The following is a 113,417-nucleotide window of genomic DNA, read 5'->3' as shown; positions in this document are numbered from 1 at the left end:
CGCTTGCCGAAGCCTTCGAGCCCCACCAGCTTCAGAGCCTCTTCCGCTTTCGCCCTGCGCTCGGCCTTGGCAATGCCGCGCAACGCCAGCGGAAACTCGACATTTTCCTCCGCCGTTAGCCAGGGAAACAGGCTTGCCTCCTGGAACACCACGCCGACCCGGTCGGGATCGGGCTTCGTGATCGGCGTGCCGTTGATCAGGATGCTGCCGGAGGTCGGCTCGCGCAGGCCGGCGAGCATCATCAGAAGCGTCGACTTGCCGCAGCCGCTCGGCCCGACCAGAACGACAAAACGTCCTGGCTTGATCTCGAGCGAGACTTGCGACAGCGCGACGACCTCCGCGCCCGCGGTCCTGAAGACCTGCCCGACGTCCCGGATCTCGATCGCACCGGCGCGCTGTGCGGGCCGAAGCGGCGTCACGTTCGCCAATGGCTGCATCGCGTTTCCACCCATCTGATGATTTCGTTGAAGGCAATGGCGATGGCTGCCACCATCACTACGCCGGCCAGAAGCTGCTTCATCTGAAAATTCTCGCCCCAGCTGGCGATCTGGTGCCCGATGCCGTCGCGCGAGGCATACATCTCGGCCAGAATGACGCCGGTGAGATTGAAGATCATGGAGATGCGCAAGGCTTCCAGGAGCACCGGCAGCATGCTCGGCAGATAGACGCGCCATGCCGTCTGTGCCCGGGTCGCGCCATAGGAGCGGGCAACGGTGAGATATTCGACCCTGACGGATTCCACCGCCGTTGCCGTCGACATGATGACGATGAAGATGGTGGAGAAGAAGCCGAAGCCGACTTTCTGCGAAAAGCCGACGCCGAACACCAGGATGAACATCGGCAAGAAGATCGACTTTGGGATCGAGAAGGCGAAGAACAGCAGCGGCTTCACCACGTCAGCGAAGTAGCGGTTTTCCGCGATCAAAAAACCGATCAGGCCGCCAAAGGGAACGGCGAGCGCGAAGGCGGTGAGCACCTCGGTCGCGGTGACCGCGAGATCGCTGCGCACACTGGAGCGCTGCAGGAGATCGGCGAGCGTGCCAAATGTATCAGACGCCGAGGGCAATAGCCGCGAATTGACGACGCCAAACCGCGACAGCGTCTCCCACAGCGCGAACAATGCGAGCACGATCGCAATTCGTCCGAGCGAGATGGTCCAGCGATCCGACATTCGACGCGCTCTGTTACTTGGTCGGGACCGGCTTGAATTTGGTCGAGATCACATCGTCGGTCGGGACGATGTCCTTCAACCCGCCGAGCTTGGCGAGATCGAGCGAGAGCTGCACGGCGTCGTGCACGTTGGGTGCCGACATGTCGCCGCTGGTCTCGAGCTTCAGGATGGTGTTCTCATATTCCAGCGTGGCGATCTCGGGCGGCATCTCGTAGAGGTCGGCGATCAGCTTGATGGTGACGTCGCGATTGCTGCGCATGAAGGCGACAGCGCCATAGAGTGCGTTCAGCGCCTTCCGCACCACTTCCGGCTTCGCGTCGGCAAACTTGTCGAGCACGATCCAGCCCGCAGTCAGATTGGGCGGCACGGCGGTGGCGTAATCGATAATGGTGCGGGCGTCGCCTGACTTCAGGATCTGGAAGCTGAGCGGCGAATAGACCACGGCGGCATCGATATTGCCGGCCATCAGGTTCGGCACCAGGCCGCCCCCGCCGACGGGCACGCGGGTGAACTCGATTTTCTTGTCCTGCGCGGTCCACAGCGCGAGCAGGTCCGAGCCGGAGCCGGCCGCGGTGATGCCGACCTTCTTGCCGTTGAGGTCCTTGACCTCGAGGGTCGATTTGACCGGCACCATCAATTGCCAGCCAAAATTGCCCATGGTCGCATTGCCGACGATCTTGGACATCACACCCTTCTTGCGGCCGGCCGACACCAGCGACGGCGGATCGAGAATGATGTCGGCGGCGCCCGCCGCCAGCCCCTCGAACGCCTCCGCGCCGGACCGGTAAATCGTCAGCTCGGCGGTAATGCCTTCCTTCTCGAACAGCTTCTGCCGCACCGCCGTCTCGGCAACCGTGGTCGGCCAGAAGGTCTTGGTCGGCAGGCCGACCCGGATCGTCTCCGCGCGGGATGTCGTGGATGCCGCGAGGATGGTGGCTGCGGCGAGTGCCGCGGCCGCAAGCTTGCGAGTGATGTGCATGGTGTTCGTTTCCTCAATCCGGTTCTTGGTTAAGGGGGAGCGTTGCTCCGTTGTGTGAACTCAGCTCACGCCGCTGACCTTGGCGATCTTGGGTGCTGCGAGCTCGACGGAACGCATAGTCGTCGAAAAATGCAGAGCCAACGCCGCAACCGCGGCGTCCGCGTCGCGCTTGAGCACGGCTGCGACGATCGCGGCATGCTCGGCCTCGACATCGCGCGGCTCGCCGTCCTGGCGGCGGATTGCAAGCCTGCGATAGCGCTCGCTCTGTTCATGCAGCACGTCGCGGAAGCCGAGCAGCCAATTCGAGCCACAGGCACTCACCAGCGCGCGGTGGAAGACGCGATGGCGGATCACCCACTCTTCATAGTGGACGGTAGGATCATCAGGGTAACGATAGGGCACGGCCTTCAGCGCCGCGAAAGAGGATTCGACCGACGCAACCCAGTCGGGACCGCCGCGCTCGATCGAGCGGCGCAGGGCGAGGCCTTCGATGTCGATTCGCGTCTGCGTGACATCGGCGAGGTCAGCGAGCGACACCGGGCTCACGCGAAAGCCGCGCTGGTCGGAGGCCTGCACCAGCCCGTCCGCAACCAGCCGCGACAGCGCTTCGCGCACCGCGGCGAGGCTGACGGAAAACTGCTTTGCCAGCCCGGCGATATGCAGCTTCTGGCCGGGGAGGAGTCGCGTCGACAGGATGTCCGCGCGCAGCCGCCCCTGCACCGCCGAGGTCAGGCTCCGCGGCCCTTCGGCCGCACCGTCCGCAAAACTCAATCCGACGCTTGCCATGGGACGCAGGATGACTCGGCATCCGCGCGATCGTCAATCGAAAATCGATTTTTTTTATAGCCAGACATGCAACTTTGATAATGTATACTAAAATGGGGAGATTTGGCCTTTTATTTGCCATGGTTGGCAAAATTGTATACAACATGTGTTCAGAACACAGGAAGGAACCCCATGAGCAGCTGCTTTCCCATGAACGCCTGGTACGCCGCCGCCTGGGACGCGGAGATCAGGCCGGCTCTCCTGCCGCGCACGATCTGCGGCAAGCATGTCGTGATGTATCGCAAGGCCAATGGCGAGGTGACGGCGCTCGAGGATGCCTGCTGGCACCGCCTGGTGCCCTTGTCGAAGGGGCGGCTTGAGGGCGATACCGTGGTCTGCGGCTATCACGGCCTGAAGTACAACGCGCAGGGTCGTTGCACCTTCATGCCCTCGCAGGAGACCATCAATCCCTCGGCCTGTGTGCGCGCCTATCCCGCAGTCGAGCGCCACCGTTTCATCTGGCTCTGGATGGGCGATCCGGCGCTGGCCGATCCAGCGCTCATTCCCGACATGCACTGGAATCACGATCCGGCCTGGGCGGGCGATGGCAAGACCATCCATGTCAAATGCGATTATCGTCTGGTCGTCGACAATCTGATGGATCTCACGCACGAGACCTTCGTGCACGGCTCCAGCATCGGCAACTCCGCAGTCGCGGAAGCGCCGTTCGATGTCACCCATGGCGAGAAGACCGTCACCGTGACGCGCTGGATGGAGGGCATCGAGGCGCCGCCGTTCTGGGCCAGGCAGTTGCAGCAGGACGTCCCGGTCGATCGCTGGCAGATCATCCGGTTTGAGGCGCCCTGTACGGTGAATATCGATGTCGGCGTTGCGCCCGCCGGCAGCGGCGCGCCGCAAGGCGACCGCGCCGCCGGCGTCAACGGTTTTGTGCTCAACACCATCACGCCGGAGACCGCGACGACCTGTCATTATTTCTGGGCCTTCGTGCGCAACTATCGCCTGGGCGAGCAGCGCCTCACCACGGAGATCCGCGACGGCGTCTCGGGCATCTTCCGCGAGGACGAGCTCATTCTGGAAGCGCAGCAGCGCGCGATGGACGAGAATCCCGATCGCGTGTTCTATAACCTCAACATCGACGCCGGCGCGATGTGGGCGCGGCGCCTGATTGATCGCATGATCGCCCTGGAAAACCCGCCTGTCGTGCGCGAGGCCGCGGAGTAGGCCATGGCCGAGCGCGACATGGACCGTTCCGTTTCCCAGACCGTGCGTGCGCAGCTGACGCTGCGCGACATGATCCTCTCGGGCGGCTTGAGGCCGGGCGAGCGCATCTCCGAGCTGCAGGCGGTTGAAACCACCGGCGCGTCGCGCACGCCGGTGCGCATGGCCTTGGTGCGGCTCGAGGAGGAGGGGCTTTTGGAAGCGATCCCCTCCGGCGGCTTCATGGTGAAGGCGTTTTCCGAGCGCGACATCGTGGACGCCATCGAGATGCGCGGCACGCTGGAAGGGCTTGCCGCGCGCTTTGCCGCCGAGCGCGGCGTCTCGGTGCGCGACCTCGAGCCGCTGAAGGAATGCCTCGACGAGATCGATGGTCTGGTGCGCCAGGACCCGATTTCGGTCGATGCGTTTTCGGCCTATGTCGCCCTCAATGCGCGCTTCCATGCGCTGCTCACGGAATTGTCGCGCAGCCCGCCCTTGATCCGGCAGATCGACCGCGCCTCCGCGCTGCCCTTTGCTTCCCCCAGCGGCTTCGTGATGGCGCAATCGGCGCTGCCCGAGGCGCACCAGATTCTCCTGATCGCGCAGGACCAGCACCGCGTCGTGATCGATGCGATCGAGAACCGCGAAGGCGCGCGGGCCGAGGCGATCATGCGCGAGCATGCGCGCCTTGCCGCACGCAATCTGCGGCTCGCGTTGCGCAACAAGACCCATATCGACCTGTTGCCGGGCCTCGCCTTGATCAAGACGGTCGCGGACTAGGAGGATGCTCGCATGCGCTTCATCGAGACCTGGACGCAGGCAACGCTCGTCGCGACGCGCGACCTCACGCCGTCCATTCGCGAGTTCCTGCTGCGGCCGGAACATTTCGCTGGTGCCGCCTACCTGGTCGGCAGCCATATCCAGGTGGCGGTGACCATCGACGGCCGCCCCGAGACGCGGTCCTATTCGCTGATCGGCGAATGCGGCGCGGATGGCTATCGGATCGCCGTCCGGCGTGCGGAGGATTCGCGCGGCGGCTCGCGCTACATGTGGTCGCTTGCGCCGGGCGCGCGGCTGGCCATCACGCTGCCGTCGTCGCTGCTGTCGATCGACTGGACGCGCCGGCATTATTGCCTGGTCGCCGGTGGCATCGGCATCACGCCGATCATCGGCGCCGCGCAAGCGCTCGCCCGCCGCGATGCCGCCTTCACGCTGCATTATGCCGTGCGGTCGCGCGCGGATGCCGCCTATGTTGATCTGCTCGCGGGCCTGCTTGGCGATCGTCTGAAAGTCCATGCGGGCGACGAAGGTCATCGCCTCGATCTTGATGCGGTCTTTGGCTCGCTGCCCGAGAACACCATGACGTTGTTCTGTGGCCCGATGCGGATGCTGGATGCCGCGCGCCATGCCTGGACCGCGGCCAGCCGTCCGCTCGCCGACCTGCGCTACGAGACTTTCGGTTCGAGCGGATTGCTGCCAACGGACTCGTTTCGCGTGCGACTCAAGGACGAGAACGTCGAGATCGTGGTCCCGCGCGACCGCTCCATGCTGGATGCGCTCAACGACGCCGGCTTCGAGGTGATGTCCGATTGCCGCCGCGGCGAGTGCGGCGTGTGCGCCATCGACCTCGTTGCAAGCGACGGCGAGATTGACCACCGCGATGTCTTCTTCAGCGAGCACCAGAAGCGCGAAGGGCGCAAGATCTGTCCCTGCGTGTCCCGCGCGCGCGGCACCATCACTGTCGACATGCTGCACCGGCCCGACGTGATCTGAGGCTGCGCGGCAGGTCAGCACGCGCTGCCAGCGCAACCTACGGCCGACCTTTTAGCAATTGACCCTGCGGGATGCCCCCGCTACCTCTTTTTGCCTTCACTTCTCTCAGTCGGAGCGGTGAAGCGAGGTGTGCGGGAGAGACAATGAACAACAATAACGAAACGCCTGAATTCGACTACATTATCGTCGGCGCCGGCTCTGCCGGTTGCGTGCTCGCCAACCGGCTGTCGGCCGACGGCAAGCACAAGGTGCTGCTCCTGGAGGCGGGGCCGAAGGACAAGAATATCTGGATCCACGTGCCGCTCGGCTACGGCAAGCTGTTCAAGGAAAAGACCGTCAACTGGATGTACCAGACTGAGCCCGAACCGGGTCTCAACGGTCGGCAGGTGTTTCAGCCGCGCGGCAAGGTCCTGGGCGGTTCCAGCTCGATCAACGGCCTGCTTTATGTGCGCGGCCAGCACGAGGACTATGATCGCTGGCGCCAGCTCGGCAATACCGGCTGGGGCTTTGACGACGTGCTGCCTTACTTCAAGAAGGCGGAAGACCAGTGCCGCGGCGGCGATGAATATCACGGCGCCGGAGGCCCGCTGCCGGTGTCCGACTGGCGGCACGACGACCCGCTGTCGGAGGCTTTCGTCAAGGCCGCCGTCGAGGCTGGCCTGCCCTATAATCCTGATTTCAACGGCGCGACCCAGGAAGGCGCCGGCTTTTTCCAGACCACGACACGCGGCGGCCGGCGCGCCTCGACCGCAGTCGCTTACCTGCGCCCCGCGCTTGCCCGCGGCAATCTCAAGGTTGAGACCTCGGCGCTGGGCCAGCGGGTGCTGTTCGAAGGACGCCGCGCGGTCGGCGTCGAATATCGGCAGGAAGGCGTTTTGCGCAAAGCGCTTGCGCGCAAGGAGGTGCTGCTGGCCAGCGGCGCCTACAATTCGCCGCAGCTGTTGCAGCTCTCGGGCGTCGGACCGGCTGATCTCCTGAAGCAGCACGGCATCGACGTCGTGCTCGATGCGCCCGGTGTCGGCAATGACCTGCAGGACCACATGCAGGTGCGCATCGTGGTCCGCTGCGCACAGAAGGTCACGCTCAACGATGTCGTCAACAGCCCGCTGCGCCGCGTCTGGGCCGGCGTGCAATATGCGGCCTCGCGCAAGGGCGCGCTGACCATTGCCGCCGGCACGTCGGGCGCCTTCTTCAAGACGAGCCCTCGGCTTGCGAGCCCGGATATCCAGATCCACTTCATCCCGTTCTCGACCGACAAGATGGGCGAGAAGCTGCATGATTTTTCCGGCTTCACCGCCCATGTCTGCCAGTTGCGCCCGGAAAGCCGCGGCTGGCTGCGTATCAGGAGCGCCGATCCGTCCGCGCCGCCGAAGATTCATATCAATTACCTGGCGACCGAGACCGACCGGCGGGCTTTCGTCGACGGCCTCAAGACCTTGCGCAAGATCCTGGCCGCACCCGCGCTGAAGCCTTACAGTGCCGGCGAGATCCACCCCGGATCCAGCGTCACCAGCGACGACGACCTGCTCGAATTCTGCCGCCAGAACGGCTCGACCGTCTATCACCCGACCTCGACCTGCCGAATGGGCAACGATCCGCTCGCGGTGGTCGACCAGCGCCTGAAACTGCGCGGGATCGAGGCCTTGCGCGTGGTCGATGCCTCGATCATGCCCGACCTCGTATCCGGCAATACCAACGCGCCCACCATCATGATTGCGGAGAAGGCCTCTGATATGATCCTGCAGGACGCACGATGATCGAGAGGCTTTCTTAGTGGCACCATTCCGGATCGGCACACGCAAGAGCGCGATGGCGCTGGCGCAGACGGAGGAGATCGCGCGAAGGCTCCGCGCCTCCGTGCCCGGCCTCGACGTCGAAATCGTCAAGTTCGACACCACCGGCGATATCGACCAGACCGGCAAGCTGTTGCCCCATGGCGGCAAGGGCGGCGCCTTCGTGGCGCAGATCCGCGCCGCGGTTATCAGCGGCGAATTGCAGGCGGCGATGCATTCGCTCAAGGACATGCCGGGCAATGAGGATACGCCAGCGCTCGTGATCGGCGCGACGCTGTCGCGCGATCCGCCCGGCGACGTGCTGGTGCTGCGGCCTGGCCTCGCGGTCGAAGCGCTTCGCGATAGCCGTGGCAAGGGTTTCAAGATCGGCACCAATGCGGTGCGGCGCGCGGCCTATGCGCGGCGGCTGTTTCCCGATGTCGAAGTCATCCATTTCCGCGGCGCGGCCGACACCCGCGTGCGCAAGCTCGATCACGGCGACAAGCAGCGGCTGCCCGATGGCGGCGCGGTGGGGCCCGCTGATGCGCTCATCATGGCGCGCTCGGGCCTCGAACGTGTCGGTCTCGCCGATCGCATCGCTTACGAGTTTCCGATCGCGCAGATGCTGCCGGCGGTGGGGCAGGGCATTGTCGCTGTGGAGTGCGCGAGCGCCGATTGGAACACGCGGCGGCTGCTTGCCCATATCGATGACGTGAACGCGCATGCCTGTGCCGATGCCGAACGCGAGGTGCTGTGGGTGCTCAATGGCCACTGCAATTCGCCAATCGCGGGATTTGCCGAGATCCATGGCGCGGAGATGTCGCTGCGTGCGTCGGTACTGGATTTGAGCGGCGGCACCATCCTCGAGGCCGCCCGCTCCGGCCCCGCCGATCGCCCGCGCGAACTCGGCCGCGCGGTAGCCTTCGAACTGCTCGCAAAGGGCGCTGCCGACATCATCGAGCGCAGCCGTCCGGTGTGAGTTATCCCCCGAACGCTCTTACCCGCTTCACCATCTGCTCGACATGCGCGATCGGGGTTTCCGGCTGGATGCCGTGGCCGAGATTGAAGATCAGCCGGCCGCTTGCGTAGTTGGCCAGCACCTCGTCGATTGCGGCATCGAGCGCTGATCCGCCTGCGATCAGCGCCAGCGGATCGAGATTGCCCTGGACTGCGACCTTGCTCTGCACGTCGCGTCGGATCAATTCAGGTTCGGCCGCCCAGTCGATGCTGACCGCGTCCACGCCGGTTGCAGCGACATACGCCGGCAGCAGTGCGCCGGCGCCACGAGGGAAGCCAATGATCTTTGCACCGGGCCTTTGCTTGCGCACGCCCTCGACAATGCGGCGGGTTGGCTCGATCGACCAGCGCTGGAATTCGCGCACCGGGAGCACCCCGGCCCAGGTATCGAATATCTGCAAAGCATCGGCGCCGGCATCGAGCTGGCCGATCAGATAGCGAACGGAGTTCTCGACCAGCGTGTCGATGATTTTTGCAAAGGTCTGCGGATGGCGATAGGCGAGAAGCCGGGCCGGTGCCTGGTCCGGCGTGCCGTGGCCAGCGACCATATAGGTCGCAACCGTCCAGGGCGCGCCGCAGAAGCCGATCAGCGCGATCTCGGGCGCGAGTGCGGCACGCACGCGACGCAGCGCCTCGAACACCGGTTCCAGCTGTCTGAAATCCGCGTCCTGCTTCAACTCCGCGATCCCTTCGGGCGTATCCAGCGGGTCGAGCCGCGGGCCTTCGCCGGCCTCGAAAGCGACATTGCGGCCGAGCGCGTAGGGGATGACCAGAATGTCGGAAAAGATGATCGCGGCGTCAAACTCGAAGCGGCGGATCGGCTGCAGCGTCACTTCGGCGGCTAGTTCCGGCGTGAAGCACATATTGAGAAAGCCGCCGGCCTTGGCGCGTACCTCGCGATATTCGGGCAGATAGCGACCGGCTTGCCGCATCATCCAGAGCGGCGGAACCGTGCGGCGGGTGCCGGCGAGCACATCGAGAAAGGGCTTGGTGTCGAGGTTCGGGGTCAAGCGCAGGCTCCGCAAGCATAATCGGATGGGGCGATCCCCCTGATACACTGCGGACGCCCGCTTGGCCAAGCCGCGTCCCGAGCCGCGTCCCAAGCCGTGGCGGCAGCCACTAGGCGGCTTGATCGTTTGGACCGCGCGAAGAAGTCCTCCCAGCCCAGTCCTTGGTCTGCCGGGTATTGCAAATGATGACAAAATTACCGTGGCGGAACAGTGCCGCGCGAGGGCGGGAACAGCGACAAGGCCGGTGCGTTGGACAGTCATGATGGAGGACTGCCATGACTCAGAAGAACGTGGTTCGGAAGGACGTGGCTAAGACATTCGATCCCGCGCCGCACGACAGTCTTGCCGCTGATGCACGCGAAGAACGCCGTCTTGACCAGGAGCTTCATGCGAAACTTGAGACCGGGCTAGTCGACACGTTTCCGGCATCAGATCCCGTGAGCGCCACGCAGCCGGCGCCGACCCGGCATGATGGTCATCCCGATCGCAAAAAGGAGAAGCAGGAAGCCGAGGGCGCCGCGCCCTCGTTGCTGGATCGCGTCCGCGCGATCTTTCAATAAGGGCCCGCGTCGGCCCTGCTGTGGCAACGGGCCTAACCATCCGTTCGCCACGCTTCTCATTGTGGCTCCGCAGATTTCCGGAATTCCCGGCAGATTGAAACAAATTGCGGCTTTCGCTTCAGGTATCGATAAGGCGAGCGTTGACGCTGCTTCCGGCCGCGTGGGGGGTGAGTTCTTGAGTCATCAGGTTTGAGTTGGCGAGGCATGCACTCCGTCGCGATCGCGGATCTCGCATGCGCAACAACCCGATCCGGGCATCATGTCGCAGACCCCGGTTGGCCGCCCGCCTGTATGTTAGCATTGAAAAACTCGATCGGGGGGCACGAATGAGGCGACGCGAATTTGTGGCCTTTGTTGTCGCTGGCGTAGTGGCGTCGTGGCCGTTTGTGGGGCGCGCCCAGCAGATCGTGCCTGTGATCGGCTTCCTCAATATCGCAACGCAGGAAGGTTATGCATCCAATCTCGCGGCGTTCCACGAGGGTCTCAAGGAAAGCGGCTACCAGGAGGGCAAGAACGTCTCAATCGAGTACCGCTGGGCTGATGGTCGTTACGATCGTCTCCCGGAATTGGCCGCCGATCTCGTGAAGCGGCGGGTTGCGGTGATCGTCGCGAACACGCCGGCCAACCTTGCCGCAAAGAAGGCGACCGACACCGTACCGATCATTTTTACAACCGCGTCCGACCCAGTGCAGATCGGTCTGGTTTCGAACTTGAACCGGCCCGGTGGCAACGTCACCGGCGTGACACAGCTCGATGCTGCGCTGGGTCCGAAGCGCCTGGAGCTGGCGCACGAGCTCATGCCCGCCGCATCATCGATCGCTCTGCTCCTCAACACAGGCGACCCGATCCGGGCCGATAGCTTGCTGAAGGAGGCGCAAGAAGCCGCGACACGCATGCAACTCGAGCTTCACGCGCGGCACGTGCATGCCGATCCGGAGATAGAGACCGCATTTGCAGAATTTGCCCAATCAAAGGAACGGGTGCTCGTGATCGGCGCCGATGCCTTTTTCAACTCGCGAAGCAAGCTGCTTGCCGAGCTTTGCCAACGCTACGCCCTGCCGGCCATTTTCGAACACAACGAATTTACGGACGCCGGCGGACTGATGAGCTACAGCGGCAACATCAGAGATTCCTATCGTTGGGCCGGCATCTATGCCGGTCGCATCCTCACGGGCGCCAAGCCGGCGGACCTGCCGGTGCAGCAGTCCACCACTGTCGAACTGATCGTGAACCTCAAGGCCGCCAAGTCCCTCGGCATCACCGTGCCGCTATCGCTGCTCGGCCGCGCCGACAAGATCATCGAATAGCCTCGGACCGCCATGGTCCCTAATAATGCGGCGGGGGTTCGTTGGCGGGCCGCGGCAGGCCGGCTTCAGCCTCCTGCAGCCGCTCGCTCAAATTGGCGATCTTGCGCTTGAGTGCGTCGATCTCGCGCCACTGCGTGGTGACGGTCTCGTTCAGCGTCTCGATGGTCGCGTCCTGGAACATCAGGCGTGCCTCAAGTGTTTCGATCCTCGCTTCCAGTGACGCCTCACTCATGAATGGCCTGCTTTGCTGCAGCCTGTGCGGGCGGGTGTTCCTTCAGCCCATGGCCGAGCGACACGCGTTCGTCGAATACAAAGCACGTGCCGCGCCAGCGGCTGTCGGCTTCGTCGATCTCTTCGAGATATTTCAGGATGCCGCCCTTCAGATGATAGACCTCGGCGAAGCCGCGGGCGAGCAGGTGGCTGGTTGCCTTCTCGCAGCGGATGCCGCCGGTGCAGAACATCGCGATCCTGCGATGCTTTACCGGATCGAGCTTGGCCGCGACAAAATCCTTGAACTGGCCGAAGCTTGCGATCTTGGGATCGATCGCGCCTTCGAACGTGCCCATCTCGACCTCGAAGGTATTGCGGGTGTCGATCACAAGCGTGTCCTCGGCCGCGATCAAGGCGTTCCATTCGGCGGGCTCGACATAGATGCCGACCTGTCTCGTGGGATCGGCCGCCTCATCGCCAAGCGTGACGATCTCCTTCTTCAGCCGGATCCTGAGCCGGCCGAACGGCATGGCTTGCGCAGTTGAGAATTTCAGTTCGAGGCGGCCGAGCCGGCCGCCGAATAGCGCGCCGTGCCTGAGCTCCGCGATCAGCGCATCGATGTCGTCAGCATGTCCGGCCAGCGTGCCGTTGATCCCCTCGGCGGCGAGCAGGACGCTGCCCTTCAACCTGAGGTCGGCACAGCGCGCGCGCAGAGGCTCGCGCAGGGCGCGGAAATCGGCAAGATCAGTGAATTGATAGAAGGCGGCGACCTTGTAAGTCATGCCTGCCGGTTTAGCAGGCAGGCCAATGTGGCTCAATTGGCCGTGACCGCTCCCGTGCAGGAGCGGCATGGCGCCTATTCTCTGGCATACCAGCCATTGCCGGCGCCCGCATGAATATGTCATGAAAGCGGGTCGCCCCTGAAATTGTCGTCAAACCCTATCAATGTGAGCCTTTGTCTTATGAGGAATTTCCATCTCGCCGGCCGCTCCACGGTTCATGCCCAGAACGGCATGGTCGCCACGTCGCACCCCCAGGCGGCGCTTGTGGCAGTCGAGGTGCTGAAAGCCGGCGGGACTGCGGCGGATGCGGCGGTCGCCGCTTGTGCGCTGCTCGGGGTGATCGAGCCGCAATCCACCGGCATCGGCGGCGATTGCTTTGCGCTGATCCAGCCGCGCGGCGAGGGCAAGATCACCGCCTATAACGGCTCCGGCCGCGCGCCGATGGCGGCGAATGCCGAATGGTACCTGGAGCGTGGCATCCGCTCTGTGCCGCTGACTTCGGCGCATGCAGTCAGCATTCCCGGTGCGATCGACGCGTGGGAGACCATCCTGCGCGACCACGGCAAGTTCGGGCTCGATCGCCTGCTGCAGCCGGCGATCCAGGCAGCCGAAGAGGGCTATGTGGTTGCGCCCCGCATCGCCTTCGACTGGAAGAACCAGTTCGAGAAGCTGAAGCAGGGCACCAATACCGGGCGTTATCTGCTGCCGCATGGCAAGGCCGCGGTCGCCGGCGATGTCATCCGCCAACCGGAACTCGGTAAGACGCTGCGTGCGATCGCCGCCAAGGGCCGTAACGCGTTCTACAGCGGCGAGATTGCCGCAGACATGGTGGATACGCTGCGCTCCATCGGCGGCCTGCACACGCTCGAGGATTTTGCGGCGCATACGACCGAAGTGACCTCGCCGATTGGCACCATGTACAAGGGTCTCGACGTCTGGCAGTGCCCGCCCAACGGCCCGGGCATCACCATGCTGCTGATGCTCAACATCCTCTCCCGCTTCGACCTGACGAAGTTTGCGCCGCTGAGCATCGAGCGTTTCCATCTCGAGGCCGAAGCCGCGCGCATCGCCTACATGATGCGCGAGGAGCACGTCGGCGATCCCGATCACATGAAGATCGACGTGGCGAAGATTTTAGCCAGGGATTTCGCCGACGAGTACATCAAGAACATCCGCATGGACGCTGTGCTCGAGCTGCCCAACGTGGCGCCGCCGATGAATCCCAACACCGTCTACATCACGGTGGTCGACAAGGACCGCAACGCCTGCTCCTTCATTAATTCCATCGCGCACGCCTTCGGCTCGGCGATCGTCTCCAACAAGACCGGTATCCTCTTGCAGAATCGCGCTGGCGGCTTCCGCATCCAGCCCGGCCACCCCAATTGCATCGCGCCCGGCAAGCGTCCGCTGCACACGATCATCCCGAGTCTTGTGACAAAGAACGGCCGCGCCGTGATGCCGTTCGGCGTGATGGGCGGGCAATATCAGCCGGTCGGGCAGACCCATGTTCTGACCAACATGCTCGATTATGGCTGCGATGTGCAGGAGGCGATCGATATGCCGCGCGGCCTGCACTACGAGGGCGTCTACCAGCTCGAGGACGGCGTTCCGGCCGCGGTGGTCGAGGGCCTCAAGAAAATCGGCCATAAGACGACGAGCCTGGTCGCGCCGCTCGGCGGTGGACAGGCGATCTGGATCGACTGGGAGAAGGGCACCCTGACCGGCGGTTCCGATCCGCGCAAGGATGGCTGCGCGCTCGGTTATTGATCAAGAGATCGCGCTGTAACCAGGGTAGTCATGGCGCTTTCGTTGCGCTAAACAGCCTCGCGTTTGACAAAGGCGAGGTGGTTTGAGATGCGGAGTGTGAGGATTTTCGTCGTTTCGGCCATGGCCCTGATCGCCATGCTGTTCATTCCCGCCGTCGCTTCCGCCCAGAACACAGGAAAAGCCGTGACCACAGCATCGGGCCTGCAGATCATCGACACCACGGTCGGCACTGGCGCTTCGCCGAAGCCCGGCCAGACTTGCGTGATGCACTACACCGGCTGGCTTTACGAGAACGGCCAGAAGGGGAAGAAATTCGACTCCTCGGTCGACCGCAACGAGCCGTTCGAGTTTCCGATCGGCCAGCACCGCGTGATTGCCGGCTGGGACGAGGGTGTCGCCACCATGAAGGTGGGCGGCAAGCGGACGCTGATTATCCCGCCCCCGCTCGGCTATGGCGCGCGCGGCGCCGGCGGCGTCATCCCGCCGAACGCGACGCTGATCTTTGATGTTGAATTGCTGTCGGTGAAATAAACCACGAAAGCAAGAAGCCGGCCTCGCGGCCGGCTCCTCTGCATTTTCGGGTACACAGATCAATCCGCGGCGCGTTTCCCTGCTGCGGCGGCGCGGTCCATCGCCTCCTTGGCGGCGTCCTTGGCGTCACCCATGGCCTTCTGGCCCTTGCCCTCCTGGATGGCACCTTCGCCCTGCAGCTTCTCGGAACCGGTGGCCTCGCCAACGCCTTGCTTAGCCCTGCCGATGGCCTCGTTGGCCGTGCCTTTGATCTTGTCGGGGGTGCTGCTCATCACATTTCTCCTCAATGTCTGAAAAAACCAGCCGGTCTCCTCAATGTCCGCAAAGCCAACGGTCTGACCGCGCAAAAGTTCTGGTGTCACGGCTGGCTTGGGCGCATGGATTTTTGTAGCCTGCGCACGGAACCTTTCGAAAGCAGCGCAATGACTCACGATCACACCCATTCGCACGATCACGACCACCATCATGATGTGGAGCGCTGGAAGCATGACGGCGTCCGCGTCATTCCCGGCAACCAGCTCGATCCCAACGTGCCCTCGACCGCGGGCATGGACCGCAAGGCCGCGATCAATTTCGCCCGCGTCGGTGCGCAGAAATTATGGGCGGGCACGGTGACCATCAGGCCCGACGCCAAGACCGGCGCGCATCATCACGGTCATCTCGAAAGCATCATCTATGTCGTGAAGGGCAAGGCGCGGATGCGCTGGGGCGAGCAGCTGCAATTCACCGCGGAAGCCGGCCCCGGCGATTTCATCTTCGTGCCGCCTTACGTGCCGCACCAGGAGATCAACGCCAGCCCCGACGAGGTGCTGGAATGCGTGCTGGTGCGCAGCGACGGCGAGGCGGTTGCGATCAATCTTGACATCGAGCCGGTGGAGAAGCCCGAGACGGTGCTGTGGATCGATCCCGTGCATCGTGATCCCGCGGAGAAGAAGTGACACCGCGAGACGTCATTCCGGGGCGATGCGACAGCATCGAACCCGGAATCTCGCACCACAATCTCGAGGTTCCGGGTTCACGGTACGCGTGCCCCGGAACGACGATGTGAGCACAAAAAATAAAATATCCGGGAGGGGCAGCTCATGAGTCTCGTTCGCTATGAAAGCGCCGGTCATGTCGCGACCATCACCATGGCTCGCGCCGAGGCGCACAACGCGCTCAACAATGCGCTGTGCGAGGAGCTGCGGCGGGCCTGGCTGCGCTTCCGCGACAGCGACGATCGCGTCGCGGTGCTGGCCTCGGCGGAGGACGCTTATTTCTGTGTCGGCGCCGACGTGCGTGACCTGCCGGCCAATATGTGGCACGCGGTGCCGGGGCTCGGAGTCGAACTGGACAAGCCGGTGATTGCTGCGACCTCGGGCTGGGTCGTCGGCGGCGGTTTCGTCCTGGTGCAGATGGCCGATATGTGTGTGGCTTCCGAGACCACGCGCTTCCTCTATCCTGAAGGCAAGATCGGCACGACGGCCGGCGGCATCTCGTCGGTGGTGTCACGCATGCCGCACAAGATCGCGATGGAGTTCCTCCTGGTCGGCGATGAGCTGTCGGCCGAGCGTGCCTACCAGATCGGCTTTGTGAATCGTCTCGCGCCAAAAGGACAGCATGTGGTCCTGGCGCAGGAGATGGCAGCGAAGATCGCCGGTAACGCGCCGCTGGTCGTGCAAGCGCTGAAGAGGCTCGCCAAGGAGGCCATGCCCAAGGGTCCGCTCGAGACGGTCGCCGACGTGCGCCGGCTTCTTGATCAAGTGCGCGACAGCGAGGATTTGAAGGAAGGCGTCAAGGCCTTCAAGGACAAGCGCAAGCCGCAGTTCCGGGGACAGTAGGATTTTTCGTACTGTCATTCCGGGGCGATGCGTTCGCATCGAACCCGGAATCTCGAGGTTCCGGGTTCGCTTGCGCGCCCCGGAACGGCGATGAGGGTGAAAGCCTAAGCAAACACCGAGTAATCGATTGGCGCGCTCGGCACCACATAGCCGTAGCGCATGTTGGAAGGTTCGGGGCCGGCCTTCTCATATTCCGCCTTCATCAGGGCGAAGCGGTCGCCCTTGAGCTCGTTCATCGCCTTCTTGGGCTGGATATTGTAGAGCCGTGCATTGTTGTCGCCGAAGATCGCGGTCTTCACCGGGCCGTCGGCGGGGCCGAGCGGGGCGAAGCCGAACTTCTTCTGCATGTCCTCCGGAATCTCCAACCGCCGCAATCCCTCGATCTGCCATTGTGGCCCGCCGGTCCAGAGCGCGTCCGTGCCCCAGCAGACGTGGTCGGCGCCAAGCCCCTTGATCAGCGTGCCCATCAGCGCCGCGCAGACATTGGGCTCGGCAACCAGCGTGGTCGCGAACAACTGCCCAACGTCGCCATAGACGTTGTTGACGCCATATTGCGCGGGGATGTCGGCAAGGTCGCTGGTCCAGGCGATGCGCCCGGTGCGCTGGAATTCGGCGAGCGCGACCTTGGGGTCGCCGCCGACATGGCGGTAGGCCGAGTGGTAGATGACGAAGTTGAGCTGCGGCCAGTCCTTGGCCGCCTGACCGACATCGGCAACATCGGCAAAGCCGCGCAGGTTCGGAAACTGCTTTTCCACGCCCGGCGGGAACAGGCCCTTGTGCACGCAGACATTCTTGATGCCTGCCTTGACCATCCTCTCATAGCCCTTGTAGGCGACCTTCTCATCGTCCAGGCGCCAGGGATAACGGCTGATGTCCTTATGGGTGTTGTCGCCGATCGTGTAGCCCTTGCAGGATTCCGGCTTCAAGGCCAGCGCCGCATCGAGCTTGTCGAGCCAGCCCGGCTGGCCCGGCGTGAAGATGGCGTGGCAGAACAGTCGCCGCGAGCCGGCTTCGTCGTTCACCTTCTTGCGCGCATCCGCCATCTGCTCGTTGGTCAGGAACCAGTCCTGCTCGATGTCGGATGGCGCCGACGAGATCAGTGCGATCTTGGTGTCGGAATCGAGAAACATCTCCTTCTTGTAGTTGTTGAACTTGAGATCCTCGATGGTCTGCTCGTGGTCGGCGAGCTGCTTGTTCCAGCCGGCCTTGCCGACGGCCTTGCGCATTTCGACAAAGGTCATGATGCGGGTGTCGTCACGCAGGAAGTGCGTGTGCATGTCCATGATGAACTGGTCTTTCAGCGCATTCGCTCGCTCCTGCGCCATGGCCGGCGTTGCGGCTTCCGCTTTGGTCACGTCGAACAGTGGGCCGTAGACCTCGTTCATCGCAACAAAGGAGGCGGCCATGCCGGCCGCGGTCTGGAAGAAGCGGCGACGGTTCAACCCCTGCTTGCCGCCGAGGTCGTCCGCCATCGCGAGCAGCCTTGCCTCGACCTCGCGCTGCCGCTCGTTCTGCGGATCGGGATAGAACTCGTCAGAGGAAACGATCTGGGTCGGGATCGGTGTCCTGTAGGGACAGAGCTCGGAGGGCATCAGTGCGGCAAGTTCTTCTTCCGTGAGGTTGCTGCTCATGTTTGTTTGCTCCCTGATTTTTAGCCGGCGCCGACAAGGCTAAACCTGCTTGGGGCAAGTGTCAGCCCGTTGCACAAAAAGATCGCGAAATGGTGTTTGCGCGGTGCAGCGCATACCGGCTTTAAAAGCCCGACTTGCCCTGCTAGGCTTTATTGATCGACCGATAAGCAAAAAAGACATCAAAATCGATCATGAGGAAACGGCCCATGAAGAAACGGCCCATGAGCAATCTCGTGAGTGACCTCGACCTTCCGCGACGCGATTTGATGAAGGGCGCGGGGCTTGCGCTGCTGGCCGGAGCCGCCGGTGCGGCGGTTACGCCGCAAGGCGCTGTCGCGGCAGCGGAAAGTTCGGATATCTGGAGCAGCGAATACTGGGCCAAGAAGGGCGACGTTCCCTTGTGGATGTATCGCAAGCGGCTCGGCGCGCCGAAACCGGGCGAGCCGTCGCGCCCCGTGGTGTTCTTCGTGCACGGCTCTTCCGTCACCTCGCGCGCCTTCGACCTGACCCTGCCGGGCAAGGGCGAGTATTCGGTGCTGAACGAGTTCGCCCGCTATGGCTTCGATTGCTGGACCATGGACCACGAGAATTACGGCAAGTCGGGCCGCAGCTCGGGCAATTCCGACATCGCAAGCGGCGTCGAGGACCTCAAGGCCGCGGTCGATGTTGTCGCGCGCGAGACCGGGCGGACCAAATTCCACTTTGTCGGCGAATCCTCGGGCGCCTTGCGCGCCGGCGCCTATGCCATGGCGGCGCCCGAGCATATCGACCGCCTGGTGTTTGCCGCCTTCACCTACAAGGGCGAGGATTCGCCGACCTTGAAGAAGCGCGCCGAGCAGCTCGACTATTACCGCTCACACAATATGCGCAAGCGCGACCGCGACATGATCCGCTCCATTGCCACCCGCGACAAGGCGGGCACCAGTGATCCGGCCGTGATCGAGGCGCTCGCCGATGTCGAGATGCAATTCGGCGACCAGATCCCGACCGGCACCTATCTCGACATGACCGCCAACCTGCCGGTGGTGCATCCCGAGAAGGTGCTGGCGCCGGTGCTGCTGGTGCGCGGCGAATATGACGGCATCGCGGCGGTGCCTGATCTCGAGGAGTTCTTCAACAAGCTGCCGAACGGCGACCGCCAATTCGCCATCCTGCCGGGCACGGCCCATTCGGTCGTGCTCGCGATCAACCGGCAGCTGTTCTGGCACGTCACACGGGCGTTTTTGACCATGCCGACGCCGATTGCGACGTAAAACTCATTCCGGGGCGCCTCGAAGAGGCGAACCCGGAACCTCGAGATACCGGGTTCGGTGCGGCGCATCGCCCCGGAATGGCAGCGGTGATATTTGGAGAAAAAATTGTTGTCCCGCATGTCGGGACCTTCCTTGGTCATCCGTCCTTGGGGCGCAACCCCTAGGAGACCATGATGCCCAAACTCATATTCATCAATCTGCCGGTCGGTGACCTCGCCCACGCCACCGCCTTTTATGAGGCGGTCGGCGCGACCAAGAATCCGCAATTTAGCGACAACACCGCGTCCTGCATGGTGTTTTCAGACACCATCCACGTGATGCTGCTGACACATGACAAGTTCCGGCAGTTCACGCCGAAAAAGATCTCTGATGCCAAAACGACCAACCAGGTGTTGATCTGCATGTCCGCCGACAACCGCGAAGCCGTGGACGACACGATCGGTCGCGCCGCGCGTGCGGGGGGCCGCGCCGATCCCTCACCGAAGCAGGATTTTGGCTTCATGTATGGCCGCAGCTTCGAGGATCCGGACGGTCACATGTGGGAAGTGATGTGGATGGACGTCGAGGCTCACAACAAGGCCATGGCATCAGGCCAGGCGAACGCCTGCTCGCCCGCGTAGGAGGTCACATGTCCAAGATTGCTCCCTGCCTGTGGTTCGACGGCGAAGCCGAAGATGCCGCCAAATTCTACGTCTCGTTGTTGCCCAATTCCAAAATTGACACCGTGCAGAAAAACACGGTCGACAGCCCCGCGGGCAAGGCCGGTTCGGTGCTGGTGGTGACGTTCACGCTTGCCGGCCAGGGCTTCATGGCGCTCAATGGCGGCGTGCGCTTCGAATATACGCCTGCGGTGTCGTTCAAGATCGATTGCGAGGACCAGGCCGAGGTCGATCGGCTGTGGGATGCGCTCACCGCTAATGGCGGCGAAGCCGGGCGCTGCGGCTGGCTGAAGGATCGCTATGGCCTCTCCTGGCAGATCGTGCCGACGGCGCTGCCGAAATATCTCGGTGGCCAGAACCGCGAGGGCGCCGGGCGCGCGATGCAGGCCATGCTCGGCATGGGCAAGCTCGACATCGCTGCACTCCGGCGCGCCTATGAGGGCAGCTAAGTGTTGGGCGAACGCCACACGCCGCGGGATAGCATGATCAGCGAACAGATCGCGGCATAAGCCACCAGCGAAGCCGCGACCATGCCCGCAAGTCCTGCCATGCCGGCGCCAAACTTGGAGACCGCGAGCCAGCCGAGGCCCGCGGCAATCAGGATGCGAGTGAAGGAAGCCACGAACGGCCACAGCACATGGCCCGCGCCCTGGGCTGCAAAGGCGAGCACGAAGCCGAAGCCGAGCAGTGCATAGCTGGGGGCGACAATGCGCAGATACGTCGCGCCCTCGCGCAGCACTTCGGCGTCGTGGCTGAAGAGCGTGAGCCAGAGAGGCGGATAGGCCGCGACGACGAGGCCGATTGAACCGGTCAGGGCCACGCCGACAGCGGTCGAGATCCAGGCAATGCGCCTGGCGCGCGCGATCGCGCCGGCGCCCACCGCGATGCCGACCATGGTCAGCGTTGCCGTGCACAGTCCGAACAGGATCGGGATCAGGACGTAGTCGAGACGCGAGGCGATGCCATAGGCCGCGAGCGCCGTGGTGCCGAACAGCCCGACCGTTCCGGTCACCACGATGACGGTGAGGTTGGTGAGCACAGCGTTGATCGAGGTCGGAACGCCGACCTTGAGAATGTCGGTGAACAGTCGTCCCTGCAGCCGTCCCGGCTTCAGCGTCAGTCCGCCGCGGCCGCTTGCCATGTAGCGCAGCAGAAACAGCATCGCGCCACAATAATAGAGTCCAAACGCAAGGCCCGCGCCGGCGATGCCAAGCCGCGGCGCGATGCCGAAGCCGAAGATCAGTACCGGCGATAGCGGGATCAGCACGAGAGCGCCGGCCAGGATCACCATCGCCGGTACCCGGACATTGCCCGCGCCGCGCAGCGCTGCAGCCTGGAAGTTGACGATCCACACGGGAATCGAGCCGGCGAACAGATAGTTGGAATAGGTCAGCGCCGCCCGCAGTGCCTCGTCGCGGCCGCCGAGCGCGCGATAGAGCGGCGGGCCGCCCCAGATCACGGCCACCGAGAACAGCGCGCCGACCACGACCGCAAGAACAAGGGCGTGGAACAGCAGCGCGTCGGCATCGTCCTTGTGCGCCGCGCCGATCGCGCGTGCGATCGCCGACGACACGCCGCTGCCGAGCCCGCCATTCGACATCATGGTCATCAGCATGAACACCGGAAACACCAGTGCCACCCCGGCAAGCGCATCGGTTCCGAGAAACCCGACATAATAGGCTTCCGCGATGCTGACCGCGGTCTGCGCCACCAGCACGACCACGGTCGGGAGCGCGAGCCTGATCAGGGTGGGCAGCACCGGTCCGCGCAGCAGTTCGGCACGCCTTGCCTCGCCGGGCGTGGAAGAAGGTGCTTGGGAGGGCGGGGCTTCGGCCTTCTCGACGTCGGTCTTGGCAAGGTCGGTCTTGGCAAGGTCAGTCTTGGCAAGGTCAGTCTTGGCAAGGTCAGTCTTGGCAAGGTCAATCTCGGCAAGTGCCGCTCTGCGGTCAATGCCGCGCGGCGGCGCTTCGGTCACATCGGTCATGTCATTCACAATTTTGCCGGCAATCGATGATTATTATATGACGATTGAAATATATTAAAGCTTGCATATCGCAAGGCAGCACTGCTGAGCATCGCATGGCCGCTGCAGAATTGGGCAGGATATGAAGCGCCTCAGTAATTGATCCGCAGCCCCACGCCGCCATGGACGGTGTTGCCGACCGGCTGCGGGCCGAGCGTTCCGTTCACAAAAATGTCGGCGACCCAGCCCGTGGCAAGGCGGAAGCCGAGTCGGCTGCCATATTCGAACCAGCCCTGGTCGCCCATGGTCGGCGTGATCAGCCCGTCGCCGGTGACGGTGGCGATAATGCCCGAATTGGCGGCGAAGGAGTGCACATAGAAGCCGTTGATATTGCCCTCCACGCTGCCGCCGAACAGATGGGTCCACTGTCCTCCGAGCTTGACCAGGCTGGCGCTATCTGTGCCGGTCGCAATCGTCGCGTCAAAAGGATTGAGACTGGCCGCGGGGTCGGAATAGCCGCTGACATGCTGCCACAATTGCCAGAGCTCGAAGGAGGCTGCGACCTCGTCGCGCGGCGACAGCCGACTGATCCATCCCGCCCTGCCGTAGACGGCATAGTTCGAGGCGTCGGTCGTGCTTTGCAGTGACACCGCGCCAAGGCTTGTCATGTAGCTGCGGCTGTAGCGCGCCCGTTCGAATGGGGTGAGGACGGCGCCGATATCGAAGAACGGCCGCGACGATCCCCAGTCGGTGAGGTCATAGCGCAGCGCGAAGGCACCGATCGGCGCGCCGGTCACGTGATAGCCGTTCTCGCTGTACTGGGTGTAGGCGATGCCGGCTAGCAGCGACAGATTGTTGGTCAGCTCTTTCCGGCCATGGATGCCGGCCATGAAGGAGCCGACCGACCCGAAGGCCGAGACGCAGTCGGAGCAGTTGACCTGTTCGTTGACACCCAGCAGCACCGAGCCGAGCACCTGGTTGGTGATCATCTGGTTGAAGCGCTGGCTGGCAAGTCCATTGATCGAATTGCCGCTGGAGTCTGCGCCGGAGGGCGTGGGTGTTGGCGTCGGCGAGGGCGTCACCGTTGGGCTCGTCGATGCCGTCGACGTCGAGCTCGGCGACGGTGAAGGCGACGGACTCGGCGAGCAGAAACTGGTCTCGCTGCATTGCGCGGCTGCCGGCCGCGTCTGCCCGACGACCAGCACCAGCGAGACCGCCGCGATCAGGGCGGCGCCGAGCGCTGAGCGGTGCAGGTGGACTCTCGCCATGGTCAGCGCCCGCACAGGATGCCGCCGTCATCGACCGGCGGGATAAGGGTGGGGGACGCATCGGCATAGGTGCTGACGGCACAGAGCCCGGCGGCCAGCGCGCAGGTGGCCGCAAAATTCCAGCCCGAGCCATGGGACTTATGGATCGTGGTCTTGCCGCCGGTCACGGTGATGACGGCAGTATCGCCTGCCTGCGTCAGCTGGATGCACTGAAAGCTCAGCGTGCAGACGCTTGCCGCGCCCTCCTGCAGCACCACGGTGGTGCGCCCGCGCTGCGACAGGATATCGAGAATGGTGCCGCGCACGCCGATGGTCGCCAGCGGGGTCCTGATTTTGTATGCGGCCTTTTCCGAATGGCCGGTGATAAAGCGGAACGCGCCGGTGGTGAGCCGGATCGCGATGTCGCGATAGCTGTGCTCGTCGTTGAAGACGGTGCGATCGAGCGTGATGGTCGCGCTGGGGCCGATCGACAGGTTGGTGCTGTCGGCCATCACAAAGCGCGCCGCGCTGTCCACTCCGGTGCGCACGACCTCGTCGCGCAGCATGCTGTCGCCGACATTGACCGGGCTGGTCGATGCTGCCGCGACGCGCACCACGTCGTTGCGGACGACGACGGCTTCGCCGACCCGCGTCTCGCTGGCGAACGCCAATTGCGCCGTGAGACCTGCGGCGACACAAGAGAATACGGCAATGAAAGCACGGGAGCGCAAATGCATTTCAAAATACCGATTGATGTGCCTATCTACCGGATTATGCACCCCTGCGTTGTTGTAATTTTATCACAAGCGCACATGCATCCGCCGTCCCTTAGTGATAAGACGCGCGCGATGGGTTCAACGTCATCGACAGAAAGATTGCACTCTCTCACACTCGCTTTGCCTGCTACACCACAACGATGCTGATCGGTGCCGCAAAAACGTTGCACGACAAGTCGGCGAGACTTTCCGTCACGCGATGCTGCCTTGTTTCCATCGTTGTTTTTTTCTGTGCGCATGTCGCGTTTCTCGTCGGCTTGACCACGCCGGAAAAATTCGTCTTCGATGAAGTGCACTACGTGCCGGCAGCGCGGCAGATGCTGGAGCCAGCCAGCGAAGATCCGATGCTCAATCCGATGCATCCGCCGCTGGCCAAGCAGATCATCGCGCTGTCGATATCGTTTCTCGGCGACAACGCGTTCGGCTGGCGCTATCCCGCGACCGTGTTCGGCGCGTTGTCGGTGGTGGCCGTCTATCTCTGTGGGCTCGCGCTGTTTGCCCGGCAATCGGGTGCGATCGCAGCCAGTCTCATCGCCTTCTTCAACCAGATGCTGTTCGTGCAGGCGCGCATCGCGATGCTGGATATTTTCGCGCTGGCGTTTGCGCTGCTCGGTATCGCGGCCTTCCTGCATGGTTATCGCAAGTCGCACCCGCAGGCCCTGTTTGGCGTCGCGGGTATCTGCTTCGGCTTTTCAGCGTCCTGCAAATGGAGCGGATTGTTTCCGCTCGCAACCGCCATCCTGATCGTCGCGGTGATCCGGCTGATGCAGAATTGGCGCACGCAATTCGCCGATGGCAGTGATGCCGACTGGTACCGGCCGGAGCTGTGGTCCGGTTTCAGGCTGCATCATTTCGTAACCTGCTTCGCGGTGCTGCCGGCCATGGCCTATCTTGCGAGCTTCATCGTGCTGTACGGCTTCTCGCTTTTCGACCTGATCGAGGCGCAGCGACGCATCTTCGCCGACAACACCACGACCGCGATCGCCGGCCACACCTATATGAGTTCGTGGCCGTCCTGGCCGTTTTTGATCCGGCCCGTCTGGTACCTGTTCGACAAGGTCGATGACGACTCGATTGCGGCGATCGTGCTGCTTGGCAATCCGCTGGTGCTGTGGCCGGCGCTGCCCGCGCTTGCCGTAGCTTTGCGCGACTGGATCGTGGCGCGGCGGGCGGATGCGTTCCTGGTGCTCGCGTTCTATTTCGGGCCCTATCTCGCCTGGGCACTGCTGCCGCGCACGCTCGGCTTTCTCTATTATTATCTGCCGGCCGCGACCACGGCTGCGCTCGCACTGGTCTATGCACTCACCCGCGATGGCATGCCGCGCTGGCTGCTCGGGGCCTATGTCATCGTCGCCGGCGCCGGCTTTGCGGCGATGCTGCCAATTTCGGCGGCATTCATCGGCACCTCCATGCAGACCTTCAACCGCCTGATGCTGTTCCAGAGCTGGATTTGATCCGCAATGCGCGTTCAGCTTCCCGTTGGCTCTGGCGAGTACCAGCGGTAGCCGTCGGGCGCGTTGGGTGGGTTCTCTCTACCCACCCAACGAGGCGTTGCCATCAGAAGCTGAACCAGGGGATGCGGTTCCAGTAGACGCGGCTGTGGTAGATATGCGGCCAGTAGATCGGGAACGGCTCCCAGTAGGCGTAGCGCCAGTGACGGCGGTGGGCGTAGTGATGGCGCGGGCGCCGCGCCGAATCGTCGCTTGCTTGCGGCGTCACCGGCTCGGTGCCCTGGTCCGCAGTCTTGTCGGTGGTTTTGGGCAGGATCGACGGGCGCGGCACATTGACGGGCGGCGTCTCGGTCGTTGCCGCCGGCGCGCCGGTGGTCGTAGCCGGGGCGGCGGGTGTTGTGGGCGCCGTGTCGTCGGCGCGCGCTGACAATTCGGAGGCGGCCATGGCCATCAGCGCCGCAGCACTGATCGCGAGGTGACGGACTCTCATCTCGATCTCCCCTTGATGTTGATGCCGCGCGCGGGCGGTGAAAAATCGGATTGTTGAATCGCGAAAAAAAAATGAGATCCGCCTGCCGGATGCACGGCAGGCGGAATCGGTCGCAACCGTCACTTCTGCGCGGTTTTGGCTTCCATATTGACCACCTGGACGCGGCGGTTGATCGCGTCGGCCGGGTTCTGCGCGTCCTTCAGCTTGGTCTTGCCATAGCCGACGGTGACGAGGTCGGAGCCGGCGATGCCAAACTTCTGCACCAGATAGTTCTTGATGGTGTCGGCCCGGCGTTCGGACAGATCCTGGTTGAAGCCGTCGCTGCCGATGCCGTCGGTGTTGCCGGCCACCACAAAGGTCGAACCCCGCAGGCTCGGGTTGGACAGCGCCTTACCGAGTTCGTGCACCGCCTGCATCGAGGTCTTGCTGATGTCGGCGGAGTTGTAGTCGAACTGGATTTCAAGATCGATGTTCGGCTTGGTGGAGGCGATCGAGGCGATCTCCTCGCGCTCGTCAAGCGACAGCGAGCGGGTCCTGCGGTTGCGCACGCTGGAGAGGAACGTGTCCTCCTTGGCTTTTGCGGCCCGGTCGATCTGCGGCTCGGCAAGCGACAGTCCGCGCGTCAGCGGCTTGGGCTGCAGCGCGTGGACGATCTGGTCAGCCGGCACGGTGCCGTCACCAGCCAAGGCCAGCCCCGCGGTCATCGTAAACGCGGCGCAGACTGTGATCACCCTGATCGCGGAAAACCCTAAAAAACTGGTCATGGCCGTATTCCTTAAAAAATAAAGTCGCCTTTTACGTTTGGATGCGGCCATCTTAGGGGAGGTTCAAAGCGCTGAATGTGATGCATATCACACGAGGTAAGGCGCCGGAAAAGCGGCCGTATGTCCCGGCTGCGACGTTTCCCATCAAGGGATCGCTTCCTCGCGGCGTCTTTGTTCGATCCTGCCGGCCGCTTGCGTGATGCGCGTCACGGTTCCAGCACCGCGGGCGGGAGCACGGTGCAAACCGGAAGCGGCCGATTGTGCCGCCGGCGATTTAGGGGAGAATGATCATGCGCGTCCTGCTCGCAGCCATGTCACTCGCAGCACTTCTCGTCAGCAGCCAGACGGCGCTCGCCGACAAGCGCGTCGCCTTCGTGGTCGGCAATTCGGCCTACAAGAATGTGCCGCTTCTGCCGAACCCGGTGGTCGACGCCAAGTCGATGGCGAAGGTGTTGCGCAATGTCGGCTTCGACGTCGTCGAGGGCGCCAACCTGTCGCGCGACAAGATGACGGAAAAGCTGCTGGAGTTCGGCAAGAAGGCCGAGGGCGCCGACGTCGCCGTGTTCTATTACGCCGGCCACGGCATCGCGGTGAACGGCACCAATTATCTCCTGCCTGTTGATGCCGACCTGAAATCCGAGATGGACGTCAAGCTCGGCGCCGCCATCAATGTCGATCTGACGCTGGAGCAGACCATGGCGGACGCCAAGGTCAAGCTGGTGTTCCTCGATGCCTGCCGCGACAACCCGTTCGCGGCAAAGATCCGCTCCGCCAAGGCGACCCGTAGCGTCAGCGCGGAATCGGGGCTTGCCGAGATGAAGTCGGGCGAGGGGACGCTGATCGCCTTTGCCACCGGCCCCGGCCAGACCGCGCTTGACGGCGAGGCAGGCACCAACAGCCCGTTCACCCGCGCCCTGGTTGCCAACATTGCTCGGCCCGGCGTGGAGATTCAGCAGGCGATGACGAAGGTCCGCGCCCAGGTCAATGACGAGACCAACAAGAACCAGCTGCCCTGGGGCCACACCAACCTGACAGGCAGCGTCTATCTCAATCCGGTTGGCATTCCCGCCGAGAAGCCGGCCGAGACCGCGAACGTCGCGCCGGCCGCGCCAGCTTCGGGCGTAGAACTCGAGTTCTGGCGCTCGGTGAAGGACTCCAACAAGGTCGAAGAGCTCAATGCCTACCTCACCAGCTATCCGAACGGCAGCTTCAAGTCGCTGGCGCTTGCGCGGATCGCCTCGCTCCAGGACGGCCCCTCGACCACGACGCGCAACCTGACCACCGGCATCGATCCCGCGACTTTTACAGAGGAAGCCGACCAGGTCGCCGAAGACCAGCTTGGTCTCGACAAGTCGCAGCGTCGCGACGTGCAGCGCCGCCTCACCGGTCTTGGCTTCGACATCAAGGCAACCGGAAAGTTCGACGACGAGACCCGCAGCGTCATCAAGCGCTGGCAGGCCGCGCGCGGCTATCCCTCAACCGGTTATCTCAACCTGTTGCAGCACAAGGCGCTGGAGTCCGAGATCGTCTCCACCCGCGTGGCGTCCTCCAGCGACGGCGATGATAACGAGGTTCACCATATGCGCCATTCCGGTGGTGGCGGCGGCCGGCATTACCGCGGCGATGGCGGTGGCGGTGGCGGCCCTGGCGCCTTCTTCGGCCATATGATGGGCGGACTGTTTGGCCGCCGCTGAAACCAAGCCTCCCTGCAGCGGCGATCTCGGCGGCCTCCCTTCGTGGAGGCCGCTTTTTTGTTTCTGCTTCTGTTTCTGCCGGTTCCCGTCGCAATGCCGTCGCGCGAGCGCCGGGCTTGAGCCAACAAATCACCTCGATGTGCCCTTAGCGCTGGGCCGTCGGCAGGCCAAAAAAACAAGATCAACATCGTTCAAGAATCAGCGTAAGCAGGGCCGTGTTCTCTCCCACCAAACGACCGGGTGACTATCAGGGCTATCGCGCCGGCAATTCCGACCGGAGCGGCTCCTTCAGCTCGCTATCGATCCTGATCGGCGCCGCCATGATCGCGGCTGCGATCCTTCTGTCCACATTGATCACCGCGCTCGGCGCCCGCTATGTCGCGGTCGAAGGCCCGACAGACGACAGCGCCTGGCTGGTCGACCGCCTGACCGGCACGCTCTACAAATGCGAGGCGCAAGGCCGCGGCAAGGCCGCCTGCGATCCCGATATCGCGACCGGCAGCATCGACGCCAAGCCGAAACCCTGAGACCGGACGCGAGGCGATCCTTGGCGCGCGCGAAGCTCCGTCGCGTTGCTTTGCAGCATCGAAAGTGTCTTTTTCCCGAAACTGTCCCAAGACATGATGCGAATCGCGTGAGTCCGGCATGACGCCGGATTATTTTCCAATGAGGACAAGATGAGGATATTGATTACGGCTGGGATGTTTGCGGCGCTGGCGCTGTCGCCGGTATCAGCGAAAATGATGGCCTGCACGACCGCCAATATCGGCACGTCGGCGTTGGCGATGTCGCCTGACGGTCAGACGCCGGCCAACAAGGAAATCGCGGCGGCCGCGACCGACGTCAGCAATGGCAAGATGCGCAGCGCTTGCATGCACTATGCCAACGCCCAGAAGCTGAGCATGGCGAAATAAGCCAAAGATTTTTCATTTTGATCCTCGCCGCGCTGCCGCAAGGTGGCGCGGCTTTTTATTGGGCTCTGGCAGTTCAGCTCAAACTGGCTAGATTGTGCTGATCGTGCCTCGACCAAATCCACCTCATCCCCTGAACCCGTTGGACGCGCGGCGCATCTGGCTGCGCGCGCAGCGGCTTGATTCCGCCGCCCCTTTCGGCTCGGGCGCGTCAGCCGTCGGGGATGCCGTCGCTCATCTCGGCTATGTCCAGATCGACACCATCAATGTGATCGAGCGCTGTCACCATCACATCCTCTGGAGCCGCATTCCCGATTATCGCCGCGCCGATCTGCGCCAGGCCCAGAGCGTCGACAAGAGCGTGTTCGAATACTGGACCCATGCGCTGTCCTATGTGCCGAGCCGTGACTTGCGCTATTTCATTCCCCTGATGCGGCTGCACAGGCGCGAGCGGGAGCGCTGGTTCACCTCGGTCACACCTCAGGACATGCGCAAGGTGATGCGGCTGATCCGGCAGGGGCCGCTGACCATCCGCGACATCGAGGATGACGTGCTCACCGAAAAGGAGCACCTGTGGGCCAGCCGCAAGCCGTCGAAGCGGGCGCTGCAATTCGCCTTTTATACCGGCGCACTGACCATCTCCGAGCGCAACGGCATGCTCAAGACCTATGAGCTGATCAACAGGCATTTCGGCTGGGAGACGCCGCCCAAGGCCGCGTCGACGGCGGAGGTCGCGGCCTATCTGCTCGACCGCAGCCTGCGGTCGCAAGGCCTGGTCTCGCTCGATTCGATCTGCCATCTCGATGCGCCGAGCAAGCCGGGCGTCCGCCGCCTGATCGAGGCGCGCGTGCGGCGCGGCGAGTTGGTCTCGGTCGCGCTCGAAGGCGCTGCCAAGCAGGAGCATTGGGTGAGCCCGGCGGCGCTGGAGGAGAGAACCGAGGTCGCGCCGACCCTGGTGCACATCCTCTCGCCCTTCGATCCCTTGATCATCCAGCGCAAGCGCACGCATCTTGTTTTTGACTACGAGCACCGCTTCGAGGCCTATGTTCCCAAGGACAAACGCAAGTTCGGCTATTTCGCGCTGCCGGTGCTGGTTGGCGACGACATCGTCGCCGCGATCGATCTCAAGACCGACCGGCAGAACCGGAAACTCCTGCTGCAGAAATGGAGCTGGGTCGGGACTGGAGCCAAGCGTGGGGCGCGTTCGGAACTGAAGTCGCGGATCGAGGAGGCGCTGGATCGTTTCGAGCGGTTTCAGCTAGGGGAGTGATTCCTCCGTCATTCCGGGGCGGTACGGCGGACCGAGCCTGGAATCTCGAGATTCCGGGTTCGCGCTAACGCGCGCCCCGGAATGACGGAGAAGTTGCATGACCCCATGCATGTCAGCGAATGCGCTTTCCAACGAATCCGTTTGACTTCGCGCCCTCAATACTCAAAACCCCGCCTCGAAGACCAACAAAAACCGGGCAGGGGAGAAACATGAGCCAGTCCGCCAGCTTTGCCGCTTCGGGTAGCACCGCTCGAAGCGATATCGAAACGTCCACTATCCGGTCCATTTCCTGGCGCCTGATACCCTTTCTGGTGCTGGCTTATTTCTTTTCCTATCTCGACCGGGTCAATCTCGGCTTTGCCGCGCTCACCATGAATGCGGAGCTGAAATTCACCCCGCTGATCTTCGCCTGGGGCGCCGGCATCTTCTTCATCGGCTATTTCATCTTCGAGGTTCCGAGCAATCTTGCGCTGGAGAAGTTCGGCGCCCGGCGCTGGATCGCCCGCATCATGGTGACCTGGGGCATCATCTCGGCGCTGATGGCGCTCGTGAACAGCGAGTGGAGCTTCTATCTGCTGCGCTTCCTGCTCGGCGTTGCGGAAGCAGGCTTCTTCCCCGGCATCATCCTGTATCTGACCTATTGGTATCCGGCCGAGTACCGCGCGCGCTTTCTCGCAGCGTTTGCCGTGGCGGTCCCGGTCTCGACCGTGATCGGCGCGCCGATCTCGGGCCTTCTGCTCGGGCTCGACGGCGTTTGGGGACTGAGAGGCTGGCAGTGGCTGTTCATCATCGAGGGCGTGCCCTCGGTGCTGCTCGGCATCGTCACCTGGTTCTATCTGACCGACAAGCCGGAGCGTGCGAGCTGGCTGACGGGGGAGCAGAAGGCCTCGCTTGCCTCACGCCTCAATGCCGAACTCGCCGCCAAGCAGGCCGCGAAGCACATGACCCTCGGCGAAGCGCTGTCCTCGTCCAAGGTGATCATGCTGAGCCTGATCTATTTCTGCTTCGTGGCTGCGCTCTACGGCATGCAGTTCTGGCTGCCGACGATCGTCAAGGCCTTCGGCCTCACCAACGCTCAGACCGGCTTCGTCACCGCGATCCCTTATCTGTTCGGCACGATCGCCATGATCCTGTGGGCGCGCCACTCCGATTCGGCCCGTGAGCGCGTGTTCCATGTTGGCGCCCCGTTCTTCCTCATCGCGATCTCGCTCGGCGCCTCCGCCTTCCTCACTGATGCGACGACGACCATGATCGCGCTCACCTTCGCCGCGGTGGGCGTGTTCTGCGTCTTCGCGGTGTTCTGGACCTTGCCGACCGCCTGGCTGTCGGGCACGGCGGCCGCGGGCGCAATCGCGCTGATCAATTCCATCGGCAATCTCGCCGGCTTCGGCGGCCCCTATCTGATCGGCTGGATCAAGGATTCCACCGGCAGCACCGCCAATGGCCTGCTCGCGCTCGCCGTGCTGCCGCTGATCGGCGGCCTGTTGGTGTTTCTCGGCGGGCATGAGAGCAAGGTGGAGTTTTCGGCCACCGAAAGGGCGAAGTGATTCCCCTCGGACGCACCGTCATTCCGGGGCGCGCGGGCAACGCGCGCACCCGGGAACATGGATTAACGTTCACGAAATCATGACTGTTGACGATTATTGACTTTTATCACTGAACATTCGACACTCATCTCAAGGTCAAACCGAGGGAGTGTCCGATGTTGGCCCGGTGGATTTTTGCAAGTTATTCCAAGCTATTGGCTGGCGTTCTGCTGGCGGGAATGGCGGTCGCGCTGGCCGGCTGCAATGACAGTGTGGCGCAGAAGGTCGAGCCGAACCGCCCCGTTCTGGTCGCGACCACCCACTACGAGGCCGAGACCCCCGAGCGCAGCTTTGTCGGCACCATCCGCCCCCGGATCGAGAGCGACCTGGGCTTTCGGGTCCCCGGCAAGGTGGCAAAGCGCCTGGTCGAGGTCGGGCAGCGCGTCGATGTCGGCCAGCCGCTCGCGACCCTCGACGAGGTCGACCTCAGGCTGCAGGCCGAGCAAGCGGAAGCCGAGCTGCGCGCGGCGACCGGCGTGCTTGCACAGGCGGCAGCCGCCGAGACTCGTGCCAAGAACCTGAAGCTCGACGGCTGGACCACGGATGCGCAGCTCGACCAGGCCAAGGCCGCGGCCGACGAGGCCCGCGCCCGGCTCAACCGCGCCGAGCGCTCGGTCGAGCTCACCAAAAACTCGCTGTCCTACGCGACGCTGGAAGCCGATGCCCGCGGCGTCGTCACCGCGACCTTGATCGAACCGGGTCAGGTGGTGGCCTCCGGCCAGACCGCGATCCGCGTCGCGCGGCTTGCGGAGAAGGAAGCCGTGGTGGCAATTCCCGAGACGCTGGTCGACCGAGCCAAGACCGGCAGCGCGACGGTGTCGCTGTGGTCGGATCCCAACAAGCAGTATGCGGCGCATCTGCGCGAGATTTCGCCGAGCGCGGACCCGGCCACCCGCACCTATCTGGCAAAGTTCTCGCTGCCCGACGTCGGCGACAATGTCGAGCTCGGCATGACCGCGACGTTGACGCTGTCGGATGCCGCGACCGAGCGCGTCGCGCGGCTGCCGCTGTCGGCGCTGTTCCGCCAGGGCGGCGATCCCTCGCTCTATGTCGTCGACGACAAGGGCGAGGTGACGCTGCGGCCGGTCAAGGTCAAGGCTTACGAGAGCGGCGCCGTGGTGATTTCGGGCGGCGTTGCCGAGGGCGCGAAGATCGTGGCGCTCGGCGTGCAGAAGATCGATCCGAGCCAGAAGGTACGGGTCGTCTCGCAGCTGTCGTTCTGAGCTGCCGTCGTTGCGAGGTGCGGGCGATTGGTCAATCCCGAGTCAGCCCCCTGGATTGCCTCGTTCCCTCGCAACGACGGCTCCATTTTAGCTTGCGCATGATCTTCTCGGAAAACCGCTACACGCTTTTCCGGATCATGCGCTCTGACTGATCGCGGTCGTCGAAGTTGGAGAGTGACATGAAGCGCTTCAATCTGTCCGCCTGGGCGGTGAGCCATCCCGCGCTTGTGCTGTTTCTGATGATTGTGCTCGGCGTCGCCGGCCTGTTTTCGTACCAGCGGCTCGGCCGTGCCGAGGATCCGTTCTTCACGGTGAAGGTCGTCAACGTCTCCGTGATGTGGCCGGGCGCCACCGCCAACGAAATCCAGACCCAGGTCGCCGACCCCATCGAGAAGAAACTGCAGGAGCTGCCCTATTTTGAGAAGGTGCAGACCTATTCCAAGCCCGGCTTCACCGCGATGCAGGTGACCTTCCGCGATTCCACGCCGCCGAAGGAGGTGCCTTATCTCTTTTATCTCCTGCGCAAGAAGCTCGTCGACGTGCAGGGCGAATTGCCCGCGGGGATTCTGGGCCCCGTGGTCAACGACGAGTTCTCCGACGTCGATTCCATCCTGTTCATGATGACTGGCGACGGCGCCGACTATAAACAGCTCAAGACGACAGCCGAGGCCTTCCGCCAGCGCCTGTTGAAGGTCAGCGGCGTCGTCAAGGTCGACATGTATGGCACCCAGGACGAGCGCATCTTTGTCGAGTTCTCGCATGCCAAGCTCGCAACCCTCGGCATCACGCCGCAGGCACTGTTCGATTCGCTCGCCAAGCAGAACAATGTCGTGCCGGCCGGCACGGTGGAGACATCGTCGCAGCGCGTGCCGCTGCGCGTCACCGGCGCGCTCGACGGCGCCAAGGCGGTCGCCGAGACGCCGGTTGAGAGCAACGGGCGGGTGTTCCGCCTCGGCGATATCGCAACCGTCACCCACGGCTTTGTCGATCCGCCGAGTTTCGTGGTGCGCCAGGAAGGCAAGCCCGCGATCGGTATCGGCGTCGTCACCGCCAAGGGCGCCAATATCCTCGAGCTCGGCAAGGAGGTGAACGCCGCGACCGCCGAGTTCATGAAGGCGGTGCCGCAAGGCATCAATGTCGACCAGATCGCCGACCAGCCCAAGGTGGTCGAGCATGCGGTAGGCGAGTTCGTGCACTCCTTCATCGAGGCGCTCGCCATCGTGCTGTTCGTCTCCTTCCTCGCGCTCGGCTGGCGGACCGGCATCGTGGTGGCGGCCTCGGTGCCCCTGGTGCTCGCGATCGTCTTCATCGTGATGGAATCGATGTCGCTCGATCTGCACCGCATCACGCTCGGCGCCCTGATCATTGCGCTGGGCCTCATGGTCGACGACGCCATCATCGCGGTCGAGATGATGGTGGTGAAGATGGAGCAGGGCTGGGACCGCGTGAAGGCGGCCTCCTTTGCCTGGGAATCCACCGCGTTTCCCATGCTCACGGGCACGCTGGTGACCGCGGCCGGCTTCCTGCCGATCGGTTTTGCCAATTCGGCGGTCGGCGAATATGCCGGCGGCATTTTCTGGATCGTCGCGATCTCGCTGGTCGCGTCGTGGTTCGTCGCGGTGATCTTCACGCCCTATATCGGCGTCAAGCTGCTGCCCGACATCAAGGCTCATCACAGCCACGATCCCCACGCCATCTACGAAACGCGGATGTACCGTGGCCTGCGTGCGATCGTGCAGTGGTGCGTCAATCACCGCATCACGACGGTCGCTGCGACCGTCGGCGTGTTCGTTGTCTCGATTGTTGCCTTCGGCCACGTGCAGCAGCAATTCTTCCCACTGTCCGAGCGGCCGGAATTGTTCCTGCAGCTGCGCCTTCCCGAAGGGACCGCCTTCAACGTTACCGAGAAGGCCGTGAAGGAGGCCGAGACGCTGCTCAGCGACGACAAGGATATCGCGACCTATACCGCCTATGTCGGCCAGGGCTCGCCGCGCTTCTGGCTTGGCCTCAACCCGCAGCTGCCGAACGAGGCCTTCGCGGAAATCGTCATCGTCGCCAAGGACGTCGAGGCGCGCGAGCGCATCAAGGCGAAAATCGAGAACGCGGCCGCCGAAGGCCTGCTGTCGCAGGCCCGCGTGCGCGTCGACCGCTTCAATTTCGGCCCGCCGGTCGGCTTCCCCGTTCAATTCCGCGTCATCGGGCCCGATACCAACAAGGTGCGCGAGATCGCCTACCAGGTCCGCGACGTCATGAAGGAAAACCCGAACGTCAGGGACGTCCAGCTCGACTGGAACGAGCAATCACCTTACCTCAAGCTCGTCGTCGATCAGGATCGCGCCCGTGCGCTGGGCCTGACCCCGCAGGACGTCTCGCAGTCGCTTGCGATGCTGATCTCGGGCGTGCAGGTCACGACCGTGCGCGACGGCATCGAGAAGGTCGGCGTGGTCGCCCGTGCCGTGCCGTCGGAGCGGCTGGATCTCGCCCATGTCGGCGATCTCACTATCACCTCGAAGAACGGCATCGCGGTGCCACTGCAGCAGATCGCCAAGATCGAGTATTCGCACGAGGAGCCGATCCTGTGGCGGCGCAACCGCGATATGGCGATCACCGTGCGCAGCGACGTCAATGATGGCGTGCAGGCGCCCGACGTCACCAACCAGATCTGGCCGAAGTTGGCCGAGATCCGCGATCACCTCGAGCCAGCCTACCGGATCGAGCCGGGCGGCGCGTTCGAGGAATCCGCCAAGGGCAATGCCTCGATCTTCGTCCTGTTCCCGATCATGGCCATGGTGATGCTAACGCTGCTCATGATCCAGCTGCAGAATTTCGCGCGGCTGATCCTGGTCTTCCTCACCGCGCCACTTGGCATCATCGGCGCTTCGCTCGGCCTCAACGTGGCGAATGCCCCGTTCGGCTTCGTTGCGCTGCTCGGCCTGATCGCGCTCGCCGGCATGATCATGCGCAATACCGTCATCCTGGTCGATCAGATCGAGACCGATGTAGCGCATGGGCTGACGCGCAGGGAGGCGATTGTGGAGGCGACCGTCCGGCGCGCCCGTCCGGTGGTGCTGACGGCGCTGGCCGCGATTCTTGCCATGATTCCGCTGTCGCGTTCGGCCTTCTGGGGCCCGATGGCGATCACGATCATGGGAGGCCTGTTTGTTGCAACCTTCCTCACCTTGCTGTACTTGCCGGGGTTGTATGCCCTCTGGTTCCGCAACAGCCTGGAGGAGAGCGGCCGCAACGCCGATCTCGCGCCGCAGCAACCGGGCGAGGGCGCATTTGCGCTTGCTGAGGCAGCCGAATAGTTGAAGATTGAGCAGGTCATGACGCTAACTTCCGAACATGTCGAATCGGATACCCGCGAGCGGATTCTCGTGGTGGCGGAGCGTCTGTTCCGGCAGATCGGCTACCAGAAGACCACGGTTGCCGACATCGCCAAAGAGCTGCGTATGAGCCCGGCCAATGTGTACCGCTTCTTCGAATCGAAGAAGGCGATCCACGAGGGCGTCGCGCGCGGCCTGATGGGCGAGGTCGAGGTCGAGGCCAAGCGGATTGCGAACAAGCCCGGACCTGCGGCGGCCCGCATGCGGGAGTTGATGACGACCATCCACCAGATGAACTCGGAGCGCTATGTCGGCGACGCCAAGCTGCATGAGATGGTCGAGATCGCCATGAAGGAGAGCTGGGACGTATGCGTTTCCCACATTGAGCTGATCACGACCACGATCGGCGACGTGATCGGGCAGGGCGCGGCAAGTGGCGAGTTCAAGGTGACCGACGTGTCCGTCGCGGCTCTCTGCGCCTGCACGGCCATGGTGCACTTCTTCCATCCGCAGATGATTGCGCAGGCCGCCGACAAGCCGGGCCCCACGATCGATGAAATGGTCGATTTTATCCTCGTCGGGCTTGGTTCGGGCAAGGCTGCAGGCTAGTTTCCCTCCCGTCATTCCGGGACGATGCCGAAGGGGCCGCATGACGCGCGCCCCGGTGACAGATTCAGCATCGACCCTGGAATTTTGAGATTCCGGTTCGCGCTTGCGCGTGCCCCGGAAATGATGGTCAACGAAAGGGAAAAAGGCGTGGCGGAAAAAGACCTGCATTACTACGAGCCGTCAAAGGGCCATGGGCTGAAGCACGATCCCTTCAACGCCATCATCGCGCCGCGACCGATCGGCTGGATCTCCTCCCGCGACGCCAAGGGCAACATCAACCTCGCGCCCTACAGCTTTTTCAACGCCTTTTGTTACGTCCCGCCGATTATCGGGTTCTCCTCCACCAACTGGAAGGACAGCGTCGCCAATATCGAGGAGACAAAGGAGTTCTGCTGGAATCTCGCGACCATGGATCTCGCCAGGCACATGAACGCGACCGCGGCCCATGTCGCGCGCGATGTCGACGAGTTCAAGGTCGCAGGGCTCACGGCGGTGCCAAGCAGGCTCATCAACGTGCCGCGCGTCGCCGAGAGCCCAGTCTCCTTCGAATGCCGATTGTCGCAGATCATCCGGTTGCAGGGCGCGGACGGCAAAAAGGCGGAAGCCTGGCTGACGCTGGGCGAGGTCGTTGCCGTCCATATCGACAAAGCCTTCATCAAGGACGGCGTCTACCAGACCGGGCTCGCCCATCCGATCGTCCGCGCCGGCCGCCGCGGCGATTATTTCGAGATCCGACCGGAGAACTTGTTCGAGATGGTGCGGCCGGATTAGTGCGCGTGCACGGCTCTTCCCACCTCTTCCCAGCGGGAAGAGGTCGATTTGCGCAGCAAATCGCGTGAGGGGCCGCGGCTTTGCGAGGGGCCGTGACCCCTCACCAGGATCGCATCTCGTGATGCGATCCGACCTCTGCCGGCGGGAGCGGTGAACGAAGCCCGTGGGTGCTTTCCGCCCCGGAACCGGCAGCGAAATCTCCCGTTATCGCTCATCAATTTCATTTTATTTTCAGTGCGAAGGGCCGCCCAATTCTTTACCCTTTGCGCGAAAGCACCCTCTCCGAACCTCGCTCCGTCGCTAGCCAATGAAGGATGTCGCCATGAGCTCCTTTCGCCGCGACTACATCACCAGACCGATCTTTTCGCTGGCGCGAAAAGCGCTGCCGCCGATGTCGGACACCGAGCGCGAGGCGTTGGAGGCGGGCGATGTCTGGTGGGACGCCGAGCTGTTCGCCGGCAGTCCCGATTGGTCGAAGCTCCTCGCCTATCCGCAGGCGACGCTGACCGGTGAGGAAACAGCATTCCTCAACGGTCCGGTCGATGCGCTCTGCGCTATGCTGGACGAGTGGAAGATCAACTGGGAATGGCGCGACCTGCCGCAGGAGGCCTGGGACTTCATCAAGCGCGAAAAGTTCTTCGGCATGATCATCCCGAAGGAGTACGGCGGGCTCGGCTTCTCGCCCTATGCGCATTCCGAAGTGGTGCGCAAGCTCTCCTCGCGCTCGCTCACCGCGGCGGTGACGGTGATGGTGCCCAACTCGCTCGGCCCCGGTGAGCTCCTGATGCGTTTTGGCACCAGGGAGCAGCGGCAAAAATGGCTGCCGCGGCTTGCGTCCGGCACTGACATTCCCTGCTTTGGGCTGACCAGTCCCGAGGCCGGCTCCGATGCCGCCTCGATGGTCGATACCGGCGTAATCTGCAAAGGCAATTTCGAAGGCAGCGAAATCGTCGGGTTGAGACTGAACTGGCACAAGCGCTACATTACGCTCGGTCCGGTCGCGACGTTGCTCGGACTTGCCTTCAAGGCCTACGATCCCGATCACCTCGTCGGCACCAAGGAAGATCTGGGCATCACGGTCGCGTTGATCCCGACCCATTTGCCGGGCGTCGAGATTGGGCGGCGGCATCTGCCGGCGATGCAGGTGTTTCAGAACGGCCCGAACCGGGGACGCGACGTCTTCATCCCGCTCGACTATGTCATCGGCGGCGAGACGCGGCTGGGCGAAGGCTGGAAGATGCTGATGACGGCGCTCGCCGCCGGCCGCGGCATCTCGCTGCCGTCGCTGTCAGCCGCCGGCGCGGCCTATGCCGCGCGGACCAGCGGCGCCTATGCCCGCATCCGCGAGCAGTTCGGCATTGCGATCGGCAAGTTCGAGGGCATCGAGGAGCCGTTGGCGCGGATCGCCGCCACCGCCTATCAGCTCGACGGCGCGCGACGGCTGACCTGCGCCGCGCTCAACGAGGGGCATCATCCCGCTGTCATCTCCGGGATCATGAAGCTGCAGGCGACCGAGCGGATGCGGATCGCCATCGACGACGCCATGGACATCCACGGCGGCAAGGCCGTGATCGACGGCCCGCAGAACTATCTCGGCAATCTTTACCGCTCGGTTCCGGTCGGTATCACGGTCGAGGGCGCCAATATCCTGACGCGCAATCTCATTGTGTTCGGGCAGGGCGCGATCCGTGCCCATCCGTTCCTGCTGGAAGAGATGAACGCGCTCGCCGAGGACGACCGCGCGCGCGGGTTGGATGCCTTCGACTACGTGTTCTGGAAACATATCGGCCACAGTTTCAAGACGCTGTTCCGGGCGTTCGGCCGCAGTTGGACCTTCGGCCTATTCGCTCCGGCACCAGATGCCGGCGACGCAACCCGCTTCTATCGCCAGCTCTCGCGCTATTCGGCGGCCTTCGCGCTTCTCGCCGACATGGCGCTGCTCACGCTTGGCGGCGCCTTGAAGCGCAAGGAGATGCTGTCGGCGCGGTTCGGCGACATTTTGTCGGAGCTTTATCTGCTCTCGGCGGCGTTGAAGCGCTGGCAGGACGAGGGGCGGCAGCAACAGGATTTTGCACTACTCGAATGGTGCGTGGCGAGCGGGTTCAAGACCATCGAGAATCGCCTTGCAGAAATTCTCGCCAATCTGCCGAACCGCTTCGTCGCCGCCATCCTGAAATTCGTCGTGCAGCCATTCGGCGCGCGGGTGCTTGGTCCCTCCGACCGCGTCGTGCACAATTGCGCGCAAATCGTGCTGGAGCCCTCGGCGGCGCGCGATCGCCTCACGCCGGATCTTTCGCATGTCGAGGACGACGGCGGCCCGGCGCGGCTGGAGAAGGCTTTCCTGCTTGTGACCGCTGCCGAAGCCGCGCACAAGAAGATGCGCGAGGCGCATCTGCGCGACTGGAACGAGGCGGCAAAACGCGGCGTGATCACGCAAGCCGAGGCCGACCGGCTTGCAACCGCGCATGAGGCAGTGGCGAAAGTGATCGAGGTCGACGATTTCGCGCCCGGAGCGCTGTCGCCGATTTACAAGAAGGGCGCCGATGTGCATCAGTTCTTCCAGGAGTTGGGTGAGCAGAGGGCGGCGAGCTGATGGCGCGGCCAGTCTTTATCATCGACGGCAGCCGGACGCCGTTCCTGAAAGCGCGCACCGGGCCGGGGCCGTTCACGCCGGTCGATCTCGCCGTGCAATGCGGCCGGCCGTTGCTCGCGCGCCAGCCGTTTGCGGCCTCGGCTTTCGACCAGGTCATCCTCGGCTGCGTCAATGTCATCGCCGACGAGATGAACCCCGCACGTGTCGCAGCGCTACGGCTCGGCATGGGCGAAGACATGGTCGCCTTTACCGTCCAGATCAATTGCGGCTCCGGCATGCAGTCGATCGATACCGCCTATCGCTACATCCGCGAAGGCAATGCGAACCTGATCCTTGCCGGCGGCACCGAGGCCCTGAGCTACGCGCCGCTGGTCTGGCCGAACCAGGGCGTGCGCTGGTTTGCAGGGCTCGCGACCGCCAAGGGGCTTGGTGCAAAGATCATGGCAGCCTTGAAGGTCAAGCCGAGCTATTTGAAGCCGGTCATCGGCCTCGAGCGCGGCCTCACCGATCCCATCACCGAGCTCAACATGGGCCAGACCGCTGAGGTCGTCGGCCACCTCTTCGGCATCACCCGCACGCAATCCGATTCCTATGCCGCCGAGAGCCATCAGCGGCTCGCGAAAGCGCAGAAGGAAGGTTTTTTGAAGGGCGAGGTCGAGACGGCTTTTGCGCACGACGGCAAGTTCTACGATCACGACGATGGTGTGCGCCCGGACTCGACACCGGAGTCGCTGGCAAAGCTGCGCCCCGTGTTCGAACGTCCCTGGGGCCAGGTCACTGCCGGCAATTCCTCGCAGATCACCGACGGGGCGTCCTGGGTGATCCTCGCCTCCGAAGATGCGGTGGCCAAACACGGCCTGACGCCGAAAGCCGCGATCATCGACAGCCAGTGGTCGGCGCTCGATCCCTCCATCATGGGGCTCGGCCCGGTGCTGTGCGCGACCGAGATCCTTAAGCGCAACGAACTGACGCTGCGGGAGGTCGACACGTGGGAGCTGAACGAGGCCTTTGCGACGCAAGTGCTCGGCTGCCTCGCCGCATGGAACGACGACAAATTCTGCCGCGAGGTCTTGGGACTCGACGGCGCCGCGGGCGAGCTTGACCGCGCAAACCTCAATGTCGATGGCGGTGCGATCAGCCTCGGCCATCCCGTCGGCACGTCGGGCAACCGCATCGTGCTGCATCTGGTCAACGCAATGAAGCGGCTGGGCACGCGACGCGGCATCGCGACCGAATGCATCGGCGGCGGGCTGGGCGGCGCGATGCTGATCGAGATGGTGTGACCATGCAGTCGAAGATCATGGACGTGCTCTCCGACCGCGTGCTCGTGCTCGGGCCCGCGCCTGCACCGGGCTCGTACCGTCATTTCAAGCTGACCCGCGATGCCGAGGGAATCGCCTGGCTCTTGTTCGATCGCGAGGGGGCGAGCGCCAATACGCTGTCCGCCGATGTCCTGGAGGAGTTTGACGAGGTACTCACGGCGGTCGAGAGCGAGCGCCCCACGGGCCTTGTCATTCGCTCGGCAAAAAAATCCGGCTTCATCGCCGGCGCCGATGTCAAGGAATTCCGCGGCGCCAGCGACCCGGCGGTGGTGGAGACGGCGATCGGCCGCGCCCATGCCGTGATCGATCGTCTCGAGGCGTTGCGCGTGCCGAGCGTCGCCGTGATCCACGGCTTCTGCCTTGGCGGTGGGCTCGAGGTTGCACTGGCCTGCCAGGCGCGCATCGCCGTCGACAATGCCCGCTTCGGCTTTCCCGAGGTGTTGCTCGGCCTGCATCCGGGCCTCGGCGGCACCGCGCGCTTCACCCGCCTGGTCAATCCGATGCAGGCCATGACGCTGATGCTCACCGGGCGCACCATCGACGCGCGGCGCGCCAGGGCGCTCGGCCTGGTCGACGCCGTGACGCAAGAGCGGCATGTTGCCGGCGCGGTCCGCGATGCCGTGTTCGGCCGCCTCACGCGCGCACGTCCGGGTCTCTTGGTCTCCGTGCTCAATTCCTCACCGGCGCGCACGCTTCTCGCCTCGCGCATGCGCAAGGAGGCGGCCAAAGCCGCGTCGCCCGCGCATTATCCCGCGCCCTACGGCCTGATCGATCTCTGGGAGAAGCATGGCGGCGACAAGGCCGCGATGCTGGCCGCCGAGAAGAGCTCCTTCGCGCATCTGATGGTGACCCCGACCGCGCAGAACCTGATCCGCGTCTTCTTCCTGCGCGAGCAGATGAAGAAGCTCGCCGGCAGCGGCAACAAGGTCGGCCATGTCCATGTCATCGGCGCAGGCGCCATGGGCGGCGACATCGCGGCGTGGTGCGCCAATCAGGGGCTTCGCGTTTCGCTCGCAGATATGAAGGCCGAGCCGATTGCGTCAGCCGTCAGGCGCGCCAGCGATCTCTTTGGCAAGATCATCAGGAAGCCGATCGACGTGCGCGACGCGCTGGACCGGCTGATCCCCGACATGGACGGCGAGGGTGTGCGCAACGCCGATCTCATCATTGAGGCGGTACCGGAAAAGCTTGCGCTGAAGCAGAAGGTCTATGCCGGCCTCGAGCCGCGCATGAAGCCGGGCGCGATTCTCGCCACCAATACCTCAAGCATCCCGCTGGAAGATCTACGCACCACGCTGCAGAGGCCCGAGCGCCTGCTCGGCCTGCACTTCTTCAATCCGGTGTCGCGCCTGCAGCTGGTCGAGGTGGTCAGTCATGATGGCACCGATGGCACGCTGCTGAAGGAGGCGCTGGCCTTTGTCGGCGTCATCGACCGCCTGCCACTGCCGGTGAAGAGCTCGCCCGGTTTCCTCGTCAACCGCGCGCTCACGCCCTACATGCTGGAAGCGATGCTGATGCTGGATGAAGGCATCGACAAGCTCGTAATTGACGCAGCCGCGGAAAAGTTCGGCATGCCGATGGGGCCGATCGAACTCGCCGACCAGGTCGGGCTCGATATTTGTCTTGATGTCGGCGACATGCTGCGCGCGAAATTCGGCGCTTCTCTCCCGCAAGCGCCGGCCTGGCTGCGCGAAAAGGTCGCCAGGGCCGAGTTGGGGCGCAAGAGCGGCAAGGGCTTTTACGACTGGCGCGACGGCAAGGCCGACAAATCGCAAACTGCGGCCAATCCGCCGCAGCCGACCAACGAGATGACCGATCGTCTGATCCTGCCGATGTCCAATGTCTGCGTCGCCTGTTTGCGCGAAGGTATTGTCGATAACGCGGATGTGGTCGACGGCGCCATGATCTTCGGCACGGGCTATGCTCCGTTCCGCGGCGGACCGCTGAATTACGCGCGCACGCGCGGTGTCGAGAACATCGTCTCGACATTGCGGATGCTTGCGCAAAAATTCGGCGACAGATTCGCACCCGACGCGGGCTGGGAGACTTTTAGATGACGGATACCAAAGCGCAGGCTCCGTTGGAGACGACGGGAGAGCCAAGCGGCGACCTCTGCATCCGAACCCTGGCAATGCCCGCCGACACCAACGCCAATGGCGATATTTTCGGCGGCTGGCTGTTGAGCCAGATGGATGTCGGGGGCGGCGTGTTCGCCTCCAAGGTCGCGAAATCGCGCACCGTGACGGTTGCGATCGAGGCGATGACGTTCAGGAAGCCGGTCTATGTCGGCGATCTCGTTTCGGTGCATGCGACCTTGGTGCGTCTTGGGCGCACCTCGATCACCGTCCATCTCGAAGCCTGGGTGCTCAGGCGGAGGGAGGACCATTCGATCCTGGCGACCGAAGGCAACTTCACCTACGTCTCGATTGACGACCAGGGCCGCCCGCAGCCCGTGCAGCGCAGCGACGCAGCTCACGCTATTTAAAAGTCGTCGTGATGGCGGCGGCGTGACTCCTTGAGGACGCGGAAATGCCGCAGGCGTCCGTCAAGATACGGGGAACGAAGCGACCTCGAATCTGTTATAGGTCGCGTGGGGATTAGAGGCGGGTGTAATGTCCGACAGTTATATTATCGAGGTGGGATCGCACCAGGCGGGTATCGTCGTGCGTGACCCGGGTGGCTATCGTTTCTTCGCGGCTTCCCAAATCTTCTTTCAGCTCGAGGGGCGCCTGTTTCGCACCGTACGCGATGCAGAGCGCGCTGCAGCGCGGCTGGTCGAGGCGGCGTGAGGCCCCGTGGGGCAGCGCGGTTGCTGCAGAGCACATCGGCGTGACCCGTTTCAAACACAGCCGTTCCAGGGTGAGGAACGAGCATCAAACCCGGAATCCCAGGGGGGATTCCGCAGATGTGCAACTGCACATCGGATTTCACTCTCTTGCGAGAGTCTTTCGAAATGACGGAGAGCAATTGACCTTGCTCCCGAACCGCCGCTAACTTCGGCGCGTCCATTTCGCGCCAAGGCAACGCCGTGACCGGGCTTACTCACCGCCAATCCGAAATCCTGAACCTCGCCCGCGCCTCAGGCCGGGTGATGGTCGAAGACCTGGCGCGGCGCTTCGAGGTGTCCGCGCAGACCATCCGCAAGGATCTCAACGATCTCTGTGAGCAGCGCACGCTGACTCGCATCCATGGCGGTGCGATCATTGCGTCCGGCGTGGAAAACCTCGCCTATGAGGCGCGCCGCTTTGTCGCCGCCGACGAGAAGAAGGCGATCGGGGTCGCGGCTGCCGAGCTGATCCCGAACGGCTGCTCGCTTTTCATCAATATCGGCACCACCACGGAAGAGGTCGCGAGCGCGCTGACCTCACATGAGGACCTGCTCGTCATCACCAACAATCTCAATGTCGCGATGCTGCTTTACCGCCATCCTCGCATCGAGGTGATCGTGGCGGGCGGTGCGGTACGGCGCGCCGATGGCGCCGTGGTCGGCTCGACCGCGACGCAGCTGATCGGCCAGTTCAAGGTGGATTACGCCATCATCGGCGCATCCGCGATCGATGAGGAGGGGGCCTTGCTCGATTTCGACTATCGCGAGGTGCAGGTGGCGCAGGCCATCATTGCCAACGCCCGCAGCGTCATCCTCGTCGCGGATTCCACCAAGTTCACCCGCAGCGCGCCGGTGCGCATCGCGCATATGAGCCAGATCCAGACCTTCGTCACGGACCAGGAATTGCCGGCAGGTCTGCATAACATCTGCCATTCCCGCGGCATCCAGGTGATCGAGGCGATGCCGAAGCCGGCCGCCGAGACCGACGATGCCAATAGCGAGGCCGCCTCCGACAGCGCCGTCGCCCTGCGGCGGGCGTAAGCACGGTCCTGCCCGATATCAGCGCGTCCTCTGTCAGTCCCGTCATCCTTAGACGCTCTCAAGGCGAGCCTCGAAGGAGGACGGCCAGGCTGCCGCAGCGGGGGCCGTTCATCCTCTAAAGTTCGCTCCGCTCGCGCCCTGGGAATGACGGGTGTAATCTCCCAGACTTTCGTCTTATCCCCTCAGGCTTTCGCATCTGCAGCATCTTTATTTCGGTTGCTTTCGTTTCTGTTGTGATTTACTGCAAATCGAAAGTGAAATCGCCAACGGAACGGCGAGCGCCGGGGGAAGCGTCTTTGGATCGAATTTTTGACCTCGCAATCATTGGCGGCGGGATCAATGGCTGCGGCATCGCGCGCGATGCGGCCGGGCGCGGCAATACAGTTTTCCTCTGTGAAATGAACGATCTCGCGAGCGGGACGTCGTCATGGTCGACAAAACTCGTGCATGGCGGCCTGCGCTATCTCGAGTATTACGAGTTTCGGCTGGTGCGCGAAGCGCTGATCGAGCGCGAGATCCTCTGGCAGATCGCGCCCCACATCATCCGCCCCTTGCGCTTCGTGTTGCCGCACCACGCCGGCCTGCGCCCAGCCTGGCTGCTTCGGCTCGGGCTGTTTCTCTACGACCATATCGGCGGCCGCGTGCTGCTGCCACCGACCCGCTCGGTTGATCTCGCCACCGACGCCGTGGGACGTCCGCTGATCGCCGGGCGCTATGCCAAAGGCTTCGAATATTCCGACTGCTTTGTCGATGATGCGCGGCTGGTCGTGCTGTCGGCGCGCGATGCCGCCGACCGCGGCGCCGACATTCGCACCCGCACGCGGGCGGTAGACATTCGCCAGCAGGACGGCATCTGGCAGGTCACGGTGGAAAACACGCTGACCGGTGTGCGCTCGACCATCCGCTCCCGCGTCCTGGTCAATGCCGCGGGGCCGTGGGTGGAGCAGGTGCTCGCCCATGGCGCCGGCGTCAATGCGAAAGCCAAGGTGCGGCTGGTGCAGGGCTCGCATATTGTCGTGAAGAAGCTCTACGAGCACGACCGCGCCTACATCTTCCAGAACGCGGACGGTCGCATCGTCTTCACAATTCCCTATCAGGATGATTTCACGTTGATTGGCACCACCGATCGCGATTATGACGGGGACCCGGCCAAGGTGAAGGCGACGCCGGAGGAGATCAAATATCTCTGCGACGCGGTGAGCGAATATCTGGCCAAGCCTGTTAGTCCGGAGGACGTGGTGTGGACCTATGCCGGCGTCCGCCCGCTTTATGACGACGGCGCGAGCGACGCCAAGGCCGCGACCCGCGACTATGTGTTTGAGCTCGACACGCCCGGCGGCGCGCCGCTGCTGTCGATCTATGGGGGCAAGATCACCACCTATCGCCGCCTCGCGGAAGAAGCGCTGGAGCGGCTCGAAGCCCATCTGCGCAGCTCCAAATCGCGCGAAGGGTGGACCGCGAAATCGCCGCTGCCTGGCGGCGACATGGATGTCTCGGCAGTGCCGGCGCTGACCGCGGAGCTGCTGCGCAACCATCCCTTCATCACCCAGGAGCACGCCGGCCGGCTGGCGCATGCCTATGGCACGCGGGCCTCGCGGGTGCTGGGCAATGCAAGATCCGCTGCCGATCTCGGGGTGTCGTTCGGCGCCACGCTGACGGAGAGCGAGGTCAAATATCTGATGGCATCGGAATGGGCGGTCACTGCCGAGGATATCGTCTGGCGCCGCTCCAAGCTCGGCCTGCGCTTGTCGGCAGCGGAGATCAAGGCGCTCGACGACTGGATCTCCGCTTATAGTGCACGCCGCGAAACGTCCCTCCTGGAAGCGGGAGGCCGCTCATGAGCGTGACGCTCGAACATGTGACGCGCACAGTCGACGGTGCGGAAACCATCCGCGACGTGTCGCTGACGCTGGAGCGCGGCACGCTTGCCGTGCTGCTCGGTCCGACGCTCTCAGGCAAGACCTCGATCATGCGGCTGCTCGCCGGTCTCGACAAGCCGACGACGGGGCGTGTGCTCGTCGATGGCAAGGACGTCACCGGCATTGACGTGCGCCAGCGCTCGGTGGCGATGGTGTATCAGCAGTTCATCAATTATCCCGCGCTATCGGTCTATGAGAACATCGCCTCGCCGTTGCGGGTGCAGGGCAAGCCGCGCGACGAGATCGAGAAGCGGGTCGCCGAAGCGGCCAGGCTCTTGCGGCTCGAGCCCTTTCTCAAGCGGACGCCGCTGCAGCTCTCCGGCGGCCAGCAGCAGCGCACCGCGATTGCGCGCGCGCTGGTAAAGGGCGCCGATCTCGTGCTGCTCGACGAGCCCCTGGCCAATCTCGACTACAAGCTGCGCGAGGAGCTGCGCGCGGAATTGCCGCGCATCTTCGAGGCTTCGGGCGCGATCTTCGTCTATGCGACCACGGAGCCGTCCGAGGCGCTTTTGCTGGGCGGCCGCACGATCTGCATGTGGGAAGGCAAGGCGCTGCAGAACGGCGACACCTCCAGGGTTTACCGTCATCCAGAGACGCTGCGCGTGGCGCAGGTGTTCTCCGATCCGCCGCTCAATCTGGTCGGGATCGAAAAGAAGAACGGCTCGGTGCGCTATGCCGGCGGCGTCGAGGCGCCGGCCACCGGCCTCTACGAGAAGATCCAGGACGGCGTCTATCGCGTCGCCTTCCGCGCCCATCAATTGGAGATCGGCAAGGGCATTCCCGGTCGTCACGCATTTCCGGCAACGGTCTCGATCACCGAGATCACCGGCTCGGAAAGCTTTGTGCATTTAAAGCGCGATTCGACGAACTGGGTCGCGGTGCTGCACGGCGTGCATGAATTCGAGCCGGGCCAGACGCTCGATGCCGTGCTCGATCCCGACAATCTCTTCGTGTTCGATGCGGCCGACCGGCTGGTCGCGTCTCCTGGTTCGGCGTGAGGGAGATGCAGCATGGCCCGCATTGACCTCGTCGATCTCGCACACTCCTACGGCGGCAATTCCGCCGACGAGTCGACTTATGCGCTGAAGCCGATCTCGATGACCTGGCGGCAGGGCGGCGCCTATGCGCTGCTCGGACCGTCCGGCTGCGGCAAGACGACGCTTTTGAATCTGATCTCCGGCATCATCACGCCCTCGCGCGGCAAGATTCTGTTCGACGGCCAGGATGTCACGCCGCTGTCGACCCAGAAGCGCAACATCGCGCAAGTGTTCCAGTTCCCGGTGATCTACGACACCATGACGGTGGGGCAGAACCTGGCGTTTCCGCTGAAGAATCGCGGCGTGCCCAAGCGCGACATCGACGCGCGGGTGAAGGAGATCGCGCAACTGCTCGACCTCACGCCCGATCTCAATCGCAAGGCGACGCGGCTCACAGCCGATGCCAAGCAGAAGATCTCGCTCGGCCGCGGCCTTGTCCGCTCCGATGTCGCGGCCGTCCTGTTCGACGAGCCGTTGACGGTGATCGATCCCGAGCTCAAATGGCAGCTCCGCTCCAAGCTCAAGGCGCTGCACCGCGAACTCGACCTCACCATGATCTATGTGACCCACGACCAGACGGAGGCCCTGACCTTCGCCGATACCGTCGTGGTCATGCATGACGGGCGGGTGGTGCAGAGTGGCACGCCGGCGGAACTATTCGAAAAGCCCGCGCACACTTTCGTCGGCTACTTCATCGGCTCGCCCGGCATGAACATCATGCCGGCCGAGGTGAAGGGCCGCGAGGCGCGCATCAACGGCCACGTCATTTCACTCAAGCGCAGCTACGACGTCCTGCCGTCAGGCGCGAAGATCGAGATCGGCGTGCGGCCCGAATTCGTCGACATCGCCAACCCGGCGCCGGACCTGCTCGCTGCCCAGATCGAGCGCATCGACGATCTCGGCCGCATGCGTTTCGCGCGCGTCCGTGTCGGCGACGTCAAATTCGCCGCCCGGGTGCGCGAGAGCTTTTCAAGCGCCGACGGCAAATGCGGCCTGATCTTCGATGCCGCGCATGTGCATGTCTATGCCGATAGCCGTCTGGTCGAGGGGGCGCCGTAGATGGAAAAGACGGTCAATCAAAAGGCCTGGTTCCTGGTGCTGCCGGTGTTCCTGGTGGTGGCGTTCTCGGCGATCATCCCGATGATGACGGTGGTGAACTATTCGTTGCAGGACACCTTTGGCAACAATCAGTTCTTCTGGAACGGCGTCGGCTGGTTCAAGGAGTTGCTCGATCCGTCGACCGACCTCGGCGGCCGCTTCCTGGCTTCGCTTGGCCGCAATCTGATCTTTTCGGCGATCATCCTCGCGATCGAGGTGCCGCTCGGCATCGTGATTGCGCTGTCGATGCCGCGCACCGGCTGGCAGGTCGCGGCGTGTCTCGTCATTCTGGCGCTGCCGCTTCTGATTCCATGGAATGTGGTCGGCACCATCTGGCAAATCTTTGGCAGGCCCGACATCGGCCTGCTCGGCTACACCCTGAACAGCCTCGGCATCGAATACAACTATGTTTCTAATGCATTCGACGCCTGGGCGACCGTCATTGTCATGGACGTCTGGCACTGGACCAGCCTGGTCGCGTTGCTCTGCTACGCCGGCCTGAAGTCGATCCCGGATGCCTATTACCAGGCCGCCCAGATTGACGGCGCCTCGCGCTGGGCCGTGTTCACCGCGATCCAGCTGCCGAAGATGAACCGCGTGCTCCTGATCGCCGTGCTGCTCCGCTTCATGGACTCGTTCATGATCTATACCGAGCCGTTCGTGGTGACGGGCGGCGGACCCGGCAACTCGACCACCTTCATCTCCATCGAGCTCGTCAAGATCGCGCTCGGCCAGTTCGACCTCGGCAAGGCGGCGGCGATGTCGCTGGTCTACAATTTGATCATCCTGATCGTGTGCTGGGTGTTCTACACCGTCATGACCAATGCCGGCGCCGCGCGCCCGGTGAAAGAGGGAGCGAAGTGATGCACTCGATTCCCGGCCGGCGTATCATCATCTCTTTGTTCCTGGTCTTCCTGCTGTTGCCGATCTATTGGCTCGTCAACATGAGCTTCAAGACCAACGATGAGATCGTCTCGACGATGACGCTGTGGCCGCATCATCCGACGCTCGCCCACTACACGCGCATCTTCACCGACGAGAGCTGGTATTCCGGCTATATCAACTCGCTGAAATACGTCATCATCAATACCGTGATCTCGATCTCGGTGGCGCTGCCCGCGGCCTACGCCTTCTCGCGCTACCGTTTCCTCGGCGACAAGCACCTGTTCTTCTGGCTGTTGTCGAACCGCATGGCGCCGGCCGCAGTCTATGCGCTGCCGTTCTTCAACCTCTATTCGGCGATCGGGCTGTTCGATACACCCTGGGCGGTGGCGCTGGCGCACTGCATCTTCAACGTCCCGCTGGCGGTCTGGATCCTGGAAGGCTTCGTATCCGGCGTGCCGCGCGAGATCGACGAGACGGCGTTCCTCGACGGCTATTCGTTCCCGCGCTTCTTCGTGAAGATCCTGGTGCCCTTGATCTCGAGCGGAATCGGCGTTGCCGCCTTCTTCTGCTTCATGTTCTCGTGGGTCGAGCTGCTGCTTGCGCGCACGCTGACCTCGGTCGACGCCAAACCGATCTCGGCGGTAATGACACGCACCGTCTCGGCCGCCGGCATGGATTGGGGTCTGCTTTCCGCAGCGGGCGTGCTTACAATCATCCCGGGCGCGCTCGTTATCTGGTTCGTTCGCAACTATATCGCGCGCGGCTTCGCGCTCGGTCGCGTGTAGGGAGACGCGTCATGGATAGTATCGCATGGATGGCCTGGACGCTGCCGACCGCGATCTTCTTTGCGTGTATTGCGCTGACGTTGACGGTCATGACCTGGCTTGCGGTTGCCTATCCCGAGGTCGAGCGGTTCGGAATCCTGCGAATTCCGACCACGCGCGGCGACCGGCTGTTTATTTCTCTGATCCTCGCTGCGATCATCCATTTGTTGTGGATCGGCCTCGTTGGCACCGACACCATCGCCACGCTGCCGATCGGTGAGGAGGGATTTGAAGTATCGAGCCTTTGGCTCGCCACGCTGATTTCGCTGGGGGTAGCCGTGGCGGTTTTCCGCACGGTTTAGCCAACGAAAAAAGGAGCAGATCCGGGGTTCAACCCGGGCCTGAGGAGTAGTCTGTCGCTGCAACGGAGGAACAACATGCGACGCCTAGAACCAAGCAAGGGGCCCTTGACCAGGACCCGGACGTTGATGATGACGAGCGCGTTCGCGCTGATGGCGGCTTCGGCTGTTGTCACCGCGCCCGCTTATGCGGACGAAGCCGCTGCCAAGAAGTGGATCGACGAGGAATTCCAGCCTTCGACCTTGTCGAAGGATGACCAGATGAAGGAGATGCAGTGGTTCATCAAGGCCGCTGAGCCCTTCAAGGGAATGGAAGTCCACGTCGTTTCCGAAACCCTCACCACGCACCAGTATGAATCCGAGAAGCTCGCGAAGGCGTTCGAGGAGATCACCGGTATCAAGGTCAAGCACGACATCATCCAGGAAGGTGACGTCGTCGAAAAGATCCAGACCCAGATGCAGTCCGGCAAGAACGTCTATGACGGCTGGATCAACGACTCCGACTTCATCGGCACCCACTTCCGCTACGGCCAAGCCGTCGATTTGACGGATTGGATGAAGGGCGAAGCCAAGGACGTCACCGATCCGATGCTGGATGTCGACGACTTCATCGGCAAGTCGTTCACGACCGCACCGAACGGCCACCTTTATCAGCTGCCCGACCAGCAGTTCGCGAACCTCTACTGGTTCCGCTACGACTGGTTCACCAATCCGGACATCAAGGCCAAGTTCAAGGCCAAGTATGGCTACGATCTCGGCGTGCCCGTGAACTGGTCGGCCTATGAGGACATCGCTGATTTCTTCACCAACGACGTGAAGGAAATCAACGGCGTCAAGGTCTATGGCCACATGGACTACGGCAAGAAGGACCCCTCGCTCGGCTGGCGCTTCACCGACGCGTGGCTCTCAATGGCCGGTAACGGCGACAAGGGCCTGCCGAACGGCCTGCCGGTCGATGAGTGGGGCATCCGCATGGAAGGCTGCCGTCCCGTGGGCTCCTCGGTCGAGCGCGGCGGCGACGTCAACGGTCCGGCGGCGGTCTATTCGATCGTCAAGTATCTCGACTGGCTGAAGAAGTATGCCCCGCCGCAGGCACAGGGCATGACCTTCTCCGAGTCGGGACCAGTGCCCTCGCAGGGCAACATCGCCCAGCAGATCTTCTGGTACACCGCCTTCACCGCCGACATGGTGAAGCCGGGTCTGGCCGTGATGAACAGCGACGGTACGCCGAAGTGGCGTATGGCGCCTTCGCCGCACGGTTCGTACTGGAAAGAGGGCATGAAGCTCGGCTACCAGGACGTGGGTTCGGCTACGCTCTTGAAGTCCACCCCGGTCGACCGCCGCAAGGCGGCCTGGCTCTACCTGCAGTTCATCGTCTCCAAGTCGGTGAGCTTGAAGAAGAGCCATGTTGGTCTCACCTTCATCCGTGAATCCGACATCTGGGACAAGTCGTTCACCGAACGTGCGCCGAAGCTCGGCGGCCTGATCGAGTTCTACCGCTCGCCCGCGCGCGTGCAGTGGACCCCGACCGGCAACAACGTGCCTGACTATCCGAAGCTCGCGCAGCTCTGGTGGCAGAACATCGGCGATGCGGCCTCGGGTGCGAAGACCCCGCAGCAGGCGATGGACTCGCTCGCCGCGGCCCAGGACTCGGTGCTCGAACGCCTCGAGAAGTCGGGCGTGCAGGGTGCCTGCGGACCGAAGCTCAACAAGAAGGAAACGGCGGAGTACTGGTTCGCCAAGTCGGCCAAGGACGGCAACATCGCGCCGCAGCGCAAGCTTGCCAATGAAAAGCCGAAGGGCGAGACCATCGACTACGACACCCTGATCAAGTCGTGGCCGGCGAGCCCCCCGAAGCGCGCTTCGGCGAACTGAACGGCTCGTTACTTCGGTGGCCGGGTTCTAGCCCGGCCATCCACGAACGCGGAGGCTGGGAGCAATCCCGGCCTTTTGCTTTTCGGACGATTGACTCAGATGGGGCAACGAGTTCGGATCGCCTCTTCCCGCAAGGGCGGGGAGAGGGAGAAGTCCCGCCTCTGGAGTTACCCATGCGCATGATCTTCCGCTGCGATCCCGCGCTTATCGATCATCTGCCGCGTCCGGTGCCGGCGCGAACGGCGCTGCCGGACTGGCTGCGCGCGATGCCGGCGAATGCTCATTCGGAGATCCACCGCCGCGAGATCCGCACGATCAAGCAATGCCCGCCCTTTGTCGACGCCATGGCCTATGGCGTGATGATCCTGTTACCCTGCGACATCATGGTCGAGCGCGGCGCGTTCTCGTGGGACTGGGACGTCCCGGCGCCCGCGACCGCGAATCATCCGCGTGCGCCGCTCAGCTTCCATGTTGCCGCGCAGCTTGCCGGCGCACCGTTCGCGAACGGCGACAAGGCCGCGATCAAGTTCAACAGCTTCTGGACCATCGAGCTGGAGCCGGGCTGGTCGTTGTTTGCCACGCACCCGATCAACCGCGAAGACCTGCCGTTCCGGCTGATCTCGGGCCTGGTCGATGCCGACCTCTTTCACGACGGCGGCATCAATTTTCCCGCGGTTTGGACCGCGCAGGATTTTTCCGGCGTATTGAACAAAGGCACGCCGGTCGCGCAATGCTTTGCCGTGCCGCGCGGCAATCCGGAGCTCAAGTTCGAGAGCTTTGACGAGGCACACGCCCGGTCCTATGCGCACACGGTCGGTGAGGTGCTGGCCAAGCCCGGTGTCTACCGCAAGCATTTCCGCGCCCGACGGGGAAAGCTAACCACCTAGAGCATTTCCGGTTCTGATTGAATCAGAACCGGAGCTCTAGATTCTTGTTTTGACGCGTTTTCTTCCCGCGAACCGGTCTCCACTTCGCTCGAAAACACTCCTAAAGCGCGATGAGATTTGGTTGAATCGTCATCGCGCTTTTAGGTCTTTGATCGAGCATGATCCTTTCGGAAAACCGCTACACACTTTTCCGGATCATGCTAACGCTCGGCGCAACTCGGCTTCGTCGAGCCACAGCCGGCCGTGCGGCGCCGAGGTCAGCGCCATCGTGATCGCGCCGAACATGTCGGGCCGCAGGCGATATGCGGTGGCATAGGCGCCCATCGCAGCATCGGGGTCGCCGGATTCCTGCAGCACGATGCCGAGGTTGAGCGCGGCCTCGGCATGATCGGGCTTGATGTCGAGCACCTTGCGATAGGCGGTCTCGGCTGCGGCATAGTTGCGCATGTCCTGGCGGACCACGCCGAGGTCGAACCAGGTTGACGCAGGTGCCTCGGCAGCGGTGGCGCGTTCGAGATAAGAGGCGGCGTCAGCGAGGTCGCCATCTTCAAAGGCGAGCCGCCCGAGCCGGCTTGCTGCCTCCTGGTGCTCCGGAATGACCTTGAGGATCGCAGCCCAAGCCTCGCGCGCCGGCGCACGAAGGCCTGCCTGATCGAGCGTGCGCGCATGCTCGACAAAGGCCTCCCGTTGCGGGCTCAGCGCAATTGCGCGGCCGAAATGCACAAGTGCGGCCTGAAAATCGCCCGCGGCGCGCGTGATGCGACCAGCCAGCATCCGGGCCGCGGCATTGTCCGGGCGGACGTTGAGGCTGTTCTCGATGTGGAACCGCGCGGTCGTCGTGTCTCTTTGCGCAAGCAGCATCGCCGCCAGCAAATGGCTCAGCATCGGCTCGCGCGGCGTGCGGACCAGCCCCTGCTCGCACAGCTTGCGCGCCTCATCGATCCGTCCCTCATTGAAGGCGGCGGCGGCGCGGCGAACGATGTCCTCGGGCTTGTCCTTGCTCATGCTTCTTCGACGGGCTCGACCGACGATTCATGGTTCGAGCCCATCTTACGCGTCATTGCCAGCGAAGCGAAGCAATCCAGAGCTATGGATGTAGTCTGCTTGCTTCGTCGCTTTGCTCCTCGCCGAGAGTTACTGCGCCGCCTCGGCCTGCAGCGTCGGATAGTCGGTATAGCCCTTGGCGCCGCCGCCGTAGAACGTGTTCTTGTCCCACGCGTTGAGAGGCGCGCCGCGCTTCAAGCGCTCGACCAGGTCGGGGTTGGAAATGAACGGCTTGCCGAACGCGATCAAGTCTGCCGCGCCGGCCGCAAGCACCTTGGTCGCCAGCTCGAAATCGTAGCCATTGTTGGCGACATAGGCACCACTGAAACGCTTGCGCAGCGAAGCATAGTCGAACGGGGCAATGTCGCGCGGGCCGCCGGTCGCGCCCTCGATGACGTGGATATAGACGAGCTTCAACACGTTGAGATGATCGACAATGTAGTCGAACAGCGGCTGGGGGTTGGAATCGGAGATGTCGTTCGCCGGCGTCACCGGCGAGATGCGGATGCCGGTGCGCTCGGCGCCGATCTCGCCAACCACCGCTTTCGTGACTTCCAGCATCAGCTTCGCACGGTTCTCGATCGAGCCACCATAAGCGTCCGTGCGCTTGTTGGCGCCGTCCTTGGCGAACTGGTCGAGCAGATAGCCGTTGGCGCCGTGAACCTCGACACCGTCGAAGCCGGCCTCCCTGGCATTGGCGGTCGCGCGCTTGAAGTCGTCGATAATCCCGGGGATTTCCGACAGCTCCAGCGCGCGCGGTTCGGAGACATCGGCAAAGGTGCCGTTGACGAAGGTCTTGCCCTTGGCGCGGAGCGCCGATGGCGCAACCGGCGCGGCACCATTGGCTTGCAGCGCGGTGTGCGAGATGCGCCCGACATGCCAGAGCTGGATGAAGATATGCCCGCCGCGCTCATGCACGCGATCGGTCACCCTGCGCCAGGCCGCGACCTGCTCCCTGGAAAAGATGCCGGGTGTGTCCTGATAGCCTTGGCCCTGCTGCGAAATCTGGCTCGCCTCGGTGACCAGAAGCCCCGCCGAGGCGCGCTGACCGTAATAGTCGACGGCGAGCGGGCTCGGCACCATGCCCGGCGGCAGCGCGCGATTGCGGGTCAATGGCGCCATCACCAGGCGGTTGGGCAAGGTGATCGGGCCAAGCTTGAAGGGCTCAAACAGGTTAGTCGGCATGCTCATAAAGGCTTTCCGATGTGGCGTTACAGACAGGGAAGAATTGGGCATTGCAGCAATTCCTGCAAGCCGGCAGCCATACGCTTCGCGCAGGTGAGCTGCGCGGACGTTCAAAAAGGCGAATTTTAGGCTGTTTTGATCGCGTGGTGAAATAAGCGCGCTGGTGAGGCCGCCGAACGAGATGATTTTTTCTGTCACTTGGGGACGACGCGTCAGCGTCGACCCCAGAATGACGGAGCCTGCCGTCAGGCCACTCCAAGGAAATCGCGCTTGCCTATTTCGACGCCATTGTGACGCAGAATGCCGTGCGCAATCGAGGTGTGGAAGAAGAAATTCGGGAAAGCAAAGCGGTTGACGAACTGCTGGCCCTTCAGGGTCAGATTGGTGTTCGGTCCGGCCGGGAAGGTGATGTCCTTTGCCTCCGCGCCCTCGAACTGCTCCGGCTTGAATGCCTTCAGATAGTCGATCGTCTTGGCGAGCCGCTGGCGCAATTCATCAAAGCTCTTCTCGGTTTCGGCGATCGAGGGCACCTCGACATGTGCAAGCCGCGCCGAGCCCTTGGCGGCGAAATCGCAGGCGAGTTGCACCTGCCTGGTGAACGGCAGCATGTCCGGATAGAGCCGGGCCGACAGCAGCACCTCGGGCTGAATCCCCTTGGCCTGGCAATGCGCCTCCGCCTTGTTGAGGATGCCGGTCAGCGCGGTGAGCATCTGGATGAAAAGCGGGACTGTGGCGTCATAGATCGACATGGGTGATTTCTCCTTGGATGATTCAGGTCAAAGCGTCAGTTCGGCGGGACGCCGTTACCGCACCACCGGCAGCGCCGCGGCCGCTGGCTGGGCGCGGGGCGTGCCGCGCATGCGTGCGAGCAGCTCCGCCGTCGGCCAGGAATCCGCAGGCAGTCCGTATTTGATCTGCATGGCCTTCACCGCCGTGCGGCTCTGCTGGCCGAGCACGCCGTCGATCTTGCCGACGTCGAAGCCCGCGCGCGCGAGCATTTGCTGCAACTCCTTGATCTCATTGAACGGCAGCTGCGTGACAGGGCCTGCTGGCCGGCGCATCGGCGGCGCGCCCGCGATGCGGGTGGCGAGATAGCCGGCGGTGGTGGAGTAGATCAGCGAATTATTCCACTCGGTATAGGCCGCGAAATTCGCATAAGCCAGGAACGCCGGGCCCATCCGTCCCATCGGCAGCAGCACCGACGATGGCATGTTGTCGTTCGGTAGCGGGCGACCGTCCGGATAGGTTACGCCGAGCGTGATCCATTTCGCGCGTGGCTCCTGGATGGCGAGGTCGGCCTGCTCGTAAGGAAAATTCGGCGGCAGCCGGATCTCCTCCAGCCACGGCTCGCCGCGCCGCCATTTCAGGCCGTTGGCGATGTAGTTCGCGGTCGAGCCGATCACGTCGGGCGCGCTGCGCAGCAAATTGCGGCGGCCGTCGCCGTCATAGTCGACGGCATAGGTGACGTAATGCGTCGGCAGGAACTGCGTTTGCCCGAGCTCGCCGGCCCAGGAGCCGACCATCTCGTCAGGCGCAAGATCGCCGCGATCGATCACCTTCAGCGCCGCGATGGTCTCGTTCTGGAAGCGCTCGGAGCGGCGGCAGTCATAGGCGAGCGACACCAGCGAAGGCAGCACCGGCAAATTGCCCATGTTGGCGCCGAAGTCGCTCTCCAGCCCCCAGAACGCGGCGATCACCGCTGGCGGCACGCCATATTCCTTCTGCGCACGCGCAAACGCCGCTGCGTAGGTCTTGATGTGCTGCTGGCCCTGCTGCATGCGATAGGGCGCGGCCATACGGCCGGCGAATTCGGTGAAGAGCTGGCCGAACACGCGCTGGCCGCGGTCGCGATTGACGATGCCCTGCTCGTAGATCAGGTAGGGCGAGGCCTCGGCGATTGCATCGTGCGAAACGCCTTCCGCCATCGCGCGCTGCTTCAGCTCGCCCAGGAATCTCTCGAAGCTCGCGCCGTTGTGGCAGGACGCGGCACGGAGCGAGGGCGCCGGCCGCTGCGATGCAGGGGCCGGCCGTGGCGGCGGCGCGAACTGCGCAGAAGCGACGCACGAGAACGCAAGCGCCGCCAGCACGGCGATCGCGGTTCGGGGAAGGCAGGAACGGGGCATCGTTTCACCAGCTCGGGCGCAAGTTTGGCTGTCAGTTATCCGAATCGGTGCAAAAAGGAAATCTTCTTGCGACAGGCGCGGACAGGCCGGAATTGGACCACGGGGCCGGGACGTCTCTGCTCGTTCATTTTTCAGTCGTTAACCACGGCACCATGTCGTGGTAGCCGTTTACAGTTTCGCCTTCTAGTAGTGGGCAGAATTGCTTCGCTTCCTCACGATTGCTTCGCGTCCTTGCGATTGAATTTTTGAGATGTTCAGAGACGGCACCTATAACGCATGGTTTCGGACAGCGCGCGGCCAGGGCACGGCGATCGTGCATCTTGCCGAGGGAAAGATTTCGGGTGGCGACGCCTTCTTCGCCTATGGCGGCACCTATGAGGTCGACGGTGACAATTTCACCGCGACGCTGACGACCAAGCGTTTCGCGGATGGCCCGACCACGGTATTGGGCATCGACGAGGTCGAACTCAAGCTGACCGGCAAGGCCAGGGGGCCGATCGCCTGCTGTACCGGCACATCGGCGCAGGCGCCCGATCTGCCGTTCGAGGCGACGCTGTTCATCCGCCAGGCCCAGGGCGTGCCCGGAGATCTCGCCGGTCCGCAGCGACCGATGCAGCCGGAGCCGCAGCGTTCCATATCGTCTTCGAACATCGCGAGGCTCCCACAAGCCGACCGCGACCGCTATCGCCCGCGCAACCCCTTTCCGTCCGGCAAGTCGCGCTGACCGCGTCGGCTTTCGGAGGCGGAATGCGATGCCTTGAACGCGCTCGAACGAATGATGCTGCTTACGGCGCCATCGACGGCGCGTCCGCCGAGGGCGGCATCGCTTCCGCCGATGCCATCGGCGGCTCGCTCGGCTTTTCCGGATCGAAGCCGAACACGCCGACCAGATATTTGTAGTACTCCGGCATCTTCTCCTTCAACCCGGCGCGGGTGAACGGCTCGTGCACCGTGTCCTTGCCGGCGAGGAAGATGCTGCCGGTCACGGCGAAGAATTCCTTGTGATTGAAGACGGTGTAGGATTCCTTCGGGAACAGGTTCTTCGATTTCGCCTGGGCGTAGAACGCCTTCACGCCGAGATTGTCATAGCCCTGCGGCATCAGGCGGCTGTGAAAGACGTGCAGGAATTCGTGCAGCAGCACCGGCTCGTCGTTATAGCTCGACATATAGGGCCGCACGATGATGACGCCGAGACCGGAATCGACCGCGAGCTCGACAGGATCCGGGTTGACCCATTTCTGCTGGTCGTGATCCCAGGTGGTGAGATTGAACGCGCCGCGCCGCTCGCGGTCTGGCACCACCAGGCCGTAGCAGGCCCAGCCGGCGCCGAGCTCGAGACATTCGGTCTCGTTCGAAAGGATCGGAACGGTGTGGAAGAACTTCACGACCCGGGGGGAGAAGCCGGCCTTGTCGACGATGTCGAGCTGGTGCTTGAGGTTGGCAAGCAGCGCCTCGCTGTCCTTGCGGTCCGCGTTTTCGGAGAGGTCGTAGATATAGCCGTTATAGGTCTGGAAGCCCACCGGCGGCGCGGACGAGGCGGCATTGTCGGCCGGCTCGACCTGGATCACGCGGGACGCGGCATGCGCTGTGGCGCCCAGCGCAACGGCGAGGAAGGCTGAAATGGCCAATGCAGCACGCATGATTGTCCCCTGCGGTCGAAGTCGCCGGCCGCGCTGTTTCGCGGTGATGCTCGCAGGCCGGCAATGAAAGCGCATGGACCATACGCGACCGGTGTTGCAACCCAGTTAATCGGCGCTTCTCAAGCAGTTGCGCGCCGTTATGGACCGGTTAACCAAACCGGTGCGGGCGTCATGCGCTATTTTCTCGCCCATTCGCCGACCACGCGGTGGAGGTCGGTGAGATGCTCGCGCACCTGGTCGAGCGCAAAGCCGAGCGCAAAGAACCGCTCCACCACGTCGCTCGGCATTTCGCGGGTCAGCCCCTCGCGGCGCAGGGCCTCGAAGGCGACCGCATAGGCGCCGAAGGCTTCGCCGACGTCGTCGATCGGCGGCGGCGGCTCGAGCTCGCGCAGCGCTTCGCCGCTTGCGCGGAGGAAATCGGTGGTGGCGCGCGCGATGTCTTGCATCGAAGGCGCAAGCCGCTCGGCGACGTGCGCGGGCAGGTCGCAGCCGATCGCGCGGCCGAGCATCACGATGTCGTGGCGCAGCCGCAGCAGTGTGCGCAGCAGCGGGCCGGTGTCCGGCGCCGATGTCAGGCGGGCCGTCCGCTCATGCTCGGCCTCCTGGCCGATGGCGGTGAGCCGGGTCAGCGCCGCGCCGATGCTGTCATTGATGCGGCGAACACGGTGCGAATCCGGTGGGCGCGCCACCTCCCTGAGCAGGTCAGAGAGCGCGTTCGCGATCAGGCCGAGCATGCTCGCGGCCGCATCGGTGGTCAGCTCATGGCCGCGCGCGGGAAAGACCAGCACCGAAACCACGAAGCCGGTCACCCCGCCGACCACGACCTCGAGCACGCGGTCCAGCGCCGACGCGGTGGGACTGACGTGCTGCATGGCCGGCACCAGGAGCACGATCACCGCGGTGACCGGCAGCACGTTGAAATTGGTCCGGAACGAGGCGATCAGCGCCAGCGGGGCGATCGCAAGCGCCAGCACGCCGAGCAGGGCCCATTCGCTCTCGTGCGGAATCAGGATCGCGAGCGCGCCGCCATAGGCGACGCCGAGAAAGGTGCCGGTGAGATAGTCGCTCGCCACCTTCAGCGAGCGCCCGAGGCTCATCTGCGTGACGATCAGCGAGGTCAGCACCGCCCACAGCGGCAGCCGCAGGTGTAGCGCTTGCGCCAGCACGAAGGCCAAAAGCGCCGACACCGTCACCCGCACTGCCAGGATCAGCTGCAGCCGGTAGCGGTGCGTCAGCGCACGGAGATGCCTCCAGGTCGTTTCCAGGCGCTTGGCGTGATCAGGCATCGGCGGGCATCGCTCGTCGCGGCAATGCGCCGGTTTAGCCTGCCCCTTTCGGAAAGACAATTTGCGCGGCTACAATGAGAATGCCGCCGGGCGGGGCAGATGAACGAACGAGAAGCCAGAGAACAGCAGCATGGTTCAACGGGACACCGGGAGCACGCGACGGGCCCTGATCCGCGCAACCGCAGCAAGTTTCGCCGCGGGACTTTTCCTGCGGCTATCGCGGGTCCTTGCCGCGGACAGGATGACGAAGGAGCAGGCCGAATACCAGCCCACCCCGAACGGCATCTACAGTTGCGGCCAATGCACGATGTTCGTGGCGCCATCCTCCTGCAAGGTGGTCGAGGGCGAGATCAGCACGGACGGCTGGTGCAAGGCTTTCGTGCTGGCGGACTAGCTCGCCACACGATCCGTGCCGTTGGGCTATCCCACCTTACAGTTCATCGCGACTGCTGACAGCATTGCGATTTATCACCAATCAGCTTGATTTTGACGGCCGCTGCAACCTAAAATGGCGTCATCGCCGCTCGCTCTTGACGAGGGTTCGATGCGCTTTGCATTTGCCTTGGCGGGTCTCGGTGGTTTCAACGCCCACGGCGCCGGCTTTCTGGCCGCCGCCAGAGCGTGCGGCGTCGAGCCGGAACTGGTGACGGCAACCAGCGGGCAGATTCCAGTGCTCGCGGACTGGTTTGCGGGCAAGGATCTGCGCGCAAGCCTGATCTCACCGGGACAGGACGGCAATCCGCTGGCGCAGCTGCAGATGGCGTTCCTGGGTTATCGCGGTGTGTTCAGGCCGGCCTATCCCGAGGCGCTGCAGCGGCTGGTGTCCTGGCCGACCACCCAGGGGAATTTCTTGAGGATGGTCGCCGATCGGCTGTTGCCCGCACAGGAGTACGTGCCGGAGCGCACCGAGGCGGATTTTAAAGCCGCCGCCGACCTGTTCAATCAGAGCAAGATCGGTGTGGTCTTCAACAGCTACGATCCGAGAGCGGGAAAGGGTTGCCTCTACGGCAACGCCGCCGCCAGGAAACTGCTGCCGTCGAAAAAGGCGATTACCAACACGCATGCGGCGCAGGTCAAGGCAAGCGATCTTCCGCACGACATGCGCTACGTCTCCGAGCTCTCGGATGAGCACGAGCTTCATCCGATCACGGCTGAGGCAGTGAAATCGGCGCTGTGGCTGTCGCTCTACGGCTTTCAGAACATCCCGGGCGGACAAATGGACGGCGCCTATTATCGCTCCTGCATCGTCTCCGAGCTGCATGTCTTCGACCACATCTTTGTTGTACGACCGCTGGCGAACGGCTGGTACGCGAAACTCCCGTCCAACTGGTTCGACGTCCAGGACTGGAATACCGAGATGTGGTTCTCGGTCGGCTACAAGGCCGAGGTCGATGCGCTCCGCCGCATCAACGACCTGATCGACGCCGGAGTTATCAACGACGAGAAATTCAGGAAAGTCGAGCTGATCGAAATCGAGCCGGAAACGCCGGCCGGCTATTTCCATTACTTCGTCGAACGCAACAAGGTTTTCGACCGGGCATACGAAATCGCGGAGCGGCAGTTTGAAAGGCTTGGGTTGAAGAAGCCGAGCTAGGGACACGGGTCGCCGCCAGCGAACGAAGCGATTGTAGGTTGCAATGAATATCTAGCTATCTTCGCGCGCTTTGATGTGGAGACGCCGATGAAGGAGAATTTGCGGAACATCTGGGTGTTTGGTTCCAGTCATACGTTTGTTATTCTTGCCATTCTGCAGATCATCGATCTGGCGTTTACACTTTTGCACTCGCTGCAAGAGCGCAAAGGTCGTTTGTGGCGTTATTTCGGGGCGATTGCCGGGGTCAAAATACCCGATGGTTTCGGTCAGGTCGTATTCTTCGCAGGCCTGACCATTTCACTATGGATCGTCGGGCTCCTCGGCGTAACCGGCACGGTGCTTTGGCAAACGCCGCTTGCCTTCGGCTGCCTTGGCGCAATCATCGGATGCAGGATATCGGACAGCTGGTTTTCACACATCCGGCTGAACAATGCGGGCTATCGGCCCAATCCGGGACTGCCCTCGGTGCCACTCTACTTCGTCGAGGCGTTGGCTCTTGTGGTTGTGTTCTACCCAACGCTACGCATGCATGCTTTCCCGGCGCTGATCGGCTTCATCATCGGCGTGCTCGCCTTCTATTTGGTCATTCCGGTCTTGAAAACCATCGGGCCACTGGTATTCGACGAGATCGAACCTTGGCAGACGGGTGGTCCGCAGCCCAAATGGTGAAGCGGCGACCGTATCTTTGTCGCCCGGCCGCTGGCCAATGGCTGGTACACGAGATTGCCGTCGAACGGGTGGACGGCTCCTCCAAATCGTGGAGCCTCGATCGGCCTCCACTCCTTGGCGCTCTCGCGCCGCTGGAGGAACCGTCCACAGCATCAGTTCCAGACATCACATCAAAACGACCGCTGCAACAACGCTCGGCACGTTCGCTTGCACCGGAGCGGCTGTCTTCACAATCTCTAGGGTTCCGTGAATGGTCATCTCGATGGCGATGTAAAGAATGATTGCCAGGCCGACATACCCAAGCCATCGGTGATTTTGCAGAAGGCGCGCAGTGAAGGAAGCGGCCGCGCCCATGAGCGCAATGGAGAGCGCAAGGCCGAACATCAGAACCACGGGATGGTCGCGCGCCGCCCCCGCGACCGCCAGGACGTTGTCGAGCGACATAGAAAAGTCGGCCAATGTAATCTGCCAAATCGCCTGGACAAGTGTCTTTCGCGGCTGACCTTGGGCATCGGTTCCGGCGACCGCTCCAGCAGCCTCGGTCACTTGTAATGGCACCGAGGCACGTAGCTCTCGCCAGATTTTCCAGCACACCCACAAGAGCAGGATGCCGCCTGCGAGCAGCAGGCCGACGGTCTGCAGAATCTGTGTAGCCAACCCGGCGAGCAGAACGCGCAACGCCGTCGCGGCGATAATCCCGATCAGAATGGCCTTGCCTCGCTGGGCATGGGGCAGGCCCGCGGCAGCAAGGCTGATGACGATTACGTTGTCACCAGACAGCACGAGGTTGATCAGAACGACTTCAAAAAGGCTCGTCAGGACATCTAGGCCGAGGAATTCAAACAAGGATCATGGTTCCCATCTTCACCTTCTTCTGCTGGCAACCGGAGTGCGCGGGTGACTGTTTCCTATTGTGGCGTGTCCGAATGTCGTTCGAATAGCAGCTCGAAAAGGAGCGCCACTTGATCCGGTTCGCTAAAAATCGCCGCCGTGCAACCCATCAGGGTGAATGCGCCGGCAATATCCCACGGTGTTGTATTTTTCGAATTCCTGTCCGCGTGGATGCAGCGGGCTACTACGGCGGCGATCGCTGCATACGAGAAAAGCAGAATGCTGAGCGCGGGCAGGACGAGCCCGGGCTGGAGCACTCGGATGATGAAGAATGCGGGCCCCACGATCAGCATGCTCAACGGCGCGAGCACGCCGAACAATCGAAGTGAGTGAACTGTATTGAAAGAAGTCACTTCGTCCCCCCTTTACAGACTGCATCGGGTGACAAGAATTTACGCGCCAGCACCATTATTGAGGTGCCCGCGTAGGTCGAATTCGATGTGGACTATCGTCTCCGGCCTTGTACTAGCGCAATCACGCCCGTTCCGACGACAACAAGAACGATGACAACGGCAAGCGCTTCAAAGTACCATTCGCTCATGGCATGGCTGATCTCCATCAGGCCAGCGAAGTCATGTTAACTCATCGAGAGGGTGAGTCGTATGCGACAAATCGCATCGGTATGCTGAGGGCATCTGGCCAATCAGTGAGGGTCAACCTCTATGAGAGAGCTGGCGAGCTGAGGCCGCCTTTCCGGTGGCCGCACCCAGTCGTCGATGTGAGCGGCGGAGCCCGCTTGACGGGCTTTCCATAAAAGGATGTCTCGTTCTCGCTCTTGGGCAAACGACCGGCTTGCTCCCTGCAGCGCAGACATCCCTCAACCGCCGCTCGGGGCCCAAAGCGGTCATGTTGGAGAAAGGTGTTCGCGAAGCTCACAAATGCTCGCGCTTCAGCGGCGTCGTCCGCGCATTGTAAGGAGTCGCAGGATTACTCCTGCTCCGCATGCTCGACGCAGCCCGCACGCCTGATGGCGTCTCGCCAAAACGCCGGCGGAACATGCGATTGAAATGAGAAACATCGCCAAAGCCGGCCGCAAAAGCGATATCGATGATCGCCAAATGCAGATGGTGCGGGTCAGTCAACATCGCGAAGGCACGCTCAAGCCGGCATACTGCAAGGTGCTCGGTGAACGACTTTCCGGTCTCCTCGAGCAGCTTTTGCACGTATCGCCGCGACATGCCGAGCGCCCCTGCGACATTGTCCAGACCGAAATTGGGATCGCTGAAGCGTCGCGCGACCTCCGTCAGGATCGCCTGCAGCCTGGCTGTCTTCACACCACGCTCCGTAATGATGTTTGCAGCTTCGGCGGTCGGCCCGAGCGTCGCGGCCACGAGATCGAGGAGATGTACGCCGATGGTGGAGGTCAGTTCTGATGACCGAGGTTCTCCGAGGGATGCGAGCGACCGCAGGTAGCCGTCGAGGAGTCTAAGCGCCGGTCCGGGACGCACCGGTCGACCTGAGAGATCTTCTGGATGCGCAACCAGAGACCTGAGGGCCGCAGCCTGCACGGTCACGAATCTGACGCTGCCGCCACGCGGCCCAAATACTCGCAGCCGCCTTCCCCGGTCAACCAGACAAGCGGAGCCGGCATCATAGACATGTTCCTGGCCAGCATTTGCGAATTGGACCGGTCCAGTCTCGACGATGTTCAGTCCGAAATGGTCATGGCTATTCTTGAGATGGTGCTTGTCACGGATGAACTCCGCCGGCGTGGTGACAAGGCTACAAACGCCAACCGTGCCGAGCGGCAGGTAGGTGACGTCGATGCGCGGGCGGCCGCCGCTGTGATCTATCACGTCCAACGCGAGATTCTGCCGCGCAAACTCCTCACGGAACGTGGAGAACCGCGCGCGCTCGGGCAGCATCTCGGTCGACCATCGCAAAAGGTGAGATGACGTTGGCATCTCGGCCTCCGCTTCGGGGCCCCCTCGCGAAATCATATCGGACGCGCTTCGCTGCATGTGTGAAATGGATTACAAAGGCGAGGCAGGCGGCGCGACGTGACCGAGCGCGATGGGTTGCGCGCCATGCGGGACGAGTTGGCGCGCACCGCGCGCAGATTGTGCAGCCAACGAGACCGCACTTCCTTCACTTTGCGATTATATTTTTGGCCACTCCCATGAACGCCGGAGGTGATATGGCGGGCAAGCACGACGTCGACTTCCGGCCATACCTGGCGTCCGATTTCGAGGCCGTGGCTGATCTGTGGGCGCGCGTAAATCGGGAGCTGGCACCCGCGGGGATGGAAGCGCTGTTTGAGCAATACATCACGACCACGATCGAGGGAGAGCTTTCGCGTCTGCTCGTTATATTCTCGCAGGCGAGACGCAATGCCTTCTGGGTGGTCGAGCCGGCAGGCGGAAGCCGGCGGATCGTGGGTACGTTCGGTATCGAGTGCCACGACCGTGACACGACCGAACTCCGGCGCATGTACATCGATGCGGATTGGCGCGGCTGCGGCCTGGCTGAGCGTATGCTGCGCACGGCCGAAGCAATGGCCCGCGAACTCGGCTTCTCTCGCATGATTGTCAGTACCGCCGACATCCAGCGCGCTGCGTTTCGGTTCTACACCAAAAGCGGGTTCAAGCGCGTCAGGAGCGAAATCGCCGAGGTCATGACGGTCAAACAGGCCGGGGGAGGTCTCTTGCGCCACTACTTCGAGAAGGTTCTCTAAAGCGCGATGAGATTTGGTTGAATCGTCATCGCGCTTTAGGTCTTTGATTAAGCATGATCTTTTCGGAAAACCACTACACACTTTTCCGGATCATGCTCTAAGAGCGTCTTCGAGCGAAGTGGACACCACTTCGCGTGAGGAAAACGCGTCAAAACAAGAATGAGCTGATTCAATCAGAACCAGGCATGCTCCAGTCAAGTTTAGAGCGGGATGCCTTGACCTCGTTGCGAGGCATTCGCCATCACCTGGGCTGTGCACAGGTCGGCCATTTCCGAATCCGTTAGCTGGACCGACTTGGCATATCCCTCGTCTTTAGCTCCGCATGAAGCCTTCGCACTCGCCCTCTGCCCAGGCGAGTGTTTTCTCCATCGGCTCGCCTTGCGCGTATCGCAACGCCATCTTGGTCATCGTCGCCTGTGTGTAGATTTGCTGCGCGATCTTCGGCGGGGCCGGCGAGGCGGCAATTGACAGTTGCTGATGGTTGTAGGGGTTGGCATAGTGATAGAGCGTGCCTTTTGGTGGCTCCGCCTCCGCCCATACCTGCAACGTCGTCAGCTTCTCATAGGCCGGCAGGTCAAAGCCGCCGCTGGCGACCACCAGCTTCTCGATCGATGACGGCTGCGAGAGATGCAACAGCAGGCTCTTGGCGGCTTCCTTGTTCTTCGAAAATGCCCAGATGGTCCAGAAGACTGGCAGGTAGGGCGCGAAGCGGCCCTTGGGGCCGGCGGCGAAGCCGTGGGTCCACAATTGTTCGGCGACTTGCGGCGCGTCGCGCTTGGCAACGGCCCAGGCGCTCGGCGGGTTCATGATCAGCGCGCCCCGGCCGGCGATCAGCCATTTGTTGTTGGAGGCATCGTCCCATGCAGCCACGTCCGGCGGCAGGAAAGCGATCAGCTTCTTGTAGAATTCCAGCGCCTGGCGCACCTCGTCGGTCTTGACGGTGAGATTACCCCCGGCGTCGACAAGATGAGCGCCGAATGACTGGAAGATTGCCCCGGCGCTACACACGCTGTCGTTGGTCTCGCCCAGCCCGATGCCGAAGGGGAAGCCACCCTTGTGGCAGGCTTCCGCTGCCTTCAGAAACGTGTCCATCGTCCAATTGTCGGCTTTCGGTGGCGAACCTGCCGGATACATCGCCTGCACATCGATGTTGGCATACTTCTTCATCAGGTCGATGCGGGAGCATGGCGGCTGGAACTGGCTGCCGCTGCAGGCGGGAACGCCGAGCCATCTGCCGTTAGCCTGGCCGAGATATCTGACCGTTGCGTTCACCTCGCCATTCTGCTTGAGGATCGACTCCATGATGTCGTTGACCGGCTCGAGCGATTCGGCAAGAGCGTGCGGCTGCCAAACCCCTTTGGCCAGAATATCGTGGCCGGTTTTCGCTTGCGCTTCGGCTTCGTTGGTCAGGAGGAGCTTGTTGCCCTGGCTCGTGATGTAGTCGATCTGTACCTCGACCTTTTCCTTCTCTGCCCATTCATTGACGAGATCGGTCGAGGTCTTGTTCGCTCCAGGCACCCAGTGGTCCCAGAAACCGATCGTCAGCTTGCCAGCGGCGTAGGCGCCGCGCACATAAGGCGCGGTGACGAGCGCTGCAGATGTCGTGGCGGTAGCAGCTACGAATTGTCGTCGAGACAGTTTTCGTGACATTTGCTCCCTCCCTGCTGATCGATTGGCTGCTTTATTCCTTTTTGGTTTCGTGCGCCTTCCTCGGCTCTGCGCTGAAAAGGAGCGCAAGCTTATCGTGATTTGCTCCATGCGATCCGGGCGAGAATGATCGCTCGAAAGACCACATCGCTGGGTTATGGGACTTGCGGCAACCGTGCACTATCAGACAATTCAACGCTCGAACTTTTACCAGCGCAAGCGACGTAATCCGACAGCCAGACTGTCCAAATGCCGTATCACTCCTCACTTCTCCATTTGCTCGATTTCAGAATCGAAAAGTGAAAACTTTGCTACTCAAGAATGGCTTATAACTCAATTGGAGTGCTTCCGCTGTTGATGCTGCCGACGGCTTCTCCACGAGCGCGAGAGTGCCAGGGAGTGAGCGCCGTTTGAAGCTCCCACGAGGCGAACGTAGCCTTCGTCGCGTTGCTTGATGAGTTTATGGGTACACGGTCTGCCCGACGAGCAAATCACTTCACACCGGCGAATTTTGACAGCGCCGCGGCGATCCAGACTGTTGCCGCGGGAATAGTGCTTCGCTTGCGCTCGCAATGACGGAGGTGCTGTTTGAAAATTGAAGCGGAAAGGTCGAGTTGCATAGAAAGACGTCGCCGCATGGAGTACCATGCAGGCAAGGCGCGCACTCAAGACGTGCCCTCGTTCATCTGCACGGCAAGGAGGATCCCCATGTATGCCGCCATCCGTCAGGCCAAGGCAAAGACCGGAAGCGCTGAGGAGCTGGCGCGCCGGGTCAAGGAAGGCGCCATTCCCATCATCAGCGACGTCGACGGCTTCCGTGCCTATTACGTGGTCTATGCCGGCGACGACACGGTGACCGCGATCAGCATCTTCGACAAGTATGAACAGGCGGAAGAGGCCAATCGCCGCGCGATCGCCTGGATCGAGCAGAACCTCGCCCCGCTGCTTGCCGGCAACGCCAGCGCCGTGGCAGGCCCGGTGATCGTGCATACGCTGGCGTGAAACGGCCGTTGTTGGTTTGCGAAGCTCTGGCGTCAAATTCGGTCGTCATGGCCGGGCTTGTCCTGGACAAGCCCGGCCATGACGGCGAACAGTGGAGGCTCACAACTCCCTCGCATTGGAAAACGCAAACGAGCTCACCCGGCGTGTGTTCTCATCCAGGATCAGCGTGCGGGTGATCGGCGGCTCGGCGCGCTGGCTGCAGTTTTCGCGTTCGCAGAGGCGGCAGTTGACCCCGATCGGGGTGCCTTCGGCCGTCTCCAGGTCCATGCCGGCGGCGTAGACGAGCTTGGCGGCGTGGCGGATCTCGCAGCCGACGCTGATCGCAAAACGCGGTTGCGGCAGAGGGTGCGGTGCCACCGGGCGGCGCACCATCTGCGCGATGGAAAAATAGCGGGTGCCGTCGGGCAGCTCGATCACCTGCTTCAACAGCCGGTCCGGCGTGTCGAAGGTCGAATGTACGTTCCACAACGGGCATGTGCCGCCGAATTTGGAGAACGGGAAGGTGCCGGAGGAGAAGCGCTTGGAGACATTGCCGGCATTGTCGACGCGCAGCATGAAGAAGGGAATGCCGCGCGCATTTGGCCGCGACAGCGTGGTCAGGCGGTGACAGACCTGCTCGAAGCCGGCGTTGAAACGCTGCGCCAGCACGTGGAGATCGTAGTTCAACGTTTCGGCGGCGGTCAGGAATGCCTGGTAGGGCATCATCACGGCGGCCGCGAAGTAATTCGCCAGCGTGATGCGGTAGAGCCGGCGCGAGGCGTCGTCCAGCGCGCCGGCGCGGCCGACGATGGTCTCCAGCGCAGGGCCGCATTCGGCGAGCGCGATCTGGAAGGCGAGCTGGAACGTGCGGGCCGAGCCTTCGACCAGTTCGGAGATCAGGAGCTGCCTGCGATGCCGGTCGAAGCGGCGCAGCGTTTCTCGCATGACATCGACAGGCATGACACGGGTAACGATGGAATGTTTTTCGCGCAAGCGGGTCGCGAGCGCGGCGTACAGCCCCTCGGCCGGCACGTTGAGTTCATCGCGCAGATTTTCGGCGGCCTGCTCGAGCTCGGCGAAATAGTTGCGGTTGGCCTCGATCAGCTCGCGCACCCGCTCGATCGGGTTGGCCTCGAACTGAGCGCCCTCGTTGCGGTCGGCCATCTGCGCCGCGACCAGGGTCTCGCCGCGCCGCGCCTCGGTATAGGCGGCATAGAGCCGCTGCAGCGCATGCGTCACGCCGGGGCAGAGTTCCGCAAGGTCGCGCAGCTCCTGCTTGGGCAGCTCGATCTGGCGGAACAGGGGATCGGAGAAGATCTCGTTCAGCTCGGCGAAGAAGCGGTCCTCGTCGGCGGTGGCGAGGTCGCGCAGATCGAGGTCGTAGGTTTCGGCGAGCCGGAGCAGAATCTGGGCGGTCACCGGGCGCTGGTTGCGCTCGATCAGGTTGATGTAGCTCGGGGAAATGCCGAGCCCTTCGGCGATCTGGGTCTGCGACAGGCCCAGTTGCTGGCGGATGCGCCGGAAGCGCGGACCGACAAACAGCTTTTTCCCGGTATCGGCGGGCATTTTCAGGTCTCCGGACGCGTTAAGGACGATCTCGCTGAACCATATTTTTTACAAAATTTACAAAATAACATATATTACATGTTCTGAAGTTACATGACATCACCATTTGAATACAAGCCCTCTATACGAGCTTCGCTTTGTCGCGTTTAGCTCTCGTCACGCGTTTCGCAATGCAGTGTCAAGAATGTCGAGAATGGCGACCCTCTGCTGCAGGTCTGTCGCCATCGAAAGGATTACGAACATGAACTACCAGCCACGTGGCATCGGCGATCAGGCTCTCAAGGGGCCGGCTTCCTATCAGAGCGAGATCGAGGCGGCCCAAGCGCTCCTCGACACCAAGCCGACCTGGAACGGGGTGACGGCCGAGGCCGTCGCGCGCATGCGCCTGCAGAACCGCTTCAAGACCGGCCTCGACGTCGCCCGCTACACCGCGGCGCTGATGCGGGCCGACATGGCCGCCTATGACGGCGACCCCACCAAGTACACCCAGTCGCTGGGCTGCTGGCATGGCTTCATCGCCCAGCAGAAGCTGATCTCGGTCAAGAAGCACTTCGGCACCACCGATCGTCGCTATTTGTACCTGTCCGGCTGGATGATCGCGGCGCTCCGCTCCGAGTTCGGACCGCTGCCTGACCAGTCGATGCATGAGAAGACCTCGGTGCCGGCCCTGATCGAAGAGCTCTACACTTTCCTGCGTCAGGCCGACTCGCGCGAGCTGAACGATATCTTCCGCGCGCTCGATACCGCCCGCGAGGAAGGCGACAAGCCGAAGGAGAAGGCGCTCATCGAGAAGATCGACAAGTTCCAGACCCATGTCGTCCCCGTTATCGCCGACATCGATGCCGGCTTCGGCAATGCGGAAGCGACCTATCTGCTCGCCAAGAAGATGATCGAGGCGGGCGCCTGCGCTCTGCAGATCGAAAACCAGGTCTCGGACGAAAAGCAGTGCGGACACCAGGACGGCAAGGTGACCGTGCCGCACGACGTCTTCCTCGCGAAGATTCGTGCCTGCCGCCACGCGTTCCTCGAACTTGGCGTCGAAGACGGCGTCGTCGTGACCCGCACCGACTCGCTCGGCGCCGGCCTCACGCAGCAGATCGCCGTGAGCCACAAGCCCGGCGACATCGGCGACCAGTACAACAGCTTCCTCGATTGCGAGGAAGTGACGGCCGACAATGCGCGGAACGGTGATGTCATCATCAATCGGAACGGCAAGATGATGCGTCCGAAGCGGCTGCCCAGCAATCTCTATCAGTTCCGCCCGGGCACCGGCGAGGATCGCTGTGTGCTGGACTGCGTGACCTCGCTGCAGAACGGCGCCGACTTGCTGTGGATCGAGACCGAGAAGCCGCATATCGAGCAGATCGCCAAGATGGTCGATCGGATCCGCAAGGTGGTCCCCAACGCGAAGCTGGCCTACAACAACTCGCCGTCCTTCAACTGGACGCTGAACTTCCGTTGGCAGGTCTATGATGCGATGAAGGAAGCCGGCAAGGATGTCAGCAAGTATAATCGTGCCGAGCTGATGAAGGCGGAATACGACGACACGCCGCTGGCGAAGGAAGCCGACGAGCGTATCCGCACCTTCCAGGCCGACTCGGCGAAGCGCGCCGGCATCTTCCACCATCTGATCACGTTGCCGACCTATCACACGGCGGCGCTCTCGACCGACAATCTGGCGAGGGAATATTTCGGCGAGCAGGGCATGCTCGGCTATGTGAAGAACGTCCAGCGCGCCGAGATCCGTCAGGGCATCGCCTGCGTGAAGCATCAGAACATGGCCGGCTCCGACATCGGCGACGATCACAAGGAGTACTTCGCCGGCGAAGCTGCCCTGAAGGCGGGTGGCGCCCATAACACGATGAACCAGTTCGGCTAACGGTGAGATGATCAGTCTGGAGTCTGGTCGAATTCCAGACTGATCGCGCTACAGCAACAGGAGACTGACAATGACCAAAGGCAGCAATTTCTGGGTGATCGGCGGCGAGTTCGGTTCGATGAACTTCCACAAGCTCGTGGAAGGCTCGGCCCAGGTCAAAGGTCCGTTCAAGAGCCGCAAGGAAGCCGAGGACTGCTGGCGCGAAGTGTCGGAAGAACACCGCCACAAGGCCGGGGTGCGCTTCTCGATCGTGGAGGAGCCCAACCGCACCGCGGCCTGACAGACTTCATTGCCGGGTTGAAGAGCGTGATCCGTCTTTGCCGGATCACGCTCCAAAAAGCAAAGTGCCCAAAACCGAAGTGACCAAGAGGAAAGCGCCCGAAGAAGGCGCGTGAGATTAATGCCGAAGGCAGGCGGCCCCATCCGGATATGTCCGGGTGGGGCCGTTTGGGTTTATCCACCAGCCGTAAGCTTTGGGTTTATCCACCAACCGTAAGCTATTGAGAATAAAGGCGCTTTGATCCGGACGTGGTTACTGATAGGCTAATAGCCTCGAATCCACGGTTAGGGCCGTCACAATGTCAGAGGCGCAGACGACGCAAAGCTCAAGCCCGGCACGGCCGCTCAGCTTGCGTGACGCGCTCCGCAAGGCGCGCATCGAGGCCGCCGATCGCACCGGTGTCGTGGTCGATCTCCGCGACGCCGAGGTGGCGCGGCTCGAGATATTGAACGAGGCGCTCGATCCGCTGTTCGCGCAGGTGCCTGCGGACATCGACCTGTTCGACCGTGGCATCAGCCAGGGTGAGACGCCGCGGCTGTGGATCGATGTGGTTGCCCATGTCGTGATGGGGCGCGACAAACGCAGCTACCGCTTCGTGCAGGACACCCGCTTCGGCCGCATCGTGCTCGCCGAATCGCATGACGTGCCTGCTATCGTCGATGCCGTGACCGATTACGTCGCGCGCCGAATGGTCGAGCGCGAGCATGCGCTGGCGCCGACCGAGCCGCCGAAGCCTGCCGTGGCGGAAAAGCGCCGGCGCCGCGGCTTCTGGAGCTTCGTGCTCGGGTTCGTGTTCGGTGTCCTCGCCCTGTTCGGGCTCGCGCTATTCGCGGCCCTGCGGAATCTGTGAGGGTATCGCCGTCATTCCGGGTTCACGCTCCGCTTGCCCGGAATGACAGCGGCGGGACCTACATCAATGGCACGCGATGGAGTTCCACCACCCGCATCGTGTCATCCAGCCCGCGCACGATCTGCTCGCAGCGCCAGCCATTGCCCTCGGGCTCGATCGCGAACAGATTGTAGGCTGCCGCAGGGTGGTGACCATGGGCGAGTGCGGAGGCTGACGGCACGCCGATCGCCGGAATCCTCCCGTCCGGCCCGTCAACCCACATGGTGGAGTGGACGTGGTCGTGGCCGTGCAGGATCAGCTCCACGCCATGCCGGCGCAGAATGGCGATCAGGTCCGCCGCATCGGTCAGCCGCTTGATATGGGATTTCGAGCGCAGCGGATGGTGCACCAGAATGACGCGAAACAAGCGCTCCGCGGCAAGGCCTTCCAACAGTGCCTGCAGCGCCTCGAGTTGCGCGCGACCGAGCCTGCCGGTCGCAAACAGGGGCGGCGTGGGAACGGCGGTGGACAGGCTGATCAGCGCGAGCGGCCCGCGCCGGCGCAAGGATGGAAATTTGGCCTCGCTCGCTGCGTCGGAGCGAAAATAATCGGCGAACACCTCCCCAAAACAGTGGCTGGTGGCGCGCACATAGGCGTCGTGATTGCCGGGGATGGCGGTCACATCCGCCGGGCTGCCGACGCTTTGCAGCCAGCGTGCGGCGGGCGCGAACTCCGCGCGCAGCGCGAGATTGGTGAGGTCGCCGGTGACGGCGATATGGTCGGGCGTCTGCGCCTTGAGATCGCCGACCAGCGCGTCAAGCGCCTCGCGGCGGTGATATTTGTGACGGTTGCGCGTCCAGTTGAGATAGCCCAGCGCGCGCTTGCTCATGAGCTCGGACAGACGCGGTGCCGGCAGCGGCGGCAGATGCGGGTCCGACAGATGGGCGAGCGTGAAGGCTGCCATCATTGGCCCCAATTGCGCGCGCGCCGTTGCTTGACCACCGCGTGATACCCCCGCAAAGATGCCCTCTATTCGCAGGCGCAAGCTTCCCGCGCAACCCATAAACACCGCGGCCGCAAAGGATCCTGATGCCGGAGACGACGAAGAGCTTGCCGCAGCGCCTGCGCAGCCGCATGGAGCCGTGGCTGGGGCGGCTGTTTCACCTCTATTGGCGCTTCGCCCGCGGCATGACGCTCGGCGTTCGTGCCGTGGTGCTGGACAGCGAGAGCCGCGTCTTCCTCGTCCTGCACAGCTATGTCGCGGGCTGGCATCTGCCCGGCGGCGGCGTCGAGGTTGGCGAGAGCCTCCCGGATAGTCTCAAGCGCGAGCTTTGGGAGGAGGGGCGCATCGAGCTCGTCGGCGAGCCCGTGCTGCACGGCGTTTTTTTCAACAGCCACGTCTCCATTCGCGACCATGTCGCGGTCTATGTCGTCAGGCAGTACCTCCAGGATCGCCTGCCCGAGCCGAACCGCGAAATCGCGGCTTGCGGCTTTTTCGCTGCCGACGACTTGCCGGAGGATACCACCCCGGGCACGCGGCTGCGGATCGCCGAGGTGCTCATGGGCAAGCCGCCGCTCGCCACATGGCGATGAGAGACTTGGCGATGAGAGACTTGGCGATGAGGGCTTGGCGATGAGGGCGGCGCGCGCAGTGGTGGATGGCAGACCGGCACTAGAGGCGGCGCGCGCCCGATCGTGATAAGCACGTTGTGAGTCGATGAAGCCTCTGCCAACGGGCCTGAAGGGAATGACGCTCTTACCGCCGCGAATCGCCGTCCTGGTGCCGTGCTTCAATGAGGAGGCCGCGGTCGGAAGCGTGGTCGCCGATTTTCGCAAGGCGCTGCCCTCGGCGACCGTTTATGTCTATGACAACAATTCCAGGGACCGCACCGCCGCGGTCGCGCGCGAGGCGGGCGCGGTGGTGCGTGCCGAGCGGCAGCAGGGCAAGGGCCATGTGGTACGGCGGATGTTCGCCGACATCGATGCCGACATCTATGTGCTGGTCGACGGTGACGCGACCTATGACGCGGCAAGCGCGCCGCGCATGGTCGAGATGCTTGTGACCGAGCATCTCGACATGGTGGTCGGCCTTCGCGTCGACCAGAACAAGGCCGCCTATCGCATTGGCCATCGCACCGGCAATTTGTTGCTGACGCGGTTCCTGGCCGACGTGTTCGGCCAGACCTTCAAGGACATCCTGTCGGGCTATCGCGTGTTCTCGCGCCGCTTCGTCAAATCGTTCCCGATTCTCTCCGGCGGCTTCGAGATCGAAACCGAGTTGAGCGTGCACGCCCTTGAGCTCGCGCTGCCGGTTGCCGAGGTCGAAACGCCATACTTTGCGCGCCCAGAGGGGTCGTTCTCCAAGCTCAACACCTGGCGCGACGGCTTCCGCATCCTCGGCACCATGTTGAAGCTCTATCGTTCGGAAAAGCCGCTGCGATTTTTCTCGGCGATTGGCATCTTCCTGGCGCTGATATCGATCGGCCTCGCGATCCCGATCTTCATCACCTATCTGGAACAGGGCATCGTGCCTCGCCTGCCGACGGCGGTGCTCTCGACCGGCCTGATGATAGTGGCGATTCTGTCGGTGTCCTCGGGTCTGGTGCTTGACACGGTGACGCGCGGGCGGCGGGAGATGAAGCTGCTCGCCTATCTGGCGCAGCCGCCAGTCGGCGAGCGGTGACGCCCTTCCGCCGTTCTGGACCGCCCGCGCGGCGGATGCTAAGGCGCCACGCATGAACGATTTGTCCCTCACCATAGCTCCGGAAAGCCCCAGGGATGCCCAGGCGATCGAACGGCTGCTGGAGCGCACCTTCGGGCCCGGCCGCTTCGTGCTCAGCGCCTACCGCCTACGCGAGCACGTCGATCCGCTCCTGGACCTGTCCTTCACCGCGCGCATCGGGACGCTTTTGGTCGGATCGATCCGTCAATTGCCCATTTGTGTCGGCGATACGAAGGCCCTGCTGCTGGGCCCATTGACAGTCGAGCCGCCGTTCCGCGGCCGCGGTATAGGCCGGCTCCTGCTGCAGCGCGCGCTTGGCGAAGCAAAGACCAAGGGTCACCGCCTGGTGCTCCTGGTCGGCGACGAGCCCTACTACAGCCAGGTTGGGTTCAAGAAGGTGCCGAAGGGCAGGGCTACAATGCCGGGGCCGGTCGATTACGACCGCCTCCTGATGGTCGAACTGGTCGATGCGGCCTTCGATGGAGTCTCCGGCGCCATCCGTCCAGACTGGGACTTTGCCAAGTAGCGCCGCCGTCGAACTACCGTCCCTCGCGCAGCCAGGTGCCGGCGAAGGCGCCGAGCAGCAACAACAGGCCGATCAGGCCGGCGAAAACCGGCAGCACGCCGACGCCCTTGACCACGCTGGCATCGCGCAGCCGGACGCCCATCCAGCCGTCGCCGTGGAAGACGCTGGTCGAGTGCACGCCGACGATGCGCGGCAGATCGATGCCTGAGCCATCCGCGACACGCCGCGCGTCGCCGCCGGTCGCCTGCGTGAGCGGCTTGAGCGTTTCGGTGGTCGAGGTCACTTCCGAAAATTCCTTTGGATTGGTCGGGCCGACATTGATCAGCGCCTTCAGCGTGCCGTCGGTCGCCTGCCACAGTCCGAGTTCGCCGGCCGGCATGGTCGCGCGCCATTGACCGGGCTCGCCCTCGGTCAGCGTCAAGTCGCGAGCGACGCCGGACGGCGAGGTCACCGTGACGGGCGCGATGGTATCGCCCATGGTCTGGCGGATCACTTCGAGGTCATGACCCTGCACCTTGAGCCTGAGCGCCTCTTCGTCGAGATCAGGCTGCTTCATCAGCCAGTGCGACATCCGTCGCAACAAATCGAGATGCGGTCCGCCACCCTCATAACCGCGTGCCCACAGCCAGATGTGGTCAGTAAGCAAGAGCGCGACACGACCCTCGCCGAAGCGGGACAACAGCAGCAGCGGCTCACCATTGGCACCGGTCATGACAGGCGGACTGACGGCGTTGCGGGTTTCGACGGTGCGGAAGAAACGACTCCAGTGCGGGGGCTCAAAAGCCGAGCCCTCGAGGCCACGTGTCACCGGATGGCGTTTGCCGGCATCGGTCAGATGCGCATAGAACGGCTTCTCCGTGACGCCGACGGGCTCCGCCGGCAGCACCGAGTCCAGTGGCGTGCGCCAGATCGAGGTGTTCGACGCATAGTCCGGCCCTGCCGAAACCAGCACAGCGCCGCCCGAGCGCACATAGCGCGCGATATTGTCGAAATAGGCGACCGGCAGCACGCCCTGGCGGGCGTAGCGGTCGAAGATGATCAACTGGAATTCGTTGATCTTCTGCTGGAACAGTTCGCGGGTCGGAAAAGCGATCAGCGATAATTCGTTGATCGGCGTGCCGTCCTGCTTCTCCGGCGGACGAAGGATGGTGAAATGGACGAGGTCGACGCTGGCGTCCGACTTCAGGAGGTTGCGCCAGGTGCGCTCGCCTGAATGCGGCTCGCCGGAGACGAGCAGCACGCGCAGCTTGTCGCGCACGCCGTCGATCGAGACCACCGCGCGGTTGTTGACCGGCGTCAGCTCGTTCTCCAGCGGCGACGCCTCGATCTCGACGATGTTCTGCCCCTCGTGCTTGATGTCGATGTCGACGCTGGAGGTCTGGCCGCTCTGGAGCGTGCGCTCGCTGATGGTCTCGCCGTCGCGGCGGATGGTGATCTTGGCGCGGTCGCCGGTCACTCCCTGGTCGTCGAGCCTGTAGGTGATGGTTTGGGTCTGGCCGACGATGCCGAAGCGCGGCGCCGCAGTGATCGCGATGCGGCGGTCACGCTCGTTCTTCGCTCCCGTGATCAGGGCATGCACCGGCGCCTGGAAGCCGAGCCCGCCGGTATTGGCGGGAATGTCGTGCACGCGACCATCGGTGATCAGGAAGGCGCCGGCGACGCGATCGACCGGAACATCTGAGAGCGCTGAGGACAATGCGCCGAACAGATGGGTGCCGTCGGTCTCGCCGTCGGCCTGTCCAGCCTCGACCACGCGGACCTCGAGGCCCTTGATCTTTTTCAGGGCATCGACAAGCTCGGTGCGGGCCTGCTCGGTCTGCTGGTTGCGGTCGCCGAAATTCTGGCTGGGGCTCTTGTCGACCACGACCGCCGCAACCGAGCTTAAGGGTTCGCGGTCCTCGCGCGTGAAGGACGGGTTGGCCAGCGCAAGCACGATCAGCGCCAGTGCCGCGACGCGCACCGCCGCACCGCGCGCCCGCGCAAGCAACAGCAATGCGGCGATCACGACAATCGCTGCGATCGCGATCCAGAGCACGATCGAGGGAACAAGCGGCGTGAACGCGATGCCGTAGTTCATGTCTTACCTTTGTCCAGTCCTATTGCCCGAGCCGTTCGATCAGCGCCGGTGCGTGCACCTGGTCGGCCTTGTAGTTGCCGGTCAGCGTGTACATCACGATGTTGACGCCGGCGCGGAAGGCGAACTCGCGCTGTTTCGGCTCGCCGGGGGTGAGCGGCAGCATCGGCTGGCCGTCGGGCCGGATCGCCCAGGCACCGGCGAGATCATTCGAGGTGATGATGATCGGTGAGACGCCATCGCCGCCGCGTGCGGGCCGCGACGCGCTCTCGTCTTCGTCTTCGCGCGGCAGCGCCTCGACCCAGGTCTGGCCGTTGACGAAGCGTCCGGGAAAGTCGCGCAAGAGATAGAAGGTCTTGGTGAGGACATGCTCGCGCGGGACCGGCTCGAGTTCGGGAACATCGAGGGAGGAGAGGATGTCGCGCAGCGCCTGCATGCCCGGCGTCTGCGATGAGCCGTTCTCGCCGGGGGGCGCCTCGACTGCATCACGGGTGTCGAACAGCACGGTGCCGCCCTGCTTCATGTAGGCGTCGATCTTGTTCAGCGCGTCCTGCGGCGGCTTGGGCGCGCCGGGCACGATCGGCCAGTAGATCAGCGGGAAGAAGGCAAGCTCGTCATGCGCGGGATCGACGCCGACGGGATCGCCGGCCTCGAGCGCCGTGCGCTGTGCAAGAAATAGCGTCAGCCCCGCCATGCCCGATTTCACGATCGAGTCCACGTCCGCATTGCCGGTAACGACATAAGCAAGCCGCGTCTGCGACGTCGCGCGCATGGCGAAATCGTCGGCGCTCTCGGCGCGGATTGCCGATGGCGTCAGCACAAGGCCCGCAACGATCAGGCCGAACGCCAGCGCGGCCGGCGCCGCGCGCCGCCGCACCAGTGCCGCGAGCCCGCCGCCGAGCAGTGCAACGATGATGGCATCGACCAGGAACAGCGCGAGCGCGGCGGAAAGCAGGATGCCCCGGAGGTCGCGCGGCTCGGCGTTGGTGTAGGTGGCGCGCCGCGCGTGCAACGGCGCGGTATCGAGCGCGACGATGCGATCGGCCGCGGCCAGAGTGTTAACGGCGAGGGGGCCATCCGCCGGGCCATAGAAGCCTGGCGGATGATCGGGCGTGGCGCGGTCGCGGTAATCTGCCGGCAACGGTTTCGCAGTCGAGGGCGGCGGACCGAAGGCGCCGAAACCATCCAGCGTATGCAGCGGCGCCAGCGTCTCCTTGGCGCTGCTTTGGGCTTCCACGCCCGCGCCGGGATTGGAAGTGTAGCCCGACATGTCGACGAGGTGGCGAAGCATCTCGACGAAGGTTCCGGACATCGGCAAATCGGACCAGCGCATATCCGCGCTCACGTGAAACAGGCTCAGGATGCCCTTGCCGCGGCGTTCTCCTGTGACCAGCGGGGTTCCGTCTTCGAGCGAGGCCCAGCTCTTGGTCGCGAGCACCGCGTCGGGCTCGGCCAGCACCTGCCGGCTGACGGTGACGTCCTTGGGCACCGCAAGGCCTGCGAACGGGCCGTCGGCGGCGAAGGCGGTCAGATGCTGCGGCTTCTCCCAGGTCAGGCTGCCGCCGAGCGTTCGGCCGCCGCGGCGCAGCTTCACCGGGACGAGGTCGTCATCGCCCTGCGCCAGCCGCGGACCGGCGAAACGCACCAGCACGCCGCCCTGGTCGATCCACGCATTGAGGCGATCGCGCACTTCGGGCGACAGCGTCCCGACATCGGCCAGGATGATCATCGGCAGCTTCTGATCGAGGAACTGGGCCACCGCCTGCTGCGGCGCCACGCCGCGATCGCCCAGCCGCACATCGGCGAACGGACCAAGCGCGCGGGCAAGATAGAAGGTTGACGCCAGCAAGGGCTGTGCGGTGTCGCTGGTGGCGCCGCTGACAATGCCGATAGCGCGGCGGCGCCAGCGCTTGTCGAGCAGCTGCACAGCACCCGCCGAGCGCTCGCCGGCAATCTCGAGACGCGCAATGTCGTTGCGCAATTCGACCGGAAGGTCGAAGGCGGCATCGGTCTCCAGTGCCTGCGGCGCAAAGGCAAAGCGCGCGTCGCCGATCGGCGAGCCCTTGGCGTCGAGCGCGCGCACCATGCCACCGCCGACGCCAGAGTCGGCGCGCAGCACCTTGACCGTCATTTTCGCCGCCGCGTTCTCCGCCGCGGCCAGAGCGAGCGGCGATTGCGTTCCGCCCTGATAGATGGTGAGCGTGCGGTTGCCGATGGTCTTTCCCAGGCCCTCGACGAATTCCGGCCCGCGGCCGGTGTCGACACCATCGGACAGCCAGGCGATCTCGACGTCGCCGGCACCTTTCAGGAAGCGATCGATCGTGGCAAGCGTGTCCACACGATCGATCGAATAGGGCTTTGGCGTGAGCTGGCGCAGTGCCACGCGCGCCGCGCCCCCGGTCATCATGGTGATGTCCCGCGCGGGCTCCGAGAGCGGCACCAACGCCACACCGCGGCGATCGGAGTCCGCGTTGGTGATCAACTCGTCGGCGGCACGGATCCGCGCCTCCCAGCTCGAGGCCGCGCTCCAGCCGTCGTCGAGCAGGATCATCAGCGGCGCCTTGCTGCCGGCAAGCCCGGTCTGGGGATTCCAGATGGGACCGGCGGCCGCGAAAATCACCAGCGCCGCCGCGGCAAGCCGCAACAGCGTCAGCCACCACGGCGTGCGCGAGGGCGTCTCCTCCTTGGGCTGGATGTCGAACAGGAGCCGCGTCGGCGGAAACTCGATGCGCCGTGGCCGCGGCGGCATCACGCGCAGCACCCACCACAGGACCGGCAGGCTCAACAGGCCCGCCAGCAGGAACGGCTCGGTGAAGGAGAGGGGCAGCCCGAAGATCATGCGCTGCGCCCCACTTTGACGTTGCCGTGCACGCCCGTCTTGCTCACCGTCATGCCGCCATGCAGGAACAACAGCAACTCCGCCGCCGAACGGTCGGTGGTGTGGGTGGCAAACAGCCAGTCAAGCCGGCCGGTCTCGGCGCGGATCTGGTCGCGGTGCAGCGCGACACGTTCGACATAGTCGCTGGCCCAGCGTTCCGCGCGGCCCGCTGTAATGACGCCATGGCCCTCCGGCTCGACGAATTCGATGCGGCCCGAATAGGGGAACGTCTCCTCCGCGGGATCGACGATCTGTACCAGCACGCCATGCGCGCCCGAAGAGGACAGTCCCGTGAGCATGGCGGTGATCTCGGCGATCGGCGACCAGAAATCCGACAGCACCACGATCTCGGCCAGCGCCGACGGCACGAAGGACGGCGGCAGGCTCGGCCGCGCCGCGTCGTCGTGCAACATTGCCTGCGCCATCTTGTCGATCACCCCGCGGCTTGCGGTCGGATTCATCAGGCCGGGAATGCCGACCCGTTCGCCGCCGGCCACCAGAAGTTCAGCAAGCGCAAAGGTGACGATCAGCGTGCGTTCGAGCTTGCTGTCGCGCGCCTGTCTCGAGGCGAAGGCCATTGACGGCGAGCGGTCCGGCCAAAGCCACACCGTATGGGCCGCCTCCCACTCCTGCTCGCGGACATAGAGGTGATCATCCCGCGCCGAGCGGCGCCAGTCGACATTCTGCGACGGCTCGCCGGAGATGAAGCGGCGATACTGCCAGAAGTTCTCGCCGGTGCCGGCGCGCCGCCTTCCATGCAGGCCATGGATCACGTTGGCGGCGATGCGGCGGGCCTCGAGCACGAGTCGCGGCAGCGAGGCGGCAAGCGTGCGGCTTTCGCCATCGGCACGTCGTATCGCAACAATCTCCTTGCCCGCGCCCCTGTTCGCTTCTGCCATCAACCGATCCGGGTCTTCAATTGGCGGATCACGTCCGGAATCGTACGCCCCTCGGCGCGCGCCGCAAACGTGAGCGCCATGCGGTGCTTGAGGATGGGCTCGGCGAGGTCGAGCACGTCGTCGATGGAGGGGGCCAGCCGCCCGTCGAGCAACGCGCGGGCCCGCACGGCGAGCATCAGCGATTGACTGGCGCGCGGGCCGGGGCCCCACGCGATCAGCTTGCCGGCTTCGCCCGCGTCCGGGCCCGGACGTGCGGAGCGCACCAGCGACAGAATGGCCTCGACCACGGAATCGCCGACGGGAAGGCGACGCACCAGCCGTTGCGCTGCGATCAGCGCGTCCGCGGTCATCGCTCCCCTGGCAAGCGTCTCCTCGGCGCCGGTGGTCTCGAACAGGATACGCCGCTCGGCATCGCGGTCGGGATAATCGACGTCGATCTCCATCAGGAAGCGGTCGAGCTGGGCTTCCGGCAGCGGATAGGTGCCTTCCTGTTCCAGCGGGTTTTGTGTGGCGAGCACATGGAACGGCTTCGGCAGATCGTGGCGCGCGCCCGCAACGGTGATGTGCTGCTCCTGCATTGACTGCAGCAGCGCCGATTGCGTGCGCGGGCTGGCGCGGTTGATCTCGTCCGCCATCAGGAGCTGCGCGAATACTGGGCCCGCGATGAAGCGGAACGAGCGCTTGCCGGAGTTGCTCTCGTCCAGCACCTCGGCGCCGAGAATGTCCGATGGCATCAGGTCCGGCGTGAACTGGATGCGCTTGGCGTCAAGTCCAAGCGTGATGCCGAGCGTCTCCACGAGCTTGGTCTTGGCCAGACCGGGCACGCCGATCAGGAGCGCATGTCCGCCAGACAGGATCGTCACCAGCGTGTCTTCAATCACACGGTCCTGGCCGAAGATAACGTTTCCAATCGCGTCCTTGGCGGCGCGGATCTGTCCCGATACCTGCTCGGCCGAGCGGACGATCACATCTTCCAGCTTTTCGACACTCTCCGCCATCCAGTTTGCTCCTTGTTGACGGCGCAGGCCGCGCCATCATGCGATCAGCCCATGCTAGACCTGCGCGAGGGCCATGTATTTACTGAGTTTAACTATCCCCACCTTAAAGGCTTTTCAGGGTATTAACGGCATCACGATGTGGCGACCGTCCCCCGGGTATTTGCGGGGGAACTCGCCGGTAGGCTAACGTCCGACAACGCCCACTTACGTTTGGCGTGCAGCAATCGTGCCAGATCGCGACACAGAACAGTCAGGGTAAACCATGGCGAAGCAAGGGCAGGGCGGCGATCAAGGCCTGGACGGGCTGACGGCCGCGGCCCGGGACGCTGCAAAAGCGAGCGCTGCCGGAAAAGGGCTGCCGCCGGTGCACCTGTGGAATCCGCCATTTTGCGGCGATCTCGACATGCGAATCGCGTCTGACGGTACATGGTTCTACATGGGCACGCCAATCGGCCGGCCGGCGCTGGTGCGCCTGTTCTCGACCATCCTCAAGCGCGAGGACGGCAAGTATTTTCTGGTGACGCCGGTCGAGAAAGTGGGCATCCGCGTCGACGATGTGCCGTTTCTTGCGGTGGAGATGCAGATCGAGACCATGGCAGGCCAACGGCTGTTGCGCTTTCGCACCAATGTGGATGATTGGGTCGATTGCGATTCTGCTCATCGCATGCGCTTCGAGACGTCTCGTGACGGCGGGCTCACGCCGTATCTCCATGTGCGCGCCGATCTCTGGGCCAAGGTGACACGCGCGCTCTATTACGATCTGGTGGACATGGGCGAGGAGCGAGTGATCGAGGGACGTCCGATGTTCGGGGTGGAATCCGCGGGTGAATTTTTCGCAATGGCTGACGCGGAGCAAATGAGGGCAGCACTTTGAACGAGCCGATGCTGAAGGCCGCAGCCCGCGAGCTGAGCTCTGCGGAATTTTTTGATCGGGCCCGTACGCGATTGAACTTCGACGTTCCGCCCTCGCTGATCGATCCGAGCATCGTTCCGCCCAGCGGCGATGCCGGCACCGATCGCATGCTGCAGATCATTGCACGCGAACAGCCGATCCGGCCGGCCGCCGTGCTGATTCCGATTGTCGAGCATCCCGAGCCGACCGTGCTGTTGACGCAGCGCTCGCCGCATCTCGCCGACCACGCCGGCCAGATATCGTTTCCGGGCGGCAAGATCGATGCGATAGATGCTACCCCCTGCGACGCCGCGCTGCGCGAGGCGGAGGAGGAGGTCGGGCTCGATCGCGGTTTTGTCGAGACGCTCGGCTATCTTCCCGTCTACGGCACGGGCTTCGGGTTTCGCATCCTGCCGACGGTGGCGCGGGTGAAGCCGGGATTTGAGCTTCGGATCAACCGCTCCGAGGTCGATGACGCCTTCGAGGTGCCGCTCGCCTTCCTGATGGATCCGAGAAATCATCAGCTCCATGCCAAGGAATTCCGCGGCGTGGAGCGTACCTATTACGCCATGCCTTTCGCCGAGCGGTATATTTGGGGGGCGACCGCCGGCATCCTGAGGGTCCTTTACGAGCGGATCTATCTGCCATGATCCGGCAGGCGCTGACCGAGATCGGGATTTTCCTCATTCCCTTTGCGGTCTATGCGCTGTTTCTGATCGCCACGCGCTCGGGGCTTCTGGTACAAACGTCGTGGCCGATCCATCTTGTTGCCAGGCTGGTATTGGCCTCCTTATTGTTAATCATACTAAGCTTTGTCATGCTTGCGAATTTCTCTGGCTCGCCGCCGAACTCCACCTACACCCCCGCGCATGTCGAAAACGGCAAGCTGGTTCCCGGAGTCGAGAAATGACGCCCGCGCGCCTGTCGGATGCGCCCTGGCTCAGATCAGGCCCCGCCGCGCGCGTGCTCGGACTTCTCAATGAGGATGGCGAGGAGGCGCGCGTGGTCGGTGGCGCCGTGCGCAACGCGCTGCTCGGCGTGCCGATCGTCGATATCGACATCGCGACCACGGCGGTGCCGAGCGAGGTGGTCCGCCGCGCCAAGGTCGCCGGCATCAAGAGCGTGCCGACCGGCATCGAGCATGGCACCGTGACGCTGGTCGCGGACGGCCAGCCCTTCGAGATCACGACCTTGCGCGAGGACACCGAAACCTTCGGCCGCAAGGCCAAGGTCGCGTTCGGCCGCGACTGGGTCGGCGATGCCCGCCGGCGTGATTTCACCATCAACGCGCTGTCGGTGGATATCGACGGCGTGGTCCACGACCATGTCGGCGGGCTCGCCGACATCGCCGAGCGGCGGGTGCGTTTCATCGGCGATCCCCAGCAGCGGATCGAGGAGGATTACTTACGCATCCTGCGCTTCTTCCGCATTCACGCTGCCTTTGGCGCCGGCGAGGTGGATCGCGACGGCTATTTCGCCTGCATCGGCGCGCGCGCCGGTCTTGCGTCGCTATCGGCGGAGCGGGTGCGGATGGAAATCCTAAAGCTCCTGATCGCGGTCGGCGCGGTCGGCGCGGTCGCGGCGATGGCGGATGGCGGCTTCCTGCAGGCGATTTTCGGCGGTGTCGCCTATACCGGGCCGTTCCAGGCGATGATTGCAGGCGAGCGGGAGCTTGGACTCGAGGCGGATGCAATCCGCCGTCTTGCCGCGCTCGCCGTTGCCGTCACCGAGGACGCAAGGCGACTCGCGACGCGGCTGCGCCTCTCCAACGCCGAGGCGAAGCGGCTCGATTCCATGGGCCATCGCTGGTGGCGGCTGGCCGACATGGACGAGCCGCTGGCCAAGCGCCGTCTCTACCGGCTTGGTGAGGCGGCCTACCGCGACCGGCTGTTGCTGGCCTGGGCGCGCGCCGGTGGCAACACCGATCCAAAAGCCTGGCGCGAGCACGCAAGCCTGCCGCAGCGCTGGAGCGCGCCGAAATTTCCGCTCAGGGCCGCGGATTTCATCGCCCGCGGCGTTGCCGAGGGCCCGGTGCTCGGCCATGCCATCGCGCTCGCCGAGGATGCCTGGCTTGCCGCCGACTTCCCGATGGATCAAGCCGCGCTCGCCGCCATCGCGGACCAGGCGGTATCCCGCGTCAGCCGCGACAGGGCTTGAGCGACTTCCCTTACGGCCACTTCACCTCGGGCGGCAGCGAGGAAAGGATGGACTCGATGTTGCCGCCGGTCTTGAGGCCAAACAGCGTGCCGCGGTCGTAGAGCAGGTTGAATTCGACATAGCGGCCGCGCCGGATCAACTGTTCCTCGCGCTCTGCTTCCGTCCACGGCGTGTTGAGATTGGTCCGTACCAGTTTGGGATAGATGTCGAGGAAGGCGCGGCCGACGCTTTGTGTGAAGGCGAAGTCGGCATCCCAGTCGCCGGAATTGTGGTGGTCGTAGAAGATGCCGCCGATGCCGCGTGGCTCCTTGCGGTGCGGCAGGTAGAAATAATCGTCGCACCACTTCTTGTATTTTTCGTATGGCGCAATCCCCGAATGCGCGTCACAGGCCGAGCGCATCGCGGCGTGGAAGGCGATCGTGTCGGGGTCCTCCTGGGTGCGCCGGCGGTTGAGCACCGGCGTGAGGTCCGAGCCACCGCCGAACCAGTCTTTGGTGGTGACGATGAAACGCGTGTTCATGTGAACGGCCGGGATATGGGGGCTGCGCATATGCACGATCAGCGAGATGCCGGAAGCCCAGAACCGCGGGTCCTCGGCGGCGCCGAGCATCTGGCCGCGAAATTCGGGCGCGAATTCACCATGCACGGCGACCGTGTGCACGCCGACCTTCTCGAACAGCCGGCCGTGCATCATCGACATCACTCCGCCGCCACCGGGCGCGCCGGTCGAATCCGTGCGCTGCCAGGGTGTGCGCACGAAGCGGGCGGGCGCGGCCGGATAAAGCGAGGCCGGCGCCTCGTCCTCGAGCTGCTCGAAGGCCGCGCAAATCTCGTCGCGAAGCTGTTCGAACCAGGCCTTTGCGCGCGCCTTGCGGGCCTCGATGTCTGATGCGTTCATCGTTTGCTTGGTTCCTATGATTCGGCCTCTAATCTGGGTCTGCGAGCGGACCGTAATAGCTGCAGCTCTCGTTGCAACTGTCGCGGAAAACGCTGACCTTGGTGACGCGGCCGGCATGCTGGACCCGCTCCCAGATGAACCGCGACAGGTTTTCCAGCGTCGGCGGCCCAAGAGCCTCGATGGTGTTGAGAAGCTTATGGTCCAGTATCTTGCTGACCTCGGCAATCCGACGGTCCAGGACTCCGAGGTCCAGCACCATTCCGGTTGCGGGATCGGGCCTGCCTCGGATCGTCACCTCGGCGCGGAACGAATGGCCGTGGATTTGCTCAGCCACTGCCCCGAATGTGGTTCCAGAGAGCGCGTGCGCCGCCTCGAACCTGAACGATTTGGTCAATTCCCACATGGCTTACGAAATCGAAGCTCCTATCTGATACCCAGGCTCTTGTGTGTCTGCACGCTCAGCCGCCATTGCGGATGGTGCAGGCAATAGTCGACCGCTCGCGCGGCATTGGCGGCAACGTCAGGACCGTCCATCGGCTGCAGTGAGAAGCGCTCAAAGGCAAGACCGGCGAAATTCTCAGGCTCTGCACCGGCTTGCGGATAGACCAGCTTCAGCTCGTGGCCACGGCGCAGCACGAGCCTCGCACCCGCTTTCGGGCTGACGCAAATCCAGTCCAGCCCCTCCGGGGCCTCGATCGTGCCGTTGGTCTCGACGGCGATCGCAAAGCCCCGCGCATGGAGCGCAGCAATAAGCCGCGCGTCGACCTGAAGCAACGGCTCGCCCCCGGTCAGCACCACATAGCGGTTGCAGTCACCGCCTGTCCATTGCCCCGCAATCATATCTGCGAGTGCGTCGGCCGACGCGTAGCGGTTTCCGAGGGTGCCGTCCGTGCCGACAAAATCGGTGTCGCAAAACTGGCAGGTCGCGCTCGCGCGATCCTCTTCGCGCCCGCTCCAGAGATTGCAGCCGGCGAAGCGGCAAAACACGGCCGCACGCCCCGCATGGGCACCTTCGCCCTGAAGCGTCAGGAAGATCTCCTTGACGGCGTAACTCACCCAAATTCTCCTCGCGTTGCGAAACGGGTCTGCCGTAGCGCTTCGCCGGCCGCGATAGCCGCCGACATCGCCACATTGAGCGAGCGCAGGCTCGCCTTGATGGGGATTTTCAGCCGGGCATCGGCCTTCGCGGCCACCTCTTCGGGCACACCTGCGGTCTCCCGGCCGAACATCAGGATGTCCTGCGCCTGGTAGCGAAAATCAAGGTAGGAGGTGGCGCCTTTGGTGGTGAACAGCAAGACCCGGTAGCCGGCCTCCCGCCGCCATGCCTCGAAGGCGTCCCAGGACACGTGCCGCATCAGGCTCACATGATCGAGATAGTCCATTCCCGCCCGGCGGAAGGCATAGTCGGAGACCGCAAAGCCTGCCGGCTCAATGATATGAGCCGATACGTCCAGGCATGCGCACAGCCGCAGAATCGTTCCCGTATTGGGGGGAATGTCCGGCTGATAAAGCGCAATCTGCATGCGGTGGTCCCCTTCTCGAATTCGCGCGAATATTCAGAGCGCTTGCGCGGATTTCGTGCATTGCACCTTTGTTGGCCGATAGCGGGCTTGCGCTATTCCGGCAAGGGTGCCAATAGAACGATTCAAGACTGCCGTTTGGCCGCTCTGGCCGATAAGGTAGTCCATCTGCCGCCGCGGGGGCCGCGGGCGCCGGCAGCCTTTCCGGCAATGCTTTTGGCGTCTCCGGAGCGGTTCCACCGGCTGCGAAGCTAAGAAAGGGTGTGGAAACGTGACGACAGCGTCTTCGGCGGACCAACCGACACGCCGTGATTTTCTTTTTGTTGCGACTGGCGCGGCTGCGGCCATCGGGGGTGTTGCAACGCTCTGGCCGTTCATTTCCCAGATGAATCCGGATGCCGCGACCATCGCGGCCGGTGCGCCGATCGAAGTCGACCTGAGCCCGGTCGCGGAAGGCCAGGACATCAAGGTGTTCTGGCGCGGCAAGCCGATCTACATCATGAACCGCACCAAGAAGCAGATCGAAGAGGCGCGCGCGGTGGCCGTCGACAGCCTCAGGGATCCGCAGAGCGATGAGTCGCGGGTCAAGGCGGGCCACGACAACTGGCTGGTCGTGATCGGCATCTGCACTCATCTCGGCTGCATCCCGATCGCTTATGAGGGCAATTACGACGGCTTCTTCTGTCCTTGCCACGGCTCGCAATACGATTCCTCAGGACGTATTCGCCAGGGACCCGCGCCGCTCAATCTGGCGGTGCCGCCCTACCAGTTCGTCTCCGACACCAAAATTCAGATCGGCTAACGGCCTCGGGGAACCTGTTCCCGGGACCTTTTCAGCCGTCGCATGGCCTTATTCCTCAGGATCGCATCATGAGCGGACCCTCCGATTACCAACCTAGCCATCCGGCCTTGAAGTGGATTGAACGGCGCCTGCCAATCATGGGCCTCGTCCACTCCTCCTTCGTGGCCTATCCGACGCCGCGCAACCTGAACTACTGGTGGACGTTCGGCGCCATCCTTTCCTTCATGCTGGGCGCGCAAATACTGACCGGCGTGATCCTGGCGATGCACTACACGCCGAACGCCGATCTCGCCTTCCGATCGGTCGAACTGCTCGTGCGCGACGTCAACTACGGCTGGCTGCTCCGCAACATGCACGCCGCCGGCGCCTCGATGTTCTTCTTCGCCGTCTATGTGCACATGTTCCGCGGCCTCTACTACGGGTCGTACAAAGAGCCGCGCGAGGTGCTGTGGATCCTCGGCGTCATCATCTACCTCCTGATGATGGCGACCGGCTTCATGGGCTATGTGCTGCCTTGGGGCCAGATGAGCTTCTGGGGTGCCACTGTCATCACCAACCTGTTCTCCGCGATCCCTTACGTCGGCGACAGCATCGTGACGCTGCTCTGGGGCGGCTATTCGGTCGGTAACCCGACGCTGAACCGCTTCTTCTCGCTGCACTACCTGCTGCCGTTCCTGATCGCGGGCGTCGTCGTGCTCCACGTTTGGGCGCTGCATGTCGCGGGTCAGGGCAATCCGACCGGCGTCGACGTCAAGTCCGAGAAGGACACGGTGCCGTTCACGCCCTACGCGACCATCAAGGACTTGTTTGGCGTCTCGGTGTTCCTGCTCCTGTTCTGCTGGTTTATCTTCTACATGCCGAACTATCTCGGCGACGCCGACAATTACATCCCGGCCAATCCCGGCGTGACGCCGCAGCACATCGTGCCGGAATGGTATTACCTGCCGTTCTACGCGATCCTGCGCTCGATCCCGAACAAGCTCGCGGGCGTGATCGCGATGTTCTCGGCGATCATCGTGTTGGTGTTCCTGCCCTGGCTCGACACGGCCAAGACGCGGTCCTGCAAGTATCGTCCGCTGGCAAAGCAGTTCTTCTGGTTGTTTGTCGTCACCTGCATCCTTTTGGGCTATCTCGGCGCACAGCCGCCGGAGGGCGTCTATGTCATTCTCGGACGCATCCTGACGGTCTGCTACTTCGCCTATTTCCTGATCGTGATGCCGCTGCTCTCCCGCATCGAGACGCCGCGTCCGTTGCCGAACTCAATCGCCGACGACGTGCTCGCCAAGAGTGGTGTCAAGGCAGCGGTGTCTGCCATCGTGGCTCTCGTGGTGGCTGGTGGCCTGCTGGCTGGCGGCGTGCAGAGCGCTCGTGCGGCGGAGGAAACCACTCCGCCCTCGCAAACGTGGTCCTTCTCCGGGCCCTTCGGCAAATATGACCGCGGTGCCCTGCAGCGCGGCCTGAAGGTCTACAAGGAAGTCTGCTCGAACTGCCACGCGCTGTCCTACATCGCGTTCCGTAATATCGGCGACCCCGGCGGTCCCGGCTATTCGGAGGCGCAGGTCAAGGCGTTTGCAGCCGAATACAAGATCAAGGACGGTCCGAACGACCAGGGCGAGATGTTCGAGCGGCCGGGCCGGCCAGCCGACTATTTCCCGTCGCCGTTCCCGAACGAGCAGGCCGCGCGGGCGGCGAATGGCGGTGCGGCGCCGCCAGATCTGTCGTTGATTGCGAAAGCGCGTTCCTATGAACGCGGCTTCCCCCAGTTCATCTTCGACTTCTTCACCCAGTTCCAGGAGCAGGGGCCGAACTACATCGTGGGCATCCTCACCGGTTTCGAGGACAAGGCGCCGGCCGGCGTCACCATTCCCGATGGCTCGTACTACAACAAGTACTTCCCCGGCCACGCCATCAAGATGCCGAAGCCGCTCTCGGACGGCCAGATCACCTTCGATGACGGCTCGCCCGCCACCGTGCAGCAATATGCGCACGATGTGGCAACCTTCCTGATGTGGGCGGCCGAGCCGCATATGGAGGACCGCAAGAAGCTGGGCATGCAGGTGTTCATCTTCCTGATCATCTTCGCGGGATTGATGTATTTCACCAAGAAGAAGGTCTGGGCCGACGCGCATTGAGCTGCGGCGACTGTGATGCGAATGCGAAAAGCCCCCGTGCGGGGGCTTTTTGTTTGAGACGGAATGACGGAGTGTGAATTGCATCCACGCTCCGGAGCGGCCAAAATGGGCGCCAATCCCGTTGCAGAAAATCCCGAGGGAGGAACCATGGGCACGACCATCACCTTCAAACGTCCGGACGGCAAAGAAGCGTCGGGCTATCTTGTCAATGCCGCGCGCGGCAACGCGCCGGGTGTGGTGGTGATCCAGGAATGGTGGGGCCTGCAGGACCAGATCAAGGGCATGTGCGATCGGTTCGCGCGCGCCGGCTTCGACGCACTGGCGCCCGATCTCTACAAGGGGACGGTCGTGCCCTATCACGACACGGATGCCGCGGCCAAAGAGATGAACTCGCTGGATTTCATGGATGCTACCACGGAGACCGTGCGTGGCGCCGCGCAATATCTGTCGCGCAACGGCGCCAGGGTCGGCCTGACCGGCTTCTGCCTTGGCGGTGCCGTGACAGTCATCGGTGCCACCAGGATTCCCGAGCTTACCGCTGGCGTCGTGTTCTACGGCATTCCGCCGGAGCAGGCGGCCAAGCCCGCCGACGTGAGAATCCCGCTGCAGGCTCATTTCGCCACCAGGGACGATTGGTGCACGCCACAGGTTGTGGACGCGTTTGAAAAGGGCATGAAAGCCGCCGGCAAGTCGTTCGAGATTCACCGCTACGAGGCCGATCACGGTTTTGCGAATGAGCAGCGCCTGACGGTCCATGACCGCCAGGCCGCCGAACTCGCCTGGGGTCGTGCCGTGGAGTATTTTGCGAAGCATCTGGGGTGACATCTTCGCAGCAGACGGCAGCGTCAGGCGGGCAGGCCGTGCAATCAGCCGTGCCCGGCCTTGACGTCCCCCTGCCGCCATGGTGTGTTCCGGCCATGAGCACCGTTTCCAGCCCCTCCGGTCTGTGGTGGCCCACCTCTTAAAAGGTGGCCGGTGCGATTTTGCTCAATTCTGATCGTCGAAGGCCGCCACGCAGCGCGGCGGCCTTATCCCTGTCCTGTGTGGCGTTCCCTCGGCAAGTTTCGTAAGAGGATCACATGAACAGGACAGTTTTCTCCCTGCCCGAGCGCTACGACTACCGCACCCACGGCGGGCTAGCCGTCACGCGGCTGGCGGAGCAGTTTTCCGGCGGGGCGACCCGGCTCGACGCGCTGATTGAGCTTCTCGACCGCCGCTGCGGCGTGGTGCTGTCCTCCGGCACCACTGTGCCCGGCCGCTACGAAAGCTTCGACCTCGGTTTTGCCAACCCGCCGCTCGTGCTGGAGACCAGGGGCGTCGATTTCAAGCTGTCAGCGTTGAATGCGCGCGGCGAGGTGCTGATCGCCTTCCTGGGTGACAGCTTGCGCGAGCCCTGCGTGGTTGTCACAGAGAAAAGCACCGCGCGCCTCGCCGGCCACATCATTCGCGGCGCGGCGCCGGTCGAAGAGGACCAGCGCACTCGCCGTGCCAGCGCGATGTCGCTGGTACGCAACCTCATCGCAGGTTTCGGCGCCAAGGACGATCCGCTGCTCGGCCTGTTCGGCGCCTTCGCCTACGACCTCGTGTTCCAGATCGAGGACCTCGTGCAGAAGCGTCAGCGCGAGGCCGACCAGCGCGACATCGTGCTTTATGTGCCGGACCAACTCCTCGTCTACGACCGTGCCACCGCACGTGGCGTGGTCCTGAGCTACGACTTTGCCTGGAACGGTAAGTCGACCGCGGGCCTGCCGCGCGAGAGCGCGGAAAGCATCTACGCCAAAACCCCGCGTCAGGGATTTGCCGATCACGCGCCCGGCGAATACCAGGCGACCGTCGAGATCGCGCGCGCGGCCTTTGCCCGCGGCGATCTGTTCGAGGCGGTACCGGGGCAGCTCTTCGGCGAGCCCTGCGAGCGCTCGCCCGCGGAAGTGTTTCAAAGGCTCTGCCGCATCAACCCTTCGCCCTATGGTGCGCTGATGAATCTCGGGAACGGCGAGTTTCTGGTTTCGGCTTCGCCGGAAATGTTCGTGCGCTCCGACGGCCGCCGGGTCGAGACCTGTCCAATCTCCGGTACGATCGCGCGCGGGACGGATGCGATCGGCGACGCCGAGCAGATCAGGCAGCTCCTGAACTCGGAGAAGGACGAGTTCGAGCTCAACATGTGCACCGACGTCGACCGCAACGACAAGGCGCGCGTCTGCGTGCCTGGTACAATCAAGGTGCTGGCGCGGCGGCAGATCGAGACCTACTCCAAGCTGTTCCACACCGTTGATCATGTCGAGGGCATGCTGCGGCCGGGCTTCGATGCGCTCGACGGCTTCCTCACCCATGCCTGGGCAGTGACGGTGACGGGCGCGCCGAAGCTGTGGGCGATGCAGTTCGTGGAGGATCACGAGCGTTCGCCGCGCCGCTGGTATGCCGGCGCCATCGGCTGCGTCAATTTCGACGGCAGCATCAACACCGGCCTCACCATCCGCACCATCCGCATGAAGGACGGCCTGGCCGAAGTGCGGGTCGGGGCCACCTGCCTGTTTGACTCCGATCCCGCCGCCGAGGACCGCGAATGCCAGGTCAAGGCGGCGGCGCTGTTCCAGGCGCTGCGCGGCGATCCGCCCAAGCCCCTGTCATCGACCGCACCCGATGCCACCGGAAGCGGCAAGCAGGTGCTCCTGATCGACCATGACGACAGCTTCGTGCACATGCTGGCGGATTATTTCCGTCAGGTCGGCGCCAACGTCACGGTGGTCCGATACGTGCATGCGCTTGATATGCTGAAGCAGCGCAAATGGGACCTTCTGGTGCTGTCGCCGGGACCCGGCCGTCCGGAGGATTTCAAGATTTCGGGCACGATCGATGCGGCGATCGCGAAAAAACTGCCGATCTTCGGGGTGTGCCTCGGCGTGCAGGCGATCGGCGAATATTTTGGCGGCGAACTGGGCCAGCTTTCCCATCCCGCGCACGGCCGGCCCTCGCGGGTCCAAGTGCGGGGTGGACGCTTGATGCAGAGCCTGCCTAATGAGATTGTGATCGGCCGTTACCACTCGCTCTATGTCGCCGGCGAGACCATGCCCGAGGTGCTAACCGTGACCGCGAGCACCGAAGACGGGGTCGCCATGGCGATCGAGCACAAGAGCCTGCCGGTCGGCGGCGTGCAATTCCACCCGGAATCGCTGATGTCGCTCGGCGATGAGGTGGGACTGCGGATCGTGGAGAATGCGTTTCGGCTCGGCGAGCCGGTGAATTGAACGCGGATTGGTGTAAGACCTTTTGCTTCCTTGTCACTCTAGGTTTGACGCTTTGTGTCGCCCCGGAATGACGGCGACTAGAAAGAGACGAGCATGACTTTTGACCTTGATCTGAAAGCGGCCGTTCGCACCATACCGGATTATCCCAAGCCGGGGATCCTGTTTCGCGACATCACCACGCTCATGGCCGACGCCCGCGCCTTCCGCCGCGCGGTCGACGAATTGGTGAACCCCTGGGCCGGCTCGAAGATCGACAAGGTCGCCGGCATCGAGGCGCGCGGCTTCATCCTCGGCGGCGCGGTGGCGCATCAGCTCTCCGCCGGATTCGTGCCGATCCGCAAGAAGGGCAAGCTGCCGCACACCACGATTCGCATCGCCTATTCGCTGGAATACGGCATCGACGAGATGGAGATGCATGCGGACGCGGTGCATCCCGGCGAACGCGTCATCCTGGTCGACGACCTCATCGCGACCGGTGGCACGGCGGAGGGCGCAGTGAAGCTGTTGCGCCAGATCGGCGCCAACGTGGTCGCGGCCTGCTTCATCATCGACCTGCCGGATCTCGGTGGCGCCGCCAAGCTGCGGGCGATGGACGTGCCGGTGCGCACGCTGATGGCGTTCGAGGGGCATTGAGCCTGGTGGCTTCTCACCTCTCCCCGGCGGGAGAAGCGAAGGGTCGTGACCGCCGAAACCCTTCGCAAAGCGCCAAAGCGCGATGAGATTTGGTTTAATCGTCATCGCGCTTTAGGTCTTTGATCAAGCATGATCTTTTCGGAAAACCGCTACACACTTTTCCGGATCATGCTTTAGCTTTGCGAGTCCGGCAGCGGCGTTTTGCTGAAGACGAAATTGTTGTAGTAGCCCTTGGCCTTCCAAAACCATTCGCCGTCCTGGCGCTGATGGATCGCGGCATCGAATTTCGCGACCGAGAGAAGCTGGCTACCCGCGACGAAATAACCGGCATAGCCAAGCGCGTTGAGATAGGCGAACACGTCCTCGACGCGCGTGCCGTCGAGGTGACGGCTCTCGCATTCGAAAATGAGCAGCGGTGATTGTTCGCGCAGGATGCGCTCGGCCCCTTTGAACACGTCAAGCTCGGCGCCTTCGACGTCCACCTTCATGAAGCTGATCTGCTCATGTTGAGCGAAATAATCGTCGAGCCGGACCATCGGCACCGAGATGGTTTCGAAGTCGCTGGCGCCTACGGTCTTGCTGACCAGAGAGGCACCGGGCGAATGGCCTTTCGGCACGAAAAGATCGGCCTGACCCGGCTTTGAGAACGCCGCCTTCTGCTCGACCGTCACATTGTCGAGCTTGAGATCGCTGGCGAGCCTGGCAACCAGTTGCGCGAATTGGGGCTGCGGTTCGAACGCGACCACCCGTCCGTTCCGGCACCAGCGGGAGAGCCAGAAGACAAAGCTGCCCTTGTTGGCGCCGATGTCGCAGACGGTGTCGGCGCTGCGCACATGCTGGCGGATCAGGCGGAACTCGATCCTCTGGGCGAGGAACCGGGCTTTCAGTCCGCGGATCAGGAAGTGTTGGCTGTCCCGCGAGAGCCATGGAAGTGGTTTGGTCACGGTGGACAATCTATGATTGCTGCAGGATGAGGCTCAATTCGAGCTCGCGTAAGGCAAAATAGTTGCGCCGGACCCATTGATGGAGCTCGGTCGACGAATCCTTCTCACGTCGCAGATAGTCGGTGAAGGAAAAGGTGAGCCGGTCGATGTAGGTTTTGAGGAACGTCGGCAGCGCGCTCACGCGCAACACCCGACCCATCCCTAAAGACTCCGGCAACTCTCCGCGCACGACATGTTCGTTGTCGATAACGACGAGGCGCGAGGCCGGAATCTGGTCTTGCAGCGCCAGGTGCTGGCGTACCGAGACGCGGTCGGTGTCGGCGGCAAACAGGATGATCGGCGTCACCCGGCGCCGCTCCGCCTCCTTCATGAAGCCGATTTCTTCCGACATCTTGAAGAACTCGTCGAAAGCGTGGAAGCCGAGGTCGATCACCTTGGCGATGCCGTCATCGACGATGATGCGGTCCATCAGCTGCATCTTGCCGTAGGTGTCCTCGATCTCCGCCGTTTCGGTCACGTTGGGCAGATAATCCAGGAGCGAGGGCTCTTTCAGGTTGACGTCAAAGGCGGCAACCTTCCCGTTCTTGAGCAGCAGGAACTCGGTCAGCAGGCGCGCGACCAGGGTCTTGCCGACCTGTGGGCGGGGCGAGCAGATAATATAGACCGGAGTAGCGGGCATTTCCCGCTATATCAGGTGAAATTCGTGCCCGATCCAGCCCTGTTCGAGGGGGCGGCCGAATTATTTTTCGCCACCCCGCACGCCGACCTTGCCGCTGCCGACGATGTCGGTCAGCTTGATGCGGTCGAATTCGCTCCAGACATTGGCGAGCCAGTGCCGGACATAGCCGCGCAGCACGAAGGAATAGTTCGCGGCCTCGTCGCGAACGCCCTTGTTGGCGACGAATTTCAGGAACGGGACGGAGGCCACCTCGACCTGCTCGAATGCCATTTCGTTGAGCTTCGGGATGGTCAGCTCGGTCGCGTCCTTGATGCGGTGGAAATAGGAATTATAGGTCGACTGGTCCCATTCGAAAAAGCTGGTGTTGTTGATGAAATTCTTCACCAGGAAGTATTTGGCGCCCGACATGAAGTTCGCGGTTTCCGCGATCTCGTCGAGCGACGCAATCGAAGGTCCCAGTATATGGAACACGGCGAAGGTGATCTGGCCAGCACGGGCGGCATCTAGAAAGCCGATGTCGCGCAAGGACGCCAGCGCCGGCGACAACAGGCCTGCGCGGACGTCGATCACGGTCACCGAGGGGCTCACCGTGTTGAGCGTATCGAAGATCTTCATCTGGTCCGCCGTCGACGTCATGTCGACGATCTCGGTGATGTCGGGGTGAAACCGCTTCAATGTGCCGCGCGGCGATTCCGTGTCGAATGCGCGCGTCGGCACGTTGTTGGCGCTGAAATAGTCAAGCACGGTCCGTGAGACCGTCGTCTTGCCAACCCCGCCCTTGTCCGCGCCCACCACGATCACTGCCGGCTTTGCCATGTCCTACCCTCAAGAAAGTCCAACGCCGACCGAGACGCCGATCAGCCAATCCCCATATCTGCTTTGGGCGCGAACATGGCAGAAACATGGGATAATTCAATTCAATCGCGGCCCGTTTCCGCCATTGGCACGGAATTTGTCGATCTGTCGAGCAAGATGTCGCAAAAATCGTCAAGGTCTAACGCGGTCCCCAAGGACCCGGCGAATTACCTGCCGTATTTCCCCACGGGCCAGGGGCGGGCGCTGATCCGCCCTGCGTGCTGCTGCCGCTTTCAGCATCGTTCCAGGGGCCCGGCGGCAGGGGCGGCGGCTGGCCGCTGTCCGGTTGATTCGTCCGGCCATCCTGCTCGTCCGACGGATGCATCGGCAAGGCGAGCGGAGCCATGTAATGGCCGCCGGCGTATTTCACCAGCGCCTGCACCCTCGCCTCAACTGAAGGGTGGGTCGCGAAAAGGTCGGCAAATCCCTCGCGCGGGTTGTCGAGACACAGTTCCATGACCGCCGACGTCGCACCAGGCAACTCGCCGCGACCCTCGATCTTGCGCAGCGCCGAGATCATGGCATCGGGGTTCTTGGTTAATTCGACCGAGCCGGCATCCGCGAGATATTCGCGCGAGCGCGACAGCGCGAGCCGCACGAATTGCGATAGCGCCCAGGCGAGTACGATGAGGACGACCGCGAGGATGATGATCAGGATCGCAGCACCGCCGCTCTTACGGTCGCCGCTACCGGAATCCGACGACGAAGAAGAGCCTGATGATGAGGACCAGGAGGAGCCGCGGCCAGAACCCCAGCCCCAGCCGTAATTGCCGAAATTGAAGAACCCCCGGAAGAGCAATTCGGCAGAGAAGCCGACCACACCTGCGATGATCACGGCGATCACCATCATCTGTACGTCGCCGTTCCTGATGTGGGTGAGCTCATGGCCGAGCACCGCCTCGATCTCCTGGTCGTTCAGTGTGTTCAAGAGGCCGGTGGTGACGGTGACCGCGTATTGTCCGGGGTTGAGGCCGGTCGCATAGGCGTTGAGTGCCTCGCTGTCGACGAGCTTCAGCTTCGGCATCGGGATGCCGCGCGAGATGCAGAGGTTTTCAAGGAGATTATAGAGCCGCGGCTGCTCCGTCCGCGTCACGTCAGTGCCTCCGGTGACGGCGTCGATGATCTTCTGATGAAAGAAATAGGCGATGACGATCCACAGCGCCACCGCGCCGGTGGAATAGGGCAGCGACCGGATCAGGTCGCGCAATCCAGCGCGCAAATAATAGTCGGCCGGTGCGCCGGCGTAGTTGACCACCTCGATGACCAGCGCCCCGGCATAGACGATCACATAGACCAGCAGGAACAGGGCCGCGAGCAGGACCATCGAGCGGGTCTTGTTCGCGGCAATATGGGTATAGAGACCGTAGGCGGCCATGACAGCTTTCCACTAGGCTCCGTCATTCCGGGGCGCGCCGTCGGCGCGAACCCGGAATCCCGAAGTTGGAGACGCGTAGCGAGATTCCGGGTTCGATGCTTCGCATCGCCCCGGAATGACGGGAGTGACTGGCATCCCGTCGAGCGAGCCGATGAGGCCTAAAATTTCACACTCGGCGCGGCCTCGACTTCGGTGCGGCTGGCGCCGAGATCGAAGAAATCCTTGCGGGTGAAGCCGAACATGCCGGCGAACAAGGCGGCCGGCATCTGCTGGATCCCGGTGTTGTATTCCTGAACGGCGTTGTTGAAGAAGCGGCGGCTGGCAGCGATCTTGTTTTCGAGATCGGAGAGCTCGCTTGCGAGCTGCTGGAAATTGGCGTTGGCCTTGAGATCGGGATACGCTTCCGACAGCGCGATCAGCCGGCCGAGCGCGCCGCTGAGCTGGGTTTCGGCCGCCGAGACCTGCGCGGGCCCCTGTGCTGACATCGCGGAGTTGCGGGCCTTGATGACGTCGTCGAGTGTGCCGCGCTCGTGCGCCGCATAGCCCTTCACGGTCTCGACCAGGTTCGGGATCAGATCGTGCCGCTGCTTGAGCTGCACGTCGATATCGGCAAAGGCCTGGTTGACGCGCTGGCTGAGTGCCACAAGCCGGTTGTAGGCGCCGAGGGCGAACAGCACGAGAATGACGATAATGCCGAGAACGATCCAGCCGGTCGACATGGAAAGGCTCCTGATGGGACTTTGGATGCGGACAGTCTAGCGGGCGCTGGCGATAGCGGCGAGGTGGGTACTGCATTGGTCGCGCGCAAGGCGCATCGAGTTCAATGGTTAACCCCTTCAATGGGTTAACTTTCCTGCATCACCCCATCCCCCCAGCGCCAGCGCCGGGCGGCCGCATAGGCGCTCCTGTCGCGCCGCGGCACTCTTGCGATGGCGACACCGTCCTCCGTGCAAAGCTTGGCCGCAACTTCGACCTTGCCGACCGCCGGCTGTGCGAGCACGCGGGCCGGCCGGTCCGTCACAGCCGCCCGCGTCATGATGACATAGGAGAACTTCTCGTCCTCGAACGGCAATTCCGCGCCCTTGATCTGCTTATGCGCGCGCGAGCGGGCGAGGCGCTGGGCGAAATGGCACCAGTCCGGAGGCGCCAGGGGGCAGGCGGACTCGTGCGGGCAGGGCGCGGCGACATGGGCGCCGCCAGCGGTCAACTGCGCTCGGGCGGCCATGGCCCGCGCATATCCGGCCGGCGTACCGGGCTCGACGATGAGAAGCGTGTCGCTGGTCTTACGCCAGGCGAGCGCGACGAGTTCGTCCCGCTCGGCCTCGGTGAGCTCGCCGATGACATAGCTTGCGACGACGAGATCGGCGGCATCCGCTAGCGCGAGCGTGCTGCGCGCTTCGCCCGCGGCGTAGGTCATCTGGTTCATGCGCGCAGTCTCGCGGGAGAGTTCGTTCGCCAGCGCACGCAACGCGCTGTTGCGGTCAAGCAGGGCAAAGCTTTGCAACGAGGGAAAGGCTTCCGCCGCAGCAAAGCTCGCCGTGCCCGGGCCGGCGCCGATGTCAAGCAGGCTGTGCGGCGTGAAGTGCGGCCGCACCTCCAGCAGCGCGTTCAGGCAGGCAGTAACCGCGGCATAGGTCGCGGGCATGCGCGCCAGCGCATAAGCGAGCGCGTCGACCTCGGTCCTGATCGTGCCCGACCCACCGCCGTCGCGGTAGGTTTTTGAAATCACCGCCGCGCGCGCGGCCGCGTCGCTGCGGGAAAGCCCCTCGAGCTTTGCGTCGAGTGCTATTCTCAGCGCGGCGGGAAGGGCGGGAGAAGTCATGACGCCACCCGCTAATATTCCGGGTTCGATGCGGAGCCAGTCATCGGGCCGGCCAGAAAGGCCGGACCCGTTGGCATCGCCCCGGAATGACTCTCATGTCGTCACGCCACGTTCTGGTCGAGGATCTTGGTCGCCTCTTCGAGGTCGACCGAGACGAGCTGTGACACGCCGCGCTCGGCCATGGTGACGCCGAACAGGCGGTTCATGCGCGCCATGGTGATCGGGTTGTGGGTGATGATGATGAAGCGCGTCTCGGTCGAGCCGGTCATCTCATGCAAGAGGTTGCAGAAGCGCTCGACGTTGTGGTCGTCGAGCGGCGCGTCGACTTCGTCCAGCACGCAGATCGGCGAGGGGTTGGTGAGAAACACTGCGAAGATCAAAGCGAGCGCCGTAAGCGCCTGCTCGCCGCCGGAGAGCAGCGACAGCGTTTGCGGCTTCTTGCCGGGCGGTTTGGCAATGATTTCGAGGCCGGCCTCCAGCGGGTCGTCGCTCTCGATCAAATGCAGCGCGGCCTCGCCGCCGCCGAACAGCTCGGTGAACAACCGCTTGAAGTGAGCGTTGACGCTTTCGAACGAAGCGACCAGGCGCTCGCGCGCTTCGCGGTTGAGGCTCTGGATGCCCTGCCGCAGCCGCTTGATGGCCTCGACCAGATCGTCGCGCTCGGTGGCCAAGGTCGTGTGTTGGGTCTCGACCTCCTGCAACTCCTCCTCCGCGCGCAGGTTCACAGCACCCAGCCGCTCGCGGTCGCGGCGCAGCTTTTCCAGACTCTCCTCGATCTCGGCGAGCGGCGGCAGCTCGGTGTTCGGCTCAATTTCGGCAAGGGCTGCGACGCCCTGCGGTTCGATCTCCAGCATGTCGTGGATCTCGCGCTCGATATCGGCGAGCCGGCGCCGCGCGCCTTCCATCCGCTCCTCGGCGCGGGCGGTCGCTTCGCGCGCGGTCGAAAATGCCTCCAGCGAGGCCTTCGCAGCGCGGTCGGTCTCGGCCATCGCGGTTTCAGCGGCCGCAAGCGCATCGGCCGCGACGCGGCGGTCGTTCTCGGCGTGCTCGATCTCGCTGATCAGCGCGCTGCGCTTCTCGGCAAAGAACGCCGGCGCGTTTTCGAGTTCCGCGCGCTCGGCCGTCACCTCGGTGATGCGGGCCTCGATGGTCTCGATCTGGGAGCCCGCGCTCGTCTTGCGGTTCTGCCATTGATTGCGCTCGGCGACGATCGCCTGTACGCGGCGGTCGGCAAGCTCGGCCTCGCGGGCCAGCGCCTGCGCTTCCGCGCGGACCTGCGCGGCGAGCCGGCGATGGCCCTCGATCTCGCCGCGCACGGCAGCGAGCTGCTGCTCGGTCTCGACGCTGGCCGGCATCTCCTCGAGCGCCGTGGTCGCGTTCTGATGCGCGGCATAGGCTTCGGTGAGGTCGGCTTCAAGACGGGTGCGGGCCTCGGTGAGCGCCGATTTGCGCGCGGCGTGGCGGTTGATCTCGCGCTCGGCCGCCGCATGGCGCTCGCGCGCGGCATCGGCCTCGCGCTGGGCGGCGCGCCAGGACTCGCGCGCGCCGCTTTCGGTCGAGGCGGCAGCGCGCAGCTCAGCCTCCGCCATCTCCAGCGCCTGGCGCTTGGTGGCGAGATCGTTCTTCGCCTGCTCCAGTTCGTTCTCGATGTCGACCAGGCGCGCGCGTTCGGCAAGCCGTCGCGCCGCGCCGGTCGGTGCATGGGCCGCCGCGACAAAGCCGTCCCAGCGCCAGACGTCGCCGTCGGTCGACACCAGCCGCTGACCGACCTTCAATTGTGCGGCGAACTCCGCGCCGCGTTCCTTGGCGACGACGCCGATCTGTGCGAGGCGTCGCGCCAGCTCCGGCGGCGCCTGCACGCGCGCCGCCAGCGGCTCGACACCTTCAGGCAGCGACGGGTCCTCGCTGGCCGGGCCGACCAGCGTCCAGCGCATCGGTGCCGACGCATCGACCGGCGCGTCGAGATCGTCGCCCAGCACCGCGCCCAGCGCCTTCTCAAACCCCTTCTCGACGGTGACGCCGTCGATGATCGGGGGCCACAGATTCTTGGTCGCACCGGTGACCAGCTTTGCGATCGTGCGCGCCTCGGTCTCCAGCCGCTGCACCCGCTTCTCGGCCTCGGAGAGCGGGGCGCGGGAGGCATCCAGCGTCTGGCGCGCGGTGACATGCGCGGCTTCGCTCGCCTGGGCGGCCATCTCGGCCTGCAGGCGGTTTTCCTGCGCGCTCTCCATGGCTGCGGCGAGCGTGTCGAGGTCGCCGAAGCCGCCGGTCTCCTGGGCGAGCTTCTCCTCCTCGCGGGTGACGTTGGCGATCTCCTGGTCGAGCCGCGCCAAGCGGTCGCGGTGGCTGCGCACGCTCGCCTCGAGCTGGTTGCGCCTGGCGGTGAGATCGGCGAGTGCCGTTGTCAGCTCGGCGAACATCCGCTCGGAGCCGGCCAGCGTCGCTTCCGCTTCGGCCACGCGCTCGTCGAGACCGCTGCGCCGCTCGACGCGAGACTTGATCTCTTCCTTGAGCTCGGTGTCTTCGGTCTCCAGCCGCTGCAGCGCTACATCGGCATCCGAGGTCTGCTGCCGCTCGCGGGCGATGTCGGCGGCGAATTGGTTGAGCCGTCGGTCGAGCTCGCCGACACGTTCCTTGGCGCGCTCCTCCTCGCGGTCGAGCATGTCGCGCGCATTGTTGAGTCGCTGCAGGGTGGCGGCTGAGCGCGCCTCGGCATCGCGCAGGGCCGGCAGCTCTGACGCGCGGATCGCCTGGATGCGGGCGGCCTCCGCCTGCTCGCGGGTGCGCTCGGCCATGTCGCGCACGGTCAGCTCGTGCTGCTGCGCGGCGTCGTTCACATCCGCATGCGCCTGCATCCAGCGCAGATGATAGAGTGTGGCCTCGGCCTTGCGCACCTTGGCGGCGACCTCGCGGTAGCGGATCGCCTGGCGCGCCTGCTTCTTCAAGCCGTCCATTTGCCCTGCGAGCTGGCCGATCACGTCCTCGACCCGGGTGAGGTTGGTCTCTGCCGCCTTCAGGCGGAGTTCCGCCTCATGGCGGCGGGCGTGCAGGCCGGCGACGCCGGCGGCGTCTTCCAGCACGCGGCGGCGCTGCTCGGGCTTGGCCTGGATGATCTCGCCGATCTTGCCCTGGTGAACCAGCGCCGGCGAGCGGGCGCCAGTCGCGGCATCGGCAAACAACAGCTGCACGTCGCGAGCGCGCACGTCGCGGCCATTGATGCGGTAGACCGAGCCGGCCTCGCGCTCGATGCGGCGTGAGATTTCGAGCAGCTGGCTGTCGTTGACGGCCGCTGGCGCGGTGCGATCAGCATTGTCGATCGTCATTACCACTTCGGCATGGTTGCGCGCCGGGCGGTTGCCGGAGCCGGCGAAGATCACCGCATCCATGTCGGCGGCACGGAGAGACTTGTGCGAGGTCTCGCCCATCGCCCAACGCAGCGCCTCGACCAGGTTGGATTTGCCGCAGCCGTTCGGACCGACAACCCCGGTGAGGCCGGGTTCGATCATGAAATCAGTGGGTTCGACGAACGACTTGAAACCGTGAAGCCGAAGACGCGTGAGTTTCATAAATCTCGCATTCTCTGTTGGCAGGGCGCGAATCTACCTTGCCCGACAATACCATAGAAGGCAGTTCGGGCGGGGCGCGATGCGCCCCACACGCCGCTTCAGGGCCGGGACAATGGCTGCGCCGCGCCCTCAGAGCAACCTGCGTGAGGCGCTTTTCCCAAGGCTTTTGCGAGGCTTATGGTATGCGCTAAATCCTGTGGAGGAATCAGCTCTTGAGAAGCGGGTTGATCTTCTTCTCAAACTCCTCGATCGAGGTTTCGCCCTTGATCCTCTCGCCGTTGACGAAAAAGGTCGGTGTCGAATCGACCTTCAATACGTCGCTGGCGTATTTCTGATCCGCGGCGATCTTGTCGAGCAGCGCCTGATCTTTCAGGCAGTCTTCCACCTGCTGCTGGCTGAGGCCAGCCTGCTTGCCGATTCGGGTCAGGCTCTCGGTGGTATTTTTCATCACCCAATCGCTCTGCGATTTGAACAGGAGGTCGGTGACGGCGAAATATTTGTTGGCATCGCCATTGGCGATGCAGCGCGAAAGCATGGAGCCGGCAGCCGCCTTGATGTCGAGTGGGAACTCGCGGAACACATACCGCACCTTGCCGGTGTCGATGAACTCCGCCTTGATCTTCGGGAACACCTGTTCATTGAAGGCCGCGCAATGCGGGCAGGTCATCGAGGCATATTCGGTGATAGTCACCTTGGCGTCTGCCGGTCCCAGCGCCATGTCCGGCAGCGACTGCGGTTTTGCGACGTCGGTCGCGCTTTGCGCAAAGGCGCTCGGAATCAGCCGCAGCGGCGAGAAGCCGACCAGCGTGGCGAGGCCAGTCAGGGACAGGGCGGTTGTGAAGGCGCGGCGGGTGATAATCAACGGTCAACTCCCGGATTGGCGCATCCGCGCCCAAAGACAGAGGGTTCCAATTGAGACGCCGTTCGCTAGCCAAAAACGGTCAGCGTGGCAATGGCGGGCTTTGCCGCCGGCTCCTTCGAAAAATGTCAATTTCGCTTGATCGCGGCCCCGAGCCGGGCCAGCGCCTCCTTCAGCGCCTCGTCCTCGACCGCCGACAGGGTATCAGCGACTTTTTTCACGGCGGCCGGATCCGGTGGGCGCGGGGCCGGGCGGCGGTCCCGGCGCGACAGCGGCGCTTGCCGCAGCGCGATCCGCCCCACCGCATGCCAGCCGAAGAAGCGATTGACCCGCTCCAGGATCACGTCGGAGCGGTGCTGGATTTCCAGCGCCATCGGCCCCTCCACCCGCAGCACGAGCGTCGCCGGTTCCTGCGGCTGGCCCTCGACCGGCCGCGGCCATTGCATCTTCAAGGGCTCCGCGTGGGCCGCAATGTCATTGCCCGCGATCTCCGCCCAGCGGGTCACCAACTCCCGCGCGGCAAAGCCCTGCCTCGCATAGGCGTCCGAAAAGACGTCGCTGAGCAGGACGGAAAGCGGCTTGGCGGTTATGGGACCGGGCTTGGACATCGCTTGTTACTAGCATGCCGCAATCTCCGCCGTCATGGCCCGGCGTGGTTTCTGTGTTGAGCCCCGGCCATCCACGGCTGCCCACGCGATAAGAAAGGCGTGGATGCCCAGCCTGAGCCCGCCCATCACGAGGAGAGAGATGCGCTAAGGTTCGTTCATGAGTCCTGCTGGAGCTACGAAGAGAAAGCCGCGAACCGAAATCGGGGACACCGCCGGCCGCCCCGCGCTGCTGCTTGCCTGGTACGACCGGCATCGCCGCCGGCTGCCCTGGCGCGCGCTGTCGGGGACGCGGCCTGATCCGTACCGGGTCTGGCTCTCGGAAGTCATGCTGCAGCAGACGACCGTGAAGGCGGTCGGGCCTTATTTCGAGAAGTTCACGGCGCGCTGGCCGGACGTCACGAGTCTGGCGCAAGCCTCGCTCGACGACGTGCTGCGGCTGTGGGCCGGGCTCGGCTATTATTCGCGCGCGCGCAATCTGCACGCCTGCGCGGGCGCGGTGATGCGCGAGCATGGCGGGGTGTTTCCGGACACGGAGGAGGGCCTGCTCACGCTGCCGGGGATCGGGCCATATACTGCGGCGGCGATCGCGGCGATCGCCTTCGACCGCCGCACCATGCCGGTCGACGGCAATATCGAGCGCGTGGTGTCGCGCCTGTTCGCGGTCGAGAAGCCGCTGCCGCAGGCAAAGCCGCTGATCCGGGAGCTGGCGACGACATTGCTCGGCGACAGCCGCGCCGGCGATAGCGCGCAGGCGCTGATGGATCTCGGCGCCTCCATCTGCACGCCCAAGAAGCCGGCCTGCGCGCTGTGCCCACTGATGGAGGACTGCGCCGCGCGGCGGCGGGGCACGCAGGAGAGCTTTCCGCGCAAGGCAGCGAAGAAGACCGGCGCGCTGCGTCGGGGGGCTGCCTTCGTGGTCAGCCGCGGTGAGGAATTGCTTGTGCGCACGCGCCCCACAAAGGGCCTGCTCGGCGGCATGACCGAGGTGCCTGGCTCGGACTGGCGTGCCGACCAGGACGACAAAGCCGCGCGCGACCAGGCGCCTGCGCTGAAAGGTGTCGCGCGCTGGCACCGCAAGGCCGGCGTCGTCACGCACGTCTTCACACATTTTCCGCTGGCGCTCGTGGTCTACACCGCGGACGTGCCGTCCGGCACGCATGCGCCCGCCGGAATGCGCTGGGTACCGATCGCCACCCTGGCCGACGAGGCGTTCCCGAACGTGATGCGCAAGGTGATCGCCCACGGGCTCGGCATCTGACGGTTCCTGACAGCACGGTGGCAGCAGACATACGGTATGCGGGCTCGATCGGAGGGCCGCCATGATCAGAACTGCGCTCGATGACATCCCCACGCCGCCCTCGGCAGAGCTGCTCGGCTGGCGGCTGCTCGATGCCAGTCCGAAGGACGGCTGGATCAAGGTCGGCTTTGATGGAAAGGCGGAATTCTGCAACCCGGCCGGCTTTGTGCAGGGCGGCATTCTCTCGGCCATGCTGGATGACAGCATGGGACCGGCCGCCTTCGTGATGAGCGATGGACAATTTTACACCACGACCATCAGCCTGACCGTGAACTTCCTCGCGCCCGCGAAGCCGGGGCCGCTTGTCGTCGAAGCCCGGGTGACGCAACTCGGCCGGAGCATCGCCTTCATGGAGGGCAGGCTGACGGCGGAAGACGGCACCGTGCTCGCAACCGCCAGCACGACCGCGCGCGTGCTCGAGGCTGCGAGGGCACTTCGCTGAGCTTGTGCCCCGGTCAAGCCGCGCTGGCGCGCGGCACAATCGGCGGCTTGGCGTTGAGCGCGTCGACCTGGAAGCCAGCGACGCGCTTGTAATTGGCGGCGATGTCCTCCAGCTCCTGTTGCGAGAGCACGTCGGTGACGACCTCGTAGCCGTTGGGTGCGCGCTCCTCGACGAGTTGCATCACCTGCTCCGGCCCGTTGCGGCGGTTGAGCATCACGAGGTCGGTGGTCGCGGGCCGCCGTTCGGCCTCGTAGGCGCTGAGCGCTTGATGCGTTTCGCCATGCGTGAGGATCTCCCGCGTCAGCACCCGTGCATCCAGGATCGCCTGCGAGGCGCCGTTGGAGCCGATCGGATACATCGGATGCGCCGCATCGCCGAGCAGTGTGACGCGGCCGAAGGTCCAACGCCCAAGCGGATCGCGGTCGACCAGCGGGTATTCATAGGCATGCGGGCAGTTGCGGATCAGAGCGGGCACGTCGAGCCAGTCAAACCGCCAGCTCTCGAACCAGGGCAGAAACTCCTCCCGCTTCGCGGTCCGGTTATAATCCTCGCGCCGCCACTGATAGGTCGGCGGCATGTGCCGCTCGGCGATCCAGTTGATCCGATGCTTGCCTGACGCGTCCGGCTGTTTGGAAATCGGATAGCAGACGAATTTCAGGATTTCATGGCCGGCCATGATCATGGTGCGGCCGGACAGGAACGCGTCTGCATCGGTGATGCCGCGCCAGAGGATGCGGCCGTTCCAGATCGGGGGACCTTCCTGGGGGTAGAGCTTTTCGCGTATCGCGGAATGGATGCCGTCGCAGGCGATCAGCAGGGTGCCGTCATAGGTGTCGGCGTTGCGGCCGGTGGCCTTGTCGATGAATGTGGCGCGGATGCCGTCGGCCGTCTCCTCCCAGCCGGTCAGATGGTGGCTGGTGAGGATATTCTCCTGGCCGAGCCGCGCGACCGCGGTATCGAGCAGGATCTGTTGCAGAACGCCACGATGGATCGAGAATTGCGGCCATTTGTAGCCGGCCTCCAGCCCGCGCGGCTCGCTCCAGATCGGCTTGCCGTGCTTTGAGAAATAGGCGAGCTCCTTGGTGCGCACGCCGGCTTCGTCGAGTCTGTCGAGGAGGCCGAGCTCGATCAGCTCGCGCACCGCATGCGGCAGCACATTGATGCCGACGCCGAGCGGCCGCAGTTCGGCGACGCTTTCGAACACTTTTGCCGAGACGCCGATCTGGTTGAGGCTGAGCGCCAGCGTCAGCCCGCCAATGCCGCCGCCCGCGATGAGCACTGTCATGGGATCCCCCCGATTTTGCGGCGGTCTTGGCACAGGGAGGCCAAAGGGGGCAACTGCGAAACCGATCGCCGGTCGTCATTCGGGATGGACGGTAAGGCGATGCCTCGCTAATTTGCGCCCTTCCGTAGATCGAGGTCGCCCATGTACAAGCTCTATTACGCTCCCGGAACCTGCGCGCTTGCGTCGCATATCGCGCTGGAGGAGGCGGGCGCCGATTACAAGGCGGTGCGTCTCGATTTCAAGAGCAACCAGCAGAGCAGCCCCGAGTATCTTGCCATCAATCCGAAGGGACGCGTGCCGGCGCTGGTGACCGAGCATGGCGTGCTCACCGAGACGCCGGCGATCCTCGCCTTCATCGCGCAGGCCTTTCCACAAGCCAAGCTCGCGCCATTGGGCGACGCCTTCAAATTTGCCGAGATGCAGGCCTTCAACAGCTATCTCTGCTCCACGGTCCATGTCGCGCATGCCCACAAGATGCGCGGCCACCGCTGGGCAACGGAGGAATCCTCCTTCGCCGACTTCAAGCGCATGGTGCCAAAGTCGGTCGGGGCCGGCTTTGCGCTGATCGAGCGCAACATGTTTAGGGGCCCGTGGGTGATGGGCGAGGCTTACACGATCTGCGATCCCTACCTTTACACGCTCGGCACCTGGCTCGAGGGCGACAGTGTCGATGTGTCGACGCTGCCGAAAGTGATGGCCCACCGCAAGCGCATGCTCGAGCGCCCGGCCGTGCGCAAGGTGGTGGAAGCGGAGAAGGCGTAAGGGACGCGCATGTAGGGTGGGTAGAGCGTAGCGAAACCCACCATTCACGATCCATTGCGCGGGGATAATAGGCGTTGTTGAAGATGCGCATCATGCGACAGGCATCAGCGCTTCTTGCCGCATCAAAGACGTGGATGGCCGGGACAAGCCTGGACAAGCCCGGCCATGACGACCTCAGAGAGCGGAGATCACGCCACCTTGGTCTTGAGGTGGCCGAACATGTGGTTGCGCGCCTCCTCATCCATCTCGGCCTTGAAGGTGAACTTGTCCTTCAGCGCAATGGCGCGGGAGGCCGCCGGACGTGCCGAGATTTCGTCGACCAGCCGCTTCACGTTGGCATATTTTGCGGCGCCTTCCTCGCCGAGCACGAAGGAGGCGAGACGGGCCCAGCCCCACAACGCCATATCGACGATGGTATAGGTGTCGCCGACCATGTAGCGGTGCGCGGCGAGATGATCGTCGAGAATCTTGTAGTGGCGATGCGCCTCGTACAGATAGCGGTTCACAGCGTAATCCAGGTCCTTCGGCGCGGCGGTCTTGAAGTGCACCGCCTGACCCGAATAGGGTCCGAGGCCGGTTGCGATGAACATCAGCCAGGACAGCGTCTGGGCGCGGTTGGCCGGGCTATTGGGCGGAAGAAACTTGCCGGTCTTCTCGGCGAGATAGAGCAGGATGGCGTTGCTGTCGAACACGAACACGCCGTCATCATCGACCGCCGGGACCTTGCCGTTGGGATTGACCTTCAGGAATTCCGACTTGAACTGCTCGCCTTTGCGGGTGTCGACCGGCACGGGTTCGAAGGGCACGCCGGATTCTTCTAGAAACAGCGCGACTTTGTTCGGATTCGGCGCGCCGTTGAAATAAAATTTGAGCATTGGTGCTCTCCCTTCCCTGGTTTTTCCGAGAATCTCGGGACGCGGCTAAGTTGCCACGAACTGCCGGCTTCCATGCGTAAATTTTGGCAAGGGCGCAAGCGACGAATTTGTGAAAGGGGGCATACGCTGGCATTCCGCGGCGCCTCGAAGCGGCGAACCCGGAATCTCGAGATTCTCAGTTGCGCAGCAGCATAGCCGAGCTCGCGTCTTCGACGCACCCCGGACTGACGTGCGGAGAAAGTCGGCCCGAAAGCTCAGCCCGCCGCCATCCCGGCGCGGATCTCGGCGCGGAGCTCGTCGATCAGCTTCAGTCCGTGCTTGGTCTCGACATGCCAGAAGGTCCAGCCGTTGCAGGCTTCCGACCCTTGCGCGACCGCGCCGATACGGTGAATGGAGCCGACCTTGTCGCCGAGCATGATGGCGCCGTCGGCGCGGACCAGCGCGCCATGGCGCTTCTTGGCGTCGACGAGT

General features: G+C 63.6%; 108 protein-coding genes (2 of these 108 cut by a window edge). 62 read left to right on the top strand and 46 right to left on the bottom strand.

Annotated elements, in window-relative coordinates:
* The 4 genes in view from A3AI_RS0101340 to A3AI_RS0101325 are tightly spaced (at most 60 nt apart) and all read right to left on the bottom strand, a layout consistent with a single transcriptional unit that may run on beyond the window.
* A protein-coding gene (locus A3AI_RS0101340) for an ABC transporter ATP-binding protein (protein ID WP_245286802.1) crosses the window boundary here: on the bottom strand, positions 1–437 show its 5' portion. The gene continues 370 nt to the left of window position 1, outside the view; 437 of the gene's 807 nt are visible here — the first part of the coding sequence; it begins with the start codon at positions 435–437; its stop codon lies off the left edge, out of view.
* The gene (locus A3AI_RS0101335; protein WP_024513839.1) at positions 416–1,171 is read right to left on the bottom strand and encodes an ABC transporter permease; all 756 of its coding nucleotides are present in this window, start codon (positions 1,169–1,171) and stop codon (positions 416–418) included. The genes A3AI_RS0101340 and A3AI_RS0101335 overlap by 22 nt, the downstream gene beginning before the upstream one ends.
* A 13-nt stretch (positions 1,172–1,184) precedes the next feature.
* On the bottom strand, positions 1,185–2,150 hold the full coding sequence (locus A3AI_RS0101330) for an ABC transporter substrate-binding protein (protein ID WP_024513838.1): 966 nt from the start codon (positions 2,148–2,150) through the stop codon (positions 1,185–1,187).
* A 60-nt stretch (positions 2,151–2,210) separates the two neighbouring features.
* Positions 2,211–2,936: a GntR family transcriptional regulator gene (locus A3AI_RS0101325; protein ID WP_024513837.1), complete on the bottom strand. Its 726-nt coding sequence runs from the start codon at positions 2,934–2,936 to the stop codon at positions 2,211–2,213.
* Positions 2,937–3,107: 171 nt separating this feature from the next.
* Between A3AI_RS0101325 and A3AI_RS0101320 the strand changes: the two genes are divergently transcribed.
* The 5 genes from A3AI_RS0101320 to hemC all read left to right on the top strand — a co-directional run bounded on the left by A3AI_RS0101320 (position 3,108) and on the right by hemC (position 8,657).
* The gene (locus A3AI_RS0101320; RefSeq protein WP_024513836.1) at positions 3,108–4,157 is read left to right on the top strand and encodes an aromatic ring-hydroxylating dioxygenase subunit alpha; all 1,050 of its coding nucleotides are present in this window, start codon (positions 3,108–3,110) and stop codon (positions 4,155–4,157) included.
* A gap of 3 nt (positions 4,158–4,160) precedes the next feature.
* Complete coding sequence (locus tag A3AI_RS0101315) at positions 4,161–4,913, top strand: GntR family transcriptional regulator (RefSeq protein WP_024513835.1); 753 nt, start codon at positions 4,161–4,163, stop codon at positions 4,911–4,913.
* Between the two features lie 12 nt (positions 4,914–4,925).
* Entirely contained in the window at positions 4,926–5,906 is a 981-nt protein-coding gene (locus A3AI_RS0101310) for a PDR/VanB family oxidoreductase (RefSeq protein ID WP_024513834.1), read from the top strand.
* A gap of 143 nt (positions 5,907–6,049) precedes the next feature.
* Complete coding sequence (locus A3AI_RS0101305) at positions 6,050–7,663, top strand: GMC family oxidoreductase (RefSeq protein ID WP_024513833.1); 1,614 nt, start codon at positions 6,050–6,052, stop codon at positions 7,661–7,663.
* A gap of 16 nt (positions 7,664–7,679) precedes the next feature.
* Complete coding sequence (hemC, locus tag A3AI_RS0101300) at positions 7,680–8,657, top strand: hydroxymethylbilane synthase (protein ID WP_036047255.1); 978 nt, start codon at positions 7,680–7,682, stop codon at positions 8,655–8,657.
* Between the two features lies 1 nt (position 8,658).
* Here hemC and hemE read toward each other — a convergent pair whose 3' ends face one another.
* Entirely contained in the window at positions 8,659–9,705 is a 1,047-nt protein-coding gene (gene hemE, locus A3AI_RS0101295) for a uroporphyrinogen decarboxylase (RefSeq protein ID WP_024513831.1), read from the bottom strand.
* Positions 9,706–10,010: 305 nt separating this feature from the next.
* On the opposite strand from hemE, the gene A3AI_RS0101290 reads away from it, so the two are divergent.
* On the top strand, positions 10,011–10,265 hold the full coding sequence (locus A3AI_RS0101290) for a hypothetical protein (RefSeq protein ID WP_024513830.1): 255 nt from the start codon (positions 10,011–10,013) through the stop codon (positions 10,263–10,265).
* A gap of 275 nt (positions 10,266–10,540) precedes the next feature.
* Positions 10,541–11,572 (top strand): ABC transporter substrate-binding protein, encoded by a 1,032-nt coding sequence (locus A3AI_RS0101285; protein ID WP_245286801.1) that lies wholly within the window; start codon positions 10,541–10,543, stop codon positions 11,570–11,572.
* Positions 11,573–11,591: 19 nt separating this feature from the next.
* On the opposite strand, the gene A3AI_RS0101280 is transcribed toward A3AI_RS0101285, so the two are convergent.
* Both A3AI_RS0101280 and trhO read right to left on the bottom strand, forming a co-directional pair.
* Positions 11,592–11,804: a SlyX family protein gene (locus A3AI_RS0101280; RefSeq protein WP_024513828.1), complete on the bottom strand. Its 213-nt coding sequence runs from the start codon at positions 11,802–11,804 to the stop codon at positions 11,592–11,594.
* Entirely contained in the window at positions 11,797–12,564 is a 768-nt protein-coding gene (trhO, locus tag A3AI_RS0101275; RefSeq protein ID WP_024513827.1) for an oxygen-dependent tRNA uridine(34) hydroxylase TrhO, read from the bottom strand. Before trhO ends, A3AI_RS0101280 begins: the two co-directional genes overlap by 8 nt.
* 180 nt (positions 12,565–12,744) lie before the next feature.
* On the opposite strand from trhO, the gene ggt reads away from it, so the two are divergent.
* Complete coding sequence (gene ggt / locus A3AI_RS0101270) at positions 12,745–14,331, top strand: gamma-glutamyltransferase (RefSeq protein WP_024513826.1); 1,587 nt, start codon at positions 12,745–12,747, stop codon at positions 14,329–14,331.
* A gap of 87 nt (positions 14,332–14,418) precedes the next feature.
* Positions 14,419–14,862: an FKBP-type peptidyl-prolyl cis-trans isomerase gene (locus A3AI_RS0101265; protein ID WP_502685720.1), complete on the top strand. Its 444-nt coding sequence runs from the start codon at positions 14,419–14,421 to the stop codon at positions 14,860–14,862.
* A 59-nt stretch (positions 14,863–14,921) separates the two neighbouring features.
* On the opposite strand, the gene A3AI_RS0101260 is transcribed toward A3AI_RS0101265, so the two are convergent.
* Positions 14,922–15,134: a CsbD family protein gene (locus A3AI_RS0101260; protein ID WP_024513824.1), complete on the bottom strand. Its 213-nt coding sequence runs from the start codon at positions 15,132–15,134 to the stop codon at positions 14,922–14,924.
* Positions 15,135–15,284: 150 nt separating this feature from the next.
* Between A3AI_RS0101260 and A3AI_RS0101255 the strand changes: the two genes are divergently transcribed.
* Positions 15,285–15,800: a cupin domain-containing protein gene (locus tag A3AI_RS0101255; RefSeq protein WP_024513823.1), complete on the top strand. Its 516-nt coding sequence runs from the start codon at positions 15,285–15,287 to the stop codon at positions 15,798–15,800.
* Between the two features lie 144 nt (positions 15,801–15,944).
* A complete protein-coding gene (locus A3AI_RS0101250; RefSeq protein ID WP_024513822.1) occupies positions 15,945–16,682 on the top strand; it encodes an enoyl-CoA hydratase/isomerase family protein in 738 nt (245 codons plus the stop codon).
* Between the two features lie 104 nt (positions 16,683–16,786).
* Here A3AI_RS0101250 and A3AI_RS0101245 read toward each other — a convergent pair whose 3' ends face one another.
* A complete protein-coding gene (locus A3AI_RS0101245; RefSeq protein WP_024513821.1) occupies positions 16,787–18,313 on the bottom strand; it encodes an amidohydrolase family protein in 1,527 nt (508 codons plus the stop codon).
* A gap of 206 nt (positions 18,314–18,519) precedes the next feature.
* Here A3AI_RS0101245 and A3AI_RS0101235 point away from each other — a divergent pair, with 206 nt between their 5' ends.
* The 3 genes from A3AI_RS0101235 (at position 18,520) to A3AI_RS0101225 (ending at position 20,674) form a co-directional block, all read left to right on the top strand.
* Positions 18,520–19,566 (top strand): alpha/beta hydrolase, encoded by a 1,047-nt coding sequence (locus tag A3AI_RS0101235; RefSeq protein ID WP_245286800.1) that lies wholly within the window; start codon positions 18,520–18,522, stop codon positions 19,564–19,566.
* Positions 19,567–19,739: 173 nt separating this feature from the next.
* Complete coding sequence (locus tag A3AI_RS0101230; RefSeq protein WP_024513819.1) at positions 19,740–20,186, top strand: VOC family protein; 447 nt, start codon at positions 19,740–19,742, stop codon at positions 20,184–20,186.
* An 8-nt stretch (positions 20,187–20,194) separates the two neighbouring features.
* Positions 20,195–20,674, top strand: a complete 480-nt coding sequence (locus tag A3AI_RS0101225) for a VOC family protein (protein WP_024513818.1) — start codon at positions 20,195–20,197, stop codon at positions 20,672–20,674.
* On the opposite strand, the gene A3AI_RS0101220 is transcribed toward A3AI_RS0101225, so the two are convergent.
* The 3 genes from A3AI_RS0101220 to A3AI_RS0101210 form a co-directional block, all read right to left on the bottom strand.
* On the bottom strand, positions 20,671–22,209 hold the full coding sequence (locus A3AI_RS0101220; RefSeq protein WP_024513817.1) for an MATE family efflux transporter: 1,539 nt from the start codon (positions 22,207–22,209) through the stop codon (positions 20,671–20,673). The genes A3AI_RS0101225 and A3AI_RS0101220 overlap by 4 nt on opposite strands.
* A 131-nt stretch (positions 22,210–22,340) precedes the next feature.
* Positions 22,341–23,456, bottom strand: a complete 1,116-nt coding sequence (locus tag A3AI_RS0101215) for a hypothetical protein (RefSeq protein ID WP_024513816.1) — start codon at positions 23,454–23,456, stop codon at positions 22,341–22,343.
* Positions 23,457–23,458: 2 nt separating this feature from the next.
* The gene (locus A3AI_RS0101210) at positions 23,459–24,172 is read right to left on the bottom strand and encodes a FecR family protein (RefSeq protein WP_024513815.1); all 714 of its coding nucleotides are present in this window, start codon (positions 24,170–24,172) and stop codon (positions 23,459–23,461) included.
* A 179-nt stretch (positions 24,173–24,351) separates the two neighbouring features.
* On the opposite strand from A3AI_RS0101210, the gene A3AI_RS0101205 reads away from it, so the two are divergent.
* Positions 24,352–25,665 carry a phospholipid carrier-dependent glycosyltransferase gene (locus tag A3AI_RS0101205; protein WP_024513814.1) on the top strand — a complete coding sequence of 438 codons (1,314 nt, stop codon included), beginning with the start codon at positions 24,352–24,354 and terminating at the stop codon, positions 25,663–25,665.
* 103 nt (positions 25,666–25,768) lie between these two features.
* Here A3AI_RS0101205 and A3AI_RS0101200 read toward each other — a convergent pair whose 3' ends face one another.
* Positions 25,769–26,152, bottom strand: a complete 384-nt coding sequence (locus tag A3AI_RS0101200; protein ID WP_156927589.1) for a hypothetical protein — start codon at positions 26,150–26,152, stop codon at positions 25,769–25,771.
* 119 nt (positions 26,153–26,271) lie between these two features.
* A complete protein-coding gene (locus A3AI_RS0101195; protein WP_024513812.1) occupies positions 26,272–26,916 on the bottom strand; it encodes an OmpA family protein in 645 nt (214 codons plus the stop codon).
* Between the two features lie 290 nt (positions 26,917–27,206).
* Between A3AI_RS0101195 and A3AI_RS0101190 the strand changes: the two genes are divergently transcribed.
* From A3AI_RS0101190 to A3AI_RS0101080, 23 genes are all read left to right on the top strand, one after another.
* The gene (locus A3AI_RS0101190; RefSeq protein WP_024513811.1) at positions 27,207–28,610 is read left to right on the top strand and encodes a caspase family protein; all 1,404 of its coding nucleotides are present in this window, start codon (positions 27,207–27,209) and stop codon (positions 28,608–28,610) included.
* 215 nt (positions 28,611–28,825) lie between these two features.
* Positions 28,826–29,137, top strand: coding sequence for a hypothetical protein (locus tag A3AI_RS41975; protein ID WP_024513810.1), 312 nt, complete (start codon positions 28,826–28,828; stop codon positions 29,135–29,137).
* A gap of 150 nt (positions 29,138–29,287) precedes the next feature.
* Positions 29,288–29,524 (top strand): hypothetical protein, encoded by a 237-nt coding sequence (locus tag A3AI_RS0101180; protein ID WP_024513809.1) that lies wholly within the window; start codon positions 29,288–29,290, stop codon positions 29,522–29,524.
* Positions 29,525–29,627: 103 nt separating this feature from the next.
* Positions 29,628–30,791 (top strand): winged helix-turn-helix domain-containing protein, encoded by a 1,164-nt coding sequence (locus A3AI_RS0101175; RefSeq protein ID WP_051382272.1) that lies wholly within the window; start codon positions 29,628–29,630, stop codon positions 30,789–30,791.
* Positions 30,792–31,000: 209 nt separating this feature from the next.
* A complete protein-coding gene (locus tag A3AI_RS0101170) occupies positions 31,001–32,338 on the top strand; it encodes an MFS transporter (RefSeq protein ID WP_024513807.1) in 1,338 nt (445 codons plus the stop codon).
* A gap of 155 nt (positions 32,339–32,493) precedes the next feature.
* On the top strand, positions 32,494–33,600 hold the full coding sequence (locus tag A3AI_RS0101165; protein ID WP_024513806.1) for an efflux RND transporter periplasmic adaptor subunit: 1,107 nt from the start codon (positions 32,494–32,496) through the stop codon (positions 33,598–33,600).
* Positions 33,601–33,779: 179 nt separating this feature from the next.
* Entirely contained in the window at positions 33,780–36,908 is a 3,129-nt protein-coding gene (locus tag A3AI_RS0101160) for an efflux RND transporter permease subunit (protein WP_024513805.1), read from the top strand.
* 18 nt (positions 36,909–36,926) lie between these two features.
* On the top strand, positions 36,927–37,535 hold the full coding sequence (locus tag A3AI_RS0101155; protein WP_024513804.1) for a TetR/AcrR family transcriptional regulator: 609 nt from the start codon (positions 36,927–36,929) through the stop codon (positions 37,533–37,535).
* A gap of 147 nt (positions 37,536–37,682) precedes the next feature.
* Positions 37,683–38,306: a flavin reductase family protein gene (locus A3AI_RS0101150; RefSeq protein ID WP_024513803.1), complete on the top strand. Its 624-nt coding sequence runs from the start codon at positions 37,683–37,685 to the stop codon at positions 38,304–38,306.
* 322 nt (positions 38,307–38,628) lie between these two features.
* Positions 38,629–40,899 (top strand): acyl-CoA dehydrogenase, encoded by a 2,271-nt coding sequence (locus A3AI_RS0101145; protein WP_024513802.1) that lies wholly within the window; start codon positions 38,629–38,631, stop codon positions 40,897–40,899.
* Entirely contained in the window at positions 40,899–42,182 is a 1,284-nt protein-coding gene (locus tag A3AI_RS0101140) for an acetyl-CoA C-acetyltransferase (RefSeq protein ID WP_024513801.1), read from the top strand. Before A3AI_RS0101145 ends, A3AI_RS0101140 begins: the two co-directional genes overlap by 1 nt.
* 2 nt (positions 42,183–42,184) lie before the next feature.
* Complete coding sequence (locus A3AI_RS0101135) at positions 42,185–44,278, top strand: 3-hydroxyacyl-CoA dehydrogenase NAD-binding domain-containing protein (RefSeq protein ID WP_024513800.1); 2,094 nt, start codon at positions 42,185–42,187, stop codon at positions 44,276–44,278.
* Positions 44,275–44,706, top strand: a complete 432-nt coding sequence (locus tag A3AI_RS0101130; RefSeq protein WP_024513799.1) for an acyl-CoA thioesterase — start codon at positions 44,275–44,277, stop codon at positions 44,704–44,706. Before A3AI_RS0101135 ends, A3AI_RS0101130 begins: the two co-directional genes overlap by 4 nt.
* A 127-nt stretch (positions 44,707–44,833) precedes the next feature.
* Complete coding sequence (locus tag A3AI_RS48650) at positions 44,834–45,010, top strand: hypothetical protein (RefSeq protein WP_198030042.1); 177 nt, start codon at positions 44,834–44,836, stop codon at positions 45,008–45,010.
* Between the two features lie 239 nt (positions 45,011–45,249).
* Positions 45,250–46,089 (top strand): DeoR/GlpR family DNA-binding transcription regulator, encoded by an 840-nt coding sequence (locus A3AI_RS0101120; protein ID WP_024513798.1) that lies wholly within the window; start codon positions 45,250–45,252, stop codon positions 46,087–46,089.
* Positions 46,090–46,385: 296 nt separating this feature from the next.
* A complete protein-coding gene (gene glpD, locus A3AI_RS0101115) occupies positions 46,386–47,930 on the top strand; it encodes a glycerol-3-phosphate dehydrogenase (RefSeq protein WP_024513797.1) in 1,545 nt (514 codons plus the stop codon).
* Positions 47,927–49,006, top strand: coding sequence for an ABC transporter ATP-binding protein (locus A3AI_RS0101110; RefSeq protein ID WP_024513796.1), 1,080 nt, complete (start codon positions 47,927–47,929; stop codon positions 49,004–49,006). Before glpD ends, A3AI_RS0101110 begins: the two co-directional genes overlap by 4 nt.
* A gap of 12 nt (positions 49,007–49,018) precedes the next feature.
* Positions 49,019–50,104: an ABC transporter ATP-binding protein gene (locus tag A3AI_RS0101105; protein ID WP_024513795.1), complete on the top strand. Its 1,086-nt coding sequence runs from the start codon at positions 49,019–49,021 to the stop codon at positions 50,102–50,104.
* A complete protein-coding gene (locus tag A3AI_RS0101100) occupies positions 50,105–51,007 on the top strand; it encodes a carbohydrate ABC transporter permease (RefSeq protein ID WP_024513794.1) in 903 nt (300 codons plus the stop codon).
* Positions 51,007–51,813: a carbohydrate ABC transporter permease gene (locus A3AI_RS0101095; protein WP_024513793.1), complete on the top strand. Its 807-nt coding sequence runs from the start codon at positions 51,007–51,009 to the stop codon at positions 51,811–51,813. Before A3AI_RS0101100 ends, A3AI_RS0101095 begins: the two co-directional genes overlap by 1 nt.
* 11 nt (positions 51,814–51,824) lie before the next feature.
* Positions 51,825–52,154 (top strand): DUF2160 domain-containing protein, encoded by a 330-nt coding sequence (locus A3AI_RS0101090; protein WP_024513792.1) that lies wholly within the window; start codon positions 51,825–51,827, stop codon positions 52,152–52,154.
* Positions 52,155–52,229: 75 nt separating this feature from the next.
* Positions 52,230–54,026: an ABC transporter substrate-binding protein gene (locus A3AI_RS0101085; RefSeq protein ID WP_084800797.1), complete on the top strand. Its 1,797-nt coding sequence runs from the start codon at positions 52,230–52,232 to the stop codon at positions 54,024–54,026.
* Between the two features lie 173 nt (positions 54,027–54,199).
* Positions 54,200–54,913, top strand: a complete 714-nt coding sequence (locus A3AI_RS0101080) for a hypothetical protein (protein WP_024513790.1) — start codon at positions 54,200–54,202, stop codon at positions 54,911–54,913.
* A 195-nt stretch (positions 54,914–55,108) separates the two neighbouring features.
* Here the strand turns inward: A3AI_RS0101080 and A3AI_RS0101075 are convergent, their stop codons facing one another.
* From A3AI_RS0101075 to A3AI_RS0101060, 4 genes are all read right to left on the bottom strand, one after another.
* Positions 55,109–55,918 carry a tetratricopeptide repeat protein gene (locus A3AI_RS0101075; protein ID WP_024513789.1) on the bottom strand — a complete coding sequence of 270 codons (810 nt, stop codon included), beginning with the start codon at positions 55,916–55,918 and terminating at the stop codon, positions 55,109–55,111.
* 129 nt (positions 55,919–56,047) lie between these two features.
* A complete protein-coding gene (locus tag A3AI_RS0101070) occupies positions 56,048–57,148 on the bottom strand; it encodes an alkene reductase (RefSeq protein WP_024513788.1) in 1,101 nt (366 codons plus the stop codon).
* A gap of 239 nt (positions 57,149–57,387) precedes the next feature.
* Positions 57,388–57,891, bottom strand: coding sequence for a DUF1993 domain-containing protein (locus A3AI_RS0101065; RefSeq protein WP_024513787.1), 504 nt, complete (start codon positions 57,889–57,891; stop codon positions 57,388–57,390).
* Between the two features lie 54 nt (positions 57,892–57,945).
* A complete protein-coding gene (locus A3AI_RS0101060) occupies positions 57,946–59,265 on the bottom strand; it encodes a lytic murein transglycosylase (RefSeq protein WP_024513786.1) in 1,320 nt (439 codons plus the stop codon).
* A 250-nt stretch (positions 59,266–59,515) separates the two neighbouring features.
* On the opposite strand from A3AI_RS0101060, the gene A3AI_RS0101055 reads away from it, so the two are divergent.
* Complete coding sequence (locus A3AI_RS0101055; protein ID WP_024513785.1) at positions 59,516–59,989, top strand: hypothetical protein; 474 nt, start codon at positions 59,516–59,518, stop codon at positions 59,987–59,989.
* A gap of 61 nt (positions 59,990–60,050) precedes the next feature.
* On the opposite strand, the gene A3AI_RS0101050 is transcribed toward A3AI_RS0101055, so the two are convergent.
* Both A3AI_RS0101050 and A3AI_RS41970 read right to left on the bottom strand, forming a co-directional pair.
* On the bottom strand, positions 60,051–60,905 hold the full coding sequence (locus A3AI_RS0101050) for a hypothetical protein (RefSeq protein ID WP_024513784.1): 855 nt from the start codon (positions 60,903–60,905) through the stop codon (positions 60,051–60,053).
* Positions 60,906–61,081: 176 nt separating this feature from the next.
* The gene (locus A3AI_RS41970; protein WP_084800796.1) at positions 61,082–62,191 is read right to left on the bottom strand and encodes an FUSC family protein; all 1,110 of its coding nucleotides are present in this window, start codon (positions 62,189–62,191) and stop codon (positions 61,082–61,084) included.
* 130 nt (positions 62,192–62,321) lie between these two features.
* Here A3AI_RS41970 and A3AI_RS41965 point away from each other — a divergent pair, with 130 nt between their 5' ends.
* The 3 genes from A3AI_RS41965 (at position 62,322) to A3AI_RS0101030 (ending at position 64,454) form a co-directional block, all read left to right on the top strand.
* Positions 62,322–62,585 carry a hypothetical protein gene (locus A3AI_RS41965; RefSeq protein WP_036047249.1) on the top strand — a complete coding sequence of 88 codons (264 nt, stop codon included), beginning with the start codon at positions 62,322–62,324 and terminating at the stop codon, positions 62,583–62,585.
* A gap of 150 nt (positions 62,586–62,735) precedes the next feature.
* Entirely contained in the window at positions 62,736–63,785 is a 1,050-nt protein-coding gene (locus tag A3AI_RS0101035; RefSeq protein ID WP_024513783.1) for a hypothetical protein, read from the top strand.
* 87 nt (positions 63,786–63,872) lie between these two features.
* Positions 63,873–64,454 (top strand): hypothetical protein, encoded by a 582-nt coding sequence (locus A3AI_RS0101030; RefSeq protein ID WP_024513782.1) that lies wholly within the window; start codon positions 63,873–63,875, stop codon positions 64,452–64,454.
* A gap of 165 nt (positions 64,455–64,619) precedes the next feature.
* Here the strand turns inward: A3AI_RS0101030 and A3AI_RS0101025 are convergent, their stop codons facing one another.
* From A3AI_RS0101025 to A3AI_RS47165, 3 genes are all read right to left on the bottom strand, one after another.
* A complete protein-coding gene (locus tag A3AI_RS0101025; protein WP_024513781.1) occupies positions 64,620–65,300 on the bottom strand; it encodes a YjbE family putative metal transport protein in 681 nt (226 codons plus the stop codon).
* A 62-nt stretch (positions 65,301–65,362) separates the two neighbouring features.
* Positions 65,363–65,698, bottom strand: coding sequence for a hypothetical protein (locus tag A3AI_RS0101020; RefSeq protein WP_245286799.1), 336 nt, complete (start codon positions 65,696–65,698; stop codon positions 65,363–65,365).
* Positions 65,699–66,217: 519 nt separating this feature from the next.
* Positions 66,218–67,249 carry a helix-turn-helix transcriptional regulator gene (locus A3AI_RS47165; RefSeq protein WP_198030041.1) on the bottom strand — a complete coding sequence of 344 codons (1,032 nt, stop codon included), beginning with the start codon at positions 67,247–67,249 and terminating at the stop codon, positions 66,218–66,220.
* A gap of 233 nt (positions 67,250–67,482) precedes the next feature.
* Here A3AI_RS47165 and A3AI_RS45045 point away from each other — a divergent pair, with 233 nt between their 5' ends.
* Complete coding sequence (locus A3AI_RS45045) at positions 67,483–68,019, top strand: GNAT family N-acetyltransferase (protein WP_051382262.1); 537 nt, start codon at positions 67,483–67,485, stop codon at positions 68,017–68,019.
* A gap of 312 nt (positions 68,020–68,331) precedes the next feature.
* Here the strand turns inward: A3AI_RS45045 and A3AI_RS0101005 are convergent, their stop codons facing one another.
* Positions 68,332–69,669: an ABC transporter substrate-binding protein gene (locus tag A3AI_RS0101005; RefSeq protein ID WP_024513777.1), complete on the bottom strand. Its 1,338-nt coding sequence runs from the start codon at positions 69,667–69,669 to the stop codon at positions 68,332–68,334.
* 705 nt (positions 69,670–70,374) lie between these two features.
* Between A3AI_RS0101005 and A3AI_RS0101000 the strand changes: the two genes are divergently transcribed.
* Positions 70,375–70,668 (top strand): antibiotic biosynthesis monooxygenase, encoded by a 294-nt coding sequence (locus A3AI_RS0101000; RefSeq protein ID WP_024513776.1) that lies wholly within the window; start codon positions 70,375–70,377, stop codon positions 70,666–70,668.
* A gap of 99 nt (positions 70,669–70,767) precedes the next feature.
* Here the strand turns inward: A3AI_RS0101000 and A3AI_RS0100995 are convergent, their stop codons facing one another.
* Positions 70,768–72,213 (bottom strand): helix-turn-helix domain-containing protein, encoded by a 1,446-nt coding sequence (locus A3AI_RS0100995; RefSeq protein WP_024513775.1) that lies wholly within the window; start codon positions 72,211–72,213, stop codon positions 70,768–70,770.
* A gap of 241 nt (positions 72,214–72,454) precedes the next feature.
* Here A3AI_RS0100995 and A3AI_RS0100985 point away from each other — a divergent pair, with 241 nt between their 5' ends.
* The 3 genes from A3AI_RS0100985 (at position 72,455) to A3AI_RS0100975 (ending at position 75,222) form a co-directional block, all read left to right on the top strand.
* A complete protein-coding gene (locus A3AI_RS0100985; protein ID WP_024513774.1) occupies positions 72,455–74,092 on the top strand; it encodes an isocitrate lyase in 1,638 nt (545 codons plus the stop codon).
* A 70-nt stretch (positions 74,093–74,162) separates the two neighbouring features.
* Entirely contained in the window at positions 74,163–74,372 is a 210-nt protein-coding gene (locus A3AI_RS0100980; RefSeq protein WP_024513773.1) for a DUF4170 domain-containing protein, read from the top strand.
* Positions 74,373–74,670: 298 nt separating this feature from the next.
* Entirely contained in the window at positions 74,671–75,222 is a 552-nt protein-coding gene (locus A3AI_RS0100975; RefSeq protein WP_024513772.1) for a hypothetical protein, read from the top strand.
* Positions 75,223–75,280: 58 nt separating this feature from the next.
* Here the strand turns inward: A3AI_RS0100975 and A3AI_RS0100970 are convergent, their stop codons facing one another.
* The gene (locus A3AI_RS0100970; protein WP_024513771.1) at positions 75,281–76,165 is read right to left on the bottom strand and encodes a metallophosphoesterase family protein; all 885 of its coding nucleotides are present in this window, start codon (positions 76,163–76,165) and stop codon (positions 75,281–75,283) included.
* A gap of 125 nt (positions 76,166–76,290) precedes the next feature.
* Between A3AI_RS0100970 and A3AI_RS0100965 the strand changes: the two genes are divergently transcribed.
* The 3 genes from A3AI_RS0100965 to A3AI_RS0100955 all read left to right on the top strand — a co-directional run bounded on the left by A3AI_RS0100965 (position 76,291) and on the right by A3AI_RS0100955 (position 78,449).
* Entirely contained in the window at positions 76,291–76,794 is a 504-nt protein-coding gene (locus tag A3AI_RS0100965; protein WP_084800794.1) for an NUDIX domain-containing protein, read from the top strand.
* Positions 76,795–76,918: 124 nt separating this feature from the next.
* Entirely contained in the window at positions 76,919–77,884 is a 966-nt protein-coding gene (locus A3AI_RS0100960) for a glycosyltransferase family 2 protein (protein WP_245286798.1), read from the top strand.
* 52 nt (positions 77,885–77,936) lie between these two features.
* Positions 77,937–78,449 carry a GNAT family N-acetyltransferase gene (locus tag A3AI_RS0100955; RefSeq protein WP_024513768.1) on the top strand — a complete coding sequence of 171 codons (513 nt, stop codon included), beginning with the start codon at positions 77,937–77,939 and terminating at the stop codon, positions 78,447–78,449.
* Between the two features lie 13 nt (positions 78,450–78,462).
* Here A3AI_RS0100955 and A3AI_RS0100950 read toward each other — a convergent pair whose 3' ends face one another.
* The 4 genes from A3AI_RS0100950 to A3AI_RS0100935 are packed head-to-tail and all read right to left on the bottom strand — an operon-like array spanning position 78,463 to position 85,298.
* Positions 78,463–80,526 carry a membrane protein gene (locus A3AI_RS0100950; protein WP_024513767.1) on the bottom strand — a complete coding sequence of 688 codons (2,064 nt, stop codon included), beginning with the start codon at positions 80,524–80,526 and terminating at the stop codon, positions 78,463–78,465.
* A gap of 19 nt (positions 80,527–80,545) precedes the next feature.
* Entirely contained in the window at positions 80,546–83,359 is a 2,814-nt protein-coding gene (locus tag A3AI_RS0100945) for a DUF4159 domain-containing protein (protein WP_024513766.1), read from the bottom strand.
* Complete coding sequence (locus tag A3AI_RS0100940) at positions 83,359–84,300, bottom strand: DUF58 domain-containing protein (protein ID WP_024513765.1); 942 nt, start codon at positions 84,298–84,300, stop codon at positions 83,359–83,361. The genes A3AI_RS0100945 and A3AI_RS0100940 overlap by 1 nt, the downstream gene beginning before the upstream one ends.
* A complete protein-coding gene (locus tag A3AI_RS0100935) occupies positions 84,300–85,298 on the bottom strand; it encodes an AAA family ATPase (protein WP_024513764.1) in 999 nt (332 codons plus the stop codon). Before A3AI_RS0100935 ends, A3AI_RS0100940 begins: the two co-directional genes overlap by 1 nt.
* Before the next feature lie 262 nt (positions 85,299–85,560).
* On the opposite strand from A3AI_RS0100935, the gene A3AI_RS0100930 reads away from it, so the two are divergent.
* From A3AI_RS0100930 to A3AI_RS0100915, 4 genes are read left to right on the top strand one after another with little or no spacing between them, the layout of a single operon-like run.
* Complete coding sequence (locus A3AI_RS0100930) at positions 85,561–86,172, top strand: DUF1285 domain-containing protein (protein WP_024513763.1); 612 nt, start codon at positions 85,561–85,563, stop codon at positions 86,170–86,172.
* Positions 86,173–86,180: 8 nt separating this feature from the next.
* Positions 86,181–86,840, top strand: coding sequence for a CoA pyrophosphatase (locus A3AI_RS0100925; protein WP_502685719.1), 660 nt, complete (start codon positions 86,181–86,183; stop codon positions 86,838–86,840).
* Entirely contained in the window at positions 86,837–87,100 is a 264-nt protein-coding gene (locus A3AI_RS0100920; RefSeq protein ID WP_024513761.1) for a DUF6111 family protein, read from the top strand. The genes A3AI_RS0100925 and A3AI_RS0100920 overlap by 4 nt, the downstream gene beginning before the upstream one ends.
* On the top strand, positions 87,097–88,347 hold the full coding sequence (locus A3AI_RS0100915) for a CCA tRNA nucleotidyltransferase (RefSeq protein ID WP_024513760.1): 1,251 nt from the start codon (positions 87,097–87,099) through the stop codon (positions 88,345–88,347). The genes A3AI_RS0100920 and A3AI_RS0100915 overlap by 4 nt, the downstream gene beginning before the upstream one ends.
* A 10-nt stretch (positions 88,348–88,357) precedes the next feature.
* On the opposite strand, the gene hemF is transcribed toward A3AI_RS0100915, so the two are convergent.
* Genes hemF through A3AI_RS0100895 form a run of 4 tightly spaced genes read right to left on the bottom strand, consistent with a single transcriptional unit; the run spans position 88,358 to position 90,768 of the window.
* Entirely contained in the window at positions 88,358–89,245 is an 888-nt protein-coding gene (gene hemF / locus A3AI_RS0100910) for an oxygen-dependent coproporphyrinogen oxidase (RefSeq protein WP_024513759.1), read from the bottom strand.
* A 28-nt stretch (positions 89,246–89,273) separates the two neighbouring features.
* The gene (locus A3AI_RS0100905; protein ID WP_024513758.1) at positions 89,274–89,648 is read right to left on the bottom strand and encodes a 6-pyruvoyl trahydropterin synthase family protein; all 375 of its coding nucleotides are present in this window, start codon (positions 89,646–89,648) and stop codon (positions 89,274–89,276) included.
* Positions 89,649–89,668: 20 nt separating this feature from the next.
* Positions 89,669–90,301, bottom strand: coding sequence for a 7-carboxy-7-deazaguanine synthase (gene queE, locus A3AI_RS0100900; protein ID WP_024513757.1), 633 nt, complete (start codon positions 90,299–90,301; stop codon positions 89,669–89,671).
* Positions 90,298–90,768 carry a tRNA (cytidine(34)-2'-O)-methyltransferase gene (locus tag A3AI_RS0100895; RefSeq protein ID WP_024513756.1) on the bottom strand — a complete coding sequence of 157 codons (471 nt, stop codon included), beginning with the start codon at positions 90,766–90,768 and terminating at the stop codon, positions 90,298–90,300. Before A3AI_RS0100895 ends, queE begins: the two co-directional genes overlap by 4 nt.
* Before the next feature lie 268 nt (positions 90,769–91,036).
* Between A3AI_RS0100895 and petA the strand changes: the two genes are divergently transcribed.
* From petA to A3AI_RS0100870, 5 genes are all read left to right on the top strand, one after another.
* Positions 91,037–91,567, top strand: a complete 531-nt coding sequence (gene petA, locus A3AI_RS0100890) for a ubiquinol-cytochrome c reductase iron-sulfur subunit (RefSeq protein WP_024513755.1) — start codon at positions 91,037–91,039, stop codon at positions 91,565–91,567.
* Positions 91,568–91,635: 68 nt separating this feature from the next.
* Entirely contained in the window at positions 91,636–93,699 is a 2,064-nt protein-coding gene (locus A3AI_RS0100885; RefSeq protein WP_024513754.1) for a cytochrome c1, read from the top strand.
* A gap of 147 nt (positions 93,700–93,846) precedes the next feature.
* Entirely contained in the window at positions 93,847–94,521 is a 675-nt protein-coding gene (locus A3AI_RS0100880) for a dienelactone hydrolase family protein (RefSeq protein WP_024513753.1), read from the top strand.
* Between the two features lie 257 nt (positions 94,522–94,778).
* Positions 94,779–96,944 carry an anthranilate synthase component I gene (locus A3AI_RS0100875; RefSeq protein ID WP_024513752.1) on the top strand — a complete coding sequence of 722 codons (2,166 nt, stop codon included), beginning with the start codon at positions 94,779–94,781 and terminating at the stop codon, positions 96,942–96,944.
* A gap of 93 nt (positions 96,945–97,037) precedes the next feature.
* Positions 97,038–97,577 carry an adenine phosphoribosyltransferase gene (locus A3AI_RS0100870; protein WP_024513751.1) on the top strand — a complete coding sequence of 180 codons (540 nt, stop codon included), beginning with the start codon at positions 97,038–97,040 and terminating at the stop codon, positions 97,575–97,577.
* 173 nt (positions 97,578–97,750) lie between these two features.
* On the opposite strand, the gene A3AI_RS0100865 is transcribed toward A3AI_RS0100870, so the two are convergent.
* The 9 genes from A3AI_RS0100865 to A3AI_RS0100825 form a co-directional block, all read right to left on the bottom strand.
* Positions 97,751–98,521 (bottom strand): FkbM family methyltransferase, encoded by a 771-nt coding sequence (locus A3AI_RS0100865; RefSeq protein WP_036047335.1) that lies wholly within the window; start codon positions 98,519–98,521, stop codon positions 97,751–97,753.
* A gap of 10 nt (positions 98,522–98,531) precedes the next feature.
* Entirely contained in the window at positions 98,532–99,200 is a 669-nt protein-coding gene (locus tag A3AI_RS0100860) for a hypothetical protein (RefSeq protein WP_024513749.1), read from the bottom strand.
* A gap of 60 nt (positions 99,201–99,260) precedes the next feature.
* A complete protein-coding gene (locus tag A3AI_RS0100855; RefSeq protein WP_024513748.1) occupies positions 99,261–100,016 on the bottom strand; it encodes a P-loop NTPase family protein in 756 nt (251 codons plus the stop codon).
* A gap of 178 nt (positions 100,017–100,194) precedes the next feature.
* Entirely contained in the window at positions 100,195–101,430 is a 1,236-nt protein-coding gene (locus A3AI_RS0100850) for a M48 family metallopeptidase (protein WP_024513747.1), read from the bottom strand.
* Positions 101,431–101,588: 158 nt separating this feature from the next.
* Entirely contained in the window at positions 101,589–102,149 is a 561-nt protein-coding gene (locus A3AI_RS0100845; RefSeq protein WP_024513746.1) for a LemA family protein, read from the bottom strand.
* A gap of 125 nt (positions 102,150–102,274) precedes the next feature.
* Positions 102,275–103,252, bottom strand: coding sequence for a small ribosomal subunit Rsm22 family protein (locus A3AI_RS0100840; protein ID WP_024513745.1), 978 nt, complete (start codon positions 103,250–103,252; stop codon positions 102,275–102,277).
* A 101-nt stretch (positions 103,253–103,353) separates the two neighbouring features.
* Entirely contained in the window at positions 103,354–106,818 is a 3,465-nt protein-coding gene (smc, locus tag A3AI_RS0100835) for a chromosome segregation protein SMC (RefSeq protein ID WP_024513744.1), read from the bottom strand.
* A 205-nt stretch (positions 106,819–107,023) separates the two neighbouring features.
* A complete protein-coding gene (locus A3AI_RS0100830) occupies positions 107,024–107,680 on the bottom strand; it encodes a DsbA family protein (RefSeq protein ID WP_024513743.1) in 657 nt (218 codons plus the stop codon).
* Between the two features lie 125 nt (positions 107,681–107,805).
* The gene (locus tag A3AI_RS0100825; protein WP_024513742.1) at positions 107,806–108,285 is read right to left on the bottom strand and encodes a DUF721 domain-containing protein; all 480 of its coding nucleotides are present in this window, start codon (positions 108,283–108,285) and stop codon (positions 107,806–107,808) included.
* A gap of 157 nt (positions 108,286–108,442) precedes the next feature.
* Here A3AI_RS0100825 and mutY point away from each other — a divergent pair, with 157 nt between their 5' ends.
* Both mutY and A3AI_RS0100815 read left to right on the top strand, forming a co-directional pair.
* Entirely contained in the window at positions 108,443–109,543 is a 1,101-nt protein-coding gene (gene mutY / locus A3AI_RS0100820; protein ID WP_024513741.1) for an A/G-specific adenine glycosylase, read from the top strand.
* 61 nt (positions 109,544–109,604) lie between these two features.
* A complete protein-coding gene (locus tag A3AI_RS0100815) occupies positions 109,605–110,024 on the top strand; it encodes a PaaI family thioesterase (protein WP_024513740.1) in 420 nt (139 codons plus the stop codon).
* 13 nt (positions 110,025–110,037) lie between these two features.
* Here A3AI_RS0100815 and A3AI_RS0100810 read toward each other — a convergent pair whose 3' ends face one another.
* Entirely contained in the window at positions 110,038–111,309 is a 1,272-nt protein-coding gene (locus A3AI_RS0100810; RefSeq protein WP_024513739.1) for a flavin-dependent oxidoreductase, read from the bottom strand.
* Positions 111,310–111,450: 141 nt separating this feature from the next.
* Here A3AI_RS0100810 and A3AI_RS0100805 point away from each other — a divergent pair, with 141 nt between their 5' ends.
* A complete protein-coding gene (locus A3AI_RS0100805; RefSeq protein ID WP_024513738.1) occupies positions 111,451–112,071 on the top strand; it encodes a glutathione S-transferase family protein in 621 nt (206 codons plus the stop codon).
* A 188-nt stretch (positions 112,072–112,259) separates the two neighbouring features.
* Here A3AI_RS0100805 and A3AI_RS0100800 read toward each other — a convergent pair whose 3' ends face one another.
* Positions 112,260–112,946, bottom strand: a complete 687-nt coding sequence (locus A3AI_RS0100800) for a glutathione S-transferase family protein (protein WP_024513737.1) — start codon at positions 112,944–112,946, stop codon at positions 112,260–112,262.
* 254 nt (positions 112,947–113,200) lie between these two features.
* Positions 113,201–113,417: the 3' portion of a site-specific DNA-methyltransferase gene (locus A3AI_RS0100795; protein ID WP_024513736.1), read on the bottom strand. 917 nt of this gene lie beyond the right edge of the window; 217 of the gene's 1,134 nt are visible here — the last part of the coding sequence; its start codon lies beyond the right edge, outside the window; it ends in the stop codon at positions 113,201–113,203.

The organism is Bradyrhizobium sp. Tv2a-2, assembly GCF_000472425.1.
Lineage (GTDB): Bacteria > Pseudomonadota > Alphaproteobacteria > Rhizobiales > Xanthobacteraceae > Bradyrhizobium.
Note: the sequence above shows the minus strand (reverse complement) of the source record. Positions and strands in the feature narration are given on the sequence as shown.

Coding starts and splice junctions, on each gene's coding strand:
- A3AI_RS0101335 (WP_024513839.1), bottom strand. CDS start 1,171: ATGTCGGATCGCTGGACCATCTCGCTCGGACGAATTGCGATCGTGCTC.
- A3AI_RS0101330 (WP_024513838.1), bottom strand. CDS start 2,150: ATGCACATCACTCGCAAGCTTGCGGCCGCGGCACTCGCCGCAGCCACC.
- A3AI_RS0101325 (WP_024513837.1), bottom strand. CDS start 2,936: ATGGCAAGCGTCGGATTGAGTTTTGCGGACGGTGCGGCCGAAGGGCCG.
- A3AI_RS0101320 (WP_024513836.1), top strand. CDS start 3,108: ATGAGCAGCTGCTTTCCCATGAACGCCTGGTACGCCGCCGCCTGGGAC.
- A3AI_RS0101315 (WP_024513835.1), top strand. CDS start 4,161: ATGGCCGAGCGCGACATGGACCGTTCCGTTTCCCAGACCGTGCGTGCG.
- A3AI_RS0101310 (WP_024513834.1), top strand. CDS start 4,926: ATGCGCTTCATCGAGACCTGGACGCAGGCAACGCTCGTCGCGACGCGC.
- A3AI_RS0101305 (WP_024513833.1), top strand. CDS start 6,050: ATGAACAACAATAACGAAACGCCTGAATTCGACTACATTATCGTCGGC.
- A3AI_RS0101280 (WP_024513828.1), bottom strand. CDS start 11,804: ATGAGTGAGGCGTCACTGGAAGCGAGGATCGAAACACTTGAGGCACGC.
- trhO (WP_024513827.1), bottom strand. CDS start 12,564: ATGACTTACAAGGTCGCCGCCTTCTATCAATTCACTGATCTTGCCGAT.
- ggt (WP_024513826.1), top strand. CDS start 12,745: ATGAGGAATTTCCATCTCGCCGGCCGCTCCACGGTTCATGCCCAGAAC.
- A3AI_RS0101265 (WP_502685720.1), top strand. CDS start 14,419: ATGCGGAGTGTGAGGATTTTCGTCGTTTCGGCCATGGCCCTGATCGCC.
- A3AI_RS0101260 (WP_024513824.1), bottom strand. CDS start 15,134: ATGAGCAGCACCCCCGACAAGATCAAAGGCACGGCCAACGAGGCCATC.
- A3AI_RS0101255 (WP_024513823.1), top strand. CDS start 15,285: ATGACTCACGATCACACCCATTCGCACGATCACGACCACCATCATGAT.
- A3AI_RS0101250 (WP_024513822.1), top strand. CDS start 15,945: ATGAGTCTCGTTCGCTATGAAAGCGCCGGTCATGTCGCGACCATCACC.
- A3AI_RS0101245 (WP_024513821.1), bottom strand. CDS start 18,313: ATGAGCAGCAACCTCACGGAAGAAGAACTTGCCGCACTGATGCCCTCC.
- A3AI_RS0101235 (WP_245286800.1), top strand. CDS start 18,520: ATGAAGAAACGGCCCATGAGCAATCTCGTGAGTGACCTCGACCTTCCG.
- A3AI_RS0101230 (WP_024513819.1), top strand. CDS start 19,740: ATGCCCAAACTCATATTCATCAATCTGCCGGTCGGTGACCTCGCCCAC.
- A3AI_RS0101225 (WP_024513818.1), top strand. CDS start 20,195: ATGTCCAAGATTGCTCCCTGCCTGTGGTTCGACGGCGAAGCCGAAGAT.
- A3AI_RS0101220 (WP_024513817.1), bottom strand. CDS start 22,209: ATGACCGATGTGACCGAAGCGCCGCCGCGCGGCATTGACCGCAGAGCG.
- A3AI_RS0101215 (WP_024513816.1), bottom strand. CDS start 23,456: ATGGCGAGAGTCCACCTGCACCGCTCAGCGCTCGGCGCCGCCCTGATC.
- A3AI_RS0101210 (WP_024513815.1), bottom strand. CDS start 24,172: ATGCATTTGCGCTCCCGTGCTTTCATTGCCGTATTCTCTTGTGTCGCC.
- A3AI_RS0101205 (WP_024513814.1), top strand. CDS start 24,352: ATGCTGATCGGTGCCGCAAAAACGTTGCACGACAAGTCGGCGAGACTT.
- A3AI_RS0101200 (WP_156927589.1), bottom strand. CDS start 26,152: ATGAGAGTCCGTCACCTCGCGATCAGTGCTGCGGCGCTGATGGCCATG.
- A3AI_RS0101195 (WP_024513812.1), bottom strand. CDS start 26,916: ATGACCAGTTTTTTAGGGTTTTCCGCGATCAGGGTGATCACAGTCTGC.
- A3AI_RS0101190 (WP_024513811.1), top strand. CDS start 27,207: ATGCGCGTCCTGCTCGCAGCCATGTCACTCGCAGCACTTCTCGTCAGC.
- A3AI_RS0101180 (WP_024513809.1), top strand. CDS start 29,288: ATGAGGATATTGATTACGGCTGGGATGTTTGCGGCGCTGGCGCTGTCG.
- A3AI_RS0101170 (WP_024513807.1), top strand. CDS start 31,001: ATGAGCCAGTCCGCCAGCTTTGCCGCTTCGGGTAGCACCGCTCGAAGC.
- A3AI_RS0101165 (WP_024513806.1), top strand. CDS start 32,494: ATGTTGGCCCGGTGGATTTTTGCAAGTTATTCCAAGCTATTGGCTGGC.
- A3AI_RS0101160 (WP_024513805.1), top strand. CDS start 33,780: ATGAAGCGCTTCAATCTGTCCGCCTGGGCGGTGAGCCATCCCGCGCTT.
- A3AI_RS0101155 (WP_024513804.1), top strand. CDS start 36,927: ATGACGCTAACTTCCGAACATGTCGAATCGGATACCCGCGAGCGGATT.
- A3AI_RS0101145 (WP_024513802.1), top strand. CDS start 38,629: ATGAGCTCCTTTCGCCGCGACTACATCACCAGACCGATCTTTTCGCTG.
- A3AI_RS0101140 (WP_024513801.1), top strand. CDS start 40,899: ATGGCGCGGCCAGTCTTTATCATCGACGGCAGCCGGACGCCGTTCCTG.
- A3AI_RS0101135 (WP_024513800.1), top strand. CDS start 42,185: ATGCAGTCGAAGATCATGGACGTGCTCTCCGACCGCGTGCTCGTGCTC.
- A3AI_RS0101130 (WP_024513799.1), top strand. CDS start 44,275: ATGACGGATACCAAAGCGCAGGCTCCGTTGGAGACGACGGGAGAGCCA.
- A3AI_RS48650 (WP_198030042.1), top strand. CDS start 44,834: ATGTCCGACAGTTATATTATCGAGGTGGGATCGCACCAGGCGGGTATC.
- A3AI_RS0101110 (WP_024513796.1), top strand. CDS start 47,927: ATGAGCGTGACGCTCGAACATGTGACGCGCACAGTCGACGGTGCGGAA.
- A3AI_RS0101105 (WP_024513795.1), top strand. CDS start 49,019: ATGGCCCGCATTGACCTCGTCGATCTCGCACACTCCTACGGCGGCAAT.
- A3AI_RS0101100 (WP_024513794.1), top strand. CDS start 50,105: ATGGAAAAGACGGTCAATCAAAAGGCCTGGTTCCTGGTGCTGCCGGTG.
- A3AI_RS0101095 (WP_024513793.1), top strand. CDS start 51,007: ATGCACTCGATTCCCGGCCGGCGTATCATCATCTCTTTGTTCCTGGTC.
- A3AI_RS0101090 (WP_024513792.1), top strand. CDS start 51,825: ATGGATAGTATCGCATGGATGGCCTGGACGCTGCCGACCGCGATCTTC.
- A3AI_RS0101085 (WP_084800797.1), top strand. CDS start 52,230: ATGCGACGCCTAGAACCAAGCAAGGGGCCCTTGACCAGGACCCGGACG.
- A3AI_RS0101080 (WP_024513790.1), top strand. CDS start 54,200: ATGCGCATGATCTTCCGCTGCGATCCCGCGCTTATCGATCATCTGCCG.
- A3AI_RS0101075 (WP_024513789.1), bottom strand. CDS start 55,918: ATGAGCAAGGACAAGCCCGAGGACATCGTTCGCCGCGCCGCCGCCGCC.
- A3AI_RS0101070 (WP_024513788.1), bottom strand. CDS start 57,148: ATGAGCATGCCGACTAACCTGTTTGAGCCCTTCAAGCTTGGCCCGATC.
- A3AI_RS0101065 (WP_024513787.1), bottom strand. CDS start 57,891: ATGTCGATCTATGACGCCACAGTCCCGCTTTTCATCCAGATGCTCACC.
- A3AI_RS0101060 (WP_024513786.1), bottom strand. CDS start 59,265: ATGCCCCGTTCCTGCCTTCCCCGAACCGCGATCGCCGTGCTGGCGGCG.
- A3AI_RS0101055 (WP_024513785.1), top strand. CDS start 59,516: ATGTTCAGAGACGGCACCTATAACGCATGGTTTCGGACAGCGCGCGGC.
- A3AI_RS0101050 (WP_024513784.1), bottom strand. CDS start 60,905: ATGCGTGCTGCATTGGCCATTTCAGCCTTCCTCGCCGTTGCGCTGGGC.
- A3AI_RS41970 (WP_084800796.1), bottom strand. CDS start 62,191: ATGCCTGATCACGCCAAGCGCCTGGAAACGACCTGGAGGCATCTCCGT.
- A3AI_RS41965 (WP_036047249.1), top strand. CDS start 62,322: ATGGTTCAACGGGACACCGGGAGCACGCGACGGGCCCTGATCCGCGCA.
- A3AI_RS0101035 (WP_024513783.1), top strand. CDS start 62,736: ATGCGCTTTGCATTTGCCTTGGCGGGTCTCGGTGGTTTCAACGCCCAC.
- A3AI_RS0101030 (WP_024513782.1), top strand. CDS start 63,873: ATGAAGGAGAATTTGCGGAACATCTGGGTGTTTGGTTCCAGTCATACG.
- A3AI_RS47165 (WP_198030041.1), bottom strand. CDS start 67,249: ATGCCAACGTCATCTCACCTTTTGCGATGGTCGACCGAGATGCTGCCC.
- A3AI_RS45045 (WP_051382262.1), top strand. CDS start 67,483: ATGGCGGGCAAGCACGACGTCGACTTCCGGCCATACCTGGCGTCCGAT.
- A3AI_RS0101005 (WP_024513777.1), bottom strand. CDS start 69,669: ATGTCACGAAAACTGTCTCGACGACAATTCGTAGCTGCTACCGCCACG.
- A3AI_RS0101000 (WP_024513776.1), top strand. CDS start 70,375: ATGTATGCCGCCATCCGTCAGGCCAAGGCAAAGACCGGAAGCGCTGAG.
- A3AI_RS0100995 (WP_024513775.1), bottom strand. CDS start 72,213: ATGCCCGCCGATACCGGGAAAAAGCTGTTTGTCGGTCCGCGCTTCCGG.
- A3AI_RS0100985 (WP_024513774.1), top strand. CDS start 72,455: ATGAACTACCAGCCACGTGGCATCGGCGATCAGGCTCTCAAGGGGCCG.
- A3AI_RS0100980 (WP_024513773.1), top strand. CDS start 74,163: ATGACCAAAGGCAGCAATTTCTGGGTGATCGGCGGCGAGTTCGGTTCG.
- A3AI_RS0100975 (WP_024513772.1), top strand. CDS start 74,671: ATGTCAGAGGCGCAGACGACGCAAAGCTCAAGCCCGGCACGGCCGCTC.
- A3AI_RS0100970 (WP_024513771.1), bottom strand. CDS start 76,165: ATGGCAGCCTTCACGCTCGCCCATCTGTCGGACCCGCATCTGCCGCCG.
- A3AI_RS0100965 (WP_084800794.1), top strand. CDS start 76,291: ATGCCGGAGACGACGAAGAGCTTGCCGCAGCGCCTGCGCAGCCGCATG.
- A3AI_RS0100960 (WP_245286798.1), top strand. CDS start 76,919: ATGAAGCCTCTGCCAACGGGCCTGAAGGGAATGACGCTCTTACCGCCG.
- A3AI_RS0100955 (WP_024513768.1), top strand. CDS start 77,937: ATGAACGATTTGTCCCTCACCATAGCTCCGGAAAGCCCCAGGGATGCC.
- A3AI_RS0100950 (WP_024513767.1), bottom strand. CDS start 80,526: ATGAACTACGGCATCGCGTTCACGCCGCTTGTTCCCTCGATCGTGCTC.
- A3AI_RS0100940 (WP_024513765.1), bottom strand. CDS start 84,300: ATGGCAGAAGCGAACAGGGGCGCGGGCAAGGAGATTGTTGCGATACGA.
- A3AI_RS0100935 (WP_024513764.1), bottom strand. CDS start 85,298: ATGGCGGAGAGTGTCGAAAAGCTGGAAGATGTGATCGTCCGCTCGGCC.
- A3AI_RS0100930 (WP_024513763.1), top strand. CDS start 85,561: ATGGCGAAGCAAGGGCAGGGCGGCGATCAAGGCCTGGACGGGCTGACG.
- A3AI_RS0100925 (WP_502685719.1), top strand. CDS start 86,181: ATGCTGAAGGCCGCAGCCCGCGAGCTGAGCTCTGCGGAATTTTTTGAT.
- A3AI_RS0100920 (WP_024513761.1), top strand. CDS start 86,837: ATGATCCGGCAGGCGCTGACCGAGATCGGGATTTTCCTCATTCCCTTT.
- A3AI_RS0100915 (WP_024513760.1), top strand. CDS start 87,097: ATGACGCCCGCGCGCCTGTCGGATGCGCCCTGGCTCAGATCAGGCCCC.
- hemF (WP_024513759.1), bottom strand. CDS start 89,245: ATGAACGCATCAGACATCGAGGCCCGCAAGGCGCGCGCAAAGGCCTGG.
- A3AI_RS0100905 (WP_024513758.1), bottom strand. CDS start 89,648: ATGTGGGAATTGACCAAATCGTTCAGGTTCGAGGCGGCGCACGCGCTC.
- A3AI_RS0100895 (WP_024513756.1), bottom strand. CDS start 90,768: ATGCAGATTGCGCTTTATCAGCCGGACATTCCCCCCAATACGGGAACG.
- A3AI_RS0100885 (WP_024513754.1), top strand. CDS start 91,636: ATGAGCGGACCCTCCGATTACCAACCTAGCCATCCGGCCTTGAAGTGG.
- A3AI_RS0100880 (WP_024513753.1), top strand. CDS start 93,847: ATGGGCACGACCATCACCTTCAAACGTCCGGACGGCAAAGAAGCGTCG.
- A3AI_RS0100875 (WP_024513752.1), top strand. CDS start 94,779: ATGAACAGGACAGTTTTCTCCCTGCCCGAGCGCTACGACTACCGCACC.
- A3AI_RS0100870 (WP_024513751.1), top strand. CDS start 97,038: ATGACTTTTGACCTTGATCTGAAAGCGGCCGTTCGCACCATACCGGAT.
- A3AI_RS0100860 (WP_024513749.1), bottom strand. CDS start 99,200: ATGCCCGCTACTCCGGTCTATATTATCTGCTCGCCCCGCCCACAGGTC.
- A3AI_RS0100855 (WP_024513748.1), bottom strand. CDS start 100,016: ATGGCAAAGCCGGCAGTGATCGTGGTGGGCGCGGACAAGGGCGGGGTT.
- A3AI_RS0100850 (WP_024513747.1), bottom strand. CDS start 101,430: ATGGCCGCCTACGGTCTCTATACCCATATTGCCGCGAACAAGACCCGC.
- A3AI_RS0100845 (WP_024513746.1), bottom strand. CDS start 102,149: ATGTCGACCGGCTGGATCGTTCTCGGCATTATCGTCATTCTCGTGCTG.
- A3AI_RS0100840 (WP_024513745.1), bottom strand. CDS start 103,252: ATGACTTCTCCCGCCCTTCCCGCCGCGCTGAGAATAGCACTCGACGCA.
- smc (WP_024513744.1), bottom strand. CDS start 106,818: ATGAAACTCACGCGTCTTCGGCTTCACGGTTTCAAGTCGTTCGTCGAA.
- A3AI_RS0100825 (WP_024513742.1), bottom strand. CDS start 108,285: ATGTCCAAGCCCGGTCCCATAACCGCCAAGCCGCTTTCCGTCCTGCTC.
- mutY (WP_024513741.1), top strand. CDS start 108,443: ATGAGTCCTGCTGGAGCTACGAAGAGAAAGCCGCGAACCGAAATCGGG.
- A3AI_RS0100815 (WP_024513740.1), top strand. CDS start 109,605: ATGATCAGAACTGCGCTCGATGACATCCCCACGCCGCCCTCGGCAGAG.
- A3AI_RS0100810 (WP_024513739.1), bottom strand. CDS start 111,309: ATGACAGTGCTCATCGCGGGCGGCGGCATTGGCGGGCTGACGCTGGCG.
- A3AI_RS0100805 (WP_024513738.1), top strand. CDS start 111,451: ATGTACAAGCTCTATTACGCTCCCGGAACCTGCGCGCTTGCGTCGCAT.
- A3AI_RS0100800 (WP_024513737.1), bottom strand. CDS start 112,946: ATGCTCAAATTTTATTTCAACGGCGCGCCGAATCCGAACAAAGTCGCG.